The sequence below is a fragment of the Maritimimonas rapanae genome (assembly GCF_057837205.1).
The window spans coordinates 1,614,207-1,729,549 of the sequence record NZ_JBYQFI010000001.1; the positions used below are offsets into that span (position 1 = coordinate 1,614,207).

General features: G+C 32.3%; 108 protein-coding genes, 6 tRNA genes and 1 rRNA gene (1 of these 115 only partly in view). 51 read left to right on the top strand and 64 right to left on the bottom strand.

The features are described 5' to 3' along the window. The 3 genes from AC3IF2_RS07690 to AC3IF2_RS07700 form a co-directional block, all read left to right on the top strand. Positions 1-1,736 carry the 3' portion of an amidohydrolase family protein gene (locus AC3IF2_RS07690; protein WP_489166491.1) on the top strand. Its footprint begins 1,552 nt before the window's first position, so 1,736 of the gene's 3,288 nt are visible here — the last part of the coding sequence; its start codon lies off the left edge, out of view; its stop codon occupies positions 1,734-1,736. Between the two features lie 75 nt (positions 1,737-1,811). After that, entirely contained in the window at positions 1,812-2,828 is a 1,017-nt protein-coding gene (locus tag AC3IF2_RS07695) for a hypothetical protein (RefSeq protein WP_489166492.1), read from the top strand. Position 2,829: 1 nt separating this feature from the next. Then, complete coding sequence (locus AC3IF2_RS07700; RefSeq protein ID WP_489166493.1) at positions 2,830-3,372, top strand: DUF4287 domain-containing protein; 543 nt, start codon at positions 2,830-2,832, stop codon at positions 3,370-3,372. 2 nt (positions 3,373-3,374) lie between these two features. Here AC3IF2_RS07700 and AC3IF2_RS07705 read toward each other — a convergent pair whose 3' ends face one another. Next, positions 3,375-3,974, bottom strand: coding sequence for a hypothetical protein (locus AC3IF2_RS07705; protein WP_489166494.1), 600 nt, complete (start codon positions 3,972-3,974; stop codon positions 3,375-3,377). Positions 3,975-4,047: 73 nt separating this feature from the next. Between AC3IF2_RS07705 and AC3IF2_RS07710 the strand changes: the two genes are divergently transcribed. The 4 genes from AC3IF2_RS07710 (at position 4,048) to AC3IF2_RS07725 (ending at position 7,742) form a co-directional block, all read left to right on the top strand. Further along, complete coding sequence (locus tag AC3IF2_RS07710; RefSeq protein ID WP_489166495.1) at positions 4,048-4,617, top strand: YdeI/OmpD-associated family protein; 570 nt, start codon at positions 4,048-4,050, stop codon at positions 4,615-4,617. A gap of 104 nt (positions 4,618-4,721) precedes the next feature. Continuing rightward, on the top strand, positions 4,722-6,218 hold the full coding sequence (locus AC3IF2_RS07715; RefSeq protein WP_489166496.1) for a S10 family peptidase: 1,497 nt from the start codon (positions 4,722-4,724) through the stop codon (positions 6,216-6,218). Positions 6,219-6,223: 5 nt separating this feature from the next. Further along, positions 6,224-7,120: a TolB-like translocation protein gene (locus tag AC3IF2_RS07720; RefSeq protein ID WP_489166497.1), complete on the top strand. Its 897-nt coding sequence runs from the start codon at positions 6,224-6,226 to the stop codon at positions 7,118-7,120. Further along, positions 7,107-7,742, top strand: a complete 636-nt coding sequence (locus tag AC3IF2_RS07725) for a peptidylprolyl isomerase (RefSeq protein WP_489166498.1) — start codon at positions 7,107-7,109, stop codon at positions 7,740-7,742. Before AC3IF2_RS07720 ends, AC3IF2_RS07725 begins: the two co-directional genes overlap by 14 nt. A gap of 2 nt (positions 7,743-7,744) precedes the next feature. Here AC3IF2_RS07725 and AC3IF2_RS07730 read toward each other — a convergent pair whose 3' ends face one another. Both AC3IF2_RS07730 and AC3IF2_RS07735 read right to left on the bottom strand, forming a co-directional pair. Further along, a complete protein-coding gene (locus AC3IF2_RS07730; RefSeq protein WP_489166499.1) occupies positions 7,745-8,653 on the bottom strand; it encodes a pseudouridine-5'-phosphate glycosidase in 909 nt (302 codons plus the stop codon). After that, a complete protein-coding gene (locus AC3IF2_RS07735; RefSeq protein WP_489166500.1) occupies positions 8,650-9,573 on the bottom strand; it encodes a PfkB family carbohydrate kinase in 924 nt (307 codons plus the stop codon). Before AC3IF2_RS07735 ends, AC3IF2_RS07730 begins: the two co-directional genes overlap by 4 nt. 65 nt (positions 9,574-9,638) lie before the next feature. Here AC3IF2_RS07735 and AC3IF2_RS07740 point away from each other — a divergent pair, with 65 nt between their 5' ends. The 11 genes from AC3IF2_RS07740 to AC3IF2_RS07790 are packed head-to-tail and all read left to right on the top strand — an operon-like array spanning position 9,639 to position 22,225. Continuing rightward, the gene (locus AC3IF2_RS07740) at positions 9,639-10,448 is read left to right on the top strand and encodes a BtpA/SgcQ family protein (protein WP_489166501.1); all 810 of its coding nucleotides are present in this window, start codon (positions 9,639-9,641) and stop codon (positions 10,446-10,448) included. A gap of 26 nt (positions 10,449-10,474) precedes the next feature. Next, complete coding sequence (locus AC3IF2_RS07745) at positions 10,475-11,884, top strand: FAD binding domain-containing protein (protein WP_489166502.1); 1,410 nt, start codon at positions 10,475-10,477, stop codon at positions 11,882-11,884. Next, complete coding sequence (locus AC3IF2_RS07750; RefSeq protein ID WP_489166503.1) at positions 11,877-14,141, top strand: xanthine dehydrogenase molybdopterin binding subunit; 2,265 nt, start codon at positions 11,877-11,879, stop codon at positions 14,139-14,141. The genes AC3IF2_RS07745 and AC3IF2_RS07750 overlap by 8 nt, the downstream gene beginning before the upstream one ends. A gap of 3 nt (positions 14,142-14,144) precedes the next feature. Next, positions 14,145-15,488, top strand: coding sequence for an allantoinase AllB (allB, locus tag AC3IF2_RS07755; protein ID WP_489166504.1), 1,344 nt, complete (start codon positions 14,145-14,147; stop codon positions 15,486-15,488). A gap of 10 nt (positions 15,489-15,498) precedes the next feature. Beyond that, complete coding sequence (gene alc / locus AC3IF2_RS07760; protein WP_489166505.1) at positions 15,499-16,500, top strand: allantoicase; 1,002 nt, start codon at positions 15,499-15,501, stop codon at positions 16,498-16,500. Position 16,501: 1 nt separating this feature from the next. Further along, on the top strand, positions 16,502-17,899 hold the full coding sequence (locus AC3IF2_RS07765; RefSeq protein ID WP_489166506.1) for a urate hydroxylase PuuD: 1,398 nt from the start codon (positions 16,502-16,504) through the stop codon (positions 17,897-17,899). Between the two features lie 6 nt (positions 17,900-17,905). Then, positions 17,906-18,769: a 2-oxo-4-hydroxy-4-carboxy-5-ureidoimidazoline decarboxylase gene (uraD, locus tag AC3IF2_RS07770; RefSeq protein WP_489166507.1), complete on the top strand. Its 864-nt coding sequence runs from the start codon at positions 17,906-17,908 to the stop codon at positions 18,767-18,769. 16 nt (positions 18,770-18,785) lie between these two features. Beyond that, positions 18,786-20,216 carry a DUF6986 family protein gene (locus tag AC3IF2_RS07775; RefSeq protein WP_489166508.1) on the top strand — a complete coding sequence of 477 codons (1,431 nt, stop codon included), beginning with the start codon at positions 18,786-18,788 and terminating at the stop codon, positions 20,214-20,216. A 1-nt stretch (position 20,217) separates the two neighbouring features. Next, positions 20,218-21,165: an XdhC family protein gene (locus AC3IF2_RS07780; protein WP_489166509.1), complete on the top strand. Its 948-nt coding sequence runs from the start codon at positions 20,218-20,220 to the stop codon at positions 21,163-21,165. Positions 21,166-21,170: 5 nt separating this feature from the next. Further along, the gene (locus tag AC3IF2_RS07785; RefSeq protein WP_489166510.1) at positions 21,171-21,698 is read left to right on the top strand and encodes a GNAT family N-acetyltransferase; all 528 of its coding nucleotides are present in this window, start codon (positions 21,171-21,173) and stop codon (positions 21,696-21,698) included. Further along, positions 21,695-22,225, top strand: coding sequence for a GNAT family N-acetyltransferase (locus AC3IF2_RS07790; protein ID WP_489166511.1), 531 nt, complete (start codon positions 21,695-21,697; stop codon positions 22,223-22,225). The genes AC3IF2_RS07785 and AC3IF2_RS07790 overlap by 4 nt, the downstream gene beginning before the upstream one ends. A gap of 231 nt (positions 22,226-22,456) precedes the next feature. Here the strand turns inward: AC3IF2_RS07790 and AC3IF2_RS07795 are convergent, their stop codons facing one another. From AC3IF2_RS07795 to AC3IF2_RS07805, 3 genes are all read right to left on the bottom strand, one after another. Beyond that, complete coding sequence (locus AC3IF2_RS07795; protein ID WP_489166512.1) at positions 22,457-23,074, bottom strand: hypothetical protein; 618 nt, start codon at positions 23,072-23,074, stop codon at positions 22,457-22,459. Positions 23,075-24,107: 1,033 nt separating this feature from the next. Continuing rightward, a complete protein-coding gene (locus tag AC3IF2_RS07800; RefSeq protein WP_489166513.1) occupies positions 24,108-25,130 on the bottom strand; it encodes an RluA family pseudouridine synthase in 1,023 nt (340 codons plus the stop codon). Continuing rightward, on the bottom strand, positions 25,130-25,714 hold the full coding sequence (locus tag AC3IF2_RS07805; protein WP_489166514.1) for a PASTA domain-containing protein: 585 nt from the start codon (positions 25,712-25,714) through the stop codon (positions 25,130-25,132). The genes AC3IF2_RS07800 and AC3IF2_RS07805 overlap by 1 nt, the downstream gene beginning before the upstream one ends. Positions 25,715-25,814: 100 nt before the next feature. Between AC3IF2_RS07805 and AC3IF2_RS07810 the strand changes: the two genes are divergently transcribed. Genes AC3IF2_RS07810 through AC3IF2_RS07820 form a run of 3 tightly spaced genes read left to right on the top strand, consistent with a single transcriptional unit; the run spans position 25,815 to position 28,252 of the window. Next, positions 25,815-26,789 (top strand): D-alanine--D-alanine ligase, encoded by a 975-nt coding sequence (locus tag AC3IF2_RS07810; RefSeq protein ID WP_489166515.1) that lies wholly within the window; start codon positions 25,815-25,817, stop codon positions 26,787-26,789. A 2-nt stretch (positions 26,790-26,791) separates the two neighbouring features. Next, entirely contained in the window at positions 26,792-27,247 is a 456-nt protein-coding gene (coaD, locus tag AC3IF2_RS07815; protein WP_489166516.1) for a pantetheine-phosphate adenylyltransferase, read from the top strand. Between the two features lie 9 nt (positions 27,248-27,256). After that, a complete protein-coding gene (locus AC3IF2_RS07820; protein WP_489166517.1) occupies positions 27,257-28,252 on the top strand; it encodes a TonB family protein in 996 nt (331 codons plus the stop codon). Here the strand turns inward: AC3IF2_RS07820 and AC3IF2_RS07825 are convergent. From AC3IF2_RS07825 to AC3IF2_RS07835, 3 genes are all read right to left on the bottom strand, one after another. Further along, positions 28,247-29,914, bottom strand: a complete 1,668-nt coding sequence (locus AC3IF2_RS07825) for a SulP family inorganic anion transporter (RefSeq protein WP_489166518.1) — start codon at positions 29,912-29,914, stop codon at positions 28,247-28,249. The genes AC3IF2_RS07820 and AC3IF2_RS07825 overlap by 6 nt on opposite strands. Positions 29,915-30,031: 117 nt before the next feature. Continuing rightward, positions 30,032-30,976 (bottom strand): T9SS type A sorting domain-containing protein, encoded by a 945-nt coding sequence (locus tag AC3IF2_RS07830; RefSeq protein ID WP_489166519.1) that lies wholly within the window; start codon positions 30,974-30,976, stop codon positions 30,032-30,034. Between the two features lie 90 nt (positions 30,977-31,066). After that, positions 31,067-31,663: an NUDIX hydrolase gene (locus AC3IF2_RS07835; RefSeq protein WP_489166520.1), complete on the bottom strand. Its 597-nt coding sequence runs from the start codon at positions 31,661-31,663 to the stop codon at positions 31,067-31,069. 7 nt (positions 31,664-31,670) lie between these two features. Between AC3IF2_RS07835 and pyrE the strand changes: the two genes are divergently transcribed. Together pyrE and AC3IF2_RS07845 are read left to right on the top strand one after the other, a co-directional pair. After that, on the top strand, positions 31,671-32,309 hold the full coding sequence (pyrE, locus tag AC3IF2_RS07840) for an orotate phosphoribosyltransferase (RefSeq protein WP_489166521.1): 639 nt from the start codon (positions 31,671-31,673) through the stop codon (positions 32,307-32,309). 9 nt (positions 32,310-32,318) lie between these two features. Further along, complete coding sequence (locus tag AC3IF2_RS07845) at positions 32,319-32,708, top strand: SRPBCC family protein (RefSeq protein WP_489166522.1); 390 nt, start codon at positions 32,319-32,321, stop codon at positions 32,706-32,708. Here AC3IF2_RS07845 and AC3IF2_RS07850 read toward each other — a convergent pair. Further along, the gene (locus tag AC3IF2_RS07850; RefSeq protein WP_489166523.1) at positions 32,705-33,433 is read right to left on the bottom strand and encodes a biotin--[acetyl-CoA-carboxylase] ligase; all 729 of its coding nucleotides are present in this window, start codon (positions 33,431-33,433) and stop codon (positions 32,705-32,707) included. The genes AC3IF2_RS07845 and AC3IF2_RS07850 overlap by 4 nt on opposite strands. Positions 33,434-33,507: 74 nt before the next feature. On the opposite strand from AC3IF2_RS07850, the gene rsfS reads away from it, so the two are divergent. The 8 genes from rsfS to AC3IF2_RS07890 are packed head-to-tail and all read left to right on the top strand — an operon-like array spanning position 33,508 to position 39,435. Beyond that, the gene (gene rsfS, locus AC3IF2_RS07855; protein WP_489166524.1) at positions 33,508-33,879 is read left to right on the top strand and encodes a ribosome silencing factor; all 372 of its coding nucleotides are present in this window, start codon (positions 33,508-33,510) and stop codon (positions 33,877-33,879) included. Between the two features lie 23 nt (positions 33,880-33,902). Then, positions 33,903-35,942, top strand: coding sequence for an ATP-dependent zinc metalloprotease FtsH (gene ftsH, locus AC3IF2_RS07860; protein WP_489166525.1), 2,040 nt, complete (start codon positions 33,903-33,905; stop codon positions 35,940-35,942). Between the two features lie 42 nt (positions 35,943-35,984). Next, on the top strand, positions 35,985-36,581 hold the full coding sequence (locus AC3IF2_RS07865; RefSeq protein ID WP_489166526.1) for an LUD domain-containing protein: 597 nt from the start codon (positions 35,985-35,987) through the stop codon (positions 36,579-36,581). Position 36,582: 1 nt separating this feature from the next. Next, a complete protein-coding gene (locus AC3IF2_RS07870) occupies positions 36,583-37,377 on the top strand; it encodes a phosphatidate cytidylyltransferase (protein WP_489166527.1) in 795 nt (264 codons plus the stop codon). Between the two features lie 3 nt (positions 37,378-37,380). Further along, positions 37,381-38,034, top strand: coding sequence for a phosphatidylserine decarboxylase family protein (locus AC3IF2_RS07875; protein WP_489166528.1), 654 nt, complete (start codon positions 37,381-37,383; stop codon positions 38,032-38,034). A gap of 23 nt (positions 38,035-38,057) precedes the next feature. Then, positions 38,058-38,327 (top strand): acyl-CoA-binding protein, encoded by a 270-nt coding sequence (locus AC3IF2_RS07880; RefSeq protein ID WP_489166529.1) that lies wholly within the window; start codon positions 38,058-38,060, stop codon positions 38,325-38,327. A gap of 5 nt (positions 38,328-38,332) precedes the next feature. Then, on the top strand, positions 38,333-38,938 hold the full coding sequence (locus AC3IF2_RS07885) for a YceI family protein (RefSeq protein WP_489166530.1): 606 nt from the start codon (positions 38,333-38,335) through the stop codon (positions 38,936-38,938). A gap of 14 nt (positions 38,939-38,952) precedes the next feature. Then, positions 38,953-39,435 (top strand): DUF1572 domain-containing protein, encoded by a 483-nt coding sequence (locus AC3IF2_RS07890; RefSeq protein WP_489166531.1) that lies wholly within the window; start codon positions 38,953-38,955, stop codon positions 39,433-39,435. On the opposite strand, the gene AC3IF2_RS07895 is transcribed toward AC3IF2_RS07890, so the two are convergent. Then, positions 39,427-42,066, bottom strand: coding sequence for a valine--tRNA ligase (locus tag AC3IF2_RS07895; protein WP_489166532.1), 2,640 nt, complete (start codon positions 42,064-42,066; stop codon positions 39,427-39,429). The genes AC3IF2_RS07890 and AC3IF2_RS07895 overlap by 9 nt on opposite strands. A 124-nt stretch (positions 42,067-42,190) precedes the next feature. Between AC3IF2_RS07895 and AC3IF2_RS07900 the strand changes: the two genes are divergently transcribed. Next, a complete protein-coding gene (locus AC3IF2_RS07900) occupies positions 42,191-42,646 on the top strand; it encodes a DUF1573 domain-containing protein (protein ID WP_489166533.1) in 456 nt (151 codons plus the stop codon). Between the two features lie 29 nt (positions 42,647-42,675). On the opposite strand, the gene AC3IF2_RS07905 is transcribed toward AC3IF2_RS07900, so the two are convergent. Next, on the bottom strand, positions 42,676-44,010 hold the full coding sequence (locus AC3IF2_RS07905; protein WP_489166534.1) for an aspartyl protease family protein: 1,335 nt from the start codon (positions 44,008-44,010) through the stop codon (positions 42,676-42,678). 143 nt (positions 44,011-44,153) lie between these two features. On the opposite strand from AC3IF2_RS07905, the gene AC3IF2_RS07910 reads away from it, so the two are divergent. Both AC3IF2_RS07910 and murB read left to right on the top strand, forming a co-directional pair. After that, a complete protein-coding gene (locus tag AC3IF2_RS07910) occupies positions 44,154-45,344 on the top strand; it encodes a pyridoxal phosphate-dependent aminotransferase (RefSeq protein WP_489166535.1) in 1,191 nt (396 codons plus the stop codon). Then, on the top strand, positions 45,344-46,351 hold the full coding sequence (murB, locus tag AC3IF2_RS07915; protein ID WP_489166536.1) for a UDP-N-acetylmuramate dehydrogenase: 1,008 nt from the start codon (positions 45,344-45,346) through the stop codon (positions 46,349-46,351). The genes AC3IF2_RS07910 and murB overlap by 1 nt, the downstream gene beginning before the upstream one ends. Before the next feature lie 525 nt (positions 46,352-46,876). Here murB and aqpZ read toward each other — a convergent pair. Beyond that, the gene (aqpZ, locus tag AC3IF2_RS07920; RefSeq protein ID WP_489166537.1) at positions 46,877-47,563 is read right to left on the bottom strand and encodes an aquaporin Z; all 687 of its coding nucleotides are present in this window, start codon (positions 47,561-47,563) and stop codon (positions 46,877-46,879) included. A gap of 134 nt (positions 47,564-47,697) precedes the next feature. Between aqpZ and AC3IF2_RS07925 the strand changes: the two genes are divergently transcribed. From AC3IF2_RS07925 to lipA, 5 genes are all read left to right on the top strand, one after another. After that, a complete protein-coding gene (locus tag AC3IF2_RS07925) occupies positions 47,698-47,901 on the top strand; it encodes a membrane or secreted protein (protein ID WP_489166538.1) in 204 nt (67 codons plus the stop codon). 15 nt (positions 47,902-47,916) lie between these two features. Continuing rightward, positions 47,917-49,020: a glycosyltransferase gene (locus AC3IF2_RS07930; protein WP_489166539.1), complete on the top strand. Its 1,104-nt coding sequence runs from the start codon at positions 47,917-47,919 to the stop codon at positions 49,018-49,020. Beyond that, complete coding sequence (locus AC3IF2_RS07935) at positions 49,020-49,583, top strand: RNA polymerase sigma factor (protein WP_489166540.1); 564 nt, start codon at positions 49,020-49,022, stop codon at positions 49,581-49,583. Before AC3IF2_RS07930 ends, AC3IF2_RS07935 begins: the two co-directional genes overlap by 1 nt. A 122-nt stretch (positions 49,584-49,705) precedes the next feature. After that, positions 49,706-50,923 carry an Nramp family divalent metal transporter gene (locus AC3IF2_RS07940; protein ID WP_489166541.1) on the top strand — a complete coding sequence of 406 codons (1,218 nt, stop codon included), beginning with the start codon at positions 49,706-49,708 and terminating at the stop codon, positions 50,921-50,923. Positions 50,924-50,945: 22 nt separating this feature from the next. Next, entirely contained in the window at positions 50,946-51,812 is an 867-nt protein-coding gene (gene lipA, locus AC3IF2_RS07945; protein WP_489166542.1) for a lipoyl synthase, read from the top strand. A 303-nt stretch (positions 51,813-52,115) separates the two neighbouring features. Here the strand turns inward: lipA and lpxK are convergent, their stop codons facing one another. From lpxK to tpx, 7 genes are all read right to left on the bottom strand, one after another. Beyond that, a complete protein-coding gene (lpxK, locus tag AC3IF2_RS07950; protein ID WP_489166543.1) occupies positions 52,116-53,159 on the bottom strand; it encodes a tetraacyldisaccharide 4'-kinase in 1,044 nt (347 codons plus the stop codon). 27 nt (positions 53,160-53,186) lie between these two features. Then, complete coding sequence (gene ribB / locus AC3IF2_RS07955) at positions 53,187-54,332, bottom strand: 3,4-dihydroxy-2-butanone-4-phosphate synthase (RefSeq protein ID WP_489166544.1); 1,146 nt, start codon at positions 54,330-54,332, stop codon at positions 53,187-53,189. Next, on the bottom strand, positions 54,325-55,770 hold the full coding sequence (locus AC3IF2_RS07960; protein WP_489166545.1) for an LptF/LptG family permease: 1,446 nt from the start codon (positions 55,768-55,770) through the stop codon (positions 54,325-54,327). Before AC3IF2_RS07960 ends, ribB begins: the two co-directional genes overlap by 8 nt. A gap of 90 nt (positions 55,771-55,860) precedes the next feature. Then, a complete protein-coding gene (gene lolA1, locus AC3IF2_RS07965; RefSeq protein WP_489166546.1) occupies positions 55,861-56,508 on the bottom strand; it encodes an outer membrane lipoprotein periplasmic chaperone LolA1 in 648 nt (215 codons plus the stop codon). A 1-nt stretch (position 56,509) separates the two neighbouring features. Next, a complete protein-coding gene (locus AC3IF2_RS07970; RefSeq protein WP_489166547.1) occupies positions 56,510-58,861 on the bottom strand; it encodes a DNA translocase FtsK in 2,352 nt (783 codons plus the stop codon). A gap of 63 nt (positions 58,862-58,924) precedes the next feature. Beyond that, entirely contained in the window at positions 58,925-59,293 is a 369-nt protein-coding gene (locus tag AC3IF2_RS07975; protein ID WP_489166548.1) for a diacylglycerol kinase family protein, read from the bottom strand. Positions 59,294-59,300: 7 nt separating this feature from the next. Then, positions 59,301-59,804, bottom strand: a complete 504-nt coding sequence (gene tpx / locus AC3IF2_RS07980) for a thiol peroxidase (RefSeq protein WP_489166549.1) — start codon at positions 59,802-59,804, stop codon at positions 59,301-59,303. A 353-nt stretch (positions 59,805-60,157) separates the two neighbouring features. Here tpx and AC3IF2_RS07985 point away from each other — a divergent pair, with 353 nt between their 5' ends. Then, entirely contained in the window at positions 60,158-60,571 is a 414-nt protein-coding gene (locus AC3IF2_RS07985) for a hypothetical protein (protein ID WP_489166550.1), read from the top strand. 81 nt (positions 60,572-60,652) lie between these two features. Then, on the top strand, positions 60,653-61,093 hold the full coding sequence (locus AC3IF2_RS07990) for a LexA family protein (RefSeq protein WP_489166551.1): 441 nt from the start codon (positions 60,653-60,655) through the stop codon (positions 61,091-61,093). Between the two features lie 156 nt (positions 61,094-61,249). On the opposite strand, the gene AC3IF2_RS07995 is transcribed toward AC3IF2_RS07990, so the two are convergent. The 18 genes from AC3IF2_RS07995 to rpsU all read right to left on the bottom strand — a co-directional run bounded on the left by AC3IF2_RS07995 (position 61,250) and on the right by rpsU (position 76,327). Next, the gene (locus AC3IF2_RS07995; protein WP_489166552.1) at positions 61,250-61,567 is read right to left on the bottom strand and encodes a DUF3467 domain-containing protein; all 318 of its coding nucleotides are present in this window, start codon (positions 61,565-61,567) and stop codon (positions 61,250-61,252) included. A 3-nt stretch (positions 61,568-61,570) separates the two neighbouring features. Beyond that, positions 61,571-65,842: a DNA-directed RNA polymerase subunit beta' gene (rpoC, locus tag AC3IF2_RS08000; protein WP_489166553.1), complete on the bottom strand. Its 4,272-nt coding sequence runs from the start codon at positions 65,840-65,842 to the stop codon at positions 61,571-61,573. Between the two features lie 78 nt (positions 65,843-65,920). Continuing rightward, complete coding sequence (gene rpoB, locus AC3IF2_RS08005) at positions 65,921-69,736, bottom strand: DNA-directed RNA polymerase subunit beta (protein ID WP_489166554.1); 3,816 nt, start codon at positions 69,734-69,736, stop codon at positions 65,921-65,923. A 125-nt stretch (positions 69,737-69,861) separates the two neighbouring features. Then, entirely contained in the window at positions 69,862-70,242 is a 381-nt protein-coding gene (gene rplL, locus AC3IF2_RS08010; protein ID WP_480198335.1) for a 50S ribosomal protein L7/L12, read from the bottom strand. 48 nt (positions 70,243-70,290) lie between these two features. Beyond that, positions 70,291-70,806 carry a 50S ribosomal protein L10 gene (rplJ, locus tag AC3IF2_RS08015; RefSeq protein WP_489166555.1) on the bottom strand — a complete coding sequence of 172 codons (516 nt, stop codon included), beginning with the start codon at positions 70,804-70,806 and terminating at the stop codon, positions 70,291-70,293. Positions 70,807-70,824: 18 nt separating this feature from the next. Then, positions 70,825-71,517 carry a 50S ribosomal protein L1 gene (rplA, locus tag AC3IF2_RS08020; protein ID WP_489166556.1) on the bottom strand — a complete coding sequence of 231 codons (693 nt, stop codon included), beginning with the start codon at positions 71,515-71,517 and terminating at the stop codon, positions 70,825-70,827. Between the two features lie 20 nt (positions 71,518-71,537). Then, on the bottom strand, positions 71,538-71,975 hold the full coding sequence (gene rplK, locus AC3IF2_RS08025) for a 50S ribosomal protein L11 (RefSeq protein ID WP_489166557.1): 438 nt from the start codon (positions 71,973-71,975) through the stop codon (positions 71,538-71,540). A gap of 67 nt (positions 71,976-72,042) precedes the next feature. Further along, the gene (gene nusG / locus AC3IF2_RS08030; protein WP_489166558.1) at positions 72,043-72,594 is read right to left on the bottom strand and encodes a transcription termination/antitermination protein NusG; all 552 of its coding nucleotides are present in this window, start codon (positions 72,592-72,594) and stop codon (positions 72,043-72,045) included. Between the two features lie 15 nt (positions 72,595-72,609). Beyond that, positions 72,610-72,798, bottom strand: a complete 189-nt coding sequence (gene secE, locus AC3IF2_RS08035) for a preprotein translocase subunit SecE (RefSeq protein ID WP_489166559.1) — start codon at positions 72,796-72,798, stop codon at positions 72,610-72,612. A 16-nt stretch (positions 72,799-72,814) separates the two neighbouring features. Next, a tRNA-Trp gene (locus AC3IF2_RS08040) sits at positions 72,815-72,887 on the bottom strand. Between the two features lie 124 nt (positions 72,888-73,011). Next, positions 73,012-74,196, bottom strand: coding sequence for an elongation factor Tu (gene tuf, locus AC3IF2_RS08045; protein ID WP_489166560.1), 1,185 nt, complete (start codon positions 74,194-74,196; stop codon positions 73,012-73,014). A 59-nt stretch (positions 74,197-74,255) separates the two neighbouring features. Further along, positions 74,256-74,327, bottom strand: a tRNA-Thr gene (locus AC3IF2_RS08050). A gap of 58 nt (positions 74,328-74,385) precedes the next feature. Beyond that, a tRNA-Gly gene (locus AC3IF2_RS08055) sits at positions 74,386-74,458 on the bottom strand. 55 nt (positions 74,459-74,513) lie between these two features. Next, positions 74,514-74,596, bottom strand: a tRNA-Tyr gene (locus tag AC3IF2_RS08060). A gap of 56 nt (positions 74,597-74,652) precedes the next feature. Further along, a tRNA-Thr gene (locus tag AC3IF2_RS08065) sits at positions 74,653-74,726 on the bottom strand. A gap of 110 nt (positions 74,727-74,836) precedes the next feature. Continuing rightward, entirely contained in the window at positions 74,837-75,142 is a 306-nt protein-coding gene (gene hpf, locus AC3IF2_RS08070; RefSeq protein ID WP_489166561.1) for a ribosome hibernation-promoting factor, HPF/YfiA family, read from the bottom strand. Positions 75,143-75,148: 6 nt separating this feature from the next. Continuing rightward, positions 75,149-76,039, bottom strand: coding sequence for a phage lytic cycle repressor MrpR family protein (locus tag AC3IF2_RS08075; protein WP_489166562.1), 891 nt, complete (start codon positions 76,037-76,039; stop codon positions 75,149-75,151). 96 nt (positions 76,040-76,135) lie between these two features. Beyond that, complete coding sequence (gene rpsU, locus AC3IF2_RS08080) at positions 76,136-76,327, bottom strand: 30S ribosomal protein S21 (protein ID WP_489166563.1); 192 nt, start codon at positions 76,325-76,327, stop codon at positions 76,136-76,138. 125 nt (positions 76,328-76,452) lie between these two features. On the opposite strand from rpsU, the gene AC3IF2_RS08085 reads away from it, so the two are divergent. Next, a complete protein-coding gene (locus tag AC3IF2_RS08085; RefSeq protein ID WP_489166564.1) occupies positions 76,453-77,433 on the top strand; it encodes an endonuclease/exonuclease/phosphatase family protein in 981 nt (326 codons plus the stop codon). Here AC3IF2_RS08085 and AC3IF2_RS08090 read toward each other — a convergent pair. The 8 genes from AC3IF2_RS08090 to AC3IF2_RS08125 form a co-directional block, all read right to left on the bottom strand. Further along, the gene (locus AC3IF2_RS08090; protein WP_489166565.1) at positions 77,430-78,593 is read right to left on the bottom strand and encodes an acyl-CoA dehydrogenase family protein; all 1,164 of its coding nucleotides are present in this window, start codon (positions 78,591-78,593) and stop codon (positions 77,430-77,432) included. The two genes, AC3IF2_RS08085 and AC3IF2_RS08090, sit on opposite strands and share 4 nt — an antisense overlap. A 103-nt stretch (positions 78,594-78,696) precedes the next feature. Beyond that, a complete protein-coding gene (locus tag AC3IF2_RS08095; RefSeq protein ID WP_489166566.1) occupies positions 78,697-81,204 on the bottom strand; it encodes a zinc-dependent metalloprotease in 2,508 nt (835 codons plus the stop codon). A gap of 165 nt (positions 81,205-81,369) precedes the next feature. Then, positions 81,370-81,858, bottom strand: coding sequence for a hypothetical protein (locus AC3IF2_RS08100; protein ID WP_489166567.1), 489 nt, complete (start codon positions 81,856-81,858; stop codon positions 81,370-81,372). A 115-nt stretch (positions 81,859-81,973) separates the two neighbouring features. Continuing rightward, complete coding sequence (locus AC3IF2_RS08105) at positions 81,974-83,404, bottom strand: SLC13 family permease (RefSeq protein ID WP_489166568.1); 1,431 nt, start codon at positions 83,402-83,404, stop codon at positions 81,974-81,976. A 21-nt stretch (positions 83,405-83,425) separates the two neighbouring features. Then, positions 83,426-84,397 carry an AbiH family protein gene (locus tag AC3IF2_RS08110; protein ID WP_489166569.1) on the bottom strand — a complete coding sequence of 324 codons (972 nt, stop codon included), beginning with the start codon at positions 84,395-84,397 and terminating at the stop codon, positions 83,426-83,428. Positions 84,398-84,511: 114 nt separating this feature from the next. After that, positions 84,512-86,203, bottom strand: a complete 1,692-nt coding sequence (gene lysS, locus AC3IF2_RS08115; RefSeq protein ID WP_489166570.1) for a lysine--tRNA ligase — start codon at positions 86,201-86,203, stop codon at positions 84,512-84,514. Between the two features lie 39 nt (positions 86,204-86,242). Continuing rightward, a complete protein-coding gene (locus tag AC3IF2_RS08120; RefSeq protein WP_489166571.1) occupies positions 86,243-87,130 on the bottom strand; it encodes a tetratricopeptide repeat protein in 888 nt (295 codons plus the stop codon). Positions 87,131-87,231: 101 nt separating this feature from the next. Then, positions 87,232-88,293: a response regulator transcription factor gene (locus AC3IF2_RS08125; protein WP_489166572.1), complete on the bottom strand. Its 1,062-nt coding sequence runs from the start codon at positions 88,291-88,293 to the stop codon at positions 87,232-87,234. 114 nt (positions 88,294-88,407) lie between these two features. On the opposite strand from AC3IF2_RS08125, the gene AC3IF2_RS08130 reads away from it, so the two are divergent. From AC3IF2_RS08130 to lipB, 3 genes are read left to right on the top strand one after another with little or no spacing between them, the layout of a single operon-like run. Next, positions 88,408-88,566, top strand: coding sequence for a YqaE/Pmp3 family membrane protein (locus tag AC3IF2_RS08130; RefSeq protein WP_489166573.1), 159 nt, complete (start codon positions 88,408-88,410; stop codon positions 88,564-88,566). Positions 88,567-88,569: 3 nt separating this feature from the next. Then, entirely contained in the window at positions 88,570-89,310 is a 741-nt protein-coding gene (locus AC3IF2_RS08135) for a hypothetical protein (RefSeq protein ID WP_489166574.1), read from the top strand. Continuing rightward, on the top strand, positions 89,307-90,017 hold the full coding sequence (gene lipB / locus AC3IF2_RS08140; protein WP_489166915.1) for a lipoyl(octanoyl) transferase LipB: 711 nt from the start codon (positions 89,307-89,309) through the stop codon (positions 90,015-90,017). Before AC3IF2_RS08135 ends, lipB begins: the two co-directional genes overlap by 4 nt. 77 nt (positions 90,018-90,094) lie before the next feature. Here the strand turns inward: lipB and AC3IF2_RS08145 are convergent, their stop codons facing one another. Together AC3IF2_RS08145 and AC3IF2_RS08150 are read right to left on the bottom strand one after the other, a co-directional pair. After that, positions 90,095-90,775: a TapB family protein gene (locus AC3IF2_RS08145; RefSeq protein WP_489166575.1), complete on the bottom strand. Its 681-nt coding sequence runs from the start codon at positions 90,773-90,775 to the stop codon at positions 90,095-90,097. Positions 90,776-90,786: 11 nt separating this feature from the next. Continuing rightward, positions 90,787-92,325 (bottom strand): OmpA family protein, encoded by a 1,539-nt coding sequence (locus AC3IF2_RS08150; RefSeq protein WP_489166576.1) that lies wholly within the window; start codon positions 92,323-92,325, stop codon positions 90,787-90,789. Positions 92,326-92,788: 463 nt separating this feature from the next. On the opposite strand from AC3IF2_RS08150, the gene AC3IF2_RS08155 reads away from it, so the two are divergent. Both AC3IF2_RS08155 and AC3IF2_RS08160 read left to right on the top strand, forming a co-directional pair. Beyond that, entirely contained in the window at positions 92,789-93,523 is a 735-nt protein-coding gene (locus AC3IF2_RS08155; protein WP_489166577.1) for a LytR/AlgR family response regulator transcription factor, read from the top strand. 12 nt (positions 93,524-93,535) lie between these two features. Then, positions 93,536-95,461 carry a tetratricopeptide repeat-containing sensor histidine kinase gene (locus tag AC3IF2_RS08160; RefSeq protein ID WP_489166578.1) on the top strand — a complete coding sequence of 642 codons (1,926 nt, stop codon included), beginning with the start codon at positions 93,536-93,538 and terminating at the stop codon, positions 95,459-95,461. 49 nt (positions 95,462-95,510) lie between these two features. On the opposite strand, the gene AC3IF2_RS08165 is transcribed toward AC3IF2_RS08160, so the two are convergent. Together AC3IF2_RS08165 and rnhB are read right to left on the bottom strand one after the other, a co-directional pair. After that, entirely contained in the window at positions 95,511-95,693 is a 183-nt protein-coding gene (locus AC3IF2_RS08165) for a hypothetical protein (RefSeq protein WP_489166579.1), read from the bottom strand. Positions 95,694-95,777: 84 nt separating this feature from the next. Beyond that, positions 95,778-96,377: a ribonuclease HII gene (gene rnhB, locus AC3IF2_RS08170; RefSeq protein WP_489166580.1), complete on the bottom strand. Its 600-nt coding sequence runs from the start codon at positions 96,375-96,377 to the stop codon at positions 95,778-95,780. 96 nt (positions 96,378-96,473) lie between these two features. On the opposite strand from rnhB, the gene AC3IF2_RS08175 reads away from it, so the two are divergent. After that, complete coding sequence (locus AC3IF2_RS08175; RefSeq protein WP_489166581.1) at positions 96,474-98,444, top strand: putative porin; 1,971 nt, start codon at positions 96,474-96,476, stop codon at positions 98,442-98,444. On the opposite strand, the gene nhaC is transcribed toward AC3IF2_RS08175, so the two are convergent. After that, on the bottom strand, positions 98,441-99,940 hold the full coding sequence (gene nhaC, locus AC3IF2_RS08180; RefSeq protein ID WP_489166582.1) for a Na+/H+ antiporter NhaC: 1,500 nt from the start codon (positions 99,938-99,940) through the stop codon (positions 98,441-98,443). The genes AC3IF2_RS08175 and nhaC overlap by 4 nt on opposite strands. Positions 99,941-100,079: 139 nt before the next feature. On the opposite strand from nhaC, the gene AC3IF2_RS08185 reads away from it, so the two are divergent. Together AC3IF2_RS08185 and AC3IF2_RS08190 are read left to right on the top strand one after the other, a co-directional pair. Further along, the gene (locus AC3IF2_RS08185; protein ID WP_489166583.1) at positions 100,080-100,661 is read left to right on the top strand and encodes a DinB family protein; all 582 of its coding nucleotides are present in this window, start codon (positions 100,080-100,082) and stop codon (positions 100,659-100,661) included. Positions 100,662-100,975: 314 nt separating this feature from the next. Then, positions 100,976-102,100: a metal-dependent hydrolase family protein gene (locus tag AC3IF2_RS08190; protein WP_489166584.1), complete on the top strand. Its 1,125-nt coding sequence runs from the start codon at positions 100,976-100,978 to the stop codon at positions 102,098-102,100. Positions 102,101-102,437: 337 nt separating this feature from the next. Here AC3IF2_RS08190 and AC3IF2_RS08195 read toward each other — a convergent pair. From AC3IF2_RS08195 to AC3IF2_RS08230, 8 genes are all read right to left on the bottom strand, one after another. Further along, positions 102,438-102,512 (bottom strand) — tRNA-Val (locus AC3IF2_RS08195). Between the two features lie 59 nt (positions 102,513-102,571). Next, positions 102,572-103,780: a bifunctional folylpolyglutamate synthase/dihydrofolate synthase gene (locus tag AC3IF2_RS08200; RefSeq protein WP_489166585.1), complete on the bottom strand. Its 1,209-nt coding sequence runs from the start codon at positions 103,778-103,780 to the stop codon at positions 102,572-102,574. Position 103,781: 1 nt separating this feature from the next. Then, positions 103,782-104,663 carry an energy transducer TonB gene (locus AC3IF2_RS08205; RefSeq protein ID WP_489166586.1) on the bottom strand — a complete coding sequence of 294 codons (882 nt, stop codon included), beginning with the start codon at positions 104,661-104,663 and terminating at the stop codon, positions 103,782-103,784. A 1-nt stretch (position 104,664) separates the two neighbouring features. After that, positions 104,665-105,051: an ExbD/TolR family protein gene (locus AC3IF2_RS08210; RefSeq protein ID WP_489166587.1), complete on the bottom strand. Its 387-nt coding sequence runs from the start codon at positions 105,049-105,051 to the stop codon at positions 104,665-104,667. A 9-nt stretch (positions 105,052-105,060) separates the two neighbouring features. After that, positions 105,061-105,762 carry a MotA/TolQ/ExbB proton channel family protein gene (locus AC3IF2_RS08215; RefSeq protein WP_489166588.1) on the bottom strand — a complete coding sequence of 234 codons (702 nt, stop codon included), beginning with the start codon at positions 105,760-105,762 and terminating at the stop codon, positions 105,061-105,063. 103 nt (positions 105,763-105,865) lie between these two features. Beyond that, the gene (gene nhaD / locus AC3IF2_RS08220; protein WP_489166589.1) at positions 105,866-107,260 is read right to left on the bottom strand and encodes a sodium:proton antiporter NhaD; all 1,395 of its coding nucleotides are present in this window, start codon (positions 107,258-107,260) and stop codon (positions 105,866-105,868) included. A gap of 30 nt (positions 107,261-107,290) precedes the next feature. Continuing rightward, positions 107,291-108,517: a Glu/Leu/Phe/Val dehydrogenase dimerization domain-containing protein gene (locus AC3IF2_RS08225; protein ID WP_489166590.1), complete on the bottom strand. Its 1,227-nt coding sequence runs from the start codon at positions 108,515-108,517 to the stop codon at positions 107,291-107,293. 130 nt (positions 108,518-108,647) lie between these two features. Continuing rightward, positions 108,648-109,718 (bottom strand): anhydro-N-acetylmuramic acid kinase, encoded by a 1,071-nt coding sequence (locus tag AC3IF2_RS08230; protein ID WP_489166591.1) that lies wholly within the window; start codon positions 109,716-109,718, stop codon positions 108,648-108,650. Between the two features lie 94 nt (positions 109,719-109,812). On the opposite strand from AC3IF2_RS08230, the gene AC3IF2_RS08235 reads away from it, so the two are divergent. Further along, entirely contained in the window at positions 109,813-110,955 is a 1,143-nt protein-coding gene (locus AC3IF2_RS08235; protein WP_489166916.1) for an acyl-CoA dehydrogenase, read from the top strand. Here the strand turns inward: AC3IF2_RS08235 and AC3IF2_RS08240 are convergent. The 5 genes from AC3IF2_RS08240 to rrf form a co-directional block, all read right to left on the bottom strand. After that, on the bottom strand, positions 110,933-111,733 hold the full coding sequence (locus AC3IF2_RS08240) for a tRNA pseudouridine synthase A (RefSeq protein WP_489166592.1): 801 nt from the start codon (positions 111,731-111,733) through the stop codon (positions 110,933-110,935). The genes AC3IF2_RS08235 and AC3IF2_RS08240 overlap by 23 nt on opposite strands. Positions 111,734-111,739: 6 nt before the next feature. Next, positions 111,740-112,612, bottom strand: a complete 873-nt coding sequence (locus AC3IF2_RS08245; protein WP_489166593.1) for a sugar phosphate nucleotidyltransferase — start codon at positions 112,610-112,612, stop codon at positions 111,740-111,742. Next, positions 112,609-113,709: a mevalonate kinase family protein gene (locus AC3IF2_RS08250; RefSeq protein ID WP_489166594.1), complete on the bottom strand. Its 1,101-nt coding sequence runs from the start codon at positions 113,707-113,709 to the stop codon at positions 112,609-112,611. The genes AC3IF2_RS08245 and AC3IF2_RS08250 overlap by 4 nt, the downstream gene beginning before the upstream one ends. Positions 113,710-113,712: 3 nt before the next feature. Further along, a complete protein-coding gene (locus AC3IF2_RS08255; protein ID WP_489166595.1) occupies positions 113,713-115,077 on the bottom strand; it encodes a Gfo/Idh/MocA family protein in 1,365 nt (454 codons plus the stop codon). 110 nt (positions 115,078-115,187) lie between these two features. Next, positions 115,188-115,296 (bottom strand): 5S ribosomal RNA (rrf, locus tag AC3IF2_RS08260). Positions 115,297-115,343 lie beyond the last annotated feature (47 nt).

Here is a 115,343-nt window from a genome sequence, read left to right on the forward strand (position 1 = left end):
TATTTGGCAGCCTAACCAAAGAATTAAAGAGTGTTAATCTTAACGGAGAGGATGAAAGAACACATGTAAAATCTAAGTATGCTAATCGTTTAGTACCAAGCCCCAATAATCAATGGATCGCTTTTAGCCATTTACACAAAGCTTATATAGCTCCATTACTGTTGACAGGAAAAACAGTTGACCTAGATAGTAAAACCAAAACAGTTCCTGTATCGCAAATTTCTAAAGATGCAGGTATCAATTTGCATTGGTCTAAAGACAGTAAAAAAGTGTATTGGACGCTTGGTGAAGAATACTTTTCGAACAAAGTATCTGAGCGTTTTACATTTTTAAACAATTCACCTGATAGTATTCCGCCGGTTACCGAAAAAGGTATTAAAATTGGCTTGACTTCTAAAAGTGATAAACCAGAGGGTCGCATTGCTTTCACCAATGCCAGAATTATAACTATGGAAGGAGATCAAGTTATTGAAAATGGCACCATTGTTATCAATGAAAATAAAATTGTATCGCTTGGTAAAACTGGTGATGTTTCTGTTCCTTCTAATACTAAAGTATATGATGTAGTAGGCAAAACAATCATGCCAGGTATTGTAGATGCGCATGCACATGTTGGTGGTTTTAGATATGGTTTAACAACACAAAAGCATTGGCAATTTTATGCAAACTTAGCCTATGGTGTTACTACCGCGCATGACCCTTCAGCTAATTCTGAATCTATCTTTGCAATGTCTGAATTGATAAAAAACGGAACTATGGTTGGCCCACGGCTCTACTCTACAGGTGTAATACTATATGGTGCCGATGGTGATTTTAAAGCTGAAGTGAATAGTTTAGAAGATGCACGCTCTGCAATTAGGCGTACTAAAGCTTTTGGTGCTTTATCAGTAAAAAGTTATAATCAGCCAAGACGTGAACAACGTCAACAAATATTACAAGCCGCAAGAGAGGAAGGAATATTTGTTGTTCCTGAAGGCGGCTCAACATTCTACCATAACATGAATATGATTATGGACGGACATACAGGTATAGAACATAATATTCCTGTTGCGCCAGTGTATAAAGATGTGGTTACACTTTGGAGTAATAGTAACACAGGATATACCCCAACTTTAGTTGTGAATTATGCAGGAATGAGTGGCGAATATTATTGGTATCAAAAAGATAATATTTGGGAGAATGAAAAGCTATTAAAATATACGCCTAGACGAATTATTGATGCTCGCTCTCGTCATAGAACCATGATACCTATGGAAGAATATGAAAACGGACATATCTTAACCTCTAAGACTTGTAAATCACTGACTGATGCCGGAGTAAAAGTCAATTTAGGAGCTCATGGTCAAATGCAAGGTTTAGGTGCTCATTGGGAGTTATGGATGTTACAACAAGGTGGCATGACTAATCTAGAAGCATTACGAGCAGCTACATTAAATGGTGCTGAATATATCGGTATGGGTAACGAAATAGGTTCCTTAAAAGTCGGTAAGCTAGCCGATTTAATAGTACTCCACAAAAACCCTTTAGATGATATACTAAATACCGACAGTGTTAAATACACCATGGTAAATGGTAGATTGTATGATACTGAAACTATGAATGAGATCGGTAATACTGAAAAAACGAGAACTAAATTCTATTGGGAAAATAATAAGTACAATCAGTCTTTTCAATGGCATGAAGAAGCACAAAGTTTTACATTGCCAGGCTGTGGTTGTGGCCTTGGACATAAATAAGTTAAATTATTATCTAATGATGTAACTAATTAGCTTAAAATTAGACTAATAGTTAACAACACAAATAACGAAACTATGACTAAAACAACCTCCATTAACAATTTATTTTTAGTGTTTGGAGTTCCAATATTATTAATACTTACCATAGTATTTTTTTCACAGACTTCCTTCTTTAATTCCAATACAAAAATGATGTCATTGGCAATGACATTAGATTTATTATTAAGTGTTCCTTTAATTTATTACTTCTTAATTAGAAAAAAGAATATTCCTAAAACAACAGTAATTCCTGTGTTTATTCTAGGGATTATTGTTGCTTCTTTCATCATTCCAAAAGAAAATCAATATTTGCTACAAATAGCTAAAACCTGGGTATTGCCTATAGTTGAAATAAGTCTTCTTTCTTATTTAGGACTCAAAATTTATAAAACAGTTCAACTATTTAAACTAGAAAAGAAGAATTCTACAGATTTTTTCACAATTGCAAAAAAGGTTTCTAATGAAATCGCTACTGGTAAAATAGCCACACTCCTAGCAACAGAAATAGCAGTAATTTATTACAGTTTATTTAACTGGAAAAAACGAAACTTATGTTATAATGAGTTCTCTTATCATAAAAATACAGGCAGCATTACTCTTTTAATTGGTATTATTTTTATTATAGGTATTGAAACAGTGGTATTGCATATATTAATTGCAAAATGGAATATTACATTAGCATGGATAGTTTCAGGATTAAGTATATACACAGCAATACAGATATTAGCCATCATAAGATCAATCCCCAAAAGACCTATACTAATTGAAGAAAGTAAGATTTACCTTAGATATGGTATGCTTAATGAAACTACAATAGCAATTGATAATATTGAATCGATAGAATTATCAACTAAAGAAATTGATAAAAATAAAAATATACGCAAATTGTCTCCTTTAGGTGATATGGAAGGTCATAATATTATTCTTCATCTAAAGAATGAAAACACTCTTAATGGGTTTTATGGTATTAATAAAAAATACAATTCCATTGCTTTTTATATTGATAATAAAGAAGCCTTTGTAAATAAATTAGATTCACTTGTAAACTTATAATATGGATAAAGCATTACAAACAATGATAGACAATATGCCTGAAAAAACAGGTAAGTCATTAGAAGAATGGATCAAAATTTTAAAAGTAAAAAACTTTGTAAAGCATGGTGAAGCCGTAAAATTTTTGAAAACCGAACACGGTGTTACACATGGTTTTGCTAATACTATTGTAACATTATCTAAACAGAATAACGATTCACCAGAAGATCTCGTTATTAATCAATATAAAGGTAAAGAAAATCTATTTCCAATTTATGAAAAGCTAATTTCAGAAATTTCAAAATTCGGTAATGATATTACAAATACACCAAAAAAGGCAAGTGTAAGTCTGATTAGAAAACATCAATTTGCATTAATTAAGCCAGCCACCAAAACTCGTATTGATCTCGGTTTAAAACTTAAAGAAAAACCTACCGAAGTTAGACTTGGTGATTCTGGTCCATTTGGAACTATGTGTACACATAGAGTACAACTAACTTCTGTTGATGAAGTTGATACTGAAGTTTTAAATTGGATTAAAGAAGCGTATGATAAATCAATATAAATCTACTCTCTCAATTTACCATTAAATACACTCACCTTAGAATTGAACGGGTTTCCAGAAGCTCTACGCATTAAAACCACCTGACCTGTGTGCCAAAGTGCATCAGCTATAGGTCCGTTAATATTATTCCAGAATGGAAATTCTCTTGAACCTCGATCACTCTTAAAAATTATCTTAAAATTAGTTAAATCCTTTTCATTTCTCAAGGCGTCTGCAGCAGTTTTAAAATTAAGCAATGTCTTTTTACGCTTCTCATCAAAACTTAATTCTTCTTCTCTCGGTAGCGTTCTATCATTTACAGCTTTAATTGCTCCATTTACAACTACTTTAGATAATCCATAAATATGGTCTATAGTTTCTTTACAAGCTCTTCCACTTTCGCTTGGCTTATAGTCTAAATCTTCTTGTCGCAAACCTTCTGTAGCCCAATAATATCTAAATCCTAATCCGTCAATCATTCTTGCAGCTACAGCTCCAGATGTGTACGATTCAGGATATTCAGGTATTTGATAATAAGGTAATTCCTCTATAGTAGGTTTTTGCGCATAGCTATTTGAAATAAAAAGTATAAATATTAACAAAAAAGAAGTAAGAAATTTCATGTTTCAGTTGTTTAATAATTAGTAGTTAAAGATACAATCAAAATCTTAACTTTACTGTTAATAAATTTTCTCAATGAAAGAAGAAAAGCCAGAACTCTATTTTACAAGAGATATAGATTGGTACGATTGGTTATTAAAAAGCCACGCCCAATCTAATGGTGTTTATATTATTCTGTATAAGTTAGAAACCAAAATACCAACCATGCGGTGGGAAGAAGCTGTTAAAGTAGCTTTATGTTTTGGTTGGATAGATTCTACTGTAAAAAGTTTAGGTAATGGTAGACGCAGACAATACTTTTGTCCTCGAAATCCTAAAAGCGTTTGGAGCGCCCTTAATAAAAGGTATATTGAAGAGTTACAAAAAGCTAACCTTATCCACGAAAGTGGATTTTTAAAAATAGAAGCTGCAAAAAAAGATGGTTCTTGGTTTGCTTTAGATGATGTAGAAAATGGAGTTATTCCAGATGATTTGCTACAAGCTTTTAATAAAAACTCTAAAGCATTCGAAAATTATAAGAATTTTTCTAAAAGCTATAGAAAAAGCTATTTGTATTGGTTAAATCAAGCTAAACGAGAAGAAACGAGACAAAAAAGAATAAAAGAAATAATTGATTTATGTAAAAAAAATATAAAATCTAAATAACTATAAAACTGATAAATAGATTATTAATATTAATATAAACGCTTATAAATTATTGCTATATTTGTGTGATTTCCTAAGCCCTACAGGCAGTCAAATTAAATATTATGAAAAAACAACTCATTAGAATATTCGCCATATTCTTGTGTGTCGCTTCAGCGTATGCGCAAGACAGAATGCTTAAAGCAGATTCTGCAGTTATTACAAAAAATACGGTAACAGTTAAAGGTAAATTAGTACCGTATACTGCAAAAGCAGGAACACAACCTGTCTGGGATAAAGACGGTAAAGTAATTGCTTCTCTTTTCTATACATATTATAAACGTTCAGATGTTAAAAATGATGCCAGTAGACCATTAATTATCTCCTTTAATGGAGGACCAGGTTCAGCTTCTGTTTGGATGCACGTTGCGTATACCGGTCCAAAAATTTTAAAGATCGATGACGAGGGATATCCTGTTCAACCTTATGGCGTTAAAGAAAATAATTATTCTGTATTAGATGTAGCAGATATTGTTTTTGTAAATCCTGTCAATACAGGATATTCAAGAATGTATAAAGATGAAAAAGGAAAATATCCAGACAAAAAACAATTCTTTGGTATTAATGCAGATATTAAATACTTAGCCGATTGGATCACCACTTTCGTTTCTCGTAATAATCGATGGCAATCACCTAAATATATAATTGGTGAAAGTTATGGAGGTACACGTGTTATGGGTTTAGCTGCTGAACTACAGAACAGACAGTGGATGTATTTAAACGGTGTTATTATGGTATCACCTGCCGATTATAAAGTATTTGAATCTGATGTCCCTGTTTCTACAGGAATTGATTTCCCTTATATGACAGCAGCAGCTTGGCATCATAAAATGTTACCACAAACATTACAGAGTAAAGATCTTTTAGAGATTTTACCAGAATCTGAAGAGTTTGCTATTAATGAATTAATACCAGCACTTGCTAAAGGTGGTTTTATAAATGATTCTGAGAAAAAAGCAATTGCTAAAAAAATGGCTTATTATTCTGGACTTTCTGAAAAATCAATTTTACAAAGTAATTTAGATGTAACTCCTCGATTTTTTTGGAAGGAGCTATTACGTGATAAAACAGGGCAAACGTTAGGTAGATTAGATTCTCGTTATTTAGGAATTGATAAAACAGAAACGGGTAAGGGCCCCGATTATAGTGCGGAGCTAACTTCGTGGTTACATTCATTTACACCCGCTATAAACTATTATATAAGAGAAGTTTTGAATTACAAAACTGATATAAAATATAACATGTTTGGACCTGTACGCCCTTGGGATAGAACTAATAATAATGTACGTGAAAATTTACGCCAGGCTATGGCTCAAAACCCATATCTAAATGTAATGACCCAGTCAGGTTATTATGATGGAGCCACAACCTATTCTGCTGCTAAATACAGCATGTGGCAAATTGACCCAAGTGGAAAAATGAAAGATCGTTTTGAGTTTAAAGGCTACAGAAGTGGTCATATGATGTACCTACGTAAAGAAGATTTAGAAAAAGCAAACGAAGACCTAAGAGCATTCATAAAAAAAACATTACCTAAAAACGGAACGCCAGCGAAGTATTAACTATAATGAAAAAGATTCTATTTATATTTTCGATCTTTACTTCGAGCCTTTGTATTTCGCAACCGGCAACAGAAGTATACCTTTTCGATTTTATTGTTAACGATAGTTTAAAAACATTTAAACTAGAAAACCCCGTAAATATATCTGAAAATGAAGGTGTTTATGACAATCAACCGTCTTTTTTACTAGACGGCACTGGCGTTCTTTTTGCTTCTACTAGAAATGATCAAACAGATATTGTTTTATATAATTTAGAAAACAATACTAAAGCTTGGCTTACAAATACTTTAGGTAGTGAGTATTCTCCAATACAATCTCCTGTAACTAAATATTTTACTGCTATACGATTAGAAGAAGATGAAACTCAATTGTTATGGATCTATCGCTTTAACAGAAAAAAACCTCAGGTTTTAATAGAGAATTTAAGAGTAGGTTATCATGCTTGGCTTAATAAAAAGATGGTAGTTTCTTTTGTGTTAAATGATCCGCCAACTTTAGAAGTTTCTAACCTTAAGTATAAGATTAAATACCCGATTGAAAAAAATATTGGGAGATCTATTCATGTTATTCCTAATACCCAATTAATAAGTTATATAAGCCATGAACACAAAGATCATGAAATATACTCTATTGATCCTTTAAACAGTAAAAAAGAATATATAGCAGATGCAGTTGCTGGTTCACAAGATATGGCATGGACACCAGATGGAACCATGATCATGGGAAAAGATGAAAAACTGTATAAATTGAAACCTGGCGAAGACAAAGAATGGGTTGAAATTGCCTCATTGAAAGAATTTGAATTAGATGGAATTACTAGGTTAGCTATAAGCCCATTAGGTAATAAAATTGCGATAGTTATTAACGAAAAAATTACTGAAACTCCTAATGAAGAAAATTAAAATATTCTTTATCCTTTCATTATTTCTTATTCCTGCTTGTAGCCCTAAAATTTTTAAAGAACGTTGGGCCAAAAAACAGGCTCCAGAAACCTTTAAAGCTCGTTTTGAAACTACTAAGGGTAATTTTGATATTGAAGCTAATAGAGAATGGTCACCAAAAGCTGTTGATCGATTGTATCAATTAATCTCATCTGAATTTTATACAGACATAGCTCTTTATAGAATTGTACCAAATTTTGTAGCACAATTTGGCATTCATAATGATTCTACTCTTAACTCTACTTGGAGGAAATATAAGGTGTCTGATGAACCAGCCATAGAAAAGAATATAGAAGGAGCAATTTCTTTTGCGAGAGGTGGAAAAGAAACAAGAACAACACAATTGTTTATAAACTTGAAAAGTAATTCGCCAAGATTAGATACACTTGAATATAATGGTGTAAAAGGATTTCCTGTTATAGCTAAAGTAACTGAGGGTATGGATGTGGTTAAATCATTCTATAAAGATTATGCAGAAAAACCCGGCCGTAAACAAGATTCCATTCAAAAATATGGTAATGCATATTTAAAAAAGAATTTTCCAAAACTAGACTATATTAATAAAGCTTACATTTTAAAATAACTTTATAAGCTCTTGGCAACTTCAGCTGCTAACTTTGCATTATTATAAACTAGTTGAATATTAGCCTCTAAGCTCTTGCCTCCTGTTAATTCTTTAACTTTAGCTAATAGAAAAGGTGTAGCTTCTTTACCAATAATATTTCTTTGTTCGGCCTCTAAAATAGCTTCATCAATAGCTTGGCTCATAACATTATAATCCAATTCATGATCTTTAGAAATTGGATTTGCAATTACTACTCCCCCATCTAAATTCATATTCCATTTGGTATTCAGAAAATTAGCAATTTCTTGAGCTGAATTTATTTTATAATCTAGTTTAAATCCACTTTTTTGAGTATAAAATGCTGGCAATTCATCTGTTTTATAACCAATTACCGGTACGCCATTGGTTTCGAGATATTCTAGTGTTAATCCTAAATCTAAAATTGATTTAATACCAGCGCATACAACGGCAACATTGGTCTTTGCTAGTTCTTGCAAATCGGCAGAAATATCGAATGATTTTTCTGCGCCTCTGTGTACACCGCCTATGCCTCCAGTTGCAAATATTTTAATTCCTGCCATTTGTGCGCCTATCATGGTAGATGCTACCGTTGTAGCTCCATCAATTTTATTAGAAATCAAATAAGGTATATCCCTTCTACTTGCTTTTACAATTTTTTCGCCAGACTGAGCTAAGTGTTTAATTTCATCATTAGAAAGACCAACTTTATACTTTTCGTTAAGGATAGCTATGGTTGCTGGTATGGCTCCATTTTCCCTTACAATCCTTTCTACGTTTAATGCTGTTTCCATGTTTTGCGGAAAAGGCATCCCATGAGAAATAATTGTAGATTCTAATGCAACTACTGGTTTCTTTTCTTCTAAGGCTTTCTTAACTTCAGCTTTAATTTCTAGATAATCAGAAATCATTCTTGCATAACTTTTTTTACCATTTCTACACTAATATCAGGATTTACAGCATTCTTATGTTGAATAGTAACTAATGCACATGCAGCTCCAAACTTTACCATATCGTACATTTCCATATTGTTGAGATCACCATAAAGTAACCCCGCAGTAAAAGCATCACCAGCTCCATTAGTATTTACTGGAGTAATTATTTTATTCTTTGCAGTAAATATTTCTTTTTCATCACCATAAGCTACACCATCTTTGCCTAAGGTTATAAATACTTTCTTAACTCCTAAATTTAAAAAGTGCTCCACTATTCTTTCATGATCACTTTCGTAATGCACTTTAATACCACTCAATAGTTCAGCCTCTATAGAGTTACATTTTAACATATAAGCTTTATTTAAAATAGATTTAGCTTTCAATGCCTTTTGAGCTGAGACAGCTTCAATAATAAAACGAGTATCCGGCAATTTTTTAACCGCTAACTCAAGAATAGCTTTAGGTAAGTTAGTTTCTAATACGCAGTAGTCACTTTCCTTAATAACATCTATATTGTCTAATATGAATGAATCTGGTACTTCATTATAAATATCCATATCAGACAAACCTAATGCCAAGTCATTATAATGGTTCATTATAGCAACATACAATGAAGTTTTACTATTCTTTTTTGTTAAACTGTGTTTAATGGATATCCCTAAATCATTACAAGAATCAATTAAAGTTTTAGAAAACTCATCATCTGCAAAAACACTCATTAATTCTACATCAATACCTAATTTTTTCAAATTTTCTGCGATGTTTCTACCAACTCCTCCTAGTATATTTTCGAAATTTCCAATATTAGAATCTTTAAAAATCAGCTTTTCTTTTGAAATTCCAATCAGATCAATATTAGAAGCGCCAATTACTGTTATTTTTGGTGAAGTAGACATAATTTTAAAGTATTAATAAAACTCTTTTAAATTTAAGTAAATTTACAATACATAACAACATGCCAATGGTTAAATTTAAGTCAATTTTTAAAAAGGAAAAGCCAATAATTGGCATGATTCATTTAAAAGCTTTACCTGGCACACCAAAGTTTCAAGATAATATAAATCAAATCATTGACACTGCTTTAGATGAACTATCCATTTACAAAAAAGCTGAAATTGATGCTATTGCTATAGAAAATATGCATGATGTTCCATACATTAAAAATGATGTTGGTCACGAGGTTTCTTCTTTGATGAGTATTATTGCACATCAAATAAAAAAGGAAAGTAATTTACCCTGTGGTATTCAAGTTTTAGCTGGTGCTAACAAAGCTGCATTGGCTATTGCAAAAAGTGCAAATTTAGATTTTATAAGAGCAGAAGGTTTTGTTTATGGGCATATCGCAGACGAAGGTTATATTGATGCGAATGCTGGTGAATTATTACGTTATAGAAAGCTAATTAACGCAGAAGATATTGCAGTTTTTACAGATATAAAAAAGAAGCATAGTTCACATGCCATAACTGCAGATATTGAAATTACAGAAGCCGCTAAAGCAGCCGAATTTTTTCTTAGTGATGGACTTATAATTACTGGAAAAAGTACAGGAGAGAAAACCAATTTAAATGAGCTTAAAGATGTAAGTGAGGTAACTAAACTACCCGTTTTAGTTGGGTCTGGTATCGATCTAGACAATGTTGAAGCATATTTAAAAATAAGTGACGCTTTAATAGTTGGCTCTCATTTCAAAAAAGCTAGATATTGGGAAAACGATCTCGATTATGATAGAGTGATTTCATTTATGGATAAGGTAAATCTATTAAGATCGTAGCATTTTTTTTAATAACTTTATAAGCTATGATCGAATTTATCCTAAACAATACATCTGTTAAAACTGAAGCACACCCTGGTATTACTTTATTAGATTTTATTCGAGAAAACAAACAATTAAAAGGTACAAAAATTGGTTGTAGAGAAGGTGATTGTGGTGCATGTACAGTATTAGTTGGCACTTTAAATGAGGGCGATGTTACTTATCAAAGTATCACTTCTTGTATCTCTCCGTTAGGTAACGCTCAAGGTAAACACATAGTAACTGTAGAAGGTATTAATTTGGAAAACAAATTGAATACGGCACAAAAAGCAATGGCAGATAATTATGCAACTCAATGTGGCTTTTGCACTCCAGGTTTTGTAATGTCTTTAACAGGATTTGCATTAAATAATAAGGCTAATAATTATTTTGATGGTTTAGATGCTATAAGCGGAAACATCTGTCGTTGTACAGGATATAAATCTATTGAAAAGGCCGTTAAAAAAATAACAGATCAAATTGAAGAAAGAAATTCAGAAAATAAATTAATTTGGCTTGTAGATAATGGATTTTTACCCAACTATTTTGTAAATATTCCTAAAAAATTAAATCAATTAAATTCAAAAAACAACATAGATAAAGGCACAAGTTTTGTTGCGGGCGGTACAGATCTATATGTTAGATATGCCGACACACTTTCAGAAGAAGAAATCCATTTATTAGCTGCAGATAACGAAATTAGAGGTATATCTTTTTATAAACACACTTGTGTTATGGGTGCTTCAACTACTGTTACTGATATTATGTATAACAATGCCATGTCTGTATATGTGCCAGACATCAAATTATATTTAAAATTAGTTTCATCGGAGCAAATTAGAAATATGGCCACCTTGGCAGGGAATTTTGTAAATGCTTCGCCTATTGGCGATATGACTATTTTATTTCTAGCTTTAGATAGTAAGATCACCATTAAGAGTTCTTCAGGGAAACTTAGAACTGTAGCACTTAAAGATTTTTATAAAGGATATAAAGAGTTAGATCTTAAAAAAGATGAAATCATAACTAATATTTCATTTGACGTTCCTGATCCCATATGTAAATTCAATTTCGAAAAAGTAAGTAAAAGAACACATTTAGATATTGCTAGCGTTAACTCTGCGTTTTGTATTAAAACTAAAGATAAAGTAATAGAAGGTGTTCATATAGCCGTCGGTGGCGTCGCTCCTGTCCCAAAATATCTGCAGAACACAGTTAATTTTTTAATAGGAAAAAAATTAAGTATAGAAACAATAGTTGGAGCTAATGAAATAATGCAGAAAGAAATAACACCAATAAGTGATGTTAGAGGTTCAAGTGATTATAAGCGATTATTAGTTAAACAATTGTTATTTGCACATTTTACAAAACTATATCCAGAAATAGTTAAACTAAAAGAATTAGTACATGGATAATACGATTCAAAATATTGATTCTTTTGGTCATGTAAGAGGTGAATCTCTTTTTGTAGATGATATTAATGTGCAGCAAGGCACGTTTCATGGTTTAGTATTCGATTCACCTAAAGCCCATGGAAAAATTAAAAACGTAGATTATTCTAAGGCAAGAAATCTAGATGGAGTTGAGAGAATTTTTACCTATCTCGATATTCCTGGTGAAAATCAAATTGGAGGTATTATTCCAGACGAACCTCTATTTGCTATAGACGAAGTTCATTTTATGGGACAACCAATTGCTTTTATTGTAGCTAAAACTGAACTAATTGCGAAAAAAGCTAGAGCTTTAATCAAAATAGAAATTGATGAATTACCAGTTATTACTGAAGCTAAAGAAGCGGTTACAAAAGGAAAACTAATCAATAACCCTAGAACATTTAGTTTAGGCAATACCAAAAACACGTTTACCAATTGTGATTATGTTTTTGAAGGTGAGGTTTTTACAAACGGACAAGAACATCTATACTTAGAAACTCAAGGTGCTTATGCTATACCAATGGAGAATGGTACTATTAAAATAACCTCATCTACACAAGGGCCTACAGCAGTTCAAAAAACTACAGCTAAAGTTCTAGGTGTTGGCATGCATAAGATAGAAATAGATGTAATTCGGTTAGGTGGTGGTTTTGGAGGGAAAGAAGATCAAGCTACGCCTTGGGCAGTTATGGCTGGTTTAGCTACCTATCTTTTAAAGAAACCTGTAAAATTCATCTTAAATAGACACGACGATCTTAGAATGACCGGCAAACGTCATCCTTACGAAAGCGATTTTAAGATAGGGCTCAATAAAGATTTAAAAATCATGGCTTTTGAAGCAGATTTTTATCAAAATTCAGGAGCAGCGGCTGATCTATCTCCAGCTGTAGCTGAAAGAACATTATTTCATGCCACAAACAGTTATTTTATAAAGAATGTAAAGACTACGGTATATAGCTGTAAAACAAACTTACCACCCAACACTGCATTTAGAGGATTTGGAGGGCCGCAAGGTATGTTTGTTATCGAAGCTGCTATAGTCAAAGCTGCTCAAGATATTGGCATATCAGCAAAAGAGATTCAAGAAGCCAACTTATTGCAAGAAAATGATGAGCAATCGTATGGCCAAATAATGACGCAAGTAGAAGCGAAAAATGCCTGGGAATCTGCTTTAAGAAGTTTTGATTACAGTTCTCTTAAAAAACAAGTAATTACTTTTAATCAAAAAAATTACGACTACAAAAAAGGTATTGCTTTAATGCCTATTTGCTTTGGTATTTCTTTCACTAATACTCCTATGAATAATGCCAGAGCTTTAGTACATGTTTATCAAGACGGAAGTGTTGGCGTAAGTACTGGAGCAGTTGAAATGGGGCAAGGCGTTAATACCAAAATGCTACAAATAGCAGCAGATACGTTTGGAATTTATAATGAAAATGTAAAGTTAGAAAGCACTAATACTACAAGAGTTGCTAACACCTCACCTAGCGCAGCAAGCTCTACTGCAGATTTAAATGGTAAAGCGCTGCTAATAGCTTGTAACAACATATTAGGAAGATTAAAAACTATTGTAAGGGATGAATTAAAAGTTAATGTAGAAGAACTTACTTTTAAAGATGAATGGATTTACGTTAATAACAAAAAATCATCACTTTCGTGGAAAGATTTAGTTGCTAAAGCCATGCTTGCCCGTATATCGCTTTCAGAAAAAGCACATTATTCAACACCAGAAATTCATTTTGATAAAACCAAAGAAAAAGGACATCCATTTGCCTATCATGTGTATGGCACAGCTATTATTACTACCACCGTAGATTGTACCAGAGGTATTTACACTGTTGACTCTGTTAAAATAGTACACGATTTTGGCAAAACTATGAACGAAGGAATCGATATTGGTCAAGTAGAAGGAGCTTTAGCGCAAGGCATAGGTTGGATGACAATGGAAGAAATAGCCTATGATGAAAATGGAAAGTTATTATCGAATGCACTATCAACTTATAAAGTGCCAGATATCTTTTCAATTGCTGAAGATATCGAAATAATTCCTTTGGAAACTGAAGGGCACGAACATGCCATTTTAAAATCGAAAGCAGTAGGTGAACCTCCTTTAATGTACGGAATCGGAGCCTATTTTTCTTTACAAAATGCTATAAAAGCTTTCAACCCTAACTACAAAATGGAATTTAGTGCACCAATGACTCCAGAAAAGGTGTTAATGAGTTTATATCAAAAATAATTTATGAATGAGTTCTTGCTTTATAGTAAACGATGCTGGATTGATACGCAATTAATTGAAACAACCATACATATAGTTGATAGTAAAATTCATACTGTTTTAAATGGAAAACATCCTAAAGAAGATATTCCTTTTCATGATTTTGGTGAGCTAATAATAATGCCTGGTATTATTGATGCTCACGTGCATATTAATGAACCAGGACGAACTCATTGGGAAGGCTTTGATTCTGCCACTAAAGCAGCCGCATTAGGTGGAATTACTACCCTAATAGAAATGCCTTTAAATTCAGATCCCGTTACAACTAATGTAGAGGCATTTGAACTTAAGAAGAAAGCTACCAGAAAACAATTACACGTTAATTGTGGATTTTATGGAGGTGTAATTCCAAAGAATGAAAGAGATATAGAACCGCTTATAAAAGCTGGTGTTTTTGGCATAAAAGGTTTTTTAACCCATTCGGGTATTAGTGAGTTTCCAAATGTTTCTAAAACCGATCTCGAAAAAATTGCTCCTATTTTAGCTGTATATGATTTACCTCTATTACTGCATTGCGAATTGGGGGAGAATAAAAACATTCCGCAGGTAATAAATAATCCAAAAAGCTATAGAGCGTATTTAGCATCTAGACCCACGGAATGGGAATTAAATGCACTTAAACTAACGCTTGATTTACAAGAAAAGTATAACATAAAAACACATGTTGTTCACCTCTCTGCTGCAAATGGTTTAGAATCAATAAATAAGCATAAAAAAAGAACTAAAAAATTAACAGTTGAGACCTGTCCACACTATTTATTTTTTAATGCAGAAACTATTCCTGACGAAAATCCGATTTACAAATGTGCTCCTCCAATAAGGGAAAAAGAAAATAATGATCGTTTATGGAATGCATTATTAAATGATGAATTTGATTTTTTAGCATCTGATCACTCTCCTGCTCCGGTAGAAATGAAAGAATTAGATAGTGGTGATTTATTTAAAGCTTGGGGTGGTATTGCTGGTTTACAGTTCAGCTTATCTGCTTTATGGAAATCTGGAGAAAGCAGAGGATTAACTTTAGAAAAATTAATACCATTATTAACTTCTAAACCCGCAATATTTTTGGGATTAGATCATAAAAAAGGATATTTAAAACCTGGTTATGAAGCAGATATAACTATTTGGAATGAGAACCAAGAGTATACAGTTACTAAAGATATTATTACACATAAACATAAAATTACTCCATATTTAAATGAGACTTTAAAAGGTAAAATAATTCATACCTTTGTTAAGGGGAGGCACGTTGTTGAGAATAATAAATTAAAGGAATTAAGTGCAGGAGAATTATTATTAAAAATCTAAACCTTTAATTTTGGGACACAAGTTATTAACTTTTACCGATCTGGCTTCAGAAAAAATTGGTGGCAAAGTTGTCTTTGCTACTGATGATTTTTTTGCCGAAAAAGAAAACCTCATTAAACCTGGTCGCGGTATTTTTATCGAGGATAAATACACCGATCATGGTAAATGGATGGATGGATGGGAATCGCGTCGCAAACGTGATAAAGGACATGATTGGGCTGTAGTAAAATTAGGGTCAGAAGGAAAAATTAAAGGATTTGATATAGATACTAATCATTTTTTAGGAAATCATCCGCCTTTTGCATCAGTAGATGCCATGTATTTTGAAGGAGAAGTTGAAGATTGGCAACTAGCAAATTATTTAGATTGGGATGAAATTTTACCAAAATCTCCTTTAGAACCTGGTAGTCAGCATCTTTTTGAGGTTGAATCTGATAAGGTTTATACACATGTGAGATTGCATATTTATCCAGATGGAGGTGTTGCTAGATTTAGAGTTTATGGAGAAGTCTATAAAGATTGGAATAAAGTTAGTGATGAAAATGAAATAGACTTGGCTTTGGTAAATAATTGCGGCAAGGTTTTAACTTGTAATGATATGTTCTTTAGTTCTATGCATAATCTCATCAATCCTAGTAAAGGGAAAGACATGGGAGATGGTTGGGAGACTAAGCGTAATAGAACACCAGATAATGAAGATTGGGTAATTATAAAATTAGGACACAAAGGATTTATCGAAAAACTAATTGTAGATACTTATCATTTTAAAGGAAACTATCCTCATAAGTGTGCTATTGATTGTTGTTATTCAGAAAATGATGAAGATGTGTTGAATAATAAAGTAGAGTGGCTGAGTATTCTTCCAAAAAAAGGATTATCTCCACACAGAGAGAATATTTTTAAGAGTGATGATCTCATTGAACGCGACGAAGTTGTTACCCATGTTAAATTAAAAATTTATCCAGATGGTGGCGTAAGTAGATTACGTGTGTTAGGTACAATTAAAAAATAGAATGACAGGGATAATAGCTTTACTTTTCGGATTACTGATTTTAATTATTACGGTTAAAGCTACCTATACCCTTCATCATCAAATGAAAATTGCCAAGCAACAAGATGATGAGTCTTTAGTTCATAAAGTTGCTATTAAACAAAACATAGTGTATACACTACTGGTAACGGCAAGCATTCTTTGTGTTTTTATACTCTATTATTTTTTCATCAAAAAAACCATTTACGAAAGTCATTTTTTTGAATGGCTAAATCTTATCATTAGATGGATTCATATAACTTTCGGAATTGCTTGGATTGGTGCTTCTTTCTATTTTGTGTTTTTAGAAAATGCATTAAATAGAACGAAAGATGTAAGAGATGAATTAGCGGGTAATTTATGGGCAATTCACGGTGGTGGATTCTATTATTTAGAAAAGTATAAACTAGCACCTAAAAAAATTCCTAAAGAATTACATTGGTTTAAATACGAAGCTTATTTTACTTGGTTAACAGGCTTCTGTTTACTATTCGTGGTTTATTATTTTAATGCCAAATCCTTTTTGATAGATCCAGAAGTAATGAATTTAAAACCCATTACTGCTATCTCAATTGGTATTATTTCTTTAGTTTTCGGATGGGTTATATATGATTATTTATGTAAGAATTTTAAACAAAATCACCTTTTCACCTTCATAGGAATACTTATATGTGGGTGCTTTGCTTGGTTTTACACACAAGTATTTAATGCAAGAGCAGCGTATATTCATTTCGGTGCCTTGTTAGGTACCATTATGGCTGCCAATGTATTTTTTGTAATTATCCCTGCTCAAAAAGCAATGGTAAATGCTGCTAAAAAAGGAAAATTACCAGATGCTGCTTTAGCAAAAGCAGCCGGTATGAGGTCATTACACAATAACTATTTAACACTACCTGTACTTTTTGTAATGATAAGCAACCATTTTCCAAGTACTTTTGGTCATACTTATCAATGGATTGTTCTTTTAGCAATTTCGGTTGGTAGTGCAGGTATTAAACATTACTTAAATTTACGTGAAAAAGAGCAGCTTTCTGTATGGGTAATGCCAATAGCTATAATTATGCTACTGGCAGTAGCTTTTGTAACTGCTCCTTCAAATAAAATTGAAGGTTGCGAAGAAGATATTACTTTTAACCAAGTAAATACCATTATACAAAATAGATGTGTGAGTTGCCATTCAGCAACTCCAACAGATCAAGTATGGAAAACAGCTCCAAATGGTGTGAAATATGATACAAAAGAGCAAATTGTAAATCTAAGAGATAAGATCTTTCAGCGTGTTGTTGTTAGTAAAAATATGCCTTTAGGCAATGAAACTGGTATGACTCAAAAAGAACGTGATCTTATAGAATGTTGGATACATCAACAAGCTTTAAAATAACAAGCTATGACTTTAAACGAATTCAATCAATTATCAAAAGAAGATGCAACCGTAGCATTGCAAAAATGTTGTGTTTCTAAAAATTGGGTAGCTAGTATGGTTGATACAATGCCATTCGCTTCAGCTAATGATTTAATCAACAAAGCTGCTGATATTTGGTATGGACAATGTAATGACGTTGATTGGAAAGAAGCATTTACTGGTCATCCTAAAATTGGTGATGTAAATACCTTAAGAGAAAAATTTGCTAATACAAAAGAATGGGCTGGTAACGAACAGGCAAAACTATCCGAAGCGACAGATGAAATTATTCAAGAATTAGCCATTGCTAATTCATTATATGAAGAGAAATATGGATATATTTTTATAGTGAGCGCCAGCGGAAAATCTGCTAATGAAATGTTAGCTATTCTAAAAACAAGACTGCATCACGACAGAAAAAATGAATTGTATGTAGCTATGAATGAGCAGCATAAAATAACAGTAATTCGTTTAGCTAAATTAATAAATGAGATTTCGACTGGTAATTTTAAAAGCCATATTACAACTCATGCTTTAGATACCTCAGTTGGAATTCCAGCCAACGGAATGAACATCACTTTAAAAGGAATTATAAATGATGAATGGAAGCCAATTAGTACTGGAATTACCAACCTAGACGGAAGAATTTCAGACGTATTGCCACCAGGCAAAATTCTTGATAAAGGTATCTATGTAATGCAATTCAATACCAAAAATTATTATGAAGAAAAGGGTCAAAAAGGATTTTATCCAGAAGTATCTATACAATTTGAAGTAAAAGATAATAGTCATTATCATATTCCGCTATTGATTAATCCTTATGGATATTCGACGTATCGCGGAAGTTAATTTTTGAGATTTTAATATGAATTTAAGTATACAATCAGATAAAAAGAAACTAATATTTGATAGATTAAAAGAAGCTAACCAAGCTTTTAATAAAATATACAAGGGTGATCGAGAAGATCGTCAACCCATCCATACAGTTTATGGTGGTGCTAATTTATTTAAATCAAATACTCCAAAAGTACTTGGTGATATTGCTTTAAGATCTTTACTAGCCTATGCTCCAAATTTTATTGAATTTGGCAACGCTTTTCAACTACAAGGCCATGAACAATTTCCATCTAATGATTCTGAAAAAGAAAAGTTTATTCAAAATGTAGAGAAGTTAACTGATGAACAGCTAAAAAAGCATCCTGCAGGATTCTCATATAGAATTTACAATAAGGTTATCGCTAAATTAAAGAGTGAAGCTGTAGAAGATTTTAGAATCGATTTCGAAGACGGTTTTGGTAATAGACCTGATGCCGAAGAAGATCAAACGGCTATCGATGCTGCAAAAGCCGTAGCTAAAGGTATGTTAGAAAATTCTTTGTCTCCCTTTATAGGTATTCGAATAAAACCTTTTACAGAAGAACTAAAGGAACGAGGTCTAAGAACCTTAGATATTTTTCTAAGTACTCTATTAACAGAAACTAATGGTAAACTACCAGAAAATTTTGTAGTAATGTTACCCAAAGTAACAATACCAGAACAAATTGAGGCTTTAGTTTCTTTTTTCGAAATTATAGAAGATCAATTTAATTTAGAGAAGGGTAGTCTCGAAATGGAAATTATGGTAGAGACTACGCAATCTATTATAAATAAAGATGGTGTGAATCCATTACGAACTTTAATTACAGCAAGTAAAGGAAGATGTATTGCTACACATTTCGGAACGTATGATTATACGGCTTCTAACAATATCACAGCTAAATATCAAGAAATGGATCATGATGTTTGTGATTTTGCACATTATATAACAAAGGTTGCTTTAAATCACACAGGTGTTTGGCTTTCAGATGGTGCGACAAACACCATGCCCATTGGACCTCATCGTGGTGATTTAACACCTCAACAAGAACAGGAAAACAAAGAGGTAGTACATAAGGCATGGCTAAAAGGTTATAATCATATCCGTCATTCGTTATATAAAGGGTTGTATCAAGGTTGGGATTTAAATCCTGCACAACTGCCCATGCGTTATACAGCAGTGTACGCATTCTTTTTAGAAAGTTATGATGATGCAGTTATCCGTTTAAAAACATTTGTTGAAAAAGCCGCTCAAGCTACATTGATAGGTGATACTTTTGACGATGCCGCTACTGGGCAAGGATTATTAAATTATTTCTTAAAAGCTTTAAATAGTGGCGCAATTACTATCGATGAAGTATTGGCTACTGGATTAACTTTAGATGAAATAAGAACACGATCTTTTGCTAAAATTTTAAAAGACCGAAGAGCTAAAATTTAATATGAACTACTGGCAATTTATACATTCAAAACTTAAGGAAGGTAAAACTATCTACGCTATGACAGTTATTTATCATAGTGGTAGTTCACCTGGTCGTCAAGGTTTTAAAATGGCTGTGGCTAGCGATAATGAAATTTATGGTTCTATAGGTGGTGGTGTGATGGAATACAATCTTGTTGAATTATGTAAAGATTTATTAAAAAAGAAAGAACATAAGACATTTTTAAAACATCAAAACCATAAAGGGAGTAGAAATGGTGGCTCAGGTATGATCTGTTCTGGTGAACAAACCGTAGTTTTTCATGCTTTAGATACATCCTTTATTTCTGTTATTGAAAATATTTTAGAATGTTTGCAGAATAATCAAACTGGTACGTTGAGCCTAACTCAAGGTTCGTTTTATTTTTCACATAAAATTTCCGACAAAAAATATCAACACAAAGTTAAAAATGAAAATGATTGGTTTTTTGAAGAACAACTAGGGTTCAAAGAAACACTCTATATTGTTGGAGGCGGTCATGTTGGTTTAGCTACATCAAAACTGTTTAAACAATTAGGCTTTTGTGTTGTGATTTTTGACAATAGAGATCATCTAAATACTTTTGAGCAAAATTCGTATGCTCATAAAAAACATATTATAGATTATAATGCTGTCGCAGAATATATTCCTGAAGGTTCTAACAACTACGTGGCAATAATGACCAATAAGTATACCGATGACAAATTAGCCTTAACCAAATTGATAAGGAAAAAATTCAAGTTTATTGGTGTATTAGGTAGTAAAGCCAAACTAAAAACGATGTATGAAGTGATGCAGAATAAAGGATATACCGAAGATGAACTAGCAAAAGTACATGCGCCAATAGGTCTATCTATTACGAGCCAAACACCTGAGGAAATTGCTGTTAGTATAGCTGCTCAAATAATTGGGATAAAGAATAAAAAATAATGTTTGTGTTTAAAGAATACCCAAAACTGACTACCGAAAGATTGGTTTTAAGAGAAATTACTCTTGATGATAAAGAAGCCGTACTCTTCTTAAGATCAGATGAAACTGTAAATAAATACATTAATAGACCAGCGACTAAAGATCTTAAGGATGCTGAAGATTTTATTATAAAGATTAATAAAGGTTATAAAAACGGTAGCAATATTAATTGGGCCATTTGTTTAAAAGAAACTGACGAAATGATCGGTTCTATTTGCTTATGGAACTTTTCTAAAGATAGAAAAAGAGCTGAAACGGGCTATGATTTGGATTTTAAACATCATAATAAAGGTATTATGTCCGAAGCATTAAATGCTGTATTAGAATTTGGGTTTAATGAATTAAACTTACACTTAATCGAAGCTTTTACTGCATATAATAATGAAAGTTCTAAACATCTATTAATCAAAAATGGATTTATATTAAATTCTAGTAGGAAAGACAAAGACGATTCAGATAATATGATTTATGAAATAAGAAATCATAATATATGAAAGCTGCATCTAAATATAAGGTTAGAAACGCCAAACCAGAAGAATTTAAAACTATTGGTCAATTAATGGTAGAAGTATATTCTCAATTAGAAGGATTTCCATCACCAGAAGAACAGCCTAAGTATTATGAAATGCTTGCCAATATTGGTGAACAAACGGAAAAACCAAAAACCGAGTTGCTTGTTGCAGTAACTGAAAGCGGTAAAATTGGCGGTGGCGTAGTATATTTTGATGATATGCAATACTACGGTTCTGATGGTACGGCAACACAAGAGAAAAATGCTTCTGGTTTTAGATTATTAGCTGTAGACCCAAATACTAGAGGGCTAGGTATTGGTAAATTATTAAGCTTAGCATGTATAGAAAAAGCCAAACAATCTGGTAATAAACAATTAATTATACATTCTACAAAAGCTATGCAAGTTGCTTGGAAAATGTATGAAAAGTTAGGATTTCAACGATATAAAGATATTGACTTTATACAAGATAGATTACCTGTTTTTGGGTTTAGGTTTGCATTAATTTAACTTGATTCTTAACTTGTTTTCTGCTAACTTCGTTTATCGACCGATACAATTCATTAAAGCGGAACGATATCTAAACTTTATGTGCAAGAAAAAATAGAAAATGGGAAACAAAAGAAATACCGAATTTGGCAATTCTAATATCGTAAACTACTTATTAAAGTATTAGCTTACATAATGACTAAAGTCTAAACTGTATCTCATAAAGATGATGAGTCATTACACTGGATAAAATTATTGAAACAGACATCCTTCTAATCTAATGACTTCGTCTGTTTCAAGAACATCTTCTGAATAATTTTTTTCGGAAGGATGAAAAATAAATGTTTTACCTTCTCCTTCAGTACTTGAAAAATGAAGTAAACCATCAATTACTTCATATTTATAAGTTATAGAATATTCAATTTCTTCACTAGACCCATAATAATCATATCTAAACTGCAAAACATCGAACTCATCTCTTTTGATTTCTATATTCCATTTTATTCCGTCGTACGTATTTTCACCTAATTTCCATCCTTGACAATATGAAACAATATTATCAAGATTAAAGAAGGATATAAAATGATTTCCTGTTGAAAATTTTTCAAATCTTATATCTGAAAAGTCGCTATAATAATTTTCTGAATCTGCCCAGACTGTCCCATCATATTTATTTAGAAATCGACACATTTTTGCTCCCCACCCCGGACCACAGTATTGATATGCCGGTGGATCCAAACCTGGATATTGTACGCCGCTTGCATCTGTTACAATATCTTGCTCTCCAAACTCCGGATGCACTAGCGGTTCAAAGGTTTTCGAACAAGAAAATAACACCAAGAGAAAAAATAGCAATGGTATTTTTTTCATTTCTGATTTTTTCCAAATATACATAATTAGTCTCAATATTAGGAAGTTAACAATAATGGCATTCCAAATAGTATGGTTAAAACATACATCATCTTAAATAAATTATTTCGTCTGTGTCAAGAGAATCTTCTGTATATTTTTTTTTCAGAAGGACTGAAAATAAATGTTTGACCCTCACCTTCAGTACTTGAAAAATGAAGTAAACCATCAATTACTTCATATTTATAAGATATAGAGTATTCAATTTCTTCACTAGACCCATAATAATCATAATCAAACCACAAAACATCTTCCTCATCTCTTTTGAGTTCTATATTCCATTTTATTCCATCGTACGTATTTTCACCTACTTGCCATCCTTCACAATATGAAGTAATACTATCAAGATTAAAGAAGGATATAAAATATGCATCACCGTTAAAGATTACAAATTTTATATCTGAAAAGTCGCTATAATAATTTTCTGCATCTGCCCAGACTGTCCCATCATATTTACGTAAAAATCGACACTGCTTTCTTGCCCAACCCGGACCACAGCGTGGAGTCCCTTGTTGAACTGCATCAGGGTATTGTACTCCACTTGCATCTGTTACATAATCTTGCTCTCCAAACTCCGGATGCTTTATCTCTTCGTAGTTTTTCTAACAAGAAGACAACACAAAGAATAAAAATAATAAAGGTAATTTTTTCATTACTGATATTTTTTAAAATTACAATATTGGGTTCAAAATTAAAAATTACCAATAATGGTATTCCAAATATTATGATTAAAACATTAACAATCGCTGAAACTATACTTTTAGAAAACAATCTGGAATTACTATAAATACCTAAAAATACTCTTGAAGAATTAACAAAAGGTCATCAAATTAAAATAGAATCCAGCACATAACAATGTGTGTAATTCATAGCTAGCACTCGCCTACTTACGAAAATCCTCGCGGATTTTCTATTTGGTTAGTATTTGCTAATTTAGTTGCTCAACCAAACGCAACAAACCATACACAAACCGATAATCGAAACTTAAAATTTATTATTTTTGATTCACAGTATAATTTCGCCATTTCTCAAAACATTCTCTCATATCTTGAGGAATTTCAGAATCAAATTGCATCCATTTTTTAGTGATTGGGTGCTCAAAACCTAAAGTTTTAGCATGTAGCGCTTGGCGTGGTAATATCTTAAAACAATTTTCTACAAATTGTTTGTATTTAGTAAAGGTGGTTCCTTTTAATATCTTTTCTCCTCCATAGCGCTCATCATTAAATAAAGTATGTCCAATATGTTTAAAATGTGCTCTAATTTGATGTGTTCGGCCAGTTTCTAGCTTACATTCTACTAAAGTTACATAACTAAATCGTTCAATTACTTTATAATGTGTTACAGCATGTTTACCATATTCTCCATTAGGAAAAACATCCATTTGCAAACGATTTTTAAAACTACGCCCAATATTACCGGTAATTGTTCCTTCGTCTTCGTCTATATTTCCCCAAACTAAAGCATAATACAATCGATCTGTAGTGCGGTCAAAAAATTGTTTTGCCAAATTTGCCATAGCATATTCTGTTTTGGCAACTACCAATAAACCACTGGTATCTTTATCAATTCTATGTATTAAGCCAGGGCGTTCGTTCGAATTTTTAGGTAAATTTTCTATATGATTAATGAGTCCGTTTACTAGTGTACCACTGTAGTTTCCATGACCCGGGTGCACGACCATGCCAGCAGGTTTGTTCACTACAATAACCTCATCATCTTCGTAAACAATGTCTATCGGAATGTCTTCGGCTACCAATAAATTTTCATGAGGCGGATGTGCTAAAACCACTCGAACTACGTCATTAGGTTTTACTTTATGATTAGCCTTTACAACTTTTTCATTTACCAGTACATTACCTGCTTTTACAGCTTGCTGAATCTTATTGCGTGTAGCATTCTCTATAAAATTCATTAAAAATTTATCCACGCGCAAAGGCTCCTGTCCTACACTAGCAGTAAATTTATAATGTTCATAAAGATCATCTTGTTCTATATCTATGGCTTGTTCACTCATTAAATTTCGTCTTCATCGACATCGCTATCATTCCCTAATTTTCCATCTCCTAAAACAAAATCAATTACAGAGTTTTTGGCCACCATATCGCCAACTTTGAGTTCTTTACCATCAAATTTTAGTTTACGAACCACATCTCTACCTATGTCTGGTATGTAGGTAGATTTGCCGATTCTAAATCCTATAGAAGTTAAATGTGTCACAACTTGACGTTTTGTTTTTCCTAAAACATCTGGTATGGCAACTTTTCTATAATTAGAGGCATTAAGTGTCAGATAAATTTTACGTCCTTCTTTAACGAAATCTCCTGCTTCAGGATTTTGTTCTAAAACGGATTTCGGAGGATATTCAGCGTTAAAACTAGCAGAATCAATTACTATAAAGGCTAAATCTGCTTCCTTTAATTTCTTATCTGCTTCTTCCAACGAAAGCTTTGCCAAATCTGGCACTGGTATTTTTTGATTGTGATTGGTTCTAAAACTTAAAAATCTATTTAATAAAAAGATAGCAATCACAACACTTAGTAATATGGTAATAATAGTTCTTAAAAATTGCTTACTTTTTAAATACTGTATTAGCTGCATTTTGGTTTTATTTAGCAATCACAAACTTACTCAAAAAAGTAGTATTTTTAACAGCAAGAATCAATACTTTTGTTCTAATAACCATTTCTAAACAGGCTACGTGAAAAAAAATATTGCCATTATTATGGGAGGCTACTCATCTGAAGTTGAAATTTCGATAATGAGTGGCAATGTAGTTTATAAGCACTTAAATAAAGAAAAATACAATGTTTATAAAGCCCATATTTTAAAGGAAAAATGGGTAGTTGTTATAGACGATAAAGAGTACCCCATAAATAAAGGAGATTTTTCTTTCTTACTAAATGGAAACAAAATTTCCTTCGATTGTGTTTTTAATGCCATTCATGGGCATCCTGGTGAAGACGGTACTATATTAGCTTATTTTGATCTTATTAATATCAAACATACCTCTGCTCCATTTTATCAAATGGCACTCACATTTAATAAAAGAGATACATTAAGTGTTGTAAGGCATTATGGTATTAAAGCAGCTACTTCTGTTTATTTAGATAATGGCGATGCCATTGATGAAGAAGAGATTATAAAGACCGTAGGTCTACCATGTTTTGTAAAACCTAACAATGCTGGTTCTAGTTTTGGCATTAGTAAAGTTACGCAACAGAAAAATTTAAAGGAAGCTATTAATTATGCTTTCGCGGAAGACAATGAGATATTAATAGAATCTTTTTTAGACGGTGTAGAAGTTTCTATTGGCGTTATAGATTATAAAGGAAAAACTAAAGTATTACCGGCCACCGAAATAGTTTCTGAAAATGACTTTTTCGACTATGAAGCAAAATATTTAGGTGCCTCAAAAGAAATAACCCCTGCGCGAATCTCTAAAAAGCAATTACAACGTTTAAATTCTGTGGCTAAAGAAGTGTATGAAATACTAAATTTAAGCGGATTTTCGCGCGCAGAATACATTTTTGTAGGTGATGAGCCTTATTTTTTAGAAATAAATACCGTACCCGGTTTAACTGAAGCCAGTTTATTGCCTCAACAAGCGGAAGCTGCTGGTATAAATTTAGAAGCATTATTTGGTAATGCTATTGAAACCGCTTTAAATCAATGATTATGAAAAAAGCACTTTTCCCTGGGTCTTTTGACCCAATAACCTTAGGCCATTACGATATTATTAAACGTGGAGTACAGTTGTTTGATGAAGTAATTGTTGCAATTGGTGTTAATGCTGATAAAAAATATATGTTCTCATTAGATGAGCGTAAGCAATTTATTGAAGACGCATTTAAAGACGAGCCTAAGGTAAAAATAGTTACGTACCAAGGGTTAACTGTTGATTTTTGTCAAGAAATAGGTGTTGAATTTATACTTCGCGGTCTTAGAAATCCAGCTGATTTTGAGTTTGAAAAAGCCATTGCCCATACCAACAGAGACCTTGCTCCTATAGAAACCGTTTTTCTATTAACTGCTGCTAGCACTTCTTATATTTCTTCATCTATCGTACGAGATGTGATCAGAAATAATGGTGATTACACTAAGTTAGTCCCTACTAGTGTCAGAGTTAAATAAATACTTTTTATGAAAAAAATTGCGCTTCTTACTTTATTATTATCTTTTAGCTTTAGCTTCTCACAAAATAATCTAGATTATAAAAAAAATGGAGATACGATTTACTATGATAAAGATTATAGATACGTACTAAAAGATTCAGCCAAAAACTATGCAGTTATTAGAAATATTAACATCCTAAAAAACAAAAAAAGAATATATAAAGTAGATATCTTTTCTAAGAATAAAGACACTATTAATCCTAACTTTAGTAAATATATAGAAACAAATACTGATAGATTGGAAATCATTCATCCCGAAGGGAAAACTACATATTACCATGAGAATGGAAAAAAAAGTAGTCAGGGTATGATGTGTGAAGGAAGAGCTATTGGTAAATGGGTTTATTGGTATGATGATGGGGCAAAAAAAAGAGAAACTCTATTCTTTAAAAATAAAACTTTGCAAAAATACAAACCAAGTGAAATCATTAGTTTTTGGGATCGTAATGGTAAACAAACTGTAATCAATGGCACTGGTAATTATAAATACCTTTATGAAAAAGACAGTACTATTTTTGAAGGTAAATATAAAAATGGTAAAAAAGATGGAATATGGTCAAGCACTAAATTAAGTGGTGAAAAATGTTATACAGAGGATTATAAAAATGGAAAATTAATTAACGGTAAAAGTTGGGATGATGATGGGAAGGAATATACTTACACACAAAGCTTTATACAACCAGAATTTAAAAGAGGTCAAAAAGGTATAAAAAAGATAATTGTAAAAAATTTTAACATTCCTCAAATAGCTATAGATAAGAAATTTGACGGTACCGTTCTAATTAGTTTTGATGTCGATACTGATGGTAGTATAGCTAATGTGAAAGCATATAGAAAAGTTCATCCACTTGTTGATGCAGAAGCAATTAGAGTAGTTAAACTAATGAAAGGATGGAAACCAGCAATCAGTAAAGGAAAAAAAATAAAATCAAAATTTACAATACCTATCACTTATAAGCTATAATTTATATTCCGAAAGAGGCTTCGTAAACGCCTCAGGGTTTTCGGCTAAATGATAACGAGGGTCATCAATAGCTTCTTCAATAACACTTCTAAATTTAGGGCTAGCCTTATACAATAATACTTTACAATCTTCACTTAAGTGCTTTAATGTAATTTTCTTTCCTTCGGCTTCGTACTTTTCTACTAAACTAAATATTGCTTCTAAAGCAGAATGATCACTAACACGAGATTCTACAAAATCTATCTCAACATTTTGAGGATCATTTTTAAAATCAAATTTTCTATTAAATTCTTGTACACTTCCAAAAAATAAAGGCCCCCAGATTTCATATACTTTGGTTCCATCTTCTTTAATGCGCTTTCGCGCTCTAATTCGCTTCGCACTTTCCCAAGAAAACACTAAAGCTGAAATTATAACACCAGCAATAACGGCTATGGCTAAATCAAAAATTACAGTTAGCGCAGAAACAGCAACTAATACAATTACATCGCTCACAGGGATCTTATTCAAAATTCTAAAACTAGACCAAGCGAATGTGCCTATAACTACCATAAACATAACGCCAACCAAAGCTGCGATTGGCACTTGTTCTATTAAATCAGAAGCGAATAATATAAATGCTAAAAGCGCCAATGCTGCCACTATACCAGATAGACGACCTCTACCACCACCTTTAATGTTAATAATTGACTGTCCAATCATTGCGCAACCACCCATACCGCCGAATAAACCGGTAACAATATTAGCACCACCTTGTGCTAAACATTCTTTATTTGAATTACCTCTAGTTTCGGTTAATTCGTCAATAAGATTTAAAGTCATTAAAGATTCTATTAAACCAATGGCAGCCAATATTAAGGCGTAAGGAAAAATAAATTTTAGCGTTTCAAAGTTCATAGGTATTTTGGTAAATATCTCTGATTGAAACACTGGTAATCCTCCTTTTAATCCTTCACCACCACCTTCTCTAATAAAACTACCAACAGTTGCAACATCTAATCCTCCAAAAATTACAATAGCAGATACTACCAAAATAGCAATTAGGGCTTCAGGTAATTTCTTAGTCAGTTTAGGTAAACCAAACATAATAACCATCGTCAAAACAACAAATCCAAGCATTTGCCAAAATGCGCCATTTGTAGCAAGTCCTTTAAATAATTCACTAAACCACTCTTTCATATTACCCCAGAAAGATACACCTTCTGGTATTAAATGAGGAAACATTCCTAATTGAGATAAGAATATTACAATCGCCAGTCCGTTTACAAAACCCATCATTACTGGGTGCGGAATTAATCTCACAAACTTTCCTAGTTTAAAAACACCGGCTAGCATTTGAATGATTCCCATTAGAATCACGGTTGCAAACAGATAATATAATCCAAGATTTTCTCCTTCTGCACCTAACGCATTACCTTCAGACACTAAACTTACCATTACAACAGCTAAAGCTCCAGTCGCACCAGAGATCATTCCTGGGCGGCCTCCAAATACAGCTGTAATTAAGCCTATCATAAATGCAGCATACAATCCAACTAACGGATCAACACCTGCTACAAAAGCAAAAGCAACAGCCTCAGGTACCAAGGCCAAAGCCACTGTTAAACCTGATAAAATATCATTCTTGGCATTTGCCGTACGCTTTCTGATAAACTCAGTCATAGTTGTAAATTTATAAGCGGGCAAAGATAGGCTATTTTAGAAAGTAAACAACTGCCATTTTAACCATAAAAAAAGCTCCACTTAAGTGAAGCTTTATCTATAATATTTTTAAGTAATTTATTCTTTAACTACCTTAAAAGAGCCCATTTTATCATTCACTCTTGCTCTTACCATATAAGTACCAGCCGAAAGAGATGTTAAATCTAAACTAGCATTTAACTGCGAAGGTCTCATCGATTTAACCTGTTGACCTAGAATATTATAAACCTCTACACTAGAAATTTCTTCTTGTGCAACCATGTTTAATTTTTCTTTTACAGGGTTCGGGTAATAATTAAAACTTACCAAATCTAGATCACCAATACTAGCAGTAGAACCATTACCATTAACATTCATAACAATTTTAACATCAGGCCTACCTTGATCAGCAAAAGTGATAGGGTTAGGGATAGTACAGTCATCTGCCTTAAAATAAGAGAAAATTTCTGTATCTACATCTGCATCATCTGAATCTACATCACCATCTCCATCAATGTCTCCGTCTCCATTAATACCACCTTTATTAGAACCAATTTGGAATTTAGTTTGACCTAAACCTCCGTCATTCGGATCATCTGAAGGTACAGAAACTGCCACAACAAACTCAGCATTTGCAGGAATTGTTGCATTCAATATAACATTTCTTAAAGTCAATACTTGGTCTTGCAAATTTTCAGTAATTTGAGTAACTAAGTTCAAATTTCCATTAGGAAAAATTCCGTTAACAGTGTAAATACTTATTGTTACCGGATAACCAGCTGTAGGTGCCCCAGATAATGATTCAACACCATAATCTATAGATGTAATATCATAATCACTAATAATTCCGAAATCATTAAGATCAAAAGCTCTGTAAAATGTATTAGCATTTACAAAAATAATATTACCATTATTGTCCTTAGTATTACAAGCTATCGAATTACCATCTAAAATAACTTGACTGGTAGAATGTGTTAACGTTTGTGCAAAAACACACTGTAAACTAATTAATAAAATAATAACTAGGGGAGTAATTTTCTTCATAAGCAATTGTAATTAATATCCTTTTTTTCTTTTTTTGATATAACTATTCTAATGTATAACAACTAGAATTCGTTTTTTCCTACTTTTTTCTCAACGGATGGCAAATTTACATAATAAATCTATATTACCATAAGTATTTTTTAACACATTGTCTAGCATTTCAGCACTAATCCATTCAACTTTTGTAATACCTTCCTCCATCTGAGGGGTCAGTTTTTCTTGTCGATTGGTACTCATTTTAAACCAATGCGTAACTTTTAATATTCTATTCCCTTTATGTCGATAAACATGATAGGTTTTAGTAATTAGACCCTTTAATTTTAAATTGGTCACACCACATTCTTCTTCAACTTCTCGTAAAGAAGCTTCTTCGACACTTTCATTAGATTCAATTTTTCCTTTTGGGAGATCCCACTTATCATATCTGTAAATCCATAAAGTTTCGTTTTCTTCATTAAACACAAGACCTCCAGCAGCTTCTATGATCTTAAAATGTGATTTAAATTCATGCCAAAGTTCTTCTAAATTATAATGATGAATGCAGATAGATTCTAACTCATTATTTTCTAGTTGGTCAATAATTACATCAAGATCAATATCTTGATAATTATAAACTAATTTTTGATGACTTTTTTGAGGGTTATCATCTAAATGAATAACATTATCGTTCACAAAAATTGTATACATTTGCGATATGATTTTAGACAAAAATACGGCAAAAAAAACTGCTGAATTACTTTTACAAATCAAAGCCATAAAACTACAACCAAACGAGCCTTTTACGTGGGCTTCTGGCTGGAAATCTCCTATTTATTGTGACAATCGAACTACACTTTCTTTTGTTGAAATTCGTAACTTTTTATCTGAAAATATAGCGAAAATTGTAGCAAAAAAATATGGAAAACCTGATGTAATTGCTGGTGTAGCAACTGGTGCCATAGCAATAGGTGTTTTAGTAGCAGAAAAATTAGGCATACCTTTTGTATATGTTCGACCAGAGCCTAAAAAGCATGGTAGGCAAAATCAGATAGAAGGTTATTTAAAAGAAGGTCAAAATGTAGTAGTTATAGAAGATCTTATAAGTACCGGAAAAAGTAGTTTAAATGCTGTAAAGGCTTTGAAAAATGCTAATGCAAAAGTTAAAGGTATGATAGCTATCTTTTCTTACGGATTTGATTTTGCTAAAGAAAATTTTAAAAATTCTAATGTAGAACTCTTAACTTTGAGTGATTACAATCATTTATTAGAGCAAGCAATAGAATCAAATTATATAAACAATAAAGAATTAGAAACGCTGCAAGAATGGAGGAAAAATCCAGATAAGTGGCAATAGTTAAAAAGTATGAATTTAGAAAGTCCAACAGTAACAGCTCAGAAATCTGGTAAAGAAATGTATGAATTTTTAGCAGACCCTGCTAACTTTGAAAAAATAATGCCAGAAAACATCGATAAGTTTGAAACTCGCGAAAACGGGTTTGTTTTTGCATTAAAAGGGATGCCAGAAATTAAATTAAAAATAAAAGAATTAGTACCTAATGAAAAAGTGGTTCTTGGCGCTGCAAGTGATAAAATTCCGTTTACTTTAACAGGAAATATCTATGAAATAGATGATGAAAGTAGCGAAGTACAATTGATTTTTGATGGAAAATTTAATCCAATGATGGCTATGATGGTAAAAAGTCCATTAAAAAAATTCATCAATACTTTAAGCGAAAATATAGAAGATCTTTAAATAAATTTAATTTCTTTTAAATCGAATGATTTAATAGATTCGTTTTCTAATTCTACTATTAATTTTCCTTGATCATCAATTCGGAGAATTTTACCCATAAATTGGTGATTATGCTTGTCTTGGTACATAGCAGGGATATTTCTTCTAAATAAATTAGCCTCGTAATCCTTTTTTATCTGTTTAAAATTTCTTGATTCAATTAATTGGGATTGTTTTCTAATTTCGCCTGCTATGCTTTCAAGTAGTATCTCTTTATTAAATTCTTTATCAGTAATTAACCTCAATGAAGTTGCATTAGGGAGGTTCTCAAAATCTTCTTGATTTACATTCAACCCAATACCAATTATAGAACGAATTATTTGGCTATTACTGACAGTATTTTCTATTAAAATACCGCATAATTTTTTAGTATGTGACAAAATGTCGTTAGGCCATTTAACCTTTAATTTATTAGGAATATATTCGCTTAAAACGTTAAAAATAGCCAACGATGTAGTACAGTTTAAATAAAAAGCATGTTCTACTTTAAAATTATTTAACTCACATAAAACACTAAAAGTAAGGTTTTTACCAGGTTCAGATTGCCATTTATTTTTTAGTTGCCCCTTACCTTCAGTTTGATTATCAGTTACAACAATAGTCCAATTCTCGGCGTTAGAATCTTTAACCAAATCTTTTAAAAAAGTATTGGTAGAATTAATGGCATTAAGTTTGACTATTTTCATTATGGAATTATACAAATATAACATTTCATTAACGATAAAATATAATACCTTTGTGGTAATATTAAAGAATTTGAATGACGAAGACTAAAGCGAGCGCAGATCAGTTAATTACTGAGATAATTAAAGGAATAGAGAAGGTAAAAGGAGAAAATATTAGCATCTTAGATCTTAGAGAAATAGAAAATACAGTATGTGATTATTTCATTATTTGCGAGGGTAATTCTAATACTCAGGTAAATGCAATTTCGGGTTCGGTGCAAAAAGCAGTAAGTAAATCTTTAAAAGACAAACCATGGCATGTTGAGGGTGAAGCTAATGCTGAGTGGGTATTGATTGATTATGTAAATGTTGTGGTACACATTTTTCAAAAGCAGGTTAGAGAATTCTATGATATAGAAAGCCTTTGGGGCGATGCAAAAATTAATTCAATAGAAGCTGCTTACTAATTTTAATTTTTTAGAACAATTTCATGAGTCAAGATAAAAAAAATAACAAGCCTTTTAAGGAGTTTAAATTCAAATTCAATTTTTATTGGGTTTATGGTATTCTTTTCGCTTTAATTCTAGGGTATCAATTCTTTAACAGTTCTGATCTAAGTACAGATAAACTATCTGATAATGAGTTTAAAACGATTCTTAAGGATAATGATATTAGTAAGATCGTTATTGTAAACGATGATTTCGCACAAGTTTTTATAAAGGAGAGTGCTTTAAGTAAAGAAAAGCATAAAGCAAAAACGAATAGCCCCTTCTTTAGTAAGAACAATCCTATGTACATTTTTGATTTTGGAGATCTTCAAAACTTCGAAAATGAACTGAATACTGAAAAAACTGAATCCAATTTAGATTTTGATAGAGATAATGCAAAGCAAACCAATATTTGGGATGGTATTTTTATGTGGCTACCTTTTATATTCATTATTGCTATTTGGATATTCATTATGCGTCGTATGTCTGGTGCAGGTGGTGGCGGTGGACCAGGTGGACAAATCTTTAATATTGGTAAATCTAAAGCCAAACTATTTGATCAAGATCAAAAAGTACAAACTTCATTTAAAGATGTGGCGGGCTTAGAAGGCGCAAAAGAAGAAGTACAAGAAATTGTAGATTTTCTAAAAAATCCAGATAAATACACTAGACTTGGTGGTAAAATACCTAAAGGAGCTTTATTAGTTGGTCCTCCAGGTACAGGTAAAACCTTATTAGCTAAAGCTGTTGCTGGTGAAGCCAAAGTACCTTTCTTCTCTTTATCAGGATCAGACTTTGTAGAGATGTTTGTTGGTGTTGGTGCTTCACGTGTTCGTGATTTATTTAAGCAAGCAGCTCAAAAATCACCATCGATCATTTTTATTGATGAAATTGATGCTATTGGTAGAGCTAGAGGTAGAAATAACATAACAGGAGGTAATGATGAACGTGAAAACACATTGAATCAATTACTTACTGAAATGGACGGTTTTGGTACCGACACAAATGTTATTGTATTAGCAGCAACCAACCGTGCAGATGTATTGGATAAAGCCTTAATGCGTGCTGGTAGATTTGATAGACAGATATATGTTGATTTACCAGACATGAATGAGCGTAAAGAAATCTTTGAAGTTCATGTTAAGCCATTAAAATTAGATAAAAGTGCCGATGTTGAATTTTTAGCAAAACAAACGCCTGGTTTTTCTGGTGCTGATATTGCCAATGTATGTAATGAAGCCGCATTGGTCGCAGCTAGAAAGGGTCATAAAGCTGTAATGCATCAAGACTTTTTAGACGCTGTGGATAGAATAGTTGGTGGTTTAGAAAAGAAAAATAAGATTATTACTCAAAAAGAGAAAGAAACAATTGCTTATCATGAGGCTGGGCATGCAACCGTTAGTTGGATGCTTGAGCATGCTGCACCATTAGTAAAAGTTACGATTGTACCTAGGGGTCAGTCATTAGGTGCTGCTTGGTATTTACCCGAAGAGCGTATGATTGTTAGAACAGAACAAATGCTTGATGAAATGTGTGCTACTTTAGGTGGTAGAGCTGCTGAGAAGATTATTTTTGATAAGATTTCTACTGGAGCTTTGAGTGATCTTGAAAAAATCACTAAGCAAGCTAGAGCCATGGTTGCAGTATACGGTTTAAGTGAGAAACTAGGTAATATCACTTATTATGATTCTAGCGGACAGTCAGATTATAATTTCTCTAAACCATATAGTGAAGAAACTGCTCAATTAATTGATGAAGAAATTTCTAAATTAATTGAGGATCAATATGAACGTGCTCAACAAATCTTATTAAAGCATAAAAAGGAATTAACAGAATTGGCTGAATTACTCCTTGAAAAAGAAGTGATCTTTAGTGACGATCTAGAGCGAATTTTTGGTAAACGCCCGTTTATAAAAGAACCTTTAGCAAGTTCTAAAGCTGTGAAAGAAGCTGCTTCAGAAAAGGCTTTAGAAGAAAAAACTGAAGACAAGCCAATTAAAGATGTAAACAATGAGGGCGAGATTTCAACAGAATTCGCCTAATTTTTAACATTTTATTACTTTTGAGTAGTAGCGCTAATAATTATGAATTTATTCAAAAAACTATTCAATCCTGTTAAAGATATTTCAATAGCAAATAACCAAGGATCTGCCGTAGATATGACAGATCTTTCTTTAGATGATATCTTTGTTCACAATTTTATTAAAAAAGGAGGTAAATTCTTATACTGCTCTAATCTTGAGGAGGTAAATCAAAATTTACTCAATATCATTAATGAACATCATTGGGAACAGGTTGTATGTATAGATCGAGATCTAGTAAAGCTACTCACCATTATTGGTAAAAATAGCACACGAAATATTTCTCTAAATGCACCTTTCTTTTCGATGTGTGAACATTTAATTTCTGATAACGGTAGTGTTATGTTTTCTTCTAATCAAGTACAACAGCATAAGCTATCTAAATTACCCAATAACTTTATTGTATTGGCAAGAACCAGTCAGCTAGTGAGAACAACCAGCGAAGGACTAATGGCTATTCGTAAAAACTATGTTCACGATTTTCCAACAAATATTAGTTCAATAAAAGGGTATATGCCTGGCAAAGCAAATGATGATTTTTTAAGTTATGGAAATACCAATGCAAAAAATCTGTATTTACTTTTGTTAGAAGATCTTTAGTATGAAAGAGCTGCTAATAAGAGCAATTTCAGGAATAGTGTATGTAGCTTTAATTGTTGGCTCTATATTATACTCTAAAGAATCTTTTTTTGCAGTTTTTTATTTGTTAATGCTTTTATGTCTATATGAGTTTAAAAGGCTCATAAATCTTAAATATAACTGGACATATGTAGTAGCAACTTTAATCTATTTAAGGTTTATAAATTTACCTCAATTAGATTTTAAATATCTTCAGTTCTTTTTAATAATTTCTTTATTTATACCTTTTATATATCAACTTTTCATAACAAAAATAAGCATCACCTCTAGTAAGATTGGTCATTTCTTTTTATCAACTTTTTATATAGTCTTACCTTTCGTTTTTTTAACAAGTATTCCTTTTATTAAAAATGAATATCACCCAAAAATATTAATTGCCATTTTTGCTTTAATATGGGCTAATGACACTTTTGCTTACCTTATTGGAAGCACTTTAGGTAAAACAAAATTATATGAGAAGATTTCCCCAAACAAAACAGTTGAAGGAGCAATAGGAGGATTAATTGCTAGCCTTATTGCTGCATATTTTTTGTCGCAATATCTACCAACATTAACCCTAATAAGCTGGTTGATTATTGCAGGATTAATTGTTGTTTTCGGATTATTAGGTGATTTAATTGAATCAAAGTTTAAACGAGAAGCTCAAGTAAAAGATAGTAGTAATTTAATTCCTGGTCATGGTGGGTTTCTTGACAGGTTAGATAGTATCATCTTTGCAGCACCCTTTGTTTATGTATATTTACATTTATTTTATTAGAATATGTTTCATAAGGAAGGATATAAAATAATTATTGGGTCAATTATAATTCTTACAGGGTTATTTTTATTGATTGACAAATTTGTTAGTATAGATTGGTTGAACAAACTGTTAATGATAATCCTATTAGGTGCTTTTATTTTAATTCTTCAGTTTTTTAGAAACCCAAAGCGTACTATCATAGAAAATTTAGATCAAATTATTGCTCCAGTAGACGGTAAAGTAGTAGTAATTGAAGAAGTAGAAGAAAAAGAATATTTTAAGGATAAAAGAAGGCAAATTTCCATCTTTATGTCTCCATTAAATGTTCATGTTACCCGCTATCCTATAAGTGGAAAAATAAATTTTAGAAAATATCATCCTGGTAAATATTTGGTAGCATGGCATCCAAAGTCATCTGAAGAAAACGAACGAACTACTATAGTTGTAGAAAATAATAATGTTGGAGAGATATTATACCGGCAAATAGCTGGAGCACTAGCCAGACGTATTGTAAATTATGCTAAAGTAGGTGATCAAGTTTCTCAAGGAAGTGATGCTGGATTTATAAAGTTTGGCTCGAGAGTAGATATTTTTTTACCTTTGGATATGAAGGTTAATGTTAATTTAAATCAAAAAGCGATCGGTGCTAAAACTGTAATTGCTGAAAGGGTTTAAACCTTATGTCAATGTGAGAAAGCATGGAAGAAATTAATAGAAAATTTCAAAAAGCGTACGAAATTTCTTCTTCTATGAAAGAAAAATTACCTCCAGACACTATGCTAAAACTGTATGCATATTACAAACAGGCAACAAAAGGTAATAATTATACAATTCCTTCAGGGCAAGATCCAGTTAGAAATGCTTTTAAATTAAATGCTTGGTTTCAGATCAATGAAATTTCTGAAGACGCTGCAAAAAAACAATACATAGAACTAGTAGAAAAAATTACCGAACAAAAAATAGAATAAATACAATGAAAAGAATCGCACTATTATCGCTAGCAATTATTTTAAGCTCTATTGTTATTTCATGTAAAAAAGAAGTAAAAAAAGAACCTGCAAAATTTTCTGTAGTGGCCGAAACTATTACTGTAAATTGGACAGGATATAAAACAACATCAAAAATACCAGTTAAAGGTCAGTTTAAAAAAGTGGAAATTTTAAATAGTAAAGAAGCTGCAACCGCAGTTGAGGCACTTAATGGAATTCAATTTAATCTACCTGTAAGTAGTTTATTTTCTGGCGATGAAGAGCGTGATAGTAAATTAAAGCAATTATTCTTCGGTGTAATGGATGCTACTACTTCGTTAACAGGAACTATAAATTTAGGATCAGATAGCAAAGGAACCGTAAATTTAAAGATGAACGGTGTTTCTAAAGAAATTCCAGTTTCTTATGTAGTAAGTGATCAAATTGTTCAGTTAGAAGGAAATTTAGATATCATAAACGACTTTGGAGCACAAGCAGCTATGGAATCTATAAGCAAAGCATGTTTTGAATTACACAAAGGGCCAGATTTGGTAAGTAAAACTTGGAGTGAAGTTGGTATTGATGCTGCTATTTATTTAAAAAAAGATTAGATAATAGATAACTTGTGAGTAAAACTAAGCAAATAGCCAATCGTTTTAGAGAAGTTATTTTAAACGGCAAGTGGATTGCAAACACCAATATTAAAGAACAATTAACAGATATAAATTGGAAAGAGGCTACTACTCAAATTAGTTCTTTAAATACGATTGCTCAGCTCACTTTTCATATTAATTATTATATAAAAGGACTTGTACACTTTTTTGAAACTGGTAATCTAGAAATTAGAGATAAGTATAGCTTTGATATACTACCGATTAAATCTCAAAAAGAATGGCATCAATTAGTTACCTCACTTTTAACTAATACAGAAAAGTTTGCAAATTTTGTCGAAAAGATGCCAGACGAAAAGTTAGATGATGTCTTTATAGATGCAAAATATGGTACTTATCAAAGAAATATTGATGGAATGATAGAACATGCATACTATCACTTCGGACAAATTTCACTTATAAAAAAACTGGTTAAAGAACAAAATAGATTATCCTAAACTTGCCAAACTAGCTTTGATCGTTTCAATCTTAGCCAATGCATCTGCCTCTTTCTTCTTTTCGCTTGCCACCACCTGTTCTGGTGCGTTATTTACAAAACGCTCATTTGCCAATTTCTTTTGTACAGATTTTAAAAAGCCTTCAGTATAATTTAATTCTTCAGTAAGTTTTTTAGTTTCTTCTTCTATATTAATACTATCAGCGGAAATAGGAATAAAATATTCATTCGACTTTACTCTAAAACTTAAAGCACCTTCGATTTTCTCAGAACTATAATTTAACTGATCAACATTACCTAATTTTTTAATTACAGTATCAAAATTATCAGAAGATCTTTCATTATTAATAACTGTTAAGTCAATTTTATTTTTAAATGCTATGTTCTTTTCTTTTCGGATAGTTCTAATACTTGATATAACCTCTGAAGCAAAATCAAATTCATTTATTAATGTTATACCTCCAATCTCTTTAACCTTAGGATACTTTGCCACAATTAATGCTTCTTCTGGTGTTCTTTCGGTAATATATTGCCAAATTTCTTCAGTTAAAAAAGGCATAAACGGATGCAAAACTTTTAAGTTATTTTCAAGAACTTTAATTACGGCATCGTACGTTTTTTTATCGATTGGTTGTTGATAAGCCGGCTTAACAAGCTCTAATAACCAAGAAGAAAAATCGTCCATAATTAGCTTATACAAAGCCATTAAAGCATCAGATAAACGGTATTTATTATAATGGTCCTCAATTTCTTCTAGCGTTTTGTTAAATTTTGCTTCGTACCAATCTAATGCAATTTTTGAAGCTTCTGGTTGGTCAATAGCATCACTTTGTTCCCAACCCTTTATCAAACGAAAAGCATTCCAAATTTTATTTGCAAAAGACTTTCCTTGCTGACATAGCGCTACATCAAACATTAAATCATTTCCAGCTGCTGAACTTAACAACAAACCAACTCGAACACCATCTGCTCCATAATCCTCAATTAGCTTTAAAGCATCAGGAGAATTTCCTAATTGTTTGCTCATTTTTCTACGTTGCTTATCGCGAACCAATCCTGTTAAATATACATTTTCGAAAGGACGTTCATCTCTGTACTCATATCCAGAAATGATCATACGAGCAACCCAGAAAAACAAAATATCTGGCCCAGTTACTAAATCGTTGGTAGGGTAATAATAATTAATTTCTTCATTATTGGGATTTCTAATGCCGTCAAAAACTGATATTGGCCATAGCCAAGAAGAAAACCAAGTATCTAGAGCATCAGGATCTTGGCTTAAGTCTGATTTTTGAAGTTCTAAATTTTGACTCTTTTCTCGAGACAATTTAAGAGCTTCATCAATATTTTCTGCAACTACAAAATCATTTTTACCATCCCCGTAATAATATGCAGGTATTTGTTGTCCCCACCATAACTGGCGTGAGATATTCCAATCGCGAATATTTTCCATCCAATGACGGTAAGTATTTTCAAACTTCTTAGGGAATAATTTAACTTCTTCAGTTTCTAACACAGCTTTAATTGCTGGCTTAACCAAATTCTCCATTTTTAAAAACCATTGATCTGATAATCGTGGTTCTATAACGGCTTTAGTACGCTCTGAAGTTCCAACATTGTGCGTAATGCTCTCCGTTTTAATTAACAACCCCAGTTCATCAAGTTCATTAGTCACATCTTTTCTCGCTACTACTCTATCTTTCCCTTCATGGTTTAATCCGAAGCTATTCATCGTACCATCGGCGTTCAGTACGTCAACCACTTCTAAATTATGACGATCACCTATTTCTTTATCATTAACATCGTGTGCAGGCGTTACTTTTAAACAACCTGTACCAAATTCAATATCTACATAATCATCTTCTATAATAGGTATAATACGATCACACAACGGTACAATAACATTTTTACCTTTTAAATGGCTATATCTATCATCATTCGGGTTGATACAAACAGCTGTATCACCTAAAATAGTTTCAGGTCGTGTTGTAGCAATGGTTACATATTCATTTTCACCTTCAATTTTATACTTTACATAGTACAGTTTATCAGTTCGCTCTTCATAAATCACCTCTTCATCAGACAATGTTGTTTGTGCTTCAGGATCCCAATTCACCATACGATACCCTCTGTAAATTAACCCTTTGTTGTATAAATCAACAAAAACTTTAATTACAGCTTCGCTCATATTCTCATCCATGGTGAATTTAGTACGATCCCAATCACAAGAGCATCCTAACTTCTTTAATTGCTCAAGGATAACACCTCCATATTCGTGTTTCCAATCCCAAGCATGTTTTAAGAACTCTTCACGAGTTAAATCATTTTTATTGATTCCTTGTTCCTTTAACCTTGCTACAACTTTAGCTTCTGTAGCTATGGAGGCATGATCAGTACCAGGTACCCAACAGGCATTCTTACCTTGTAAACGTGCACGACGAATTAATACATCTTGAATCGTATTATTTAGCATATGCCCCATATGCAAAACTCCAGTTACATTTGGTGGTGGAATCACAATGGTATAAGGCTCACGCTCATCTGGTGTAGACCGAAAAAAACGATGTTCCATCCAGTAATCATACCACTTATTCTCTACTAATTTTGCATCGTAATTTGATGGGATATTCATTTGGCGTAATTCTTGATAAAAATGAAGTGCAAAGTTACAATTATCAACAATATGTTAAAACTTTACCCGTTAATATTTTAAGTGAAAAATTGATTAACTTTACACTTTAAAAAAGTACGTTAAAATGAAAAAAATAGCTTTAATATTATTTATTGGATTGATAGGAATTTCTGTAAATGCTCAAGACAAAGCAGAAGTAAAAAAAACAGATCCAAATGCTCCTGTTTTTGAATTTGAAAAAGAAACAATTGATTACGGAACAATAGAGAAAGGTTCTGACGGAAAAAGAGTTTTTAAATTTAAAAATGTAGGTAAATCACCATTAATAATTTCTAATGTTAAAACAAGTTGTGGTTGTACGGTACCTACTGTGCCAAAAGAACCAATTATGCCAGGTGCTACAGCTGAATTACTTGTGAAATATGATACTAATAGAGTTTCACCATTTAACAAAGCAATTACAATATTTTCTAATGCTTCTGAAGCTAAGAAAGTTATCTACATAAAAGGACGTGTTAAAAAAGAAAGTGCTTTATCTATTCTTGAAAAGAAAGAAAAAAGTGTTGTAGAAAACAACTAATAAAAAAGCGACTCAAACGAGTCGCTTTTTTATTTCAACATATCTTCTAACCTAAACGAATAAAATAACTTCTTACCATTTCGTTCTACTAATAGTTTAATCAACTTCCCTTCCTTTGAAGAAAATAAATGAATAATTTCTTCTATTTTGAAATTATGAGTACTCTTTCCATTAATTTCTAAAATAATATCATTTATCAGTAACCCTGCCTTCTGAGCTGGCGAATTAGGTCTAATAAATGAAATGGTATATAAAGGTTTAAAGTCATAAACCATTTCAAAAATAATCTGTACAATTCCTCTACTATCTTCTCTACCACCAAAATTAAGACCAGATGAATTCCTTTTATCTTTAACTAACATTATACCGTTGTGAATAAGATCAATACCACTCATATTGTATAAAAAAGGATCTTTATAATAAGATGATTTCTTCTTTAAAACTAATTTTTTATCTCTATAATCAATAAGTAATCTAAACCTTTTTAAAATACCAGCCCCTACACTTCCATTACGTTCTTTAAATCGATAGGCCGTAGAAACTGATGATGAGTCAGGGTAAGATACGTTGGCGTTTTTAAAACTGTATTGGCCCAAGATGATTTCATCTATTTTGCTTCGTCTTCCATAAATATTCCCACTCAGTCCTTTACCCAAAAAATCTTCAAAATACTTCTCAGGAAGATTTATTTTGTCACTTGATTTATCAAACAACCATATAGTCTTGCTCCCTCCAGTATCCACTAATAGCTTAGTGTCTATAATTTCGTTACCAGACTTTACTTTAATATCTATATAAGGTTTGTTTCTATTAAAGGTTAAACTATAGGTCTCACATTTTTTACATTCTTTATAAACATAAGTCTCTGGTTTATAAAATCTTACTCTTTTAGTAGAGTAGTTAATATCAATTATGAAATCTCGAAAAATATCACCTCCAATAATTCCGTTAATATCCATACCCAATCTGGCGGACAGATCAAATTCTTTGCCTGGAATTAGATATACCATATGCTGCCCATTTAAAATATTTCCTATTTTAAATAAATTATTTTTAGATTGAATAGCGTCTATGTAACTACCTACTCCAAGTCCTCTAATTCTAATTTTTTTGGTATTTTTTAGTTTGGTCGAATCTTCTAAACTTAGATTAAACATTATGGTATTGTTTACACCGGTGTCTAATAAAAAATTAAGTTTAGAACCATTAACTTCAATTGGTAAAACCATAAGATTATTTACCATTTTAAAACTCATGGCATAGCTCTTACTATTATTTTTAATATAAAATCTATCTTGGCTATAGGCTTTAAAAAGAAAGAAGAAAATAATTAAATAAGATAATGATCTCAAATAGCAGTTCATAAAGTATATTTACTTTTTTTAAATCTACAAAAACTCATGTTGCTACTAAAACTTTTAGCATAATTTTAACGGAACAAAATCTTTATAAAAGATAAGCAGATTTAGAATTTAATTTCTGAAATTTGCTAAGTAAAATAAAATTTATGCCATCGATTTCTCAAAAAGGCATTGAAATGCCCGAATCGCCAATTCGAAAATTGGTTCCGTTTGCTGAAGATGCTAAAAAACGTGGAACCAAGGTTTACCATCTTAATATTGGTCAACCTGATATTAAAACTCCTCAGGTTGCTTTAGATGCAGTAAAAAATTGTGACCTAGAAGTTATCGCTTATGCTCGTTCTGAAGGTTCTGAAGAATATCGTACTAAGCTGGCTAACTACTATGCAAAGAATGATATTAATGTAAAAACTAATGACATTATAGTAACAACTGGTGGTAGCGAAGCATTACTTTTTACTTTTGGCAGTATAATGGATGCTGGTGATGAGGTAATTATACCAGAACCTTTTTATGCTAATTATAATGGATTTTCAACTGCATCTGGTGTAAAAGTTGTTCCTGTAGTTTCGAAGATAGAAGACAATTTTGCCTTACCACCTATTGAGGAATTTGAAAAATTAATCACTTCAAAAACAAAAGCAATTTTAATTTGTAATCCTGGTAATCCTACAGGATATCTATATAGCAAGGATGAAATACAAAAACTAGCGGCAATTGTAAAAAAACACGATCTTTTCTTAATAGCTGATGAAGTATATAGAGAATTTGCATATGATGGTATGGAACATTATTCTATATTACAAGAAAATGGATTAGAAAATAATGCAATTGTTATCGATTCTGTTTCTAAACGCTATAGTATGTGTGGCGCAAGAATAGGCTGTATCGTTTCAAAAAATAAACAGGTTATACAAACGGCTTTAAAGTTTGCACAAGCAAGATTGAGCCCACCTACATATGCATTGATTGCAAGCGAAGCGGCTCTAGAAACACCTCAAAGTTATTTTAATGACGTTATAGAAGAATATGTAGACAGAAGAAATACTTTAATCTCTGAACTACAAAAAATAGACGGTGTAAAAGTAGCCAAGCCAAAAGGTGCCTTTTATTGTATTGCAGAATTACCTGTCGAGAATGCTGATGATTTTGCACAATGGTTGTTAGAAAAATTTCATCTTAATAATGAAACCATTATGGTAGCGCCAGCAGCTGGGTTCTATTCAACTAAAGGTTTAGGTCTTAATCAAGTTCGTATTGCTTACGTATTAAACAAAGAAGACATGATTCGTTCTGTTGAAATTTTAAAAACTGCATTAGAAACTTATAGCTCTTAATGCAAATTCAGCAGAACATATCTTTAAAAACTTATAATACATTTGGCATAGATGTAAAAGCTAAAGAATTTATTAGTGTTAATACACTAGATGAATTACAAGAAGTTATCACTAAAACGAAAGATTTCTTTATCCTTAGCGGAGGAAGCAATCTTTTACTTACAAAAGATTTTGGTAAGCTTGTTGTTCACCTAAATTTAAAAGGTAAAGAGATTCTTCACTCTGTTCAGAATGACATTTTTGTAAAGGTTCAGGCTGGTGAAAATTGGCATGAATTTGTGCTTTGGTGTTTAGAAAATGATTTTGGAGGAGTTGAAAACCTATCTCTAATCCCTGGAAATGTTGGTACAGCTCCTATTCAAAATATTGGTGCTTACGGAGTAGAGCTAAAAGACTTTATGCATGAATTAGAAGCTTTAGAAATTGAATCTGGAGAACTAATCAAATTTAAAAATGAAGATTGTGAGTTTGGTTATCGTGATTCTATTTTTAAACGTCACGCAAAGGGTAAATACATCATTACAAACGTTACATTTAAACTTTCTAAAGAAGACCATAAACTAAATACTTCTTATGGTGCCATTCAATCTGAATTAGAAAAAAATAGTATTGAAAATCCAACTATTAAGGATGTTTCTGAAGCAGTAGTCTCAATTCGTCAAAGCAAACTGCCTGACCCAAAAGAAATTGGTAATAGCGGTAGTTTCTTTAAAAATCCTGTAATTTCTATGCACCAATTTAGGCAATTACAACATATACATCCAGACCTACCCCATTATAGGGTTTCAGAAACCGAAATAAAAGTACCTGCTGGTTGGTTGGTAGAGCAATGCGGATTTAAAGGACAACGCTTTGGTGACGCTGGTGTACATAAAAATCAAGCATTAGTCTTGGTAAATTATGATAATGCTACTGGGCAAGAAATTTTTGAACTTTCTAAAAAGATTCAAAAAGCAGTAAAAGAAAGGTTTGATATTAACCTAGAAGCCGAGGTAAACATTATTTAGAGTTCAATATTTAGCTTGATTCTTAATTTCTTTTCTGCTAACTTCGCTTATCGACCGATATAGTTCATTAAAACGGAACGATATCTAAACTTTAGAGCACATTCAGCTGAAGCTGACTTATGTTGCTACGTGCTTTGCACTCTCGCCCCACAAGTGAAATGTGCTCTAACGACCTGCTAAACCAAATTGCTTAAGTCAATATCTACTAACAACAGCTCCTGCTGACGCACTCAAGTGCTTAACGTGCAATAACAGTAGCTAAAAGCAATTTGATACTGCATTTTTTATTCCCAATAACCAGAATTTGGCAAATAACGGTAGCATACTACCTATTTGACGAATCATTATTAGATCTTAATAGGAAGTCATATATCTAATAATGATTACCCAAATTCTTTATATTTACTCAAAAAATACAGAACTGCGTTTAGCAGGTCGATAAGCGAACTCCTAAAATGCATTAATCATATATAAAATAACCCCAAGAAATTATCTTGGGGTTTATTGTACTTATATAATTATTATTTACTCTTTATCAAATAGAGCTTTATGGATAAATCCAGCCACAATTGCACCTGCAATTGGTGCTACCCAAAATAACCAAGATTGCGTTAGGTATTCACCACCTGCAAATAATGCCTGGCTCATAGAACGTGCTGGATTTACAGAAGTATTCGTAATTGGTATGCTTATTAAGTGTATTAATGTTAATCCTAAACCAATAGCAATAGGTGCAAATCCTTTAGGTGCTCTTTCATTGGTACTTCCTAAAATGATCAACAAAAAGAAAGCTGTTAATAAAAACTCTGCTAAAAATGCTGATGTCATAGAATAGCCTCCAGGTGATAATTCTCCATACCCGTTCGCTGCAAAACCACCAATACCATCAAAGTCGCTTTTGCCAGAAACGATTAAATACAACGCTCCAGCAGCTAGAATGGCTCCAACGAGTTGTGATATAATGTAAGGTACTATTTCTTTTGTAGCATGCTTCCCACCTGCCCATAAACCTAACGAAACAGCAGGGTTAAAATGACCGCCAGATATGTGGCCAACGGCATATGCCATTGTTAATACGGTTAGACCAAAGGCCAATGCCACTCCTGCAAAGCCTATTCCAAGATCAGGAAATGCAGCAGCAAAAATAGCACTACCACAACCTCCGAAAACTAACCAGAAAGTTCCGAATACTTCGGCAAAATATTTTTTCATAATAAATAAGGTTAAATTAATTGATTATTATTGAGACACTTATAACACATTAAGGTCACATAATCTCAAAGATACAATAATCATTTTATACGTTTTTTGGTGTTGTTTTTTATATCTTTGCACAAAGAAATCTTATGAAATTATTCTTGATCACTTTAGTACTACTAGGTGTTGCTTTTGCAGGTATTGCTATTAAAATATGGGCAAAGAAAGATGGTGAATTTGCAGGTACTTGCGCAAGTCAAAACCCTATGTTAAATAAAGATGGTGATGCATGTGGTTTTTGTGGTAAGACTCCCGATCAATTTGATACCTGTTCAGAACCTCAACATAAATAATTAAGTTTGTAGCATATGCTACTCACCATTCTCTTTTATTTTTTTATTGCTACTGTCTTTATCCAGGTTTTGTATTGGATTTTTCTTTACGGAAAGTTCGCTTTCGCTGAAGAACAGATAAAAGAAGAGAAATCGTTACCTGTTTCTGTAATTATTGCTGCAAAAAATGAAGCAAAAAATCTTATAAAATTCTTACCTAAAATTTTAGATCAAGCTTATTCTAATTATGAGGTAATTCTTATAAATGATGCTTCTACAGACGAAACTAAGCAAACCGTCAAGAATTTCCAAAAGAGATATGAAAATTTAAAGTTGATTAACCTTGAAGCATCAACTACATATCAAGGAAATAAAAAAAATGCGATTACTAAGGGTATAGAAGCCTCTACAAACGATTATTTACTATTTACTGATGCAGATTGTTATCCTACTTCAAAAAATTGGATCACATCAATGATTTCTCATCACAACGACGAACATAAAATCATTTTAGGTTACGGTGCCTATAAAAAACTACCAACATTTATTAATAAACTAATTAGATATGAAACCCTATTAACAGTAATTCAATACTTTTCTTATACAAAAATTGGGTTTCCATATATGGGAGTAGGCAGAAATTTATCCTATAAGAAAGAACTATTTTTTCAAGTAAAAGGATTTGAATCTCACTCAAAACTTAAATCTGGGGATGATGATTTATTTATTAACCAAGTAACAACTAAAAAAAATACATCAATTTGTTTTTCTAAAGATAGTTTTACCATATCTAAGCCTAAAGAATCTTTTTGGTTCTGGTTTCAACAAAAAAGAAGGCATATTTCTACGGCAAATTATTATAAACCTTTTCATCAATATTTATTAGGGTTATTCTATTTTTCGCAATTAGCATTTTGGATATTAGCAATAATACTATTATTATTTTCGTTTAATTGGCAACTTGTAACTATCTTAGTAATTATTCGTCTAACCTCTCAATATATCGCTATTTATAATTCGGCCTTAAAATTGAATGAAAAAGATTTGATCATCCTAGCTCCCATACTAGATATATCGTTAGTATTTTCTCAATTAATGCTGTTCTTCAGCAACTTATTCAATAAACCAAAACATTGGTAATGAGTAAAAAAAAGGGCAAAATAGTAAAAGCTATACAAAGTGCTAAAAAGGGTGAAGAAATTGCTTATACCTTACTTTTAAATACTTTTTGGAAGGATGTGTATCGTTTTCTCGATAGCAAGACGAATGATGAAAATGAAGCTGAAGATATCACCATTAAAACTTTTGCAAGAGCCTTTGATAAGATTGATTCATTCGACGAGAAATATAAATTTAAGACTTGGTTATTAACCATAGCTAATAATTTATTAATTGATCATTTACGTAAGCAAAAAACAGAAACCGTTTCTATTGATAAAGAAGACTCTGAAGTTTATGATGTAAAAGATGAAGAACCTACACCAGTTGATAAGCTAATTATCGAGCAAAATCTTGCACAATTACTGGCCTATATAAAGCAATTAAAACCACATTATCAAGAGATCATCAATTTGCGTTTCTTTCAAGAAATGAGCTATAAGGAAATTGCTAATGAGACAGATGAACCTATGAATAATGTAAAGGTAAAATTGCTCCGCGCTAAAAAACTATTAGCAGAGATTATTAAAAAATCTGATTCTTAATTTTTTATTACAGATGTCACCTTGAGCGTAGTCGAAAGGTCTCGATTCCACTCAACCTAATAAAAAATTATTATTTTCACCCTGTTTAATTTAATAATTTCCCGTTTACACGGGAAGTGAACATGAAAAAAACCCTACAATCTCTTGGTCCTGGTTTATTGTTTGCTGGTGCAGCAATTGGAGTTTCACATTTAGTGCAATCTACAAGAGCCGGTGCAGAGTTTGGTTTTGGCTTGCTTTGGGCGTTATTACTTGTAAATTTATTTAAATATCCTTTTTTTCAATATGGCCCTCGTTATGCATCAGCTACTGGTGAAAGTCTGGTAGATGGCTATAAAAAACTTGGGCAATGGGTATTGATTATATTCTTTGTACTTACACTAATTGCCATCTTTACTATCCAAGCAGCAGTAACCATCGTAACTGCGGGCTTAGCTGTCAATCTATTTGGTATCACAGAAAATACAACTACTTGGAGTATTATTATTACCGCTCTTTGTTTTTTGATATTGATGGTGGGTAAATATAAATTACTCGATAATTTGATGAAAGTGATTATTGTAATTCTCACCCTTTCAACCATCATTGCCGTTTTAGGAGCTATTCTCAATGTAGATACACCTCAAGGTTTTGAGCAAGTCATCCCTCAAGGAACTGTAGGTATAGCCTTTTTGATCGCTTTCTTAGGATGGATGCCTGCCCCATTAGATATTTCCGTAATCCACTCAATCTGGACCCTTGAAAAACAAAAAACAACCAAAGAAGATTTTAATACCAAAAAAGCTTTGTTTGATTTTAATATAGGTTTTATAGCTACAGTGTTTTTAGGTGTCTGTTTTATTTCTTTAGGTGCCTTGGTAATGTTTGGTTCAGGAGAAAGCTTTGATAACTCTGCAGGAAAATTTGCTCAACAGCTGATCAATTTATATACTGATAATTTAGGAGAGGGTACTGCTATTTTTATTGCTATTGCTGCCTTTACAACAATGTTTAGCACTACTTTAACAACTCTTGATGCTTCACCGCGTATGATGGAAAAATCAAGTGAGTTACTCTTTGGTAAACAATTGAAGACAAATTATTTATTCTGGATCATTGCACTTTCGATAGGAACCATCATCATCTTATCATTCTTTATCTCAAATATGATCACTATGGTTAAAATTGCTACGATTTTATCTTTTTTAACAGCACCTTTTTATGCCATTGCCAACTTTATTCTAATTTCGGGCAAGCATACTCCCAAAGAAGCACGTCCTTCGTTGGCAATGAAAGTCTTGAGCTATTTAGGTATTATTTTCCTTATTGGGTTTAGTATTTGGTACCTAATGAATTTGTAAATTTGCAGTTCGAATTTAAGTTATGGCAGAAGAGTCAGTTATAATACCGATAAAAAAACCAAAATGGTTACGTGTAAAGCTTCCTGTAGGGAAAAAATACACAGAACTAAGAGGATTGGTAGATAAATATAATCTACACACTATTTGTACTAGTGGTAGTTGCCCTAATATGGGTGAATGCTGGGGAGAAGGCACAGCAACTTTTATGATCTTAGGTAATATTTGTACTCGTTCATGTGGGTTCTGTGGTGTAAAAACTGGTAGACCAGAAACTGTAGACTGGGAAGAACCCGAAAAAGTAGCACGTTCTATTAAAATTATGCAGATAAAACATGCTGTTGTAACTTCTGTTGATCGTGATGATTTAAAAGATGGTGGTTCTATTATTTGGGCTGAAACGGTAAAAGCGATTCGTAGGGCAAATCCAAAAACAACTCTAGAAACTTTGATACCTGATTTTCAGCTGATTCACAAAAATTTGGATAGAATTATTGAAGCTTCTCCAGAAGTGGTTTCGCATAATATGGAAACTGTTCGTCGTTTAACTCGCGAAGTACGAATACAAGCTAAATATGATCGTAGTTTGGCTGTTCTTAAATATTTAAAAGATCAAGGTATCAACAGAACAAAATCTGGCATCATGTTAGGTTTAGGTGAAAAAGAAGAAGAGGTAATTCAAACAATGAAAGACCTAAGAGAAAACCTGGTAGATGTAGTTACTATTGGTCAATATTTACAACCTAGTAAAAAACATCTTCCTGTTAAAGAATTTATAACGCCAGAGCAATTTAAAAAATACGAAGAAATTGGTCTAGAAATGGGCTTTAGACATGTAGAAAGTGGTGCTTTGGTTAGGTCATCTTATAAGGCACAAAAGCATATATTATAATAAACCTTAACAGTTCTATAACAACTGTTTAACTGTTCATTAACTCAAAAACCACAATTTTAGCCGCAATTTTGCGTTATATAATTGAATACAATCTGATAAAGTTTGTTTTCATTGTATAAATTATTTGAGTTAGTTAAAAGAAAACGCCTTCATCTGAGGGCGTTTTTTTGCATTCTATTGAAATTAGGAATTTTGGCACGAGAATTGTAATATAATAAACGAAGCAAATATCTTAGTTTGCTTTCATTGTATGAATTATTTGAGTTAGTTAAGAAATTCGCCCTCCTTGGAGGGCGTTTTTTATTGAATAATATTTAGACTTTTATCTATGTATTTTTTAATTAGCCTGTTGAAACCATCTTTATGCTCTAAAAACTCTGTTTTAATGGGTAAATAGTAAATAGTTTCTTTATTAGAAAAAGCGCGCACATAATCCTTTTCGGTAGTAAGGATCATTCTCTTCTTAGAATCTAGCTTTTGAAAATGATTTTCAATCTTGTCAAAATCATTAGAAGTAAAATTATGATGATCTTTAAATGCTAAGTGTTCAAAATCTATATGTTGTTGTAGTAAGAAATTTGTCAAAGGTTTTGTTTTAGCGATACCTGTAACTAATAAAACTTTATAATCTTTTAATTCTTTTACAGGAATTTCGTCCTCTTTACTTATTACGGCTTCATTATAACCAATCTTTGTGAAAAATACTGTTTGCGTTAGTTCAATATTTAATTTCTTAGTTATCTCAAACTGATCTTCTTCAGATAAATTTTCTGGGCATTTGGTAACAATAATAATCTGTGCCCTACTTGCTCCTTCAACTTTTTCGCGAAGATCACCTGTTGGTAACATTGTGTCATCTACATATAAATTATCGTATGGTGTGAGTAAAATATTAAAACCTGCCTCTACTTTTCTATGTTGAAAAGCATCGTCTAATAAAATTACATCTGGGTTATGTAGTTTTTTTAATTGATTAATTCCGTTTACACGATCAGCATCTACAGCTATAACCACCTCATCTTTGAACTTGGTATAGAATTGCATAGGTTCATCACCGATTTCTTCCGCGGTAGCATTTTTATCTGCAATTATAAATCCTTTAGAAGTACGTTTATAACCACGGCTTAAAACAGCAACCTTATAATCATCTTTTAGTAATCGAATGAGATATTCTATTTGTGGAGATTTTCCAGTACCACCAACACTCAAATTACCAACTATTATAACCGGAATATCAAAACTAGTGGATTTTAATACACCTTTGTCATACATTTTATTACGTGCAGAAGTTACTTCGCCATACAACAAAGAAAATGGATAAAGTATTTTACGAAGTATGCTCACAACAACGAAAATACAAAATGAAAAAGACTAATAAGCTACGTTTTCTACGATCTCTAAACCATAACCAATGATACCTACTCTTTTTTTAATGTATTTACCATTTGTTATTAAACGTAACTTACTAATATTTAGGTCGTGAAGAATTTGTGCACCTATACCAAAATCTTTTTCATCAAGCTTAATTTTTGGCACTTGTGCTTCGTTTTCAGATTGCAATTCTTTTATTAATCCTAAACGATTCATTAAGTTAAAAGATTGGTTTTCTTGATTAATAAAAACAATAGCCCCAGAACCCTCATCATTTATCAATTTGAACATTCTACTAAAACTATCGTCTGGTTTAGTAGTCAACAAACGTATAATATCGTTGTTAATTAATGTAGAATTAACACGTACTAATACTGGGTCTTCCTCTTGCCAATCTCCTTTAGTTAAGGCAATATGCACTTGGTCATTAGTAGTTTGTTGATAAGCTCTTAAACGAAATTCACCAAAACGTGTTTGCAAATTAAAGTCTTCTACTTTCTCTATTAAAGAATCATGTTGCATTCTATATGCAACTAGATCTTCAATAGAAATTACTTTTAAGTCATGTTTTTTAGCAACTTCCATTAATTGTGGAAGTCTAGCCATAGTACCGTCTTCATTTAAAATCTCTACTAAAATACCCGCAGGTTTAAATCCTGCTAGGCGAGCTAAATCTATTGCTGCTTCTGTATGACCAGTTCTACGTAATACACCACCATTTTTAGCTTTTAGTGGAAATATATGCCCTGGTCTACCTAAATCAAATGACTTTGTAGCATCATCAACTAAGGCCTTGATTGTTTTCGATCTATCGTGAGCAGAAATACCAGTGGTACAGCCATGGCCAATTAAATCAACCGATACAGTAAACTGTGTATGATGTAAAACAGTATTATTTTGCACCATCATGGTAAGATCTAATTCTTGGCATCTATCTTCTGTAAGAGGAGCACAAATTAAACCGCGACCATGCATTGACATAAAATTGATCATTTCTGGTGTAACTGTTTCAGCAGCAGCTATAAAATCACCTTCATTTTCTCTATCTTCATCATCAACCACAATAACAAGTTTACCATTTTTAATATCATTTATAGCTTCTTTTATCGTGTTTAGTTTTAACTTTTCTGACACTGTGCTAATCATTTTTGTTTACTTTTTTAAACTTAAATAGTCTACCGAAAAAATCAGTAATTGGTTGCAAAAATACATCAATATTAAATATTCCTTTGTCTTGAGTAGCTCTTTTCATCAATAACAAACCTAATGGAAACAATATTAATGTAGCAAGCCAACCACCAAACGCAGAGGTGATAGTACTAGAATGAGCCATATTTTTACCCAAAGTAGATACAAAAAAGTAAATAACAAATATGGTTATTGCCAAAATCATTGGTACACCAAAACCTCCTTTTCTTATGATTGAACCTAAAGGTGCTCCAATAAAAAACAACACCAAACAAGACAACGAAAATGCTAATCTTCTATGATACTCGGTATTATATACATTTAAAAATTTCTGTTTATTCTTAAAAGTTTTCTTGTAAGATTCTATATCTTTTAAGGTTCCATCTATGTTGTTTACTGCATTATCTAAAACAACTGCTTTATTTATGGAATCGAAATTTTCTAATATATTGGCATTTAAATCCTTTTTAAATAAAGAATCAGTATACATTTCTTTTGCACCACCTCTTACAAAAATATTTTTTGCCTTATTAGTAACAAAGTCATCGTAAGGCTGCTTTAATGAGTCTGTATAATAACTGAGCTGACTTAAGCTAAGCATTTCTCTATCTTTTTTATATTCAGCCGCATCTATATCACTTAACTTAGAAATATCAATATTAACAACATATTCGTCAAAAGTAGACTTTGTAAAAGGCATACTTTTCGTTTTTTGATACGTTCTCTTTTTTGGAATGATATCTTCGTAATGATTTCCGTTTTTTAAAACCAAGGTCATGTATTTGCTACCATCTTCTGTAGTTATTTCACCTTCTTCTGCCTTAATTAATTTTGCATTTGAATTTCCTTTATCGAGATCATAATAGATATGTACATCTTTTAACAGGTTATCTTCTTCGCCATATTTCTCTGCAAATTTGATACTATATCCTGGAATTTCTGTATTAAAAGTTCCAGGCACTAAAGCCAATGCAGGTTTTGTTTTCTGCATATCTAATAATAGATTCTTAAACTTAAATGCTGCCCGAGGAAATGCATAATTCAAAAACAGAAAATTCAATCCACTCAATAAAACCATTAATAAAACAAGTGGCCTTATAAACTTTTGTAAAGAGATACCAGCCGATTTAATAGCTGCAAATTCATAATTTTCAGACAGGCTTCCTAAAGCCATAATAGATGATAATAGTATGGCTATTGGTAAGGCCGTTGGTGTCATCATTTGGGCTATATATCCTAAAAATTTTAGAATTAAAGCAATACTTATGCCTTTGCCCGCAATCTTGTCAAACTGTAACCATAATGTTTGCATTACCAACACAAACAAAATGACAAAAAATGTGGCTAGAAAAGGAACTAGAAAGCTTTTGAGTATATATTTATTTAAAATCTTCAAATCTAGATTTTCACAGTTCAAAACTAAACAAAAAATAAGTATCCTCTTGTTAGAGAATACTTAATTCTTTAAACCTATTTAGTTTAGCTTTTACAACCTATTAATAAGATAACCTTTTGATTTATATTTTGTCTCATCAAAAGAAAAAAGATTACCAGATAAGGGTTGATCTGTTTTGAATTTGGTAACAGTTAATGTTGTAATAGTAGTATTTTTACCAGTTTCAATCAAATTGTAAATATGCTTAGTATTTACATCTATACCCAATAATACCTTTTCGATTGCAGAATCGCTATCGATTGGATTTAATTTTACATATTGTATTTTTCTACCATTTATACTTTTTAGTTTATCCCAACTATAGGTAAAACCCGTTTTATAGAATGAAAAGAACTTCGATGGTGTAAGCGTATTATCATCTTCTGCATCAGCAGCAGTGATATTCACTTCTTCGTCCTCAGGGTTTATAGTGTACACTTTCTTACCATCAAATAATTGATTGATACCTAAAAAGTTTACATTGTATAAATCTCCTTTCATAGTAGCATTACCACGTGTTTCTTGATGTGTGTTAGTTTCTTTATTATCTAAAACATACTTAAACTCAACATACATGTTCTTATACGTGCTCATTTTAACTGATACTTCATCTAATAATTTTTTAGCTTTATCAGTACCTTGAGCATTTATCAAGGTTGTAGTTAGAATCAAAACTAATAGTGTAAAAATTCTTTTCATTTTAATTGATTTTTTCATTTTTAAAAAACTCATCGAGCGCTAGCACATCACTTATTAAAACTTGTCTGGCTTTGCTCCCTTCAAAAGGTCCAACAATTCCAGCAGCTTCTAATTGATCAATAATACGTCCTGCCCTATTATATCCTAATTTTAATTTTCGTTGCAATAAAGATGCTGAACCTTGCTGCGCATTTACAATAACATATGCCGCTTCTTCGAACAGTTTATCTCTATCTGCAATATCTATATCAAGACTTGTGCCACTCTCTTCACCAACGTATTCAGGTAATAAATGTGCGTCAGCATAAGCTCTTTGTGAGCCTATAAAATCTGTAATCTTATCAACTTCTGGTGTATCTACAAAAGCACATTGCAGGCGTACCAAATCGCTACCAGTAGAAATTAACATATCTCCTTTTCCGATTAACTGATCCGCACCTTGAGCATCTAAAATTGTTCTTGAGTCTATTTTAGATGTCACTCTAAATGCTACCCTTGTCGGGAAGTTAGCTTTGATTAAACCAGTAATAACGTTAACCGAAGGTCTTTGCGTAGCAACTATTAAGTGAATACCAATTGCTCTTGCCAATTGAGCTAAACGAGCTATTGGGCCTTCAATTTCTTTACCGGCTGTCATAATTAAGTCAGCAAATTCATCGATTACTAATACTATATATGGAAGAAATTTATGACCATTCTCAGGATTCAATTTTCTTGCTTTAAACTTTTCATTATATTCTTTAATGTTACGTACATAAGCATCCTTTAAAAGATTATAACGATTATCCATTTCGATACACATCGAATTCAATGTATTTACCACTTTGGTGGTATCCGTAATAATCGCTTCTTCTGAGTCTGGTAATTTTGCCAAATAATGGCGCTCAATCTTATTGAATAAAGTTAACTCAACTTTTTTAGGGTCAACTAATACAAATTTTACTTCAGCAGGATGCTTTTTATATAGTAGAGAAGTTAATACTGCATTTAATCCTACAGATTTTCCTTGTCCAGTTGCACCAGCCATTAATAAGTGTGGCATTTTTGCAAGATCTACCACATAAGTTTCATTAGCGATGGTTTTTCCTAAAGCCAGCGGTAGTTCCATTTTTGCTTTTTGAAATTTCTGCGTAGACAACACAGATTTCATTGAAACAATGGTTGAGTTTTTATTAGGTACTTCAATACCAATAGTTCCTTTTCCAGGAATTGGAGCGATGATTCGGATACCTAATGCTGATAATGACAAAGCAATATCATCCTCTAAATTCTTTATTTTAGAAATACGCACTCCTTTATCAGGAACAATTTCATAGAGTGTAACAGTTGGGCCAATGGTAGCCTTAATACTTGCAATACTAATCTTATAATTACGAAGCGTATCTACAATTCGGTTTTTATTAAGCTCTAATTCTTCTTGATCTATTGTAATATTCTCATTACCATAATCACGTAATAAATCAAGCGTAGGGAATTTATAATCAGATAGTTCTAATTTAGGGTCAAATTCTCCAAAATCTTCAACTAATTTATTTGATAGATTTTCAACCAACTGATCTTCTTCAAAAGTTTGTGTAACTTCAATTTCTACTTCGTCTTTTGGTTCTTCTTTCTTAGCAGGTGTCTTTCTCTTAATCGTTTCTATTACAGTTTCTTTTTCTTCAACTTTAAATTCAATTTCAGGAGTAGGTTCTTCATGAATTGCTTCAGCTACATATCCATCGTCAGTAATATCATCTATAGCTGTAGATATTGAATCTTTATTTTTCTTTTTTGGTATTTTTTCTTTAATAAGTTCTGGTGTGATTTTAAAACGAGAAATTAAATAAGCCAATAGACTAAAAAGTAATATTAAAAATACACCCGTTTTACCAATATAATCATTTAAAAATTCGTTCAATTCAAAACCGACTACACCACCAAACAATGGTTGTTCAGGTAAAAAGAATCCTAATGCTAATGAGAACCATACCATAAAAATTAACCCCCAAAACCATACTTTTTTTAATAACTTTAACTGTAAGTTAAATGCAGCTGCTAATCCTGTAAAAAATAAAAGAGTTAGTAAAATAAAAGAAGGTATTCCGAAACCCTTATAAATAAAGAAATGACTTATTTGCGCACCTAGTTTGCCAAGTAAATTTTTAGCTTGTTCATTGCGTTCTGCAAATTGACTTAATTGACTCTGATCTGCTTGCCAATTGGTAAAGAATGATGCAAAAGATATTAATAAAAAGATACTAAAGAGCATTAAAAACACACCAAATATCAAGTGTGTCTGCTTACTTTTAAAAAAACTTATAATACCGTAGCTTTTTTTCTTTTTAGATGTCGTTCTTTTCTTCTTAGCCATCAATGAATCAATATCACGCAAAAATACATAAAAATATACGAGAAAAATTTGTAAAACTAGGTATTAATAAAATTTTGGAATATAAATAATACATGCAATTATTACCGCAATAATAGCTGCAAAAGCGGGCCCTCCAGCTGCTACATCTTTTATAAATCCAATATCTTTATGATAATCTTTATGAACGAAATCTGATAGTTTTTCTACAGCGGTATTTGCTGATTCTGCTACTAAGACTAAACCGATAGTTAAAAATTGTAAAACCCATTCTGTAGAAGATAATCCAACTAAAAAACCAATTATTGTCATTATAATAGCAATAGCAAACTGAATCATTATACTATGCTCAGTTGTTATTAATAACCAAATACCTTTTAAAGCATATTTTACACTTTTAATTCTACCTAATAAAAAGTTATCATTTCGACTCATTAATGACTTAATTATATAAAGTCTCTAAAGCTGCTTTATAGTTCGGCTCATTGCCAACTTCTGGTATTTGCTCTGTATATAATACTTTTCCTTTTTCATCTAACACAATCACCACTCTTGAGTGCAAATTATTAAATGGGCCTTCGATAATTTCTAATCCATAATCTTTACCAAAAGAACCATTATCAAAGTCGGATAAACATTCAACATTATCAATACCTTCTGCTCCACAAAATCGTTTTTGGGCAAAAGGTAAATCTCTAGAAATACATAATACTTTTGTGTTTTCTAGCTCTGCAGCTTCTTTATTAAATTGTCTTATTGAAGCCGCGCAAGTACCAGTATCTACGCTCGGAAATATATTTAACACAATTTTAGAGCCTTGATAATCAGATAAATTTGTATTTGACAAGTCTATTTTTCTTAATGTGAAATCTGGTGCTTGTGAACCTATATTTGGTAAATTCCCTATAGTTTGTGTAGGATTACCTCCTAATGTAATTGTAGCCATAAATTAGTTTTTGCTTTTAGTTTAACTCAAAAATACACAAAAAAAAACCTGAATCTTATAAGTTACACCTATCTTTTTAAGGAATTTTAAGTTTTAAAAATCAAATAGTTTTCAACAATATAGTTTTTATTCACCAAAAAAATAGTACACAATCATCGCAAAAAAATATTTCATTTTTATATATAAAAACCGTGGTTTATAATAGCTTACAATTATTATCAATTAACAAAAAACTTAATTTTATAAACACTTTTCTTGAGAAGCCTTATGTTAAATAATTTGTTTATTAAATAATTTCAATTAAATTCGTCTTGCTATTGGAAAAAGTTTAAGTTACTTAAACCTACCCAACTATGACTGAAAAACATCATCTACTAACCAATGATGAGTTTGAAGAAAAATTTGAGAGCTGTACGCTCCCTTCTTGTTATTTTACTCACGAAGCACATTTACGATTAGCTTACATCCATATTAAAAAGTATGGAGCTAAACAGGCTATTAAAAATATTAGTAGACAAATTATAAACTTTGATAATAAATATGGAGATGGCACAAAGTTTAATAAAAGAATAACCATTGCTTCGACAAAAGTTATTGAGCTTTTTATGAAAAAAACTACTTCCATAGATTTTAAAGGTATGCTTCTTGAATTCCCTCAATTAAGAAATAATTTTTGTGAAGTCTTAAAAAGTCATTATAAACTCGATTTCTTTAAAAAGGAAAAAGAAGAAGAGTATTTAGAACAAGAGCTTCTCGCTTTTACCTAAAAATTTTATTCCGTTTTTAGAGAAAGAAAAAGAATCTTATAAGTTTTAACTTCAATCAGAATTCATTGATTTTTACTTGAAATGATGTTGCACCAATCTCAAAATTTAACTTTTTTTACTCCTGAAGCTTCAGGAAATTCTGGAATTCCTTTTTTAGATACAGGAATTTCGGCAGGTTTTCCATCTCCAGCAGATGACTTTAAAGAAAGGCGATTATCTTTAGATGATGAATTAATTAAAAATAAAGAGGCAACATTTTTTGCACGTGTTAGCGGCCAATCTATGATAGGTGCCGGACTTGATGATAATGATCTTTTAGTAATTGATAGAAGTTTAGAACCTGCACATAATAAAATTGCTGTATGTTTTATCGATGGAGAGTTTACTGTAAAACGACTTAAAGTACAATCTGATGGAGTTTGGTTACAACCTGAAAATCCTGATTATGAAGCTATAAAAATAACCAAAGAAAATAACTTTATAATCTGGGGAATAGTTACCAGTGTTATAAAACGTCTATAAAAAAAAGCCTTAGCTTTTCGCTAAGGCTTAACCCCTTTATTTATAATTGTTTTTAGTTTTCATATATAAAACAATCGTTACTTAAAAATTCCTACCTAAAAAGGTGCTTTTTTCAATGAATAAAAAAACGCCGAACTTTCGTTCAGCGTTTTTAATTTATGCTTGACCGGCCGGTCCGAAATTTAACGGAATCGGTGGTTGTTCATAATCTTTTATTTCACCATGGGCTTTTTCGAATCTAGCTACATTCTCTGCCAATGCTTTCGTTAAACGCTTAGCATGCTGTGGCGTTAATATAATTCTAGATTTTACTTTAGCTTTTGGTGTACCTGGCATTACATTCACAAAATCTACAACAAACTCAGAAACAGAATGATTGATAATTGCTAGATTAGAATAAGTTCCATCCGCAACAGCTTCATCTAATTCAATGTTCAACTGATTTTGTTTGTTTTTATCTTGTTGTTCTGCCATAATCTAGTTTGCTTCAATCTCTTCTTTAGAACCAACAATTAAGTGATCATAAAAACGCATACCTGTACCTGCCGGAATTTTCTTACCAACAATTACATTTTCTTTAAGGCCTTCTAAATAATCAACTTTACCACTTACAGCAGCTTGGTTTAATACTTTTGTAGTCTCTTGGAAAGATGCTGCAGAGATAAACGATTTAGTCTGTAAAGATGCTCTTGTAATACCTTGCAAGATTGGTTCTGCTGTAGCAGGAACAGCATCTCTAGCTTCTACTAACGCTTTATCTGCTCTTCGTAATACAGAATTTTCATCTCTTAGCTTACGAGCAGAAATGATCTGACCAGCTTTAAGGTTTTCTGAATCACCAGGTTCTTCAACAACCTTCATTCCGTAAATAGCATCATTTACTTCCATAAAGTCATTTTTATGAATTAATTGGCTTTCTAAGAAAATAGTATCACCTGAATCAACAATCTTCACTTTACGCATCATCTGGCGTACTACAACTTCAAAGTGCTTATCATTAATTTTCACCCCTTGTAGACGATATACCTCTTGAATTTCATTCACTAAGTATTCTTGTACTGCTGACGGGCCTTTAATATTTAAGATATCTGACGGAGTAATTGCACCATCAGATAAAGGCATACCAGCCTTGATAAAGTCATTTTCTTGAACTAGAATCTGATTAGAAAGTTTAACTAAGTACTTCTTAATATCTCCTAATTTAGATTCAACGATGATTTCACGGTTACCTCTTTTTATTTTACCAAATGACACAACACCATCAATTTCTGAAGTTACTGCTGGATTAGAAGGATCACGAGCTTCAAACAATTCGGTAACACGTGGTAAACCACCCGTAATATCACCTGCCTTGCCAGATTTACGTGGTATCTTTACTAAGATCTTACCTGCTTCAATCTTTTCATCTTCTTCAACCATTAAGTGAGCACCAACTGGTAAACTATAAGAGCGTAAAACTTCACCTTTTTTATCTTCGATAATTAAAGTTGGTACTACCTTCTTATTTTTAGATTCAGAAATTACTTTTTCTTGGAAACCAGTTTGCTCATCAATCTCAACTTGATATGTAACACCTTGTTCAATATTTTCGAAAGTAACTTTACCTTCAAATTCTGAAACGATTACACCATTATATGGATCCCATTTACAAATAACATCACCTTTCTTGATGGTTCTAGCGCCTTTTATAGCAATATGAGAACCATAAGGAATATTATTAGTACTTAATGTAATACCTGTGTTCTTATCAACAATCTTAATTTCAGAAGTTCTTGAAATTACAATATCAACTTTGTTTCCATCATTATCTAGGCCCTCTACAGTACGTAGGTCATCAATTTCGATTTTACCATCGAACTTAGCAGTTAATGAATTTTCTTCTGAAATATTTCCTGCAATACCACCTACATGGAAAGTACGAAGTGTTAACTGAGTACCAGGCTCACCAATTGATTGTGCTGCAATAACACCAACTGCCTCTCCAATTTGAACTTTCTTTCTAGTTGATAAACTATGACCGTAACATTTGGCACAAATACCTCTATCAGACTCACAAGTTAATGCAGAACGAACTTCTAATGATTCTAAAGATGATTTATTCACTCTTTTAACAGCATCTTCATCTATTTCTTCACCTGCAGAAACTACTAATTCTTGAGTGATAGGATCATAAACATCTTCTAGAGCAACTCTACCAAACACTCTTTCTCCTAAAGTTTCAACAATTTCTTCGTTTTTCTTTAATGGAGTTATATCTAATCCTCGTAACGTACCACAATCTTCTTCATTAATAATCACATCTTGAGATACATCTACTAAACGACGTGTTAAATAACCTGCATCGGCTGTTTTTAACGCTGTATCGGCTAGACCTTTACGAGCACCGTGTGTAGATATAAAGTATTCAAGAATTGATAGCCCTTCTTTAAAGTTAGAAAGAATTGGATTCTCAATAATTTCTCCACCACCTGCAGTAGATTTTTTAGGCTTAGCCATTAAACCACGCATACCTGTTAACTGACGAATCTGTTCTTTAGAACCCCTTGCACCAGAATCTAGCATCATATACACTGAGTTGAAACCTTGCTGATCTTCGCGTAAACGCTTCATAGAAAGCTCAGTTAACTTGTTGTTTGTTGATCCCCAAATATCAATTACCTGATTGTAACGTTCTTTGTTCGTCAACATACCCATGTTATAACTCGCAATGATAGTGTCAACTTGCTCGTTAGCAGCATCAATCATCTTGTACTTCTCTTCAGGAATAATAATATCTCCTAAACTAAATGATAAACCACCTTGGAATGCGAACTTATACCCCATCCCTTTAATAGCATCTAAGAATTTACCAGTTGACGGTACATCAGTAGCTTTTAAAATATCACCAATAATATCTCTCAATGATTTCTTAGTTAATACTTCATTGATATAACCAGCTTCTTCAGGAACTACCTCATTAAATAATACTCTACCAACTGTAGTTTCAATTATTTGAGTAGTTAATTCACCTTCTTCATTAAAGTCTTTAGTACGGACTTTTATACCTGCATTTAGATCAACTTGTTTTTCATTAAAAGCAATTGTTACCTCTTCAGGAGAATAAAAAGTTGTTCCCTCACCTTTTACTTTGTGCTCTTTTGTAGACTTACGCTCTTTAGTCATATAATATAAACCAAGAACCATATCTTGAGATGGTACTGTAATTGGTGAACCGTTAGCAGGATTCAAAATACTATGAGAAGCTAACATTAATAATTGAGCTTCAAGTATTGCTTCTGGCCCTAATGGTAAGTGAACTGCCATCTGGTCACCATCGAAATCCGCATTAAATGCTGTACATACTAATGGGTGTAATTGAATAGCTTTACCTTCAATTAACTTGGGTTGAAACGCTTGAATACCTAAACGGTGAAGCGTAGGAGCACGGTTTAGTAATACAGGATGTCCTTTAAGAACATTTTCTAAAATATCCCATACTACTGGCTCACGCTTATCTATAATTTTCTTCGCAGATTTTACAGTTTTTACAATACCTCTTTCGATTAATTTACGAATTACAAAAGGCTTGTATAATTCTGCTGCCATATCTTTTGGCAATCCACATTCGTATAATTTTAATTCTGGACCAACAACAATTACCGAACGTGCAGAATAATCAACACGTTTACCTAATAAGTTCTGACGAAAACGCCCTTGTTTACCTTTTAATGAATCAGATAATGATTTTAAAGGTCTATTAGACTCCGTTTTTACTGCTGATGATTTACGTGTGTTATCAAATAATGAATCTACAGATTCTTGTAACATCCGTTTTTCGTTACGTAAAATTACTTCAGGAGCTTTGATCTCCATTAATCTTTTTAAACGATTATTACGGATAATTACTCTACGATATAAATCATTTAAATCTGAAGTGGCAAAACGACCACCATCTAATGGTACTAATGGACGTAATTCTGGAGGTGTAACTGGTACAACCTTCATAATCATCCACGCTGGCTTGTTTTCTCTATTTTTATTTGCGTCACGGAAAGCTTCTACAACGTTTAAACGTTTTAATGCTTCCATTTTACGTTGCTTAGAAGTCTCGGTATTCGCTTTGTGTCTTAACTCATACGATAACTCATCTAAATCAATACGATTCAATAATTCAATCAAACATTCAGCACCCATTTTAGCGATGAATTTGTTTGGATCTGAATCTTCTAAATATTGATTTTCTACTGGGAATGTCTCAAGAATATCTAAATATTCTTCTTCCGTAAGGAAATCCATTTTTTGTAATGGCTCACCTTCAGCATTTGTTGCTCCAGCTGGTTGAATTACTACATAACGTTCGTAGTAAATAATCATATCTAACTTCTTAGAAGGCAATCCTAAAAGGTAACCCATCTTGTTAGGTAATGACCTAAAATACCAGATATGTGCAACAGGAACTACTAAGTTAATGTGCCCTACTCTATCTCTACGCACTTTCTTTTCAGTAACTTCTACTCCACAACGGTCACAGATAATTCCTTTATAACGAATACGTTTGTACTTACCACAAGCACATTCGTAATCTTTTATAGGACCAAAAATACGCTCACAAAATAAACCATCTCTTTCTGGCTTATGTGTACGATAATTGATCGTTTCTGGTTTTAAAACTTCACCTCTAGATTTTTCTAAAATAGATTCTGGTGACGCCAAACCAATTGATATTTTATTAAATTTTTTTACAGTGTACTTTTCTCTTTGTTTTGCCATGATATATGCAATCGAATTAAAATGTAAAAATGTATATGGTAAAAGCAACAAGCAACTAATGCTTGCTGCTTTAAATTATTATTCTTCTAATCTAACGTCTAAGCCAAGTCCTTTTAACTCGTGCATTAATACATTAAATGATTCTGGTAATCCTGGTTCTGGCATTGGTTCACCTTTAACAATACTTTCGTATGTCTTAGCTCTACCTAATACATCATCAGATTTAACAGTTAAGATTTCTCTTAGTGTACTTGATGCACCGTATGCTTCAAGTGCCCAAACCTCCATTTCACCAAAACGTTGACCACCAAACTGTGCTTTACCACCCAATGGTTGTTGTGTAATTAATGAGTAAGGACCAATAGAACGTGCGTGCATTTTATCTTCGATCATATGCCCTAGCTTAATCATATAGATTACACCTACTGTAGCAGGTTGATCAAAGCGTTCCCCAGTTCCACCATCATATAAATAAGTATGACCAAATTCTGGAACACCAGCTTCATTAGTTAATGCTGTAATCTCATCGATTGAAGCACCATCAAAAATTGGCGTAGCATACTTTTGATCTAATTTTTGACCTGCCCAACCAAGAACAGTTTCATAAATCTGACCAATATTCATACGCGATGGTACACCTAGCGGATTCAATACGATATCTACTGGAGTTCCATCTTCTAAGAAAGGCATATCTTCTGCTCTAACAATACGAGCAACAATACCTTTATTACCGTGACGTCCTGCCATCTTATCACCAACTTTTAACTTACGTTTTTTAGCAATATAAACTTTAGCAAGTTTTACAATACCAGCTGGTAATTCATCACCAACAGTTATAGTAAACTTCTCACGACGTAAAGAACCTTGTAAATCACTTACCTTGATCTTATAATTATGGATCAACTCACTAATCAATTTATTGATATTTTTGTCAGTGGTCCAAGTACCTTTAGTTAAATGTTCAAAATCATTAACAGCATTTAACATTTTAAGTGTAAACTTCTTACCTTTTGGTAAGATCTCTTCACCTAAATCATTTTGAATACCTTGAGCTGTTTTACCATTTACAAGTGCAAATAATTTCTCAACTAAACGATCTTTAAGATTATTGAATTTAACAGTAAATTCTGCTTCTAATCTTTCTAATTCCTCTTTATCTTTACTACGTTTAGCCTTATCTTTAATTGTTCTTTTAAACAATTTCTTGTCAATTACTACACCTTTTAATGATGGAGAAGCTTTTAAAGAAGCATCTTTAACATCACCTGCATTATCACCAAAGATGGCACGCAATAATTTTTCTTCTGGAGTAGGATCTGATTCACCTTTTGGAGTGATCTTTCCGATAAGGATATCACCAGGTTTTACTTCAGCTCCAATACGAATCATACCATTCTCATCAAGGTCTTTAGTTGCTTCTTCTGATACATTAGGAATATCTGCTGTTAATTCTTCAGCACCTAGTTTAGTATCTCGAACATCTAATGAGTATTCATCAATATGAATTGATGTAAATACATCTTCGCGAACTACTCTTTCAGAAATTACAATTGCGTCCTCAAAGTTATATCCTTTCCAAGGCATAAATGCCACTTTCATATTTCTACCTAAGGCTAATTCACCTTTTTCAGTAGCATATCCTTCACAAAGAACTTGTCCTTTCTTAACTTTATCACCTTTTTGAACAATTGGATGTAAGTTGATAGAAGTACCTTGATTCGTTTTTCTAAACTTAATCAATTCGTAAGTCCTATCATCTTCATCAAAACTTACAAGCTTCTGCTCATCAGTACGATCGTATCTAATTGTAATTTTATCAGAATCAACATATTCTACAACGCCATTACCTTCTGCATTTATCAAAATTCTAGAATCTGTAGCTACCCTACGTTCTAATCCAGTACCAACAATTGGCGATTCTGGTCTCATTAATGGAACTGCCTGACGCATCATGTTAGATCCCATCAATGCACGATTGGCATCATCATGCTCTAAGAAAGGAATCAAAGATGCAGAAATAGATGAAATCTGATTTGGAGATACATCCATATAATCAACATCATTAGGAGTCACTAATGGGAAGTCACCCTCTTCACGAGCTACAACTTTGTCTAAAGTAATATTTCCATTACTATCTAAATCTAAATTAGATTGGGCAATTTTCTTGCCTTCTTCCTCTTCAGCACTTAAATAGATTGGTTCTTTTTTAACATCAACTTTACCGTCTTCAACTTCTCGATAAGGAGTTTCGATAAATCCTAAATTATTCACTTTAGCATATACTGAAAGTGAAGAAATTAAACCAATGTTTGGTCCCTCAGGAGTTTCGATTGGACATAAACGACCATAATGTGTATAGTGAACGTCACGTACCTCGAAACCTGCTCTTTCTCTTGATAAACCTCCAGGCCCTAAGGCAGATAGTCTACGTTTGTGAGTAATCTCAGCTAATGGATTGGTTTGATCCATAAATTGAGATAACTGATTGGTACCAAAGAATGAGTTAATAACAGAAGATAATGTCTTAGCATTAATCAAATCTATAGGTGTAAATACCTCATTATCACGCACGTTCATTCTTTCGCGAATTGTACGAGCCATACGAGATAAACCAACACCAAATTGACCAGCTAACTGTTCACCAACTGTTCTAACACGACGGTTAGATAAGTGATCGATATCATCAACTTCAGCTTTAGAATTCACTAACTTAATTAAGTTTTTGATGATTGTGATAATATCTTCTTTAGTTAGTACTTTTTGTTCAATATCAATATCGAGTTCTAACTTTTTATTCATTCTGTAACGACCAACTTCTCCTAGATTGTATCGTTGTTCAGAAAAGAATAATTTATTGATAATACCTTTCGCAGTATCATAATCTGGCGGTTCAGCATTACGTAACTGACGATAAATATGTTCTACAGCCTCTTTTTCTGAGTTAGTAGGATCTTTTTGTAATGTATTATGAATGATTGCATAGTCACCCATGTTACCATCCTCTTTGTGTAATAAAATTGTTTTAGAACCAGCTTCTAAAATCTCCTCTACATGCTCTTTCTCAAGAATAGTATCACGATCTAAAATGATCTCATTACGTTCAATTGACACTACCTCACCAGTATCCTCATCAACAAAATCTTCATGCCAAGTTTTTAATACTCTCGCAGCTAACTTACGTCCCAACACTCTTTTAAGACCTGATTTAGAGACTTTTACCTCATCTGCTAAATCAAATATTTCAAGAATATCTTTATCGCGCTCAAAACCAATTGCTCTAAATAATGTAGTAACAGGTAATTTTTTCTTTCTATCAATATATGCGTACATAACGCTATTGATATCTGTTGCAAATTCTATCCAAGATCCTTTAAAAGGAATTACTCTTGCAGAGTATAATTTAGTACCATTTGCATGGAAAGATTGACCAAAGAAAACCCCTGGTGAACGGTGTAATTGAGATACAACTACTCGCTCAGCACCATTAATTACAAATGTACCACTATGTGTCATGTAAGGAATTACACCTAAATACACATCTTGTACAATTGTTTCAAAGTCTTCGTGTTCTGGGTCAGTACAGTATAATTTTAAACGTGCCTTTAACGGTACGCTATATGTTAACCCTCTCTCGATACATTCTTGAATTGAATATCTTGGTGGATCAACAAAGTAGTCTAAAAACTCTAATACAAATTGGTTTCTAGTGTCAGTTATTGGAAAATTGTCGGAAAATGTTTTAAATAATCCTTCATCACCTCTCTCATCAGCCTTGGTTTCTAATTGGAAGAAATCTTGAAATGATTTTACTTGAATATCTAAAAAATCTGGATAATCAGTAATTAATTTTGCTGATGCGAAGTTTACTCTTTCGGTACTTTTTGTTGTTGACAATGGAGAAAATTTTAATTAAAAAAACCTATTAAATTATAAGAGCGAATATATACGCAAAATGGTTTAGGTCATTTTGGGAAATCGCCCAAAAGACCTAAACCTTAGTTGTTTAAGCTAAAAAGAGCTTACTTAAGCTCAACTTCAGCTCCAGCTTCTTCTAAAGATTTTTTAAGACCTTCAGCTTCGTCTTTAGAAACACCTTCTTTTACTGCAGCTGGTGCACTATCTACGATACCTTTAGCTTCTTTAAGACCTAAACCAGTTAATTCTTTAACTAATTTTACAACAGCTAATTTTGAACCACCAGCTGCAGTTAATATTACGTCGAATTCAGTTTGCTCATCTCCACCAGCAGCGTCTCCACCACCAGCTGCAGGACCAGCAACAGCTACTGCAGCTGCAGCAGGCTCTATACCGTATTCTTCTTTTAAAATATCTGCTAATTCATTAACTTCTTTTACAGTTAAGTTAACCAATTGTTCTGCGAAATCTTTTAACTCTGCCATTTTCTATTGTTTTAAATTTTTGTATTTAGTTTATAATGTGTGTTTATTTTATTTTTCTGATAATGTCTTTAAAATTCCAGACAATTTACCACCACCCGATTGTAATGCAGAAATAACATTCTTAGCAGGTGATTGTAAGATTGTAATAATCTCACCTATTAATTCTTCTTTAGATTTAATATTTACTAAAGCATCTAATTGATCATCACCAACATAGATAGACTCTTCAATATAAGCTCCTTTAAGAACTGGTCTGTCAGATTTTTTACGGAATTCTTTTATAACTTTCGCAGGCGCATTACCCGTTTCAGAAATCATTATAGAAGTATTACCTTTTAATGTTTCTGGTAATTCACCAAAGTCTTTATCAGATTTTTCCATTGCTTTAGAAAGCAATGTGTTTTTAACAACTGCCAATTTAACGTTTGCTTTAAAACAAGCTCTACGTAAATTAGAAGTACTCATAGCATCTAATCCTGAGATATCTGCAAGATAGATAGTACTACTGTCAGCTAATTGGCTTGTTAAATTGTCTATTACTTGCGATTTTTCTTCTCTAGTCATAATTAAAATTTAACTTGCTTAAACTAACGATTTTTCGTCTATCTCTATACTAGGACTCATTGTACTAGACATATAGATACTTTTTACATAGGTTCCTTTTGCAGTATTTGGCTTTAATTTTAAAATTGTTTGTAACAATTCATTAGCATTACCTGCAATTTTATCAGCATCAAAAGATGATTTGCCTATAGCAGCATGAATGATTCCTGTCTTATCAACTTTAAAATCAATCTTACCTCCTTTTACATCTTTAACAGCCTTGGCAACGTCCATAGTTACTGTACCAGTTTTTGGGTTAGGCATTAAACCTCTAGGGCCTAAAACTCTACCTAAAGGACCTAATTTACCCATTACACTTGGCATAGTTACTATTACGTCAACATCTGTCCAACCTCCTTTAATTTTTGCGAGGTATTCATCTAAACCTACATAATCAGCTCCAGCTTCTTTAGCTTCTGCTTCCTTATCAGGAGTAACTAAGGCTAACACCTTAACATCTTTACCAGTACCATGTGGCAATGTTACAACACCACGTACCATTTGATCAGCTTTTCTAGGATCAACTCCTAATCTTACAGCTAGATCTACAGACGCATCAAACTTTACGTTTGTTACTTCTTTTACCAAAGCAGATGCCTCAGTTAAAGTATAAGCCTTATTAGCTTCTACCTTAGCTTTAGCTTCTTTTTGCTTTTTAGTTATTTTCGCCATCTTCTATAAAATTATAAAGTTTAAACAGGAGCGTTTCCTTTTACTTTTATTCCCATTGAACGAGCTGTACCAGCCATCATTTTCATTGCAGATTCTACTGTAAATGCATTTAAATCTACCATTTTATCTTCTGCAATTGTACGAAGCTGATCCCAAGTTACAGTAGCAACTTTTTTACGATTAGGTTCACCAGAACCTTTTTTCGTTTTAGCTGCTTCTAAAATCTGAACAGCTGCTGGTGGAGTTTTTACAACAAAATCAAAAGACTTGTCATTAAATACTGTAATGACAACAGGTAAAACTTTACCCATTTTATCTTGAGTTCTAGCATTAAATTGCTTACAGAACTCCATAATATTAACTCCGGCAGCACCTAAAGCAGGTCCAACAGGTGGCGAAGGATTAGCAGCACCTCCACGAACTTGTAATTTTACAACCTTACTAACTTCTTTTGCCATTTTTTAAACTTTAGCGTTATGATCTCGTAAATGTTGGAAGCTATTACGAAAATCAAATATGTAACATTTATGAAATTTTCTCTACTTGCATATAGCTTAATTCTAATGGTGTTTTTCTTCCGAAAATCTTAACCATTACCTCAAGCTTACGCTTTTCTTCGTTTATCTTTTCTATAGTACCATCAAATCCGTTAAACGGACCATCAATAACTTTTACTGTCTCTCCTATTATATAAGGTATAGCTATATTTTCACTTTGTACAGCCAATTCGTCTACCTTACCTAACATTCTATTTACTTCAGATTTACGTAATGGTACAGGATCACCACCTTTGGTTTCACCTAAAAATCCGATTACGCCAGTAACCGACTTAATTACGTGAGGTAATTCACCACTAAGATTAGCCTCTATCATAATATAACCAGGAAAATAAACACGTTCTTTATTTATTTTCTTACCATTACGGATTTGTATAACCTTTTCTGTTGGTACCAATACTTGGTCTACATAAGAATCTAAACCTAAACGAGCAACTTCGTTCTCGATATAGGTCTTTACTTTATTTTCTTGACCACCTATAGCTCTCACTACATACCATTTCTTAACAGAATCAGTCATAATCATTTTTTTGAATTAAAATAGGTTAAAATATTGCTCAAGCCCCAATTGAAAAACTTTATCTACAGCAAATACAGCTAAAGCAAACAATACAGAAAAAATTGCAACTACTACTGTAGACTTTTGCGCTTCTGACATTGGTAACCAACTTACTTGTGTATTTAGTTCTTTAAAAGAATCTTTTATATAATTAACAATACCCATTATTCATCTTTTTTTGCACGGGTTGAGAGACTCGAACTCCCGACACCTGGTTTTGGAGACCAGTGCTCTACCAACTGAGCTAAACCCGTAATTTTGGGTTTGCACTACCTTTCAATTTTACTCGAAATGAGCTACACCCGTATAGAATATTAGGTGCTTCTCTTTTCAAAGAAGCACCTATCCTATAATATATTTAACTAAAAATTAGGTGTCTTATAAAATTTCAGTCACCTGACCTGCACCTACAGTTCTACCACCTTCACGGATAGCGAAACGTAAACCAACATTCATTGCGATTGGTTGGTGTAAGTCTACAGTAATAGTTAAGTTATCACCTGGCATTACCATTTCAACTCCATCAGGTAAATTAATAGTACCTGTTACGTCAGTTGTTCTTACGTAGAATTGTGGACGGTAGTTGTTATGGAATGGTGTGTGACGACCACCTTCTTCTTTTTTAAGGATATAAACCTCAGCTTTGAATTTATCGTGTGGAGTTACAGAACCTGGCTTACAGATTACCATACCTCTTTTGATATCAGTTTTTTCAATACCTCTTAATAAGATACCAACATTATCACCAGCTTCACCTCTATCTAATATTTTACGGAACATCTCAACTCCTGTAATAGTAGAAGTTAATTTTTCAGCTCCCATACCGATTATATCTACTGAGTCACCTGTATTAGCAACACCAGTTTCAATTCTACCTGTTGCAACAGTACCACGACCAGTAATTGAGAATACATCTTCGATTGGCATTAAGAAATCTTTTTCTACTTCACGAACAGGCTCTTCGATCCAGCTATCTACTGCATCCATTAATTCCATAATAGAATCAACCCATTTAGCTTCACCGTTTAATCCACCTAAAGCAGAACCTTGAATTACAGGGCCATTATCACCATCATACTCATAGAAAGAAAGTAATTCTCTTACTTCCATATCAACAAGTTCTAATAATTCTTCGTCATCTACCATATCAACTTTGTTTAAGAAAACAACGATACGAGGAATCCCTACCTGACGACCTAATAAGATATGCTCACGAGTTTGAGGCATTGGACCATCTGTAGCAGCAACTACTAAGATAGCACCATCCATTTGAGCAGCACCAGTTACCATGTTCTTCACATAATCGGCGTGACCAGGACAGTCAACGTGTGCATAGTGACGGTTAGCAGTTTGATACTCTACGTGAGACGTATTAATTGTAATACCTCTTTCTTTTTCTTCTGGAGCGTTATCGATTTGATCGAAATCTCTTACTTCAGAAAGACCTTTATCTGCTAATACTTTAGTAATTGCAGCTGTTAAAGTAGTTTTACCGTGGTCAACGTGTCCAATAGTACCAATATTTAAGTGTGGTTTGGAACGATCAAAAGTTTCTTTTGCCATGATTATTTAATTTAAAATCTTAGTTATATATATTTAGTATTTATTCTTGTTTTTCTTTGAGCCAATGACGGGATTTGAACCCGTGACCTCTTCCTTACCAAGGAAACGCTCTACCCCTGAGCTACACCGGCGTAAAGTGTTTAGTCTCTTTTACAGGAAAAGATTCCTGTCTTCACAGGAATAACTTAGAGCGAGAGACCGGGTTCGAACCGGCGACATTCAGCTTGGAAGGCTGACGCTCTACCAACTGAGCTACTCTCGCATATTATTCAGAAAATTTAAATTTCTGAGTTGATAATTTTCATTTTAAAATTATGTGGGGAGAGCAGGATTCGAACCTACGAAGTCGAAAGACAGCGGAGTTACAGTCCGCCCCAGTTGGCCGCTTTGGTATCTCCCCAACACTATTTTCTTCAAAGAACTTTGTTTACTTTTTGTAAACTTTTGTTTATTTTGAGCCGATAGAGGGACTCGAACCCACGACCTGCTGATTACAAATCAGCTGCTCTAGCCAGCTGAGCTATATCGGCTTTTTGTTCGCTTTTTTCCACAAAAAAACAAACCGCTTTTTCTAACGGTTTGCAAATGTATAAAGTTTTATTTTTTCTACAAAACTTTTTATGTTTATTTTTAGGAAATTTTAGGTGTAATGAGCGCGCTGTTTTTCTTTCTTTCTTCGCAGCTGTCTACGTAAAGCTTCGGTAGCTAAATCTATCGATTCTTCAAAAGACTTACATTGCTTTTTAACAATAAGCTCATCACCTGGTACATTTAATTTAATTTCGGCAATTTTATTTTCTTTTTCACTTGTGTTCTGAACTTTTAAATAAACTTCAGCATCAATTATTCTATCATAAAATTTTTCTAGGTTATCTACTTTAGTTTCTATAAACTCTTTTAACCCTTTATCTACATTAAAATTTACTGATTGAACATGTACTCTCATAGGCGTTTAGTTTTTAGAGCTCCTAGGGTGAGCTCGGTTATACACTTTTTTTAATTCACTCAAGCTATTATTTGTATAAACCTGAGTTGAAGCTAAACTTGAGTGACCTAATAATTCTTTTACAGAATTTAAATCAGCCCCTTCATTTAATAAATGTGTGGCGAAAGAATGCCGAATTACATGCGGACTTTTCTTCACTTTAGAAGAGACTGTACTAAAATAGGTATTTATTATTCGATAGACAAGTGTTCCATATATTTTATTTCCCTTTTTGGTAATAAATAAAAGGTGCTCATTATCCTTCTCAAATTCCTTTCTTACTTCTATATATAATTGCAAGGTTTCTTGTACAGATTTTAATAAAGGTATATACCTTTCTTTATTTCTTTTACCTAAAACTTTAACCGTCTTATTAGAAAAATCAACATCACTTATTTTTAAATTAATAAGTTCTGATCGACGCATACCTGTAGAATAAAATAGCTCTACAATTAATTTATTTCTTAATGATTCAAAATCATTGCTTGCTTCTAAATTAGTAATGACTTCGGTAATTTCGATTTGAGTAAAAGGAACTTGTAAACGTTTTGAAACCTTAAATGCTTTATGCTTTATTAAAGGGGTTTCAGAAATCTGTTTGGTTTTTAATAAGAACTTATAGAATGATTTTAGTGAACTTACTTTTCTATTGATGGTTCTGTTACTTTTTCCTTGATCAACTAAATCGACAATCCAAGATCTAATTTGCGAATAATTAACATCTACTAAATTATCATCTTCAAAATTATCTTTACAAAAAGATTGAAAAACTATTAGGTCATCTTGATACGCCTTAACGGTATGAGGTGAGTATTTTTTCTCTAAAGAAAGGTAATCTATAAAAGATTTTAAAGGCATAAAAAAACCGTTAGTAAAAACAAAACTACAAATTGTAGTTAATAAATACTAACGGTAATATCTTAGAAAGATTTTCGCACAAGCGGAAAACTTTATTTATTCTTCACTAGTTCGTAAACCTTGCACATACTGTGCTTTTTGTAATTGTTTACGCTTGTTTACAGAAGGCTTCGTAAAGTGCTTACGCTCACGTAACTGCTTCATTGTTTTAGTTCTATCGAATTTTCTTTTAAAACGTTTTAACGCTCTGTCGATATTTTCACCATCTTTTACTGGAATAATTAACATCTGTTAGCACCTCCTTCCATATATTCTATCTATTTGTTTTTAAATTGGGCTGCAAAATTAATAAGAAATTTTATATAACCCATGTAATTTTCAATATTTTAATTTTAAAATGTATTTTAGCCTATATGAAACGTATTTTTAAATTCCTTTTATTTCTAATACTCTTATTACTAATTGCTAGCACCATTTTCTTCTTCTGGGCTTCTTCACCAAACTTTTCTGAAAATGAGTATAACAAATTAATCACTAATAATTACGATCAAAAAATAGATAACGATTCTATTTATAGTATTGTTACCTATAATATAGGATACCTTAGCGGGATGACCAATAACCGTGCCGTTGCAAAACCAAAATCGTTATTTGATAACAACCTAAAAAAAGTAAAAGACCTTTTTGAAAAAGTAGATGCAGACATCATTGCTTTTCAAGAAATAGATTATACTTCGACAAGATCTTACAAAGTAAACCAACAAAATGAACTAGCTAAACTAGGATACAACTACGTAGCTGAAGCCGTAAACTGGGATGAAACTTACGTGCCATTCCCCTATTGGCCACCGTCTATGCATTTTGGAAAAATGCTTTCGGGTCAATCAATTATTTCGAAGTTTCCATTACAAGATCATGAACGTATTGTTTTAGAGCGTGTAGAAGATTCACCTTTTTATAGAGACGCATTATATCTAGAACGTTTAGCACAAGTGACTAAGACAGTTATAGAAAATAAAACTATTGTAATTATTAATGTACACCTAGAAGCTTATGATAAACCTACTCGTGTTAAACAGTTTGATTATGTTTTAGATTTGTTTAATGAACATGCTAAACAATATCCCACTATTTTATTAGGTGATTTTAATAGTCAAGCAAGAGATGGCGAAGCTGTAATTAATAAGCTTTTTGAAATGTCTGAAGTTGGTAATGCCGCTTTTGATGCAAATAACATTACAAATACTTTCGACACTAAAGATCCTTATAAAAGAATAGATTATATTTTTTACACAAAAAACACCATTGAATATATAAACGGAAAAGTTCTAAACGAATTTGGTGAGGCTTCAGATCATTTACCTGTATATATGGAGTTTATACTAAAGCATTAAATCTTATTACTAAAATACTTTTTAATATCTGCATCTGCCATAGGCTGTAGTACCCCAAAAACTATTTCTTTGTAAATCTTACTTGTAATAGTATTAGGTGCTAAAAAAATAGTACCCATTAGGTGCCGAGCCTTGCTAACAATAGTCTCTGAAAAATGTGTAGCGTGGTATTTAGCTAAAACGGTAGCTTCGAATAACTGTTCTAATGCCTTATCATCATCTTTTTTAAAATCAGTTAATTTTTGTGCAGCATTATCGCACAATTGCAAAGCAGTTTTATAGTGTAAGTTTAATTCGCCAATGCTTTCTAAAAAGCTTTCAGATTCAGACAATTTTTTACCATTCTTAATCCTTTGTTCACTAAACGCATTTAATTCTTCTAAAACTCTAAGAGAAGCACCTAAATATGGTGCTGGTACTAATCCTTGAAACCAAGAACGTTGATATACCAATATTTCGCAACGCTCATCTTCTGCATTATCCAGTTTGATTACGTTTCCGTCACCTACTTTAACATTATTAAACCGAACTGATTTGGTAAAAGAACCTTCCATAGCTTCACTAAAAGCCGAATCAATAAACTCAATGTTCTCATTATTAGCTGGTATAAAGAAGATAGCTTTTTCATTTTCAGCTGAATCATTATCTGGTAACGGTGCAGTAAATACCATATAATCTGCTATTCCTGACAAAGACATAAATGGAGCCTCTCCATTAACATGGTAATTATCTCCTATTCGTTTAATTAAAATTGTTTTATCGCCAACTACATTTTTAAATGTTCTTACAGAGCCTGTATTAGCAATAATCAATCGTTCCTTATTAATCTTTTGTAGTAACATTTCGCGTTTCCAATACTCTTTACTTTTTTTAGAAAACGGATATGAAGCCATGGAAGCTAACACGTAATAATGCATAGAAAGTGCTACAGAAACTGGAATAGAAATCTTCCCTAGTTCATGCAATATCTTAAAAGAATCTTTATATACCTTTTTTACACCCTTCTCATAGCAAGGAATAAAAGGTAGTTGTGTTTTCTTAAAGGCAGTATAAAAGTCTTGGTAATCTTCATTGGTTTTAACCTCAGCTAGTAATGAACTTACTTGTTGAAGCTCATCCTCTTTAAAATTACTTTTATTGTTTTTGAGAATAGAATACATTGATAACTATCAGACTATAAATACCCAAAAAAGTTACAAATAAAAACCTCATCAAAAAATGATGAGGCTTTTTTTAATTCTTTGTCAAGCTCGGAATGAAATTTTATTTAGGATCAAGAATAGTATCTATTCTTTCTAACGCATCTTGTAAATGTATTCTCTTCATCCCTCCAGAATTACCCAAAGAAGCTCTTATCGATTTTTTTAAAGATTGTAATTCTGCTCTTACTACTGCTCTTATATCTGAATGATTAATATTTACAGAACTTCTTTTAAAATATCCAGCATTTCTACCACTCTGGTTTTTTGCTTTGTTTAATAAAAAATCTAAACGATCTAGATAAACTCTTTGTAAGTTTCTTCTGTATGTATCTATACTACTTCCGTTATATAGTTCTGACCAAACTCCTCTCCTTAAATCATTAAACATAGAAACTAACGTATACGCTTCATTTCCATTTAAAGTTTCATTTTCAGACATTCTCTGTAACCTCCCAGGATCTAAAAGACCGTTGAGTACAGCTTCTTGATTTCCTCTAACTTTCTGCAAAGCGCCATCAAATTGAAACTTGGCAAATAGTTCTTTATCAACCATCCAATTTGGGGTTTTAAATAATTCATTTATCAAAAATTGCAATGCCTTTTTCTGGTGATTCTTATTTACATGTGTATATACAGCTCCATCTTGATCAGATGTTTTATAATACTGATACACACCTCCTACATTTGCTAAAGCATGTCTCATATATAGCATAAATTGATAGTGCAATGTATTATAAGTAGCTTGTACATTTTCATAAGTCTCTCCATTTTCAGTCATCCAATTTTCTAAATTTGGCAATATTCTTTTCAAATTTTTAATTCCATAATTGCCAGCTTTTACTGCATCATCGCCTAAATCTTCCGTTTGTGAAGATGGGTCAATTGCTCTAGTGTAAGTTGGCCCAGCCTGCTGATGTCCAAATCGATACATTGGATCGTTAGCATGATCAGTAATCCATTTATTTAAAGTTCTTTTTTCATCCTTATCAGTTTCGGCATCTAAAATTGGGCGATATCCCCAACGGATAGCATGCTTATCATAAACACCAATATTTGGCATTAAAGCCACACCATCATCTCCTGGTTGTGCTACATAATTAAATCTAGCATAATCCATTATAGAAGGAGCTGTACCATACTTTTGAGTAAATGAAGCTGAACGTAAAGAATCTACTGGATATGCTACACTACTACCCATATTGTGTGGTAAACCAATTGTATGACCAACCTCGTGTGCAGAAACAAAACGTATTAAACGCCCCATTACTTCTTCTTTAAATTCTGGTTTTTGCGCTTCTGGGTTTATAGCAGCCGTCTGAACAAAGAACCAATTACGTAACAAACTCATCACATTATGATACCAGTTAATATCTGACTCTAAAATCTCCCCAGAACGAGGATCACTTACGTGAGGTCCGTTTGCATTTGGTATAGGTGACGCTAGATAACGCACCACAGAGTAACGTACATCTTCTGGACTCCACTCAGGGTCTTCCTCTTTTGTAGGAGGGTCTTTTGCAATGATTGCATTTTTAAAACCAGCAGCTTCAAAAGCTACTTGCCAATCTTCTATACCTTGTTTGATATATTTGCGCCATTTTTTAGGAGTAGCTCTATCTATATAATAAACAATTTGTTTTTTAGGCTCTACTAATTCACCACGTTTAAATTTTTCTTTATCCTCATTTTTCACTTCTAATCTCCACCTATCTAAATAGCGAATTGTTTTACTTTTTTGAGCTTCATCACCATAATCTACTTGTCCACGAGCAAACCATCCAACACGCTCATCAAATAGCCTCCTTTTCATAGGAACTTTAGGTAATAAAACCATGGAGTTATTTATCTCAACTGAAATAGTCCCAGTACTAGTATTAGAAGGAGGTGCTCCTGCAGCATAGGTCTTAACATGCCTTGCTTCAATATTTAAGGGATAACTTTTTATGCTTTCTATAAACGACTTATTGGCTTCTAACCTTGAAACTTTATATTGTTTTCTTCTAAACTGAGGTAACCCTAAAGCTTTTACATCTTTACTGAATAATTCAGAAATATCAATAACGATGGATGTGGAGTCTTTACTAAATGCCTTTATCGGGAAAGTATACAATACAGGTTCAAAATTAGAATTAACAACAGCTTCATGTACCGGTAAAGAATCTGCCGCTACTACTTGATGAGAAACTACTCGAAGTACAATTTTTTTACCTTTCTTTTGCCAGCGTAATACTTTAGTATTTGCCTTACCACCACCAAAACCAATTCCATTTGCGGTTTTAGCAATTCTGGTAACCATTAACATTTCGCGTTCTAACAATGAATCAGGAATTTCATATAGAAACTTATCATCAATACGATGCACTTTAAAAAGACCATCGTCTGTTTTCGCATCTTTAGTAATTACCTTATTGTAAGGTTGTATAGCTCCTTTTTTTGGTTTTGGCTTAGGGGCTGAAGCTTCAGTTTTTCCTTTTCTTTTTTTCTTTTTAGATCTTTTTTGCGCTTGTAGGTCGGTTGTAAAACCAAAAACAACCAACACAATTAATAATTGAGTTAATTTTTTAATCATTTGTACAAATTTATATTCTTGTTAGTCTGCACTTTATCTATAAAGTTACAGCGCTCGAAGTTAAAAAAAGATGTACTTTTTATTTCTTAATGTAATGTTAAAGAAAAAGCATCTGAATTTTAAAATTTAGATGCTTTTTAATATGAGCTAATTATCTATGAGTTCCTACAATCTTTTTCCTCCAGCTCTTTTCCCTTTTTTGAATGTACGTTTTGCTTTTTTATGAGCTTTCTTAGCTCCTTTTGGAGTACCATTCTTAATTACTATTTTTTTGCTTCCATCTGGTTTTTTAATACCATAAGCTCTCTTCTTTGTTCCGTCAGCCTTATTAACTCCCGTCGCTCTCTTTTTAGTACCATCAGCCTTATTAACCCCAGCAGCACGCTTTTTTGTCCCATCAGCTTTGTTTACTCCAGCAGCGCGGTATTTATCACCATCTGCTTGATTAACACCTTTAAACTTCTTTACATCACCATCAGCTTCTTTGCGTTTTACAGAAACTCCTTTATTACCTTCTGCATCAACACCTTTTTTAATAACAGTCGTATTACCATTCTTTTTTACAACTTTTACTTTTTCCTTTTGAGCAAAACCTTTAGTAGTAAATAAAAAGGCCGCCATTGCAAACATTAAAATTATTCTTTTTGTTTTCATAATTCATTTTTTTGGTTTATCAGTTCTAAGACTAACCCATTTTAAAAAGGTTTAATTGATAACACAAAACTTCTCAATGCAATTCCGATTTAAATCGGAATCGCTAGAAGTAACATTAGAACAATAAAGGAATTACAAACTGGAATAATAAGATAAGTAATGCAACTGCAATTAAATTTAAGATAACACCAGCTCTTGCCATTTGATGAACCTTAATATAGCCGCTGGCAAAGACTATGGCATTTGGTGGTGTTGCCATCGGTAGCATAAAGGCACAACTACTCGCAATGGTAACAGGAATTAATAAATGGATTATTGGTATATCTAAGCCAATTGCTATACCAGCTACAACAGGTACTAAAACTGCAACTAGTGCCACATTACTCATTAACTCAGTCATAAACAACATTAACAAAATCAAAAGCGAAGCAGTTAATAATATACTGATATCACTTGAGGCTATGGCGTTAGATACCACGTCAACTATACCACTTGCAGACATGCCTTTTGCAAGCGCTAAACCTCCGCCAAAAAGTATTAAAATTCCCCAGGCTAGTTTTTCTGTGTCTTTCCATTGCAAGATAAATTCTCCTCTTTTAAAACTAAAAGGAATTGCAAAAATAGATACTGCAGCTACCATGCTGATAATGGTATCTGATAATTTTAAATCTGGTAATAATTTATTAATCAATGTTCTGAAAATCCATAAAAAAACTGTTATTCCAAAAATCACTAGTACTTGCTTTTCTTTAGCAGTAAGTTTTCCTAATTTTTGTAATTCACTATCAATAACATCTCTAGACGCTTTGAATTGCAAATTTCTATTAGGATACATCCATTTTACCAATACTAAATAAACAATAGTGATCATTACTATAGAAAATGGCAAACCAATTGTCATCCATCTTAAAAAGGAGATTTCTAAGTTGTATTCATTTTCTAAAAAGCCTATTAAAACTGAATTTGGTGGTGTACCGATAACGGTCGCAATACCTCCTGCATTTGCAGAAAAAGCTATACCGAGCATTACAGCCAGTGCAAAATTTTGATCATCTTTTGTAAAACCGTCTTCGTCATCAATTAATAATCGGATTACAGATAGTGCTATGGGCAACATCACCACAGTACTAGCAGTATTACTTATCCACATACTCATTAAACCAGTTGCAATCATAAAACCTAAGACAACTTTGTTGGGTGTTGTACCAGTAAGTTTTATAATATTAAGTGCAATACGTTTGTGTAGATTTACTTTTTCTAAGGCGAGTGCTAATACAAAACCACCAAAAAATAGAAAGATAATGGGGCTCCCATAATTAGCTCCAACTTCAGCCATTGGCATTATTTTAAACAATGGAAATAATATTAATGGTAATAGTGCTGTTACTGAAATTGATACGGTTTCTGTTATCCACCAAGTGACCATCCATAAAGCGGCGCCAATAACTATGTCACCTTTTTGTGAAACTAGTTCGAAAGGTAGATTAATGGCTAATAAAAATAATAATGGGCCTAAAAAAAGACCTATTTTTTTTGAATTTGGCATTCTTAGATTTAAAAAAATTAATTAACTAGTCTGAGGCATTTTTATTGAATTTGGAAAATTAACTACCTTATTATTTAGGGTTCGCCTTCCAACAATTCTGATAATATTATCACTTAAAAATCTATATCCCTCACGATCTTCATGGTACAATAAATTAATCTTTGTTGCTTTCACATTATCTAAAATTTCATGCAAGAGAGTTCTATCTGATAAACCCAATGAATGACCCACACAAAATATTTCAAAATCCGGTTGAGAAGCCATAAAATCCCTTAACTTATCATAAGCGCCCGCCAATTTATATTGTTGTCTTTTTAAATTACGTAAAAACCCATTATTCTCATTTCTTAAGATCAAATCATATTCATGAGATGAGTCATCTCCATAACCAAAAACAATTGGATTTTCAGAAGAGTTTAACTCACCGTGAATATGGACAATTGTCTCACTTCCATCAATTTCCAAATGATCTATATAGTGTTGTAAAGTATTGGTATAATTAAAATTTACAAAAATTATTGAATTAGTATTTTGAGAGAATATTTTGACAAACTCATTATTAATTTTGTATCTAGTTTTTGAAGTTTCCTTAGTAAGATATTTTTCTAAGTATTTTTTTATATTTTCAAATTCAAAATTGAAAATATCCACATCAATCTTTATATTACATAATTGTTTAAAATAAAAGCTCTCTATATCAACCCAATTTGCCTCAAAAAAACTCCCCATTAACTTCCTTAATAAATTATTTTTAAACCAAATTTTTCCCTCTATAGGTCTTTTCCCAAAATGGGAAATCACACTGAAGTTTTCTTTTATAAACTCATAACTTTGATTCTCAGAAAATAAATATCCAACATCAATCAAATTCTCTCTAATTTCTTCGTTATAATTGATTGATTCATTTATTAGATGTTTTATGAAATCCGAATAAGAAGTTTTTAAGCCATGAGCTAAATCAAAACCGTTACCAATTATCACAATCTTATGCATAGCTTAAAAATACAATTGTTTTTCAAATAAAAAAGGAATCACAAAATTGTAATTCCTTTTCTTATTATGAGATTCTTACGCTTTACTTCGTAAAGCTCAGAATGACAAATACATTTAATCAACCACCTCAACAAATAAGCCTTCTTCCGTTTTATTTACTTTAGCCAGATTATTCTTTGTTAAACCTTTAATGGTCTTATCCCATTTTTTATTACTTAAACCAGATTCCGTCTTAAGAGTATTTAAATCTATTGGTGAATTCGATTTTAGAATTGTAAAAACAGCTTTTTCCTCATCTGTCATAGCTACTGCTTTTCGCTCTGGTTTCATTTGCGGGAAAAACAACACATCTTGAATTGAATGACTGTTGGTCATAAACATTGTTAAACGATCAATACCAATACCAATACCTGAAGTTGGAGGCATGCCAAATTCTAGTGCTCTTATAAAATCTTGATCTATAAACATAGCTTCGTCATCACCTTTTTCAGATAATTTTAATTGGTCTTCAAAACGTTCACGTTGATCTATTGGGTCATTTAACTCAGAATAGGCATTTGCCAACTCTTTTCCATTAACCATTAACTCAAAACGTTCTGTTAATCCTTCTTTAGAACGATGTTTTTTAGTAAGCGGGCTCATCTCTACAGGATGATCGGTAATAAATGTTGGCTGAATATAAGTATGCTCACATTTCTCACCAAAAATTTCATCTATCATTTTACCAATACCCATTGTTTCATCAACTTCTAAACCTAACTCTTTAGCAGCCGTTCTAACCTCGTCTTCACTCTTTTTATATAAATCATACCCTGTATGTTCTTTGATGGCATCCAAAATACCGATGCGTTTGTAAGGAGCTTTAAAATTTATAACATGACCATCTAAAGGAACTTCTGTAGAATTATGTAGCTCCATAGCTATCTTTTCTAATAACTCCTCAGTGGTATCCATCATCCAATTATAATCTTTGTAAGCGGCATACATTTCCATAACCGTAAATTCAGGATTATGAGTTCTGTCCATTCCTTCATTCCTAAAGTCTTTAGAAAACTCATATACACCATCAAAACCACCAACGATCAATCTTTTTAGATATAATTCATTCGCAATTCTTAAATACAAAGGAATATTCAATGCATTATGATGTGTCTGAAATGGTCTTGCCGCTGCTCCACCAGGAATTGGTTGTAAAATTGGTGTTTCTACCTCAAGAAAGTCCATGGCATTATAAAAGTCACGAATCGTATTCATAATTTTTGTTCTCTTAATGAAAACATCCTTTACATCAGGATTTACCACTAAATCTACATAACGCATTCTATAACGCTGCTCAGGATCTGTAAAAGCATCAAATACATTTCCATCAGCATCAACACGAGGTTGTGGTAGTGGTTTTAAGGTTTTACTCAATAAGGTAAAATCTTTTACACGTACACTTATTTCGCCAACTTGTGTCTTAAATAATTCACCTTCAATACCTATAAAATCACCAATATCTAGTAGCTTTTTATAAACCTCATTGTATTTGGTTTTGTCTTCGCCAAGACATATTTCGTCACGATTAAAATACACTTGCACCCTACCCTGGCTATCTTGCAATTCAGCAAAAGAAGCCTTGCCTTGTATACGACGACTCATCAATCTACCTGCAATTATTACCTGTTTACCTTCAACATACGCATCTTTAATCTGATTAGATGTATCTTTTACAGGGTATAAATTAGCGGGATATGGATCGATACCCAACTCACGTATTTTGATAAGTTTCTCTCGTCTTACAATTTCTTGTTCTGATAATTGCATAGTGTAATTTTAAAGCTGCAAAATTACACTAAATTCTAATTAATTACTACTAATTGAAAGTTCACTTTTTAATTGATCTATTCTATTTTTAAGGTTCTTGTTTTCAGGGTTTATTTTAAATGCTTTATTGTAATTTGATAAAGCTTTCTTTTTTTGATTTAACTTATAGTGTGTATTGGCTAAATTCATAAAAACTTTAGCATCGTTAGGAAAAAGTTGTGTATTTAATTTTAAGACTTCAATGGCTTTATCACTTCTATTTGTAGTTGCAAGTATTCTAGAATAAGTGTTTAATTCATAAATATTTTTTGCTTTATATTTTGGTAGAGCTTTTAAAGCTTTATCATAAAAATCTTTATCATCGATAATACTATTAACTTTATCTACAACACTATAATTAGACTCATAATTATTGTTTAAAATATTAAGAATATCTTCTTCTAACGTAGTTACAGGATGCTCTACGACTCTATTAACTTCTTTATCATTTTTATAAAATATAAAGGTTGGCACTCTGTGAATATTGAGCCCTTTTTCCTCATGATTAGGGCTTTGTTTATACAAATTAGGTTTCGCGCTAACTGCTACTGCTGTTAGTTTATCTAAAGGGTAATTAGCAGCTCCTAACACTTTATAAAACTTTGGCACTTCTCTTCTACTATCGCCGCACCATGTACCCATAAACAATAGAATATCATACTCTTTAAGCTTTTTAGAAATTTTATTGATAATTTCTTGCTTTGGTTGATATTCGTTATAACCTGTTAAAAACCAATCTTGATAATTCTGGGATGATAATCCTTCTTTATCAATTTTTCCTAAGAGATAAGGTTTAGTACCTTTTTCAATAATTTCATTATTTAAGTTTTGAGATTGATTTGTACATGACCAAAATGTCACAACTAGTAGTAAAAATAGATTACGCATAATTAAGATTATTTTTTGAAGCGAATTTCAAAAAACAGTCTTATCTTCAATAAAAAAGAAAGGTGGAAATGAGTACTAGACCCTAGATTGATTTTTAGCAATTACTTATTAAACAGCAATTTAACTTTATCTCTAGAATCTACATTTAGTTTTTTGTACAAATTATTAATATGTGTTTTAACTGTACTCACACTTACAAAGATTTCTTGAGCAATTTCTTTGTTTGTTTTATTTTGTAAGATCAAGTCTAAAATTTTCTGTTCTTGATTTGTTAGTTGGTCTTTTAAATTTGATTGTCTAAGATTTTTCACTTTTTTAAGTCGAAACCAAAAGAAAAGGTTTAGTAATAGCGATAAGCCTAATAAAGTGTACCAGAAATATTTCCACTTAAAATTACTTCTATCAGTTGCCGCTAAAGCATATTTATCTGATGTGTATTCTAATTCATATTGTTTTGTATATGAGCTATTCGGATATTTATCATTTAATCTTTCCGACAGTCCATCATAATAATCATTTGAAACTACATCCTTAAGATAATGTGAATATAAATCGCCACTTCTATCTGATAAAAACTTGTAAATATAGAGTTCAGCTAAAGGTTCATTTAATTGCTCACCAAATCGCTGCAATTCAGCAAACCATTTTTTGTCATTTAATTTTCTATTAGCTTCACTGCGATAACTACTATAATCGTAGGTCATTAATTCTTTTAAAGAATCTATCTTAAAAAAAGCTTTTGAATGATTACTATTTGACCGAATACTACAAAAAACCTGATCTTCAAAAGAAATTGGTAAATCAATGGTATCCTTATTACTGGCAATAAAAATGACTTCTCTGCTTGTTGGACATTTCCCATTAAAATGGTTTGTATTAAGTTCATCATCATTACAATCATCTATATGGACTCTATAAATTCTATTCGCTACATCCAGATTATTTCCCGAAAACTCAAAATAGTTCGAATCTATTTTAATCTTACTAATAATCTGTTCTTCATAAACACCAGACATTCTTCTATAATCATCTACTAAAGATAAATAAGCAGTGCTATTAGAATTAGTATCACTTACGGTTCCAGAAAATAAATATTGTGCATTACTAGCAGTCGCTGAGCAGAATAAAATTAATAGTAAGATGTGAACCTTCATTTTCATCATTACGAAACTAGTATAAAATCTCTTCTTAAAAAAGATTTCTGCAAAAACGTAACATTTACAGGCTTTACAATACGTATATATTGAATTTAATTAATTTATCTTTGTAGTTTATTTATGGGATGTTTTAGAGTACTGTTATCCATTATTTGTCCACCATTAGCCGTAGTTGATAAAGGCTGTGGTTCTATAGTAATTGTTTTTATTTTAACTTTATTAGGATGGGTACCTGGTGTTATTGCCGCTCTAATCATTTTAAATAACCCAAAAAACTAAACTATGAAAATCAAAAATCTTCTTTTAGCCTTTATCAGTATCATTATAACCAGTTGTGTATTTACTGAAGAAATTCACATAAAAAAAGATGGTTCAGGTACTTATGCATTTAAAATGGATATGAGTAAAATGATGGAGGCCATGGATGAAATGGGTTCTAGTAATGATTCGATAAAAAAAGAGCCTCAAAAGATCGATTCTATAATGTATTTTAAAGATATCCTTTCTGAGAATAAGGACAGTATAGCTAAACTTTCTGACGATGAAAAAGAAATGCTTAAATCACTAGAAGATTTAAAAATCCGTATTAATATGGATGAAGAGAAGAAAGAAATGAATATGGATTTTCTATTTGATTTTAAAGATCTAACTGAGCTTAAAAATATGAATGAGCGCGTACAAAAGGCTCAAGAAATGAGTGATAAGAAGAAACAGAAAAATAATTTTCAATCAAATGCAGATGTAGAATATTCTTTTAAAAACAATACGTTTAAAAGAAAAGTTACACTTAAAAATCTGACTGAAGAAGAGCAAAAAGAATACGACCAATCTATTAAACAAGGAGCTCAAATATTTGATGAAAGTACTTATAAAATCATTTATCGTTTTGATAGTAAGATTAAAAGTGTTTCTATAAAAGGTGCTAAGATTAGTGATGACAAAAAAACACTAATTGTAGAAATGCCTATGGATACCGTTATGAAAAATCCATTTCTATTAAATTTTGAAGTGAAGTTGAAATAATGAAGCAAATCTATTTACAAGATTTAGACACTAAAGACTATAAAGAAACTTGGGACTATCAAGAAGAGTTATTTGATGCTATAGTTCAGATAAAGCGTAGAAATAGAAACGAAAATTTATCTTTAGAAACACCTAATCACTTTTTATTTGTTGAACACCCACATGTTTACACTCTTGGTAAAAGTGGCGATTTTAATAATCTCTTATTAAATGAAAATCAACTTAACGAAAAAGGCATCACGTTTCATAAGATAAATCGTGGTGGTGATATTACCTATCATGGTTACGGACAAATTGTTGGGTATCCTATTCTAGATCTAGATAATTTCTTTAACGACATCCACAAATACATGCGCTTTTTAGAAGAAACGATGATTCGGGTTTTAGCTGATTATGGTTTAAAAGGTAAACGTAGTAAAGGTGAAACAGGTGTTTGGTTAGATGTAGGTACACCGTTCGCTCGCAAAATATGTGCTTTAGGTGTTCGTAGCAGTCGTTGGGTGACCATGCATGGTTTTGCATTAAATGTAAATACAGATTTAGGTTATTTCGATCATATTATTCCATGTGGTATACGTGGTAAAGCTGTAACTTCTATGGAAGTTGAATTAGGTGAAAAATTGGACATACAAGAAGTAAAACAAAAAATATTAAATTATTTTGCTCAAATTTTTGAAGCTGAATTTGTAGAAAAAGTTCAGATTTAGTAGAATTCTATATATCTAAATAAAAACCGAGATGTAAATTATAATCTCGGTTTTTATATTTTTATAATACTATATTCTTAATTGATGCTAGACAATATAGAATAACTTTGCAATTTTCCTTTCTTATTATATTCTTCTGTTTTTACCAAACCGACACCTTCAGCCAACCATTGCTTAGACGTACCTATGCGTTTCATTCCCATTTTAAACTCTGTAACATAAGAAATTACAATACAATCAAAAGTACCTGCAGAGGTTGTTATTAATTCTTTTCCCACTACCTTACGATCAATCATTTTAATATTCATTTTCATTTTAATTGGGGTAAGATTAATAACTGCTTGCATACTTGCATCTGGTAATGATTGTCCAACTTGTAAGTTATTTGGTATGTCCAAATTAGTTCCAGTCATATCGATTTCCATTTCTTTGTATTGCTTCATAAAATCAGCATTCATTAAAGATTTAAAATCGATAGTTATACCATCATCTTTACAAAAAATATCGTATTCTGAGTTAAAAATTTCTTTACCCTTATCATCGTATAATGATGAAACTATAGTCCCTTTATCTGATGTTGATTCTTTTACTTGATATTTAACAGTTCCGCTCAACTTATCTTTCTTATCATACATTTTCATTTCATAACTAGAGCCTTCTTTTAATTGATAATATTTACTACAACTTAATTGAGCTATTATCAAAGAAGGAAACAGAAACAAGGCTATCTTTGAAAACCTAAAAAAAAACTTTTTCATATTATATTATTTTAAATTTTTATAAATACTACACGTCTATTTTGTGCTTTGCCATCAGCTGTTTTATTATCTCCTACTGGTTCACTTTCTCCCTTACCTTCTGTCTGTAATCTGTCTCCAGAAATATTATAAACATTAATGAGTGCATCTCTAACAGCATCTGCACGTTTTTTAGATAAAGTCATATTAACTTGATCTGTGCCATCTGAATCTGTATGCCCAATAATATTTAGACGCATATCACCCGCTTGCTGCAATGCTTGTGATATTTGACGAATAATTCCATAAGACTGCGGTTGAATATTTGCAGAACCAGAGTCGAACAAAATACCGTTAGTAGAGAATTTACCTTCATTAATTAATTGACGCCTTAAATCAACACCGCCCTCAGCTACTTTAAAATTGCTTATATAAATATTTTCTTTATTGATGTCTGTACCTCTCAAATTCACTTTTACACTCTGCATCTTTACACCTTCTGGTATTAACCTTGGTACATCTACATATTTTGTTTGACCTATCCACATTCTTAATCGTTGTTTATTCACAGCAATAGAAACATGATGTTTTTTTATAACTTTTTCTCTAATATCTACTTTAATAATATTCCTAATTTCTCTCTTATTGTTTTTTCGATTATCTACAGTAATCCCTATTCCTGCATATTGACAAAAAGAATATTCAACAAAAGCATAATTATTTGTGTTTTGAAAAGTATTGTTATCAGCAATTATGACCCCTAAATTTGCTTGTGAAGATGTTTTATTATCTAATCCATTTGAAATGACATCAAATTCAACAGTAAATTCTTCAGGCAAATTGACTAAATCAGGAATATAAAATGAATTATATCCTGGGAGAATTTTCAGCCACTTATTTTGAGAATCATTAATTTTAACTAGTTCTCCACCACTATTAGTATTCCATTTTGATGGGAAATCACCCAAAAAATCATTAGAAAAATCATCATAAAACAACAATTTATCACCTGGAACAAAATCAAACTTGCTATCTATTTTTAAATCTTTTGGCTTATTTGAATCTTTATTATTTGAATTATTTTCGTTAGTTGAAGAATTTGAATTATCGGAATCATTCTCTGCTACATCTTCATTCTCACCAGAATCATTTCCTTGTTTTTTCTTTCCAGTGATTAATTTTTTAGCAGTTTTTAAACTATATTTTAAAGCTTTTTTAGCTCTATTCATTTGTAATGTAGCCTTACCCTGCTTTAAAATACCTGCTCCATCAATATCAGATACTGCATTAGGAGCTGTGGCTAAAATACCTTCGGCATCTTCAACCGCATCAATTAGTATCTCAAGATCATCATCTTCTAAAGATTTTCCTGACTCAGCATAACTATCATACCTGTAAACTTTATCATATAGATCAAATGACTCTCTAACAAACCTATCAACACTACCAATGCCAACACTGGTTGAAGGGCGCTTTAATCTTTTGGTTTTCTTTTGGGCTTCTATAGCTTGTATTGGAAAAACAAATATCAATACTAATAGGCTAAAAATAATTTTAAAAGAAGGTTTCATATCTGTTTATTTTGGAAACAATTTAATTAAGGAATAAGTAATATTAAGTAAACTACTCTTCAGTAATTTATTACAGATCAAGCAAGGGTTACTTACAAAGCTACAAAAACTATAACCTAAGTTGATGTTCAAATCAAAAAAAGGGGAAAAATCCCCTTTATTATAATAGCATTGAAGATAATTCTTTTTCATAGCAATTATAGTCTTCTTCTTTGCAATTAATAACTCTAAATCATAGCTTACTTTATCTCTAAACAATTTCAGTTCAAAAATCTAAAAACATATCATGCAAACAAACATATATTGTATAACTGGTATAAAATAATGTATAGTTTTCCGTGAAAACCACTGCTCTGTTAATTATCTATTTATATCAACCAATTATACTTAAATTAGCACAAAGCATACATGACATTATAGAGTATATGTGTCTTTACACTACATTTGATAAAAACATGCCTAAATGTTAAAAGCTGTAATTATAGATGATGAACCAAAAGCGATACAAGGTCTGTCTTGGGAGCTATCTAATTTTAGTGATGAGTTAGAAGTTGTAGCAACTTTTACTGAACCTGAAAAAGCTTTACATTATATAAAGGATGCCGATATAGATTGTCTATTTTTAGATGTCGAAATGCCAACAATGGATGGGTTTCAATTTCTAGAACAGATTAATAAAAAGGATTTTGCTGTTATTATTACAACTGCATATAACGAATATGCAATTAAAGCATTAAAAAAAGAAGCTATCGATTATTTATTAAAGCCAATAGATGGAGATGATTTAAAAGATGCTATTGTGAAAATTAAAAAATTTAATTCTAGAATTACAAATGCTGATAAGTTTGAGCGAATCTTATTAAATTTTAATGAAAAATTAAACCATAAAAGAATCACTATTAATACTGATGGTAAACTGGTTTTTTTAGAACCCAATGATATTCATTATGCAGAATCTGATGGTAATTACTCTACATTACATTTAAATAATAATAAAAAAATTGTACTTACTAAAAAGTTAAAAGAAGTCTGTGAAATTTTACCAAAAGATCATTTTTTTAGAATACATAACTCATATATAGTTAATCTAGATAAAGTCAAAGAATTTCTAAAAACTGATGGGTATGTAATTTTAGAGAATAATAAGAAAATACCGGTATCTCGACAGCGAAAGTCTGATTTTTTAGGTAAATTTTAATGGTTAATTGTAATGAAAAAAAGTATTTGTTTTATATTGATTTCTCTTAGTATTCTAAGCACAGTTAATGCTCAGAAAAAGAAACATGATTATATAAAAAATGCTGACAGTCTATTAATTACCAGACCTGGTACATACAAAGAGATGAATAATCTCTTAAGGTACTTTAGAAATGATACTATTAAATTACGTTATTTCATAAAAAGATTTGATGAGAGTGGGTATTTGGTTGGTAAATCATATGTGCTAAACTTATTAGGAACTCGTTACCGCAATATTTCAGAGTATCAAAAAGCCATAAAAATTCATCAACAAGCATTAAAAGCTGCTGAAGTAGCTAAAAGTGTTGAGTTTCGAGTTTTTAGTTTAAATATGCTTGGTGTTGATTATCGTAAAATGGATGCTAATCGTACTGCTTTAGATTATAATCAGGAAGCATTAGCTATAGCTGAAACTGTTAAAAATCCTAATCTAGGGTTGCGTAGAAGTATTGCAGTTTCCCACAATAGTATGGGTAATATTTATTTACTATTAAAGCAATATGATCTTGCTATACAGCAATTCAATAAGTCTCAAACAATTGAAAAGAGTATCAATAACCGACTCGGTTTAGCTATCAACAATCAAAATATTGGTTATGCAAAAGAGCAACATGGACTTTTAGATGAGGCCTTAACTCATTATAAGAGTTCATTGGTAATTAATAAACAAATAAATAATAAAATAGGTAAAGTTATTTGTAACGGAAGCATTGCTCGTATCAACATTAAACAAAATAAACCATCGGAAGCTATAAAAGTTATTAATTCGAGCTTACCAATTGCAATAGATCTTGGAAATAATGATTATTTATCTACCCAATATATTTATCTAGGCTGGGCCTATACAGAATTAGGAAAATTCATTTTGGGTGAAAAAAACCTTAAAAAAGGTTTAGAAATAGCCAAAAAATATGGCATATCTACATCTATTTCAGAGGCCTACACACATTTGTCTGAATTGTCTGCTAAAAGAAATGATTATAAAAGTAGTCTTGCCTATTATAAGCTAGCTGAAGAGTATGATGAAAAAATTTCTGATGAACGTACAACACAATACGTAAATGACCTCATCATTAAATATGATAGCGAAAAGAAAAACAATCAAATAAAGGTTTTAGCAAAGCAAAATGAAATTGCCAATTTAAGTCTAAGAAAAAATAAGAATATTTGGTTAATCAGCTTAATTGCATTAACTCTTTTAGGGGTTGTTCTATACTTTTTATACAGGCAACGTTTATTAAAAAACGAAAAGCGAATTCTAACTTTAGAACAGGATTTACTTCGTATCCAGATGAATCCTCATTTTATTTTTAATGCTTTAAACTCCATTAAACTTTATATTATAAATAATGAGCAAAAAAACGCCGTTCATTATTTAAATAAATTCTCTAAACTTATTCGAAAAATTCTAGACGCTTCTTCTGTTAAAGAAATAAGTCTAGCAGAAGAATTAGAAACAATGAACTTATACATGAGTATTGAAAATATTCGTTTTTCTAACGAAATTAAACATGAAATCATTGTTGATCCTTCAATCAATTTAGATACAATTAAAGTACCGCCTTTAGTATTGCAACCATTTTTAGAAAATTCTATTTGGCATGGATTATCTTCTAAAAAAGGAGACAAAAAAGTGCTTATTTCTGTAAATAAAGCAAACAATGAATTTGTTGAAATATCTATAGAAGATAATGGAATTGGCAGAAAAGAATCTGCAAAAATAAAATCAAAAAAAGTAATTCATCGTAAATCTATCGGTATAAATCTTACGCGAGAAAGGCTTGAAAATTTTGTAAAGAATTTTAAAAATACATTTTCTTTAACCTATAAAGATTTGGTAGATAATAACGATAAAGCTTTAGGCACAAAACTTATATTGCAAATACCACTTTATTAAATATTAGAATTATTAGCTTTAATTAAATTGGTAATATAGTAAACCAATATTATTTCTTATATTTTTCTGTATTTCTACTCAAATTATTAAAATAATACCATATAACAAATAATGTTTCGATGATTAGTAAAATCCAAATATTTGTGCCAGTTAACATTTTTGCTATTGGTTCAGTAGCCAATGCAAACATATTTATAAAGATTAATGCTATTAAAATGATAGAAATTTTCATGCCTTTTTAGTTTATTCAAAAGTAGCTCATAAAGACATTAGTAATCAAGAGGAAAAATCCTAATTCTCATAGGGGTTTTACCTGTTAAAATTCTAAGGATAATTGTTCGGGTAATAGTCTAAATGATTTTCTATGATGAGAAGTAACACCTAAAGTTCTAATGGCCTCACGATGTTCTTTGGTAGGATAACCTTTATTCTGTTTCCAATTATACCCAGAAAATTCATTGTGAATCTTTTGCATATACTCATCACGATACGTCTTCGCCAACACAGAAGCTGCAGCAATACTTAAATACTTACTATCTCCTTTTACAATAGTTTTATGTGGTATCTCTTTATAATTTTTAAATCTGTTGCCGTCTACTATAATGAACTCAGGTTTTATATTTAATCCTTCGATTGATCTATGCATAGCGGCTATAGATGCATTCAAAATATTAATCGTATCTATCTCTTCTTGCCAAACAAAATTTACCGCAAAGGCCAATGCGTGCTCTTCTATAAAAGGTTTTAACTCTAAACGCTGCCTCTCAGATAGCTGTTTTGAGTCATTTAAAAAAGGATGACCAAATTCTTCTGTTAAAATTACAGCTGCCGCAACTACTGGCCCAGCAAGGCAACCTCGACCGGCCTCATCGGTGCCAACTTCTAATTTAGAACCTGAAAAATTATGCAATAACATCAACTCAAAAATAGCCTAAATGTTAAAATTGAGGTTTAATTTTTAGGAAAATTTTTAAAGTAAATAGTTTACCTTTGCTAACCTATTATTAGGCGTATGCAAAAATCGGTTTTCGTATTATTTTTCTTACTAACCACCTACTTTTCATTTGCTCAAATTGTACCAAGAAACCCTAGAGATTCGGGTAATTTTGGTGATTTTCAACAAAACGATACGCTAAGAAATCCTAAAGAACAAAAAATAAACCTTTCAGGTAAAACAACATACAAAGACTATAAAGTAATCTCGTATAAATACGACACCACTTATGTAGATACTACCCTATCTCAATTAAAATATCATCAATTCAATTTTATCCGTAAAGATAATTTCGAAATACAACCCTTTCATAATCAAGGACAAACTTTTAATAATTTAGGATATACTTATAATCAAACTTCATTGTATCCTTCATTTGGTGCGCGATCCAAACATTTTAATTTTTATGAAACAGAAGATATTAATTACTATCACGTAGCTACACCCACTACAGAATTAGCATATAAGTCTGGTTTAGAACAAGGACAGTTTTTAGATGCCCTCTTTACTTTTAACACATCTAGACGTTTAAATTTTTCTATAGCTTATAAAGGATTGCGTTCTTTAGGTAAATATCGTACATCTTTAAGTAGCCATGGCAATATGCGTTTAACCACTAATTACCAAACAAAAAACAATGCCTATAATTTTAGAGCACATGTAGTTGCTCAAGACCTTACTAATGATGAGAATGGAGGTTTAACAACTGAGTCAATTACAAATTTCGAAACCGATGATCCTAATTTTACAGATCGTGCCCGATTAGAAACAAACTTTAACGATGCCGAAAACCTTCTTCGAGGAAATCGATATTTTTTAGAACACGATTATAAAATATGGCAACGAAAAGACTCTTTAAACAATCCCAAAACGTATTTAAAGGTTGGTAATATTTTAAATTACGAACGTAAACATTACGATTATAGACAAACTAATGCTTATAGCGGTTTTGGTACATCATTTAAATCTACCATTAACGATCAGTTAGAAAGCACTATTTTTAAAGGGCAAGCGTATTTAGCTTTAAAATCGCCCATAGTTTTAGGTGAAGTAAAATTTAAAACCGACTATTACGATTTTCAACATGGGTATAATAGTGTAACTACTATTAACGGAAATCAGATACCTGCCAACCTTAACGGGAATACTATAGCTATTGGTGGTGAATGGAAAACCCGATTAAAGAAATTCAATATAGACGCAGATATCTCTACTATTGTTTCTGGAGATCTTACAGGTAATTATATTAAAGCTTCAGCAAGTTACGCTCAAGATAGTTTATTTACTTTTACAGCAACTCTTTTAAACAATAACCGTTCACCAAACTTTAATTTTTTATTAAATCAAAGTAGTTATGCTGCCTATAACTGGAAAAATGACTTCAGAAATGAAATCACCAGAAGTTTAATATTTGATCTAAGATCTGATAAATTATTAAATGCCTCAGCGCAGATTACTCAACTAGACAATTATACCTATTTTGGTGAAGCTGTTAATGATGGCCAAACTACTCCGCTACAAGCATCTGAGACTATTAATTACTTAAAAATTAAGGTTTCTAAAGATCTACAAATAGGTAAGTTTGGTTTCGACAATACTATAATGTATCAAAAAGTAGCAAATGGTGAATCTATGTTTAGAGTACCAGAATTTGTTACTAGAAATACCGTCTACTTTGCTGATCATTTATTTAAGGGCGATCCGCTTTATTTACAGGCAGGAGTTACCTTTAATTACTTTACCAAGCATTTTGCAAATGCCTATAACCCTGTTTTATCAGAATTTCATTTACAAAATGAAAAAGAAATTGGTGGTTATCCTGTATTTGATTTCTTTATCAATGCTCAAATACAACGTACACGTTTGTATTTTAAACTAGAACATTTTAACTCTAGCTTGGGTAGTAATAATGATTATTATTCGGCTCCTAATTATCCGTATAGAGATTTAGTTTTTCGTTTCGGAATTGTCTGGAATTTCTTTATTTAAGCTACAGCCGTTTTTGTAGTCAACTGCTTAATTTTTATATGAAAAGCAGCAAATAATAACGTCATAAATGGACTCAACCAATTAAATATTGCATAAAAAGCATAATCAACTACCGGAACTCCGAGTACACCACTATGATATGCTCCACAGGTATTCCAAGGCACAAGAACTGAAGTTACAGTACCAGAATCTTCTAAAGTTCTACTTAAATTTTCTGGTGCTAGGCCTTTATCTTCATAAGCCTTTTTAAACATTTTACCAGGCACAACCAATGCCAAATATTGATCACTAGCTGTAACATTTAATGCCAAACAACTTGCCACTGTACTTGCAAATAATCCAAAGGTAGTAGTTGCTAGTTTTAATAAAGCATCTGTTATTCTTGTTAGTGCTCCAATAGCATCCATAACACCACCAAAAACCATAGCACAAATAATCAACCAAATGGTACCTAACATTCCTTTCATACCACCAGCAGAAAACAGATCGTTCAATTCTGCGCTAGAAGTTTCAACTGCAGAATCAACTGTCATTGCGTTCATCACTCCCTTATAAGCAGAAGTGAAATTTAAAGAATCTGCACCTGCTACTTTAGCTACGATATCAGGTTGAGCAATAATTGCAGCAGCGCCACCTAGCAAAGTACCAATCATTAAAGCAATTAATGGTGGCGTTTTTTTAATGATCATAGCTATTACAATAATGGGCACTATAAATAACCAAGGCGTTATATTAAAAGCACTATCTACTGCTGTTAATTTATCTGAAATATCTGGGCTACCTGTAGTCTCAATAGTCAAACCAATAATAATAAAGACAATTAAAGTAACTGTAATGGTTGGTATTGTTGTATAGGCCATATATTTAATATGGTCGAATAGTTCACCTCCTGCCATTGCTGGTGCCAAATTTGTAGTATCACTTAAAGGTGACATTTTATCGCCAAAATAAGCTCCAGAAAGTACAGCTCCAGCCGTCATACCTAATGATATTCCTAAAGTATTACCGATACCTATCAAAGCGATCCCTACTGTGGCAGCGGTCGTCCAAGAACTACCTGTAGCTATCGAAATAATAGCACAAATAACAACACAAGCTGCTAAAAATATGGTTGGATTTAATATTTGCAATCCATAATAGATCATAGACGGAATAATACCACTTATTAACCATGTACCAGCTAAAGCACCAACCATAAGTAAAATAAGCAAAGCACCAGTTGTAGACTTTACATTTTCGGCTACTTCTTCAATCATCCTTTTGTAAGAAACTTTATTTCTAAAACCAACTATTGCGGCAACTGCTGCTCCTAATAATAATATAAACTGATTGCTTCCGCTTAAAGCGTCGTCTCCATAGACAAAAAACACATTATAAAACAGCATGATTACCAAAGCAATAACCGGAATTAAAGCTTCCCAAATACTGAGTTCTTTATTTTCAATTACCTTTTGGTCTTCTATTTTAATTTCAGAAATATTATCGCCGTCGCTCATAGGGTATATTTTAAGTGACGTAATGATACAAAGAAATCTAAAACTATGCAATTTGAGCACGCTGTCTTAATTTTGATTAGCCATCTATTTTTAAGAATTATTTCTTAAATTTATAGTTCACTTAAACTAAATAGAAACGATGAAAAAATTAACAAACTATCTTTTGATTGCTGTGGTGGTGGTAAGCACATTTGCCTTTGTAACTACCAAAAAAGCGGCAACAGATTTTGATATTGAAAAAGTTGAATTTTTAGAACTTTTAGAAGAAACAAAATCGTATACAATTGAACTGGCTGAAGCTATGCCAGCTGATAAATACACTTTTAAACCTCATGATTCTGTAAGAAGTTTCGGAGAGCAAATGGCACATATTGGTATGTCTTCTAAATTTTTACTAGACATGTTTGTAAAAGGACAGCCAATGCCTAGTAGAGAAGCTTTCGCGGAAGCTGCAAAAATGGAAAAAGAAATGGGTGCAGATAAAGAAAAATGTATCGCTACCATTACTGCTAATTTTAAAGAAATAAAAGATACTTATAAGAGTATGAGCAAAGAACAAATGGCTGAAACATTTAAAGTGCCTTTTGACCCTAAACAACCAGAGTTCTCTAAGAAAAAAGCATTTAGCTTTATTAAAGATCATATGATTCATCATAGAGGACAAGCGCTTGTAGGATTGCGTATGCAAGGTATTAAAGCACCACAATACAGATTGTATTAAGAATCTGTTTTAGATATTATTATTAAATCCGCCTTTGGGCGGATTTTTAATTTAAGTTGATTCTTAATTCATTTTCGGCTAACTTCGCTATCGGTAGATATAAGCCATTAAAATGAGTTTATATCCTAAATGTTGGCTTTAATCTTAAAAAAATGAAAAAAACGACGCTACTATTCCTTTTAATATTAAATTTTTCTTGTTTAATATACGGTCAATCCCAAGACAAAACGGCTATTATTTGTGGCAAGCTGATTACTGGAAACGATAATGAAATAAAAACGAATGCGGTACTAATTATTGAAAGAGAAACTATAGTGGAGATTGGGACAAAAAATATCATTAAACCTGAATATAGGACACTTGACCTTAGTGATTATACTGTTTTACCCGGATTAATAGACGTTCATGTACATCCTTTGATTTATGGAAAACAATACCAAACAAATCACATCAAAGGATCTTCAGCATTTAATGCACTACGTGGTTTAAAAACGGTTCAAGATTGGCTTAATGAGGGGTGGACAACCATTCGAATTGCAGGTGACGCTGATACTCAATATGCCCCATTTGAAATTAGAGACGCTATCAATTCAGGCCTTTTTGTGGGGCCAAGAATCTATGGTGCAGGTCATTATCTATCAATAACCGGCGGCGGTGGAGATATTAATTATATTGCTCCTGAGCAATCTATAATTGCAGATGGGCTGATTGTGAATGGAGAAGAGGAGATCCAAAAAGCCATCAGGCAAGAAATTAAATATGGTAGTGATTGGATTAAGATTTTGGTGACAGGAGCATTTATGTCCACAGGCGATAGTCCGAAAAATGTTCATTTTAGTGATAAAGAAATAACTGCTGCTGTAGAAGAAGCTAATCGTCGAGGCATACCAGTAATGATGCATGCACATGCCGTAGAAGGCATCAAAAAGTCAATAAAATTTGGGGCTCGGTCCATAGAGCACGGAACCTTTCTTGATGCAGAAGCTATTGATTTACTTTTAAAACATGACACTTATCTCATTCCTACATTATCAGTTGGTGCCTATTTTCGTAAGAATGTCCCTGAAAGCCAAGCACTTTCTAAATCCAATCGATTAAAGAAGAAATTTAGAGAAAAACGAATGGAGATGTTAAGAAAAGCCCATAAAATGGGAGTAAAGATAGGTGTAGGGTCTGATAATGTTGGTTTTCCAGCAAATTTTGCTGCTAATGAATTTGAAGAGTTTGTGAAATTTGGAATGACTCCCATGGAAGCCATACAAGCAGGAACAAAAGTGAATGCAGAGTTATTGATGAAAGAAAAAGAAATAGGAACAATTGAAGTAGGTAAGTTTGCTGATATTATTGCTACAAAAAAAAATCCTGTTGATGATATTTCTGAATTGCAGAGAGTGATTTTCGTAATGAAAGGTGGAAAAATCATTAAGCTAAGTAACTAGGCTAAAAACCAATAACGAATATAAAACATAAGCTTTTCTAAAGGTTTATGCTTATTTGCGAAGTCTGTCAAATTTTTAAATTTGCTCTGTGTTATCTGAACTCACTCAAATCATAGAAAATAAAAACCCTGACACAAACCTGTATCAGGATTAAATTTGATGTGGGCGATGAGGGATTAATTTTATTGATCCCACAACGAAACCTCTTCTGCAAATACAATCCCTCAGAAAGCTTTGCTTTTACTGTATTTTTTGTTTCATTTTTAGCAAAGCAAACTTTGCCCATTGAAAACAAAAAATCCCGATACAAAAAATTGTATCAGGATTGTGATTGACGTGGGCGATGAGGGATTCGAACCCCCGACCCCTTGGGTGTAAACCAAGTGCTCTGAACCAACTGAGCTAATCGCCCGAATGCGGATGCAAATATAATTTAGTTTTTAATTCTGGCAAAGATTTTATTAAAAAATATCATACTACCTCTGCTACTACAAAAGTGCTACCACCAACAAAAATAAGGTCATCTTTTTTGGCAATTTTTAAAGCTCTTTTATAAGCTTCATTCACAGATTTATAGCTATTACCATTAAGGTTAAAATCCTCGGCCTTTTCTTGTAATAACCTCTCATCTAACCCACGTGGAATATTTGGTTTACAAAAGTAATATGTTGCCTTTGTAGGAAACATTGGTAAAATAATAGCTAAGTTTTTATCATTCACCGCACCTAAAACAATATGCAAATTATCATACTCTTGTTGTTGTAATTGTTTTAAAACAAACGTTAACCCTTCTTTGTTATGCGCAGTGTCACAAATTACTTTTGGTTTTTCTTGTAAGACCTGCCAGCGACCGAGTAAACCTGTGTTCTTAACTACATTTAGTAATCCAGCTTTGATGTTTTTATCTGAAACTTTAAACTCTTTTAGTAAATTAATAATTGCAACAGCTGTTTTTACATTTTTAGCTTGATAGCTTCCTAAAAGATCCGTTTTAAAATCTTCTTCTATATCTTCTGCCCAAGTAATTGAAGTGTCTCTTTCTTTAGCGATTCTTGTAAATACATCTTTTACTTCGTCTTGCTTTTCACCAACAACAACAGGAATATTTTCTTTTATAATTCCTGCTTTTTCAAAGGCTATTTCTGGTAATGTTTCACCTAAAAATTGTGTGTGATCATACCCTATATTAGTAATAACTGAAACTTCTGGGGTAATAATGTTAGTAGAGTCTAATCTTCCGCCAAGGCCAACTTCAATAATAGCAATATCCACTTCCGCGAAAGCGAAATAATTAAAAGCCATACCGACAGTCATTTCGAAAAACGACAATCCTTGTTTTTCTAAAAAAGCATTATTACTTTCTACAAAATCAATAACCTTTTCTTTTGAGATTACCTTGCCATTAATCTTAATTCGTTCTCTAAAATCTTTTAAATGTGGTGAAGTATACAAACCAACTTTATAGCCAGCTTCTTGTAAAATAGAAGACAACATATGGCTGGTAGAACCTTTACCATTGGTACCAGCTACATGTATACTCTTAAATTTTCTGTGCGGATTAACTAAATGCTCAGCAAGTGCAAGTGTATTGGTTAGATCTTTTTTAAATGCAGTTTTACCCTGACGTTGATACATCGGAAGTTTAGAAAACATCCAATCTAAAGTTTCTTGGTAATTCAATTTAATTTGATAAAGAGAAGTTATAAATAATAGAACCAACCTGTTTTGTTGGAGCTTTACTATCTGAATTAAATCTTGTTTTTAAAGCTGCCTCTTTTGCTCTGCTTAATAAACATGATGCTGAATTGGTTGTACCTTTAATACCTGGAGTTGCAGCAATTACTCTACCCGATTTATCAACCGATATACTTACAACAACTCTACCTTCTTCATTACAATCGTATGTTGGTTTTGGCTTAGAAACAGCTCTACGGTTACTCAATCTATAATTACCACTATTGCCTGTTCCGCCTGTTCCATAATAACCACCAGCATTTGGATCTCCGTTTGGATTCCCTTTATCACCAGCTTGGTTATCGTTACCCTCACCGCCTGAAGCTGTTCCATCTGAATTATTAACACCTCCCATTAAGGCATCTAACTTTTTTCGCTTAGCATCTTGCTCTGCTTTTTTACGAGTCTCAGCTTGCTTTCTAGCACGTTCTTTTCTTTCGGCTTCTGCTTTAGCTTTTTTTGCCGCCTCTTCTACCCTACGTTTTTCAGCTTGCTCTTGTTTTAATCGTATAGACTCTGCAGATTCTTGAGTTACAACTTTTTCCGTTGCCGTTTCTGGAACAGATTCTTCGATAGGTTCTTCTTCTACAACTTCCTCCTCTACTGTTTCTTCAATCTGTTCTTCTTGTGGTGCAGCTTTTATAGGTTCTGTAGGCTGAATATTACCACTACCTACTTCTGTAGTTCCGAAATTAACAGCAATACCTAATTCCTCAGGTGGATCTAGGTAGGTCATACCAAACGTAAAAATGAGGAACAATAATAACCCCATGATTATGGTTGTTATTACTGCCGATTTCTTTTTATGTCTTGTATCTAAAAATGCCATCTTACTTTGGTCTTACTGCCAAAATTACTTTAAATTTATTTCTATTGGCAATATCCATTACCAAAACTGCTTTTTCAATCGGTACCGATTCTTCTACTCTTAATAATACCGTTGGGTTTTCTTTATCTGTCAATAACTTTCTCAGTTCGCCTTCAATACTTCCTTCAGCTGTTTGCTTATTATTAACATAATAGTTTTCATTTTTCTTAATGCTTACAGCTATATGCTGTGTGTTGGTAGACTTTCCTTTTGCCTTTGGCAGGATTAAATCTAATGCATTAGGAGTACTGGCCGTTAGCATAAAAAATATCAATAACAAGAAAACTATATCTGTCATTGATGACATGCTAAACTCAGGACTTACTTTATTTCTATTCTTAAATTTCATACCAGAATATTAAGCTGGTTCGTTCAGTAAATCTAAAAACTCAACTGCCTTGGCTTCCATATGGTGCACTACTTTATCGGTTCTAACCACCAAATGATTGTAAGCAATATAAGCAATAATACCTACGATTAATCCTGCTACTGTTGTAGTCATCGCAGTATAAATACCTGATGCCAATGACCCCATTTCTGCCTGACCACCACTAGTTGCCATTTCATGAAAGGCAAGAATCATACCAACCACTGTGCCTAAAAAGCCTATCATTGGCGCGGCTCCAGCAATTGTAGCCAAAATACTTACATTCTTTTCTAGCTTGTAAATTTCTAAACTACCTGCATTTTCAATTGCTTTATTGATGTCTTCTAAAGGTTTACCTATTCTTGATATTCCTTTTTCTATCAATCGAGCTGCTGGTGAAGAAGCTTGAGCGCATAGAATTTGAGCAGCTTCTACCTTTCCGTTAGAAACATGATCTCTAATCTGATTCATAAAATTTTTATCGGTTTTTGAAGCTGCTTTAATTGCAAAAAAGCGTTCAAAATAGATATATAGACCAACGACTAATAAAACCAATAAAACAAGGATTACTATTTGCCCTCCTAAACCACCATCCATAATCAATTGATAAATAGATAATGTCTTTTCTTCCGATACAATTTCTTCTAGATTATCTTGAGCAGATTGTGCTCCGTCTTGAATACTTAAAAACATAAATTTTGTCTAATTAAGGGGAATACTATTTCTTAACGAAAATACGAGTAGAAAATTGTTTTGTTACAAACAAAAAACCCGAGAAGTTTCTCGGGTTAAATTTTTATATAATTGATCTCATTGCTATGAAGACTACTGCACCTGCTAAAAAGCCAACAAATGCAAGCCAGCTTATCTTTTTTAAGTACCAAAAAAAGTCTATTTTTTCCATACCCATTGCAACCACTCCGGCTGCTGAACCAATAATTAACATACTACCTCCTGTACCAGCAGAATAAGCTATAAAATGCCATAGAGGATTATCGAGAGGTTCAGAGAACATACCTAAACTTGCTGCAACCAAAGGAACATTATCTATCACAGCTGAACCAACACCTAAAAGCATAACTACTAAATCAGAAACTCTGGTTCCAGCCAATTCAGTACCCATCATTGGCATTGAATCTTGTAACCAATTAGCAAAACCAAATAATTGGCCTAAAGATTCTAAAGCAGCTACTGCTAATAAAATACCTAAAAAGAATAATATACTTGGCATTTCTATTTTAGATAAAGCACCATGCACTGGGCTGTGATGCGCTTCTTCGTCATGATCATGCTGTCCCTCAACACTCGTAAGACTAAATTTAGTTCTACTATATATTTCTGCAAATGTTGCAACCACTGCTAATGATAACATCATACCAACATATGGTGGCAAATGAGTAACTGTTTTAAAAATTGGCACAAATACTATCGCACTAAGCCCCAAATAAAACATAATTTTACCATGCGCTGTGGCTTCTCCTTCATTGTCTTCTACGTCAGCTATTTTTCCTTTAAAAGCTTTTAATCTTGAAGCAAAAAAAGCAGGAACCAACATACAGACCAATGATGGAATCAATAAATATATAATCAAATTACCCGTAGATACTTTTTTACCTATCCAAAGCATAGTTGTAGTAACATCACCAATTGGTGACCATGCACCACCAGCATTAGCAGCAATAATAATTAAACCTGCAAACCAAATACGATCTTCTCTTTGGAGAACAATTTTCCTTAAAATGGTTATTAATACAATTGTAGCAGTTAGGTTATCTATTATAGCGGATAGTATGAATGCTAAAAAGCTAAAAATCCAAAGTAATCTAACTTTACTTTTTGTTCTTACAAAACTTTTAATAGTAGCAAAACCATTGAAATAATCAATAATCTCAACTATAGTCATTGCCCCAAGAAGGAACACTAAAATTTCGGCCGTTTTACCTAGATGATGTAAAAGTGTTTCCTCCATCCAATGCATTTTCTCTTCATGAGAAAGCGCAGCAAATCCATCAACTAAAGCACCTTTAGCTGAATCAAACCAACTAGAAAATCCGTCAATACCAAATGCTATCAATGCCCAACACATTGCCATCATAGCTAATGCTGGAATTAACTTATCAATCTTTAAATTGTGTTCTAAAGTAATTGCCAAGTAGCCTAAGACGAAGATTGAAATGATGAGTGATTCCATTTGGGTAGTTTTTTGTTTAAAGATATAAAATTATAGCAATTGTTCAAGAGCAATTTCAAATGCAGTTTCACTTATCCTATTTTTTGATGCTCTTTTATCCTTAACTTTCTTTAAAGCATTATAAATCGTTTTGGATGTATCATCAAAAATAGCTTTATCATCCATTGAAACTTTTCTTTCCATAAAATATGCAAAAACACGCGCCATTCCACAATTAGAAATAAAATCTGGAATTAAGCTCACTTTAGTATCTGTATGTTCCATAATACTTCCAAAGAAAATTTCTGGATCAGCAAAAGGCACATTGGCCCCGCAAGAAATTACTTCTAAGCCAGTATCTATCATTTGATTTATTTGCTCTTGCGTAATCAACCTTGATGCAGCGCAAGGTGCAAATATTTCAGTTTCCAAATTCCAAATGCGTTGGTTCATTTCTTCAAAAGGAATCATTTGATCTGCTATTAACGTGTTTCCCTTTTTCTTTAAAAAAAATTCTTTGATTTCGTCAAAAGAGAATCCGTCTTCATTAATCACTCCACCTGCTCTGTCAATAATACCAACTACTTTTGCTCCCATTTGGGCTAAGTAATATGCAGCTGCAGAACCTACGTTTCCAAAACCCTGAACAACAGCCCTTTTTCCTTGCACATCACCACCATAAATTGAATAATAATGTTTCACTGCTTCAGCAACGCCAAAGCCTGTTATCATATCGGCAACAGTGTATTTTTTTGTAATATCTGGTGTATATTCTTCATTCTCTATTACTTTTATTACTCCATGACGCAACTGTCCAATTCTGTTAATTTTATCCGCTTCAGTAGGTTTAAAATGTCCGTTGAAAACACCCTCTTGAGGGTGCCAAACACCACTCTCTTCGGTAATAGGAATTACTTCATGAATTTCATCAACATTTAGATCTCCACCAGTTCCGTAATAGTTTTTTAATAATGGTGCAACGGCCTTATACCAACGCTCTAAAACACCATGCTTTCTAGGATCTCTAGGATCAAAATTGATTCCAGATTTTGCACCTCCAATTGCAGGACCAGATACTGTAAACTTTACTTCCATCGTCTTGGCTAAAGACAATACCTCATTCATATCCAAACCTTTACGCATTCGTGTTCCGCCGCCTGCAGCTCCGCCTCTGAGTGAATTTATAACTGTCCAACCTTCAGCTTCAGTTTCAGAGTCTTTCCAGTTAAAGACAATTTCTGGTTGTTTATTTTCGTATTTCTGTAATAATTCTTTCATTTCTAATTTTATAACTTGTTCTAACTTTAGTTTGTATTTTCTATTCTACTTTGTGTAATCTTTCCCAAGCGAAGTTAAAGTTGATTCATTTTAAAATTATTTTGAATTAAACCGAACAAATATAAAGTTTTTAAGAAAGCTTAGGTGTGAAAATTTTGCCAGAAGAATGGTCTTTACTTGCCCCTGTTACAGATCTCAATACATTTGTTCTATTTTCTAATCTTAGTAGCCCTAAAAAAGCAAAAATTAATGCTTCTTTGTATTCAATTATTTCCTTTTCGGGAATGGCAACTCTGACTTTACTAAGTTCAATTATTCTAGAAATTAGAAAATCATTATAAGCTCCTCCTCCTGTTATTAAAACTACTTTTTGATTGTTTAAAAATTGATTTGAAATCTGAATAGCACTATGTTCAATAAAAGTTCTAAGAACATCTTTAACTTCTAAATCGTATGAATCAATCAAAGGAAAAATTTTTTTCTCTACCCACTCAAAGCCTAAAGATTTAGGGTAATCTTTTTTATAAAATTCTAAATTATCTAACTCACCGAATAGTGAATCATTTATTTCGCCAGTTGTTGCTACTCTTCCTTTATCATCAAAATCTAGCCCTAATTTATTTGCATAATAGTTTAAAACAATATTTACGGGGCATATGTCATAAGCAATTCTTTTTCTTTTACTTTCGAAAGAGATGTTTGCAAAACCACCTAAGTTTAAACAGTAATCATACCTCTTGAATAAAAGTCGATCTCCGATTGGCACCAAAGGTGCACCTTGACCACCTAAGTCTACATCTTGAGTCCTAAAATCACATATTACTTTTTGCTTTGAAATATTTGCAATTGTTTGTCCATCACCTATTTGCAATGTGTATTTTTCTTCTGGTTTATGGAAAATAGTATGACCATGCGAAGCAATAAAATCTACTTTCTTTATTTCGTTTTCCTCAATAAAGTCGTTTATCAGATTCCCTAAATAGTTTCCGAATTTTACATCTAACTTTTCTAAATTTTCTTGTTTAAAAGTAAAAGCATCTTTCAATTTTTGCCTCCAAATATTCGAATAAGGATAAGTATTCGAATGTATAATCTTAAAAGTATGGTCTTTAGAATAATTAAATTTTACATAAACTAAATCAACTCCATCAAGGGAAGTGCCAGACATCAGCCCTATTCCGTAAAAAATATCTTTTAGCATATTGGTAAAAATAGGAAAACTCTATTGAAAATATGCCAGTAAAAAAGTATCTTTGAGTACATTTTTTTACGAATTTAATAATAACAAATATAGAATGGATTTTAGCCTTACCGAAGAGCATATCATGATTAGAGATGCTGCTCGTGATTTTGCGCAAACTGAATTATTACCAGGTGTTATAGAACGTGACGAAAAACAGCAATTCCCAGATGAATTAGTAAAAAAAATGGGAGAGCTGGGTTTTATGGGTATAATGGTAGATCCAAAATACGGTGGAAGTGGCATGGATGCTATTTCATACGTGTTAATTATGGAAGAATTATCCAAAATTGATGCTTCGGCTTCGGTTATGGTTTCTGTAAATAACTCTCTTGTTTGTTATGGTCTGGAGGCTTTCGGTACTGAGGAACAAAAACAAAAATACCTTACCAAATTAGCAGCTGGTGAGTATATTGGTGCTTTTTGTTTGAGTGAACCTGAAGCTGGTTCAGATGCTACTTCGCAAGCAACCACCGCAGAAGATAAAGGTGATTATTATCTATTGAACGGAACGAAAAACTGGATTACTAATGGTGGTCGTTCAGACGTATATTTAGTAATTGCGCAAACTGATAGAGATAAAGGTCATAGAGGAATAAATGCTTTTATAGTTGAAAAAGGCACACCAGGATTTGACATTGGTCCAAAAGAAGATAAATTAGGAATTCGTGGTAGTGATACACATACTTTACAATTTAATGATGTTAAAGTTCCTAAAGAAAATAGAATTGGTGAAGATGGTTTTGGTTTTAAATTTGCCATGAAAACTTTATCTGGTGGTCGTATCGGGATCGCATCTCAAGCCTTAGGTATTGCATCTGGTGCTTATGAATTAGCGCTTAAATATTCTAAAGAACGTAAAGCATTTGGTACAGAGATTTGTAATCATCAAGCAATCGCTTTTAAATTAGCTGATATGGCTACCGAAATTGAAGCAGCTCGTTATTTAGTAATGAAATCAGCATGGGATAAAGATCAAGGTAATAATTATGATAGATCTAGCGCTATGGCAAAATTATATGCTTCAAAAGTAGCTATGGAACAATCTGTTGAAGCTGTTCAAATTCATGGCGGTAATGGTTTTGTAAAAGAATACCATGTAGAGCGCTTGATGCGTGATGCAAAAATCACACAAATTTATGAGGGAACCTCTGAAATTCAAAAAATTGTAATTTCTAGATCTGTTTTAAAGGAGTAATAAGATCTACTTTATATAAATGTAGTCCAGAAGCTGGAGCAATATTTCTAATAAATTTATTGTTATTATTTCCTTTTAAACTTTCTCTTATAAAATCTAAATCGTAACTGCCTTTACCTAGCTCGACTAAAGCACCCATAATTAGACGTATCTGATTTCTTAAAAATCCGTTACTCCTAATTTTTAACATATAGCTAGTTTTAGGAAAAAAAGATGCTTTAAAATCTATATTATTTTCTATTTGACAATATTCTATAGTCCTTGTAGTTTTAGTTTGCTTAGAAGGTTTTGTGCAGTATGTTTTAAAATTATGTTTACCTTCAAATAATTTTGCTCCTTCTTTCATCAATTCTATATCTAAATCCTCTAAAAATCCAGCCAAAAAAGCTGCACTATAAGGGTGACTCTTTTCTCCAAAAGAAAAATAATAGCGATACTCCTTTGTTTTAGGGTATTGAATAATATTAAAGTTATCATCATTAAGTTTTTTAACAGATAAAACTCTTACATCACTGGGTGAGCTTCTATTAAAATTTTCTAAAAATGTTTGCTCATTTATCTCTTCTTCTACAAATAATTGAAAAATATAATCTGTCGAAGAAACTTTTGCGTCAGTTCTACTAGCCCCAATACTTTTAAAACTAATGTCATCAAGAACAAACTTTAATGTCTTATCTAAAATAAAATGTACTGTCTTTAAATTAGGTTGCTTTTGCCATCCATGCAGTCTAAAGCCTAAAAACTGTAATCTTACCAGATAAGTTCTATTATAATTCATTTGAAATTACCATACTTTTAGGTTTATATTATTTATATATTCTTTAAGAATAGGTATATCTTCTTTTGAAGTTAAGTCGGGCACATGTTCAGACAATGGAATTCCAATAACGCTCTCGGGATTATCTTTTACCATATTCATTAAAGCCGTTGGTAATTCTTTTTCATTTCTCTCGATGTTTACCGGACAATCTTTTACATAGTTAAAAAATAGAGTCCCATTAAACTTAAAAATATTCATGCTTACTCTTTGTTTTCCTAAACCATCTCTTAATTGCTCCATTTCTTTATCAGAGGGTTTTTCTTTAATATTGATTAGGAACTCGTTATCATCTAAATGTAAAATTGCAAATCTGGTAATTCGATCTTGAGAAAATCTCAATCCTGCTCTGTCATAAGCAATAAGGCTACTAATATCCTGCTCTGAATTCTTAAGAAGTTCGAATGAATTAGTAGAATACAAATTATCACTATTACAGACGATAAAAGAAGATTGCTTTAATTCTGGGTACTGTTCTAAGGTCTGAAATACAGCATCCGCGGTACCAAAAGGTTTCGTTCTATTATTTGGAATATATTGTATTGCATAGTTTATCACAACACCTTTATACATATTACCTGATAAATTTTCTCCATAAAACTTTTTGAATAAGCTGTTTTCTTCTCCAATTACAATATAAACTTTTTTTAAACCTGCATGTTTGGCATTAAACAAAATATAATCTAATAATGGTCTGCCTGAGGAGTCGATCGAAATCAATCCCTTAGTACGTTGATTAGCTTCAGTTTTCTCTCTTTCTGACAATATAATATCGCTACTAAGGTCTTTCTTCATTCTTGAAGACATTCCTCCAGCCAAAATGATTAAACTATCTGTCATAATGAATCCTTCTTAGCCTTAACTCCATTTACAATATTAATTTTATAGGCATTTTTCGCCCCCGCAGCGAGTATCGCACGAATTACTTTATCTTCATTTTTTGGCTTAGTAAGGACTACAATACATCCGCCACCTCCTGAGCCCACAATTTTTGCACCGAGTGCATCTGCCTTAAGAGAAGCATCAATCATACGGTCAATAGTAGGAACTGTAATTTTCAATATGTTTTTAAGAACATCATGATGTTCGGTCATTAAACTACCCATAGAATGCACATCTAATTCGTCTTGTGAAAAAGCAAGCAAAGCTCGTTTAGTAATATCGTAATTCTTAATTGCGGCATAAAATATAGGTCTTAAGTCATGAGAAACAAGATTCTCATATAAATAATAGTCTTCCAGCCTCGTATCTTCAATAGCAAAAGAATCTGTTTTCTTTGAAACTTGAGCTATTGCTTCTAAGGCCTTTCCTCTAAGTTGCGACAAAACTCCGAGGGTTTCTTTTGGAATACCAGATTCTCCTATGATAAGTGATTGCAGCGTCTTATCTATCGTTTTATGACTTCCCGTAACAGTGTTGAGATATACTAGATTTCCGAGGCTTATTGCGTATTGATCCATTAATCCACCGGGAGACCCATATTCCAAAACTTCAGCTTCATAGGCCAGTCTGGCGACGCACGATTGCGTGGTCATTTCACTGTTCCCAAAAGCTTCTAGTAAAAATCGCATCCAGGCAACTACAATGGCAGACGAACTTGATAATCCGGCATTCCCCGGGATATTACCACTGATGACAATGTCATATCCTTTATCAGGAATAACTCTATGCCTTTTTAAAACATTTAACGAAGAAATAAAGTAGTCTCGCTCATGTTTTGGAGTCAATGTAGATCCTAAATTAATAACCCGCTCTTGCTGAATATCGGGTAGTAAAATTTTGAAAGTGGCATTGCTATTTAAGCTTGCCTTTAAATGAATATATCTATTTATTGCACAGGCTATTACAGGTAAACCCAAATAATCTTGATGATCACCAAAGAGGCAAATTCTACCTGGAGCTACGATGTGAATATCGGCTTTATTTCTACCTAACACTTATTAAAAAGAGTTTTTAATCCAATTATATGGTTTTCTTTTAATCCACATGCCTCTGGTAAAATCAGGAAAATCTTGCGGCTCTCCGTTATTCTCTATCGATAGTTCAGAAAGCGGTGTTATCGCGCTCCATGCAGCTGCATCATACACGTCGAGTGGTGGGGCTACATTCTGTTTTGCCGATTCTATGAATGCGTTCAATACAAAAAAATCCATTCCACCATGCCCTGCTCCGACGGCATATTCTCCATATTTTTTCCATAAAGGATGATCATATTTTTGCAGCCATTCATCTGCGGTATCCCATTTGTGGGGCTTTGATTTTCCTTCTATATAGATTCTATTTCCATCTACTTCCCATAGACCATTACTACCCTGTACTCTGAACCCAAGAGAATAGGGCCTGGGTAAATTACAATCATGGGTCACAATTATAGTTTCTCCATTTGTTGTTTCGATGGTTGAAGTAATGACATCTCCCTGCTTAAATTTTACCTTGGTATTGGGGTGATCTTTTCCTCCATGCTTTACAATATAATTGTGCAAGCCGATACTTTTTGTAGCGTTGGAGGTAATAGAAGAAAAACGATTACCCCTATTGATATCGCACATAACAGCGATAGGACCAACACCATGAGTTGGATAGACATCGGCATTTCTTAACACTGAATGTTGTGTTCTCCATTTAGACTCAGATATTCCTTTGTCACCAAATTCGACACCCTTTCCGTAGGCGGACTTTCCATCATTTAGTTTCACAAAGCGCAAATCATGTTGATATCCACATCTAAAGTGTACCAATTCACCAAAAATATTTTGTCGAACCATATTGAGTACAGCAAGAATGTCACGTCTATAATTTACATTCTCTAAGATCATTAAATGAGTTCCGGTCTCTTCGTAGGTATTCACCAAATCCCAGCACTCCTCCATGGTATTAGCAGCAGAAACTTCAACTCCAGTATACTTTCTGGCTTTCATGGCGTCTCTAGCCATTCGAGCATGCCATAACCACGGGGTTGAAATAATCACTGCATCTAGTTCATTAAATTCTAGCATATTTTTATAGTCGTGCTCATCTTTATCATAAAATTTTGGTAGTGAAATACTTTTCTTTTTAAATATATCCTTCACCAAATCAATTCTTTTATGATCTATGTCACAAACAGCAGTAATGCGAACGTCATCTCTTTGTAGTAAATTATTTAAATGATTTATACCTCGCAAACCAACTCCAATCAAGCCAACATTAACTTTTTCATTTTGCTTGGAATGCATACCATAGGTAAGGCTAGGTGCCAATCCAATTCCTGCAGATATGATAGCAGATTTTTTAATGAATTTTCTTCTTGATTTTTTAGCTTTCATGATGAAGGTTTTGGTTATTCCTTCCGAAATTAAAAAAATCAGTTCATAAATCAGTATGATTTTTAGATAAAAAACTCCTCACTACTTTATGTAATGAGGAGTTTTAAAAAGAAAGGCGATGACCTACTCTTCCACCAGTGGCAGTACCATCGGCGCTGATAGGCTTAACTTCTCTGTTCGGAATGGGAAGAGGTGAGCCCTATCGCTATAATCACCTTAAGCTATTTCGGTTGCTTCAACCGTATAAGTTGACATATTAAAGTAAT

Excerpts from the sequence above, each read along its gene's own strand:
- AC3IF2_RS07695 (WP_489166492.1), top strand. The coding sequence starts at position 1,812 with ATGACTAAAACAACCTCCATTAACAATTTATTTTTAGTGTTTGGAGTT.
- AC3IF2_RS07700 (WP_489166493.1), top strand. The coding sequence starts at position 2,830 with ATGGATAAAGCATTACAAACAATGATAGACAATATGCCTGAAAAAACA.
- AC3IF2_RS07705 (WP_489166494.1), bottom strand. The coding sequence starts at position 3,974 with ATGAAATTTCTTACTTCTTTTTTGTTAATATTTATACTTTTTATTTCA.
- AC3IF2_RS07710 (WP_489166495.1), top strand. The coding sequence starts at position 4,048 with ATGAAAGAAGAAAAGCCAGAACTCTATTTTACAAGAGATATAGATTGG.
- AC3IF2_RS07715 (WP_489166496.1), top strand. The coding sequence starts at position 4,722 with ATGAAAAAACAACTCATTAGAATATTCGCCATATTCTTGTGTGTCGCT.
- AC3IF2_RS07720 (WP_489166497.1), top strand. The coding sequence starts at position 6,224 with ATGAAAAAGATTCTATTTATATTTTCGATCTTTACTTCGAGCCTTTGT.
- AC3IF2_RS07725 (WP_489166498.1), top strand. The coding sequence starts at position 7,107 with ATGAAGAAAATTAAAATATTCTTTATCCTTTCATTATTTCTTATTCCT.
- AC3IF2_RS07730 (WP_489166499.1), bottom strand. The coding sequence starts at position 8,653 with ATGATTTCTGATTATCTAGAAATTAAAGCTGAAGTTAAGAAAGCCTTA.
- AC3IF2_RS07735 (WP_489166500.1), bottom strand. The coding sequence starts at position 9,573 with ATGTCTACTTCACCAAAAATAACAGTAATTGGCGCTTCTAATATTGAT.
- AC3IF2_RS07740 (WP_489166501.1), top strand. The coding sequence starts at position 9,639 with ATGGTTAAATTTAAGTCAATTTTTAAAAAGGAAAAGCCAATAATTGGC.
- AC3IF2_RS07745 (WP_489166502.1), top strand. The coding sequence starts at position 10,475 with ATGATCGAATTTATCCTAAACAATACATCTGTTAAAACTGAAGCACAC.
- AC3IF2_RS07750 (WP_489166503.1), top strand. The coding sequence starts at position 11,877 with ATGGATAATACGATTCAAAATATTGATTCTTTTGGTCATGTAAGAGGT.
- allB (WP_489166504.1), top strand. The coding sequence starts at position 14,145 with ATGAATGAGTTCTTGCTTTATAGTAAACGATGCTGGATTGATACGCAA.
- AC3IF2_RS07765 (WP_489166506.1), top strand. The coding sequence starts at position 16,502 with ATGACAGGGATAATAGCTTTACTTTTCGGATTACTGATTTTAATTATT.
- uraD (WP_489166507.1), top strand. The coding sequence starts at position 17,906 with ATGACTTTAAACGAATTCAATCAATTATCAAAAGAAGATGCAACCGTA.
- AC3IF2_RS07775 (WP_489166508.1), top strand. The coding sequence starts at position 18,786 with ATGAATTTAAGTATACAATCAGATAAAAAGAAACTAATATTTGATAGA.
- AC3IF2_RS07780 (WP_489166509.1), top strand. The coding sequence starts at position 20,218 with ATGAACTACTGGCAATTTATACATTCAAAACTTAAGGAAGGTAAAACT.
- AC3IF2_RS07790 (WP_489166511.1), top strand. The coding sequence starts at position 21,695 with ATGAAAGCTGCATCTAAATATAAGGTTAGAAACGCCAAACCAGAAGAA.
- AC3IF2_RS07795 (WP_489166512.1), bottom strand. The coding sequence starts at position 23,074 with ATGAAAAAAATACCATTGCTATTTTTTCTCTTGGTGTTATTTTCTTGT.
- AC3IF2_RS07800 (WP_489166513.1), bottom strand. The coding sequence starts at position 25,130 with ATGAGTGAACAAGCCATAGATATAGAACAAGATGATCTTTATGAACAT.
- AC3IF2_RS07805 (WP_489166514.1), bottom strand. The coding sequence starts at position 25,714 with ATGCAGCTAATACAGTATTTAAAAAGTAAGCAATTTTTAAGAACTATT.
- coaD (WP_489166516.1), top strand. The coding sequence starts at position 26,792 with ATGAAAAAAGCACTTTTCCCTGGGTCTTTTGACCCAATAACCTTAGGC.
- AC3IF2_RS07820 (WP_489166517.1), top strand. The coding sequence starts at position 27,257 with ATGAAAAAAATTGCGCTTCTTACTTTATTATTATCTTTTAGCTTTAGC.
- AC3IF2_RS07825 (WP_489166518.1), bottom strand. The coding sequence starts at position 29,914 with ATGACTGAGTTTATCAGAAAGCGTACGGCAAATGCCAAGAATGATATT.
- AC3IF2_RS07830 (WP_489166519.1), bottom strand. The coding sequence starts at position 30,976 with ATGAAGAAAATTACTCCCCTAGTTATTATTTTATTAATTAGTTTACAG.
- AC3IF2_RS07835 (WP_489166520.1), bottom strand. The coding sequence starts at position 31,663 with ATGTATACAATTTTTGTGAACGATAATGTTATTCATTTAGATGATAAC.
- pyrE (WP_489166521.1), top strand. The coding sequence starts at position 31,671 with ATGATTTTAGACAAAAATACGGCAAAAAAAACTGCTGAATTACTTTTA.
- AC3IF2_RS07845 (WP_489166522.1), top strand. The coding sequence starts at position 32,319 with ATGAATTTAGAAAGTCCAACAGTAACAGCTCAGAAATCTGGTAAAGAA.
- AC3IF2_RS07850 (WP_489166523.1), bottom strand. The coding sequence starts at position 33,433 with ATGAAAATAGTCAAACTTAATGCCATTAATTCTACCAATACTTTTTTA.
- rsfS (WP_489166524.1), top strand. The coding sequence starts at position 33,508 with ATGACGAAGACTAAAGCGAGCGCAGATCAGTTAATTACTGAGATAATT.
- ftsH (WP_489166525.1), top strand. The coding sequence starts at position 33,903 with ATGAGTCAAGATAAAAAAAATAACAAGCCTTTTAAGGAGTTTAAATTC.
- AC3IF2_RS07865 (WP_489166526.1), top strand. The coding sequence starts at position 35,985 with ATGAATTTATTCAAAAAACTATTCAATCCTGTTAAAGATATTTCAATA.
- AC3IF2_RS07870 (WP_489166527.1), top strand. The coding sequence starts at position 36,583 with ATGAAAGAGCTGCTAATAAGAGCAATTTCAGGAATAGTGTATGTAGCT.
- AC3IF2_RS07875 (WP_489166528.1), top strand. The coding sequence starts at position 37,381 with ATGTTTCATAAGGAAGGATATAAAATAATTATTGGGTCAATTATAATT.
- AC3IF2_RS07880 (WP_489166529.1), top strand. The coding sequence starts at position 38,058 with ATGGAAGAAATTAATAGAAAATTTCAAAAAGCGTACGAAATTTCTTCT.
- AC3IF2_RS07885 (WP_489166530.1), top strand. The coding sequence starts at position 38,333 with ATGAAAAGAATCGCACTATTATCGCTAGCAATTATTTTAAGCTCTATT.
- AC3IF2_RS07895 (WP_489166532.1), bottom strand. The coding sequence starts at position 42,066 with ATGAATATCCCATCAAATTACGATGCAAAATTAGTAGAGAATAAGTGG.
- AC3IF2_RS07900 (WP_489166533.1), top strand. The coding sequence starts at position 42,191 with ATGAAAAAAATAGCTTTAATATTATTTATTGGATTGATAGGAATTTCT.
- AC3IF2_RS07905 (WP_489166534.1), bottom strand. The coding sequence starts at position 44,010 with ATGAACTGCTATTTGAGATCATTATCTTATTTAATTATTTTCTTCTTT.
- AC3IF2_RS07910 (WP_489166535.1), top strand. The coding sequence starts at position 44,154 with ATGCCATCGATTTCTCAAAAAGGCATTGAAATGCCCGAATCGCCAATT.
- murB (WP_489166536.1), top strand. The coding sequence starts at position 45,344 with ATGCAAATTCAGCAGAACATATCTTTAAAAACTTATAATACATTTGGC.
- aqpZ (WP_489166537.1), bottom strand. The coding sequence starts at position 47,563 with ATGAAAAAATATTTTGCCGAAGTATTCGGAACTTTCTGGTTAGTTTTC.
- AC3IF2_RS07925 (WP_489166538.1), top strand. The coding sequence starts at position 47,698 with ATGAAATTATTCTTGATCACTTTAGTACTACTAGGTGTTGCTTTTGCA.
- AC3IF2_RS07930 (WP_489166539.1), top strand. The coding sequence starts at position 47,917 with ATGCTACTCACCATTCTCTTTTATTTTTTTATTGCTACTGTCTTTATC.
- AC3IF2_RS07935 (WP_489166540.1), top strand. The coding sequence starts at position 49,020 with ATGAGTAAAAAAAAGGGCAAAATAGTAAAAGCTATACAAAGTGCTAAA.
- AC3IF2_RS07940 (WP_489166541.1), top strand. The coding sequence starts at position 49,706 with ATGAAAAAAACCCTACAATCTCTTGGTCCTGGTTTATTGTTTGCTGGT.
- lipA (WP_489166542.1), top strand. The coding sequence starts at position 50,946 with ATGGCAGAAGAGTCAGTTATAATACCGATAAAAAAACCAAAATGGTTA.
- ribB (WP_489166544.1), bottom strand. The coding sequence starts at position 54,332 with ATGATTAGCACAGTGTCAGAAAAGTTAAAACTAAACACGATAAAAGAA.
- lolA1 (WP_489166546.1), bottom strand. The coding sequence starts at position 56,508 with ATGAAAAGAATTTTTACACTATTAGTTTTGATTCTAACTACAACCTTG.
- AC3IF2_RS07970 (WP_489166547.1), bottom strand. The coding sequence starts at position 58,861 with ATGGCTAAGAAGAAAAGAACGACATCTAAAAAGAAAAAAAGCTACGGT.
- AC3IF2_RS07975 (WP_489166548.1), bottom strand. The coding sequence starts at position 59,293 with ATGAGTCGAAATGATAACTTTTTATTAGGTAGAATTAAAAGTGTAAAA.
- tpx (WP_489166549.1), bottom strand. The coding sequence starts at position 59,804 with ATGGCTACAATTACATTAGGAGGTAATCCTACACAAACTATAGGGAAT.
- AC3IF2_RS07985 (WP_489166550.1), top strand. The coding sequence starts at position 60,158 with ATGACTGAAAAACATCATCTACTAACCAATGATGAGTTTGAAGAAAAA.
- AC3IF2_RS07990 (WP_489166551.1), top strand. The coding sequence starts at position 60,653 with ATGATGTTGCACCAATCTCAAAATTTAACTTTTTTTACTCCTGAAGCT.
- AC3IF2_RS07995 (WP_489166552.1), bottom strand. The coding sequence starts at position 61,567 with ATGGCAGAACAACAAGATAAAAACAAACAAAATCAGTTGAACATTGAA.
- rpoC (WP_489166553.1), bottom strand. The coding sequence starts at position 65,842 with ATGGCAAAACAAAGAGAAAAGTACACTGTAAAAAAATTTAATAAAATA.
- rplL (WP_480198335.1), bottom strand. The coding sequence starts at position 70,242 with ATGGCAGAGTTAAAAGATTTCGCAGAACAATTGGTTAACTTAACTGTA.
- rplJ (WP_489166555.1), bottom strand. The coding sequence starts at position 70,806 with ATGACTAGAGAAGAAAAATCGCAAGTAATAGACAATTTAACAAGCCAA.
- rplA (WP_489166556.1), bottom strand. The coding sequence starts at position 71,517 with ATGGCGAAAATAACTAAAAAGCAAAAAGAAGCTAAAGCTAAGGTAGAA.
- rplK (WP_489166557.1), bottom strand. The coding sequence starts at position 71,975 with ATGGCAAAAGAAGTTAGTAAGGTTGTAAAATTACAAGTTCGTGGAGGT.
- nusG (WP_489166558.1), bottom strand. The coding sequence starts at position 72,594 with ATGACTGATTCTGTTAAGAAATGGTATGTAGTGAGAGCTATAGGTGGT.
- secE (WP_489166559.1), bottom strand. The coding sequence starts at position 72,798 with ATGGGTATTGTTAATTATATAAAAGATTCTTTTAAAGAACTAAATACA.
- tuf (WP_489166560.1), bottom strand. The coding sequence starts at position 74,196 with ATGGCAAAAGAAACTTTTGATCGTTCCAAACCACACTTAAATATTGGT.
- hpf (WP_489166561.1), bottom strand. The coding sequence starts at position 75,142 with ATGAGAGTACATGTTCAATCAGTAAATTTTAATGTAGATAAAGGGTTA.
- AC3IF2_RS08075 (WP_489166562.1), bottom strand. The coding sequence starts at position 76,039 with ATGCCTTTAAAATCTTTTATAGATTACCTTTCTTTAGAGAAAAAATAC.
- rpsU (WP_489166563.1), bottom strand. The coding sequence starts at position 76,327 with ATGTTAATTATTCCAGTAAAAGATGGTGAAAATATCGACAGAGCGTTA.
- AC3IF2_RS08085 (WP_489166564.1), top strand. The coding sequence starts at position 76,453 with ATGAAACGTATTTTTAAATTCCTTTTATTTCTAATACTCTTATTACTA.
- AC3IF2_RS08090 (WP_489166565.1), bottom strand. The coding sequence starts at position 78,593 with ATGTATTCTATTCTCAAAAACAATAAAAGTAATTTTAAAGAGGATGAG.
- AC3IF2_RS08095 (WP_489166566.1), bottom strand. The coding sequence starts at position 81,204 with ATGATTAAAAAATTAACTCAATTATTAATTGTGTTGGTTGTTTTTGGT.
- AC3IF2_RS08100 (WP_489166567.1), bottom strand. The coding sequence starts at position 81,858 with ATGAAAACAAAAAGAATAATTTTAATGTTTGCAATGGCGGCCTTTTTA.
- AC3IF2_RS08105 (WP_489166568.1), bottom strand. The coding sequence starts at position 83,404 with ATGCCAAATTCAAAAAAAATAGGTCTTTTTTTAGGCCCATTATTATTT.
- AC3IF2_RS08110 (WP_489166569.1), bottom strand. The coding sequence starts at position 84,397 with ATGCATAAGATTGTGATAATTGGTAACGGTTTTGATTTAGCTCATGGC.
- lysS (WP_489166570.1), bottom strand. The coding sequence starts at position 86,203 with ATGCAATTATCAGAACAAGAAATTGTAAGACGAGAGAAACTTATCAAA.
- AC3IF2_RS08120 (WP_489166571.1), bottom strand. The coding sequence starts at position 87,130 with ATGCGTAATCTATTTTTACTACTAGTTGTGACATTTTGGTCATGTACA.
- AC3IF2_RS08125 (WP_489166572.1), bottom strand. The coding sequence starts at position 88,293 with ATGATGAAAATGAAGGTTCACATCTTACTATTAATTTTATTCTGCTCA.
- AC3IF2_RS08130 (WP_489166573.1), top strand. The coding sequence starts at position 88,408 with ATGGGATGTTTTAGAGTACTGTTATCCATTATTTGTCCACCATTAGCC.
- AC3IF2_RS08135 (WP_489166574.1), top strand. The coding sequence starts at position 88,570 with ATGAAAATCAAAAATCTTCTTTTAGCCTTTATCAGTATCATTATAACC.
- AC3IF2_RS08145 (WP_489166575.1), bottom strand. The coding sequence starts at position 90,775 with ATGAAAAAGTTTTTTTTTAGGTTTTCAAAGATAGCCTTGTTTCTGTTT.
- AC3IF2_RS08150 (WP_489166576.1), bottom strand. The coding sequence starts at position 92,325 with ATGAAACCTTCTTTTAAAATTATTTTTAGCCTATTAGTATTGATATTT.
- AC3IF2_RS08155 (WP_489166577.1), top strand. The coding sequence starts at position 92,789 with ATGTTAAAAGCTGTAATTATAGATGATGAACCAAAAGCGATACAAGGT.
- AC3IF2_RS08160 (WP_489166578.1), top strand. The coding sequence starts at position 93,536 with ATGAAAAAAAGTATTTGTTTTATATTGATTTCTCTTAGTATTCTAAGC.
- AC3IF2_RS08165 (WP_489166579.1), bottom strand. The coding sequence starts at position 95,693 with ATGAAAATTTCTATCATTTTAATAGCATTAATCTTTATAAATATGTTT.
- rnhB (WP_489166580.1), bottom strand. The coding sequence starts at position 96,377 with ATGTTATTGCATAATTTTTCAGGTTCTAAATTAGAAGTTGGCACCGAT.
- AC3IF2_RS08175 (WP_489166581.1), top strand. The coding sequence starts at position 96,474 with ATGCAAAAATCGGTTTTCGTATTATTTTTCTTACTAACCACCTACTTT.
- nhaC (WP_489166582.1), bottom strand. The coding sequence starts at position 99,940 with ATGAGCGACGGCGATAATATTTCTGAAATTAAAATAGAAGACCAAAAG.
- AC3IF2_RS08185 (WP_489166583.1), top strand. The coding sequence starts at position 100,080 with ATGAAAAAATTAACAAACTATCTTTTGATTGCTGTGGTGGTGGTAAGC.
- AC3IF2_RS08205 (WP_489166586.1), bottom strand. The coding sequence starts at position 104,663 with ATGGCATTTTTAGATACAAGACATAAAAAGAAATCGGCAGTAATAACA.
- AC3IF2_RS08210 (WP_489166587.1), bottom strand. The coding sequence starts at position 105,051 with ATGAAATTTAAGAATAGAAATAAAGTAAGTCCTGAGTTTAGCATGTCA.
- AC3IF2_RS08215 (WP_489166588.1), bottom strand. The coding sequence starts at position 105,762 with ATGTTTTTAAGTATTCAAGACGGAGCACAATCTGCTCAAGATAATCTA.
- nhaD (WP_489166589.1), bottom strand. The coding sequence starts at position 107,260 with ATGGAATCACTCATCATTTCAATCTTCGTCTTAGGCTACTTGGCAATT.
- AC3IF2_RS08225 (WP_489166590.1), bottom strand. The coding sequence starts at position 108,517 with ATGAAAGAATTATTACAGAAATACGAAAATAAACAACCAGAAATTGTC.
- AC3IF2_RS08230 (WP_489166591.1), bottom strand. The coding sequence starts at position 109,718 with ATGCTAAAAGATATTTTTTACGGAATAGGGCTGATGTCTGGCACTTCC.
- AC3IF2_RS08235 (WP_489166916.1), top strand. The coding sequence starts at position 109,813 with ATGGATTTTAGCCTTACCGAAGAGCATATCATGATTAGAGATGCTGCT.
- AC3IF2_RS08240 (WP_489166592.1), bottom strand. The coding sequence starts at position 111,733 with ATGAATTATAATAGAACTTATCTGGTAAGATTACAGTTTTTAGGCTTT.
- AC3IF2_RS08245 (WP_489166593.1), bottom strand. The coding sequence starts at position 112,612 with ATGACAGATAGTTTAATCATTTTGGCTGGAGGAATGTCTTCAAGAATG.
- AC3IF2_RS08255 (WP_489166595.1), bottom strand. The coding sequence starts at position 115,077 with ATGAAAGCTAAAAAATCAAGAAGAAAATTCATTAAAAAATCTGCTATC.